The organism is Actinoplanes sp. NPDC048967 (genome assembly GCF_040649415.1).
GTDB lineage: Bacteria > Actinomycetota > Actinomycetes > Mycobacteriales > Micromonosporaceae > Actinoplanes.
In genome coordinates, this window is the sequence record NZ_JBEZFL010000012.1 from 1 (window position 1) to 113,283 (window position 113,283).

The window sequence follows — 113,283 nt, forward strand, 5'->3', positions numbered from 1 at the left end:
GGTTTTTATCATGCCGCCCATCCTCCACCAGGTCTTGGCCGCCATGGGCTTCAGTTTCGGCGTCCCCCGCCCCCCCCCCCCCCCCCCCCCGGGGGGGGGGGGGCCCGGGCCCCCCCCGCCACTCGCGTCATCACCAGGGCACGACGCCGTCGTCGTTGAAGAACGAGCCGGTCGGACCGCCGTCGGGCAGCGTGGCCAGCCGGATCGGGGTCGCCGCGGCCGCACTCACGGGCCGCCCGACGAAGCCGGTGAAGTCGGTGGCGATCAGGCCCGGGCAGACGGCGTTGACGAGGATTCCGGTGCCCTCCAGCTGCCGGGCGTAGTGCACGGTGACGGCGTTGAGATACGACTTGGTCGGCGAGTAGGCGGCCATGACCGGGCCGGCATCGACGGCCGGATCCGCCTGCCAGGTCAGCGATCCGACGCTGCTGGAGATGTTGACGATGCGCGGCGACGGTGCCCGCCGCAGCAGGGGCAGCAAAGCGTTGGTCACCCGGATCACGCCGTACACGTTGGTGTCGACGACCTCGCGGACGACGTCGAGGTCGAGGGTCGTCGGATCCTGCACCCATCCCGGTCCGGTCCCGCCCGAGATGCCGGCGTTGTTGACGAGCACGTCGAGGCGTCCGGCCTCGCGGGCGATCAGCTCCGCGGCCGCGGTGACGCCGCGGTCATCGGTGACGTCCAGAGCCACGGCGAAGGCGTCGACGCCGGCGGCCCGCAACGACTTCACCGCGGCCCGGCCCCGGGCCTGGTCGCGGGCCCCCACCGCCACGCGATAGCCACGTGCGCCCAGGCCCGCCGCGATCTCGAACCCCAGTCCCTTGTTCGCGCCGGTCACCAGCGCGGTCTTCTTGTCGCTCATGAGCCGATGCTGACGCGGCGGCGGGGCCGGTGCTTACACCGTTGCGGTGCGCTGTCATACCGCACGGGTATCACCGCAGTATCGTTGCGCGGTGGACACGCTGGAGACCCGCGAGCTCAGGTACTTCGTCACCGTTGCCGAGGAGCTGCACTTCAGCCGGGCGGCCGAGCGCCTCGGCATCGCCCAGCCGCCCCTGTCCCGGGCCATCCAGCAACTCGAACGCCGCCTCGGGGTCACGTTGCTGGACCGCAACCGCCGGGGCGTCACGCTCACCGGCGCGGGCCAGGTGCTGCTCGACGAGGCCCGCGCCATCCTCGACAGCGCCGAGGCGGCCGCCCGCCGCCCGCCGTACCCGCCGCGCCGCCACCGCCACCAACCGCCTGACGCTGGCGACCAAGGCCGGGGCCAATCATGAGCTGCTGCGCGAGCTGCTGGACGCGTACGCCGCCGAACCGGGTGCGGCCGAGATCGACGTGGTGCTGTGCGGCCTGGGCGACCAGGCGCGGATGTTGCGCGACGGCCGGGCCGACGTGGCGTTCATGCAACGGCCGTTCGACTCCCTGGCCGGCTTCGACACCGAGGACGTGCTGACCGAGCAGCAGATCGCCGTCGTGCCCGCGGCCCATCCGCTCGCGGCGCGGCCGTCGCTGCTCATGGCCGACCTCGATGACGTTCCCGATCTGCCGGTCGCGCGCTGGCCCCGCCAGGACGGCACGTACGAGGACGGCCCGGGCCCCGAGATCCACGACCTGTCGCAGCTGGCCCAGCTGATCGCCCTGGGACACACCATGGCCGTCATCTGCGCCTCCGCCCGGACGTGGCTGTGGGGCGCCCACGCCGCCATCCCGCTGACCGACTCGTCCCCCGTCACCACGGTGCTGGCCTGGCCGGCGCACAGCCGCTCCCGGGCCGTGGCCGGACTCGTCCGCACGGCGACCCGGCTGTGACGGCGGCCGTCACCCGCTGCGGCGCGGATGGGCGGCGAAGAAGTCCCAGATGATGTCCGTCGCCACGATCGGTGCGTCCGGCCGGGCCAGTTGGCCCTGCTTCGCTCCGGGCCAGGAATGTCCCATGTCCGTGACGACGTACACCTCGACGTCGCTGCCGTCGGCGCACCGGGCGCCGGACCGTTGCACGGTCTGCTGGCCGCTCGGCGGCGTCTTGACCGGCTCGCACCGCAGCCGCTCGCGCCACTTCTTCAGCCCGGCCTGGAAGATGTCGTAGTACTGGTCCTGAGCGCCGATGACGGTGACGACCGAGACCGGCTTCGCCGGCGCGTAGGACGCCGCCTCCACCCGGGGACCGCCGAAGCCGCCGCTCACCGCCCCGATCGCGGCGAACACCCCGCTCGCCTCGACCGCGAGCCGGAAGCTCATGTCGGCGCCGTTGGAGATGCCGGTGGCGTACACCCGGCCCGGGTCCACCCGCCAGTCGGTGACCAGCCGCTCGGTCAGCGCCCGCAGGAAGGCCACGTCGTCCTCGGCGCCACAGCAGACCAGCGCGTTGAAGCCGCCGCCGACCCCGTCCGGGTACGCGACCAGGAAACCGTGCTCGTCGGCCTTGGCGTCCATCGCGATCATGTCCCGCAGTGCCGTGCCGGAGCCCGGATAGAAGTGCAGGGCGACGACCAACGGCACCGGCTTGTCGGCCCGGTAACCCGGCGGAGCGTGCAGCAGGTAGGTGCGTTCCCGGCCCCCGACGTCGAGCGTGAGCTTGTGGTCGCCCGCCGCGGGCCGTTGCACCGGCGGCGCCGCCGGCTCCGCGCCACATCCGGCCAGCAGCAGCCCGCACACCACACCGATCAGAAACGTACGCCGCACCGGATGCCCCCGTCCTCGCCGACCGTCACGCCAGCAGGGTCGGTCAGGCGTTCCGGCCGGTCAACGGTTTCGGCCGGTGCCGAAAGGCTGGCAAGCTGTCCGGATGTTGCGCCTGTGGCTGAGGCCCGCGGACCTCACGCGGATCCGGTTCGCCGACCGGCTGCATCCGGCCGGCACCGTGCTGCTGGCCAGTCAGGCCCTGCGGCAGCAGCCCGTGGCCGCCGCCCTGCCGGCACTCGCGCGCCGGGTCGCCACGGCGGCCCCGGTGCTGCGGCCGCTGCATCATCTGCTGCCGTCCCAGGGATTCGTGCCGGATTTCATGACCCCGTGGGAAGGGCTGGGATCCATCGAGGAGGGGCTCGACGCGATCCGCTCGACGCCGGCGAAACGGGTACGGGCCGAGGTGTCGGCGGCGTACGCCGACGTCACGGTCAGCGCCGCCCGCCGCCGGTTCGCCGCCGCCGACCCCCAGGTGCTGGACACGCTGGTCATCGCCATGCGGTCGTACTTCGATCAGGTGCTGGCCCCGGACTGGCCGGCGCTGCAGCGCACCCACCGCCTGTTCGTCGGTGAGGCCGCGAGCCGCTACGCGCTCGCCGGGGCCGACGGCGTCCTCACCGGCCTGCACCGGGCGATCCGGTGGCGGGCGCCGGTGCTGGAGGTCGACACCTGGCAGAACGGTGAGCTGCGGCTCGGCGGGCACGGACTGCTGCTGGTGCCGTCACCGTTCGCCGGCCCGCGCCCGCGGGTGCTGGTCGCGCCGGACCGGCCGGCCCTGATCGTCTATCCCGTCGAGCCGCCGGCCGGGCTGGACAGCCGGCCGAGCAGCTCCGCCGCACTGGCCGGACTGTTCGGCCGGACCCGCAGCGTGGTGCTGATCCACGCCGCCGGGCCCGGCCGGCACACCACGTCGACGATCGCGCGGCAGGCCGGGATCAGCGTGTCGTCGTCCTCGGAGCACCTGTCCGCGTTGCGGGCCGCCGGGCTGATCGCCAGCCGTCGCGAGGGCGGTGCGATCGTGCACCGGGCCACCACCCTGGGCCGCGACCTGGTGAGCCGGCACGACGAATGACGTCAGGGCCGGAGATTCTCCAGGTCCTCCAGCAAGCTCGGGTGCGTCGGCTTCCAGCCCAGCGCCTCCCGGGTGCGGGCACTGGACGAGGGCTGATCGGTGGCGAAGATCGCGCCGAGCGGTCCGTAGGTCTCCGCCGGCACGGCCTGGACCGGCAGGCCCAGCCGCCGGCCGATGACCCCGGCGATGTCCCGCACCGCGTCACCCTCGTCGGCCACGGCGTGCCAGGCGGTCCCGGCCGGCGCCTCCTCCAGGGCCAGGCGGAAGAGCACTGCCGCGTCGAGCGCGTGCACGGCCGGCCAGCGCTGCGTGCCGTCCCCCGGATAGCCGGAAACTCCGGTCTGGCGCGCGATGCCGGTCAGCAGACCGGCGAAACCGCCCGCGCCCTCGTTGTGGACCGTGCGCGGCAGGCGGACCGCCGTGCTGCGGACCCCGCGCGAGGCCAGGTCGAGGACCGCCAGGACACCGCGGCTGCGCCCGCCGACCAGCCCGTCGGTCGAGAGCGGATCGGTCTCGGTGGAGGCCCGGCCCTCGACGTACGGGGTGCCCGAGACGGTGACGAACGGGCGGTCGCTGCCGGCGAGCTCCTCGCCCAGGGCCGTGACGGCGGCGTTCTCCTCGGCAACCGCCCGCGCGACGGCCTCGGCGGTGCTGAAGTCGTGGCTGAACGCCAGGTGGATCACCCCGTCGGCCTGAGCGGCGCCGGCCCGCAGGACGTCGAGGTCGGCGAGCCCGCCCCGGATCGGCTCGGCCCCGGCCGACCCGGCCGCCGCCGCGGACGCCTCCGTTCGGGCGAGCGCCAGCACGGTGTGGCCGTGGGCGAGCAGTTCGGTGACGACGGCCGACCCGATGAGGCCGGTGCCGCCGGTGATGAAGACGCGCATGAAACTCTCCCCGAGTGATGGGACTCTTATCCCATGACCTTACCAGAGTGATGGGACACAAGTCCCATCGCTTATGATGGGTCCATGGCCCGATGGGAACCAGGCGCGCGCGAACGACTCGTCATGGCCGCCGTCGACCTGTTCACCGAGCAGGGCTACGACGCCACGACGGTCGCCCAGATCGCCGAGCGGGCCGGGGTCACCAAGAGCACCTTCTTCCGGCACTTCCCGGACAAGCGCGAGCTGCTGGTGGCCGGCCAGGAAACGCTGAGCCGGCTCCTGGCCGAGGGCATCGCCGAAGCACCGCCCGGCGCGAGCCCGCTGGACGCCATCGCCGCCGGCCTCGAGCGCGCCTCGAGCGCCCTGGGCCCGGCGAACCGCGAGCTCGGACCCCGCCTGAAGGCAGCCGTCGCCGCCAGCACCGAGCTCCAGGAGCGGGACGCCCTCAAGAGCGTCAGCCTGGCGGCCGCCATGACGACGGCCCTCGTCGCCCGCGGAGTTCCCGACCCGACCGCGGCCCTCGCCGGTGAGCTGGGCGTGCTGGCCTTCAAACGGGGATACGCCGAGTGGTCCGAGGGTGACCAGGACGATCTCGCGCCGTACACCTTGGCGGCCCTAAAGGAGCTGCGGGCCGCGAGCGCGGCGCTGAGCTGATGGACTCCGACCGGCTGTCCTCATCCTTCGGCGCGGCGGCCCCCGCGTACGCCGAGCATCGCCCGGACTACGCGCAGGCGGCGGTCCGCTGGGCGCTCGACCTCGCGCCCGGGCGGCGGGTGCTCGACCTCGGGGCCGGGACCGGCAAGCTCACCGGCACGCTGCTCGCGGTCGGCGCCGAGGTCACCGCCGTGGAACCGGACCCGGCCATGCTGGCTGAGTTGCGCCGTGCCCGGCCGCAGGTGCGCGCCCGGCCCGGCAGCGCGGAGCGGATCCCGCTGCCGGACGCGTCCGTCGATGCTGTGCTGGCCGGCAACGCTATGCACTGGTTCGACATGGCTGTCGCGGGACCGGAGATCGCGCGGGTCCTCGCCCCGGGCGGCATCCTCGCCGGGCTGTGGAACGTGCTGGACGACAGTGTCGACTGGGTCGCCGGGCTGGCCCGGGTCAGCGGGAGTGCGGTCATCGGCCCGCGGGACACTCCCGCTGCCTGGCGTGCCGAGACAAGCCGGGCCCACCTGCCGAGGACTGGCGGGGCCGCCGCCCGGTTCGGGTCGCCGGAGCAGGAGGGTTTCCCGCATGCGCAGCGGCGCACCGCCGACTCTCTGGTGGCGACGCTGGCCACCCGGGCCGGTCTGCTCACCATGCCGGAGCGGGAACGGGCGGCGACGCTCGGCCGGATCCGCGCCTTCCTGGCCGGCCGGCCCGAGACGGCGGAGGGCGCGTTCACGCTGCCGATGCTGACCTGCGTGCTGCGCGTCCGCCGACTCTGACCGGCATCCTGCCCGACCGCGACCGAAGGCCCCAGAGGGGCGTCCATGATCTGCGTGCCGCGCGTCCGCCGGCTCTGACCGGCGCTTCCTCGCCGAGCCGGCCGGGGCCACGGCGGGCTGATCGCTGACCTGCGTGCCGCACCGCGGCGGGGCAACACCGGCCTCGACCGGCCCCCATACTGGACCGGTGACCGACATCGTCACCTTCGGTCCGGGAGAGCCACCCCGGCGACCGTCCCGGCGGTTGCTCGTGGCCGGTGCCGTCGCGCTGGCGGCCCTCGCGGCCGGAACCGTAGCGATCGTCCTCGACCACCGTCGCGCACCGGATCCACCCGCGGCCGCGGACCCGGCGCCGCCGACCGCCGGCCCGTCCTGCCCGCCGCCGACCCCTGCCGTGGCCGTAGTCCCGGTCGCGATGATCGTCGGCTGCGCCCGGGGCGGCACGAGCCTGGACCGCCGGGATCCCACAGCGGGCAGAGGACCGTGGACCGTCGTCGTCCGCCGCATCGACGGCTCACTGGGCCGGCACGGCGCCGTGGTCACTTTTCCGGTCGCCGCGCCCCCCGCCGGCGCCGGCCCGGTCAAGGTCGGGGGCAAGGCCGGTAAGGCCGGTCCGGACTCGGTGACCTGGCCGGCCGGCGGTGCCTGGGCCCGCATCCGGGGCGACCTGCCCGAACCCGCCCTGGTCACCATCGCGGCCCGCACGGGCTTCACCGGCGGCCGGCCGGTCATCGAGGAGCCGCCGGCGGGTTACGTGGTGGCCGGCGGTGGGCCGTACCGGCCGCCCGCCATCCATGAGATCCGCTACGGCAGCGCCGCGCTGGGCGAGCAGGCCGCGCTCGGCGGTGGCCTGGCCTACACCGGGGTCGTTCGCGGCGGCGGGTTCGAGGACCAGTTGTACGCGGCCCACGCCACCGCCGCCGGGCCGGTCGGTGACCACCCGGCCGTGGTGTCCCCGGTCTTCGGCGGCAACGGTTCCCTGGCCTGGGAGCCGGCGCCGGGCGTGGTGGCATACGTCGGCTACAGCGGATCGTCATTGACCGACGGTGCCGTTGCCGCGCTTCTGCGGCTGGCCCAGCGGTCCCGGCCGGTGGACGACCGGCAGTGGCGGGCGACGAGTCCGCAAGCGGTGGACCAGAGCAACGAGCCGGGCTGAGGTCAGCGCAGCTTCACCGCCAGGGTGTGCCGTCCGCCCGTACCCGCGGCGACCAGCACTTCGGTGCCGCGGGGGGTGCTGCGCTGCCGGTGTGCGGCCGGCCTGCCGTCCAGCCGTACCCCCGCCACCGACGCTCCGGCCGGCAGCACCGCGCCGACGGTGAGCTTCGCCCGCAGCGCCGCCCGGACCGAGACGGTGAGGGTTCCCGCGCTCCGGGTGGCGGTCACGTCGAGCGAGCCGCGGCCGAGCCGGATGTCGTGCCCGGCGATCCGGTCCTGGCCGGGCGGCAGCGCCGGCACCACCGACAGCCGGCCGCGACCGACGTCCGGGTCGACGCCGAGCTGCTGGTGCACCACCGGCCAGAGCACCCCGTAGGCGCCCCACGCCTGCAGCACGCTGGAGCGGCTCAGGAAGTCGCGCTCGATGTTGGCGACGGAGTCCGGCGACGGCGCCACCTCCGGCATCGCGCCGGGCATCTCCCAGACCGCCGGGTCGAGCTGGATGCGGGCGTTTCCGTCGGTGTAGCGGCGTTGCGGGCCGAGCCGGCCGTAGTTGCCCTCGGCGACGGCCATGACGGCGGTGTTGAGGGAGAACGTGGCCCGTTCGGCGGGCACGCCGGACACCACGCTGTCGCAGGACGGGCCGGTGTTGCCGCCCGTGGCGCCGGTCGGGCCGCTGCCGGTGTGGAACAGGCCGAACTCGCCGGTGTAGCAGTCCCGTTCCCGCTGGGCCAGGGCGGCGTGGGCGTGGCCGATGGCGGCGAGCGGCCCGGCGGGTGACTCGGCCTCCATCGGGGTCAGGCCGGTCCAGTGCCGCTGGAACACCTTGCCGTCACCGGGATCGCTCAGCGAGTCGGCGTACGCGTCGGCGTCCCCGCCGTACCACCAGGCCTGCTCGAAGGCCCGCTCGCGCCGCTGGGCCTGGGTGGCCGCCCAGCTCGCGGTGGCCCGGTCGCCGCGCGCGGTCGCCAGGTCGGCCAGGTCGCGCAGCCCGCGGATGGTGTAGACCGCGACGTCGAGCTTCTCCGGTCCCATGCCGGGCCGCTCCACGTTGCCCGAGCCCTCGGGCCAGCCGTCGGCGTCGGCGTCCAGCGCGGTCACGTGCCGCACGGCGCGGACGGCGAAGTCGTACATCTCGTCGCGGAACGCGTCGTCGCCGGTCCACCGCCAGATCAGCGCCACCGTGCTGGGGAACTTGGCGCTCTCGTCGGTGTTGCCCGGGTCGTCGTTCGCGCCGAAGTACACCTGCCCGTCCGGGGTGACCTCGTGCACCACCTTGCCGGACCGGCCGTTGACGATCTCGCTGATGTCGCGCAACGCCCGCAGGTGCGCCTTGATCGGCTCGAACTGCCCGGCCGCCACCGATGCGAACGCGGTGTACTCGGCGTCGGTCGCGAAGATCCACGGGTAGTCCGGCCAGCCGGCGCCCACCCACCGGGCGACGTCGACCGTGCCGGCCGGCGGCGGGAACTGGGTCCCTTCCCGGCTGGCGAACACCCGCAGGTCGTGCGCCTCCTGCACGGAGTCGGCCAGGTTCTGCTTGGACCACTCCACGCTGCGCTGCAACAGCCGGTCGCCGGGCAGGTCGACCCGGGTACGCGCGGAGATCCGGGCCCGGGCGGCCACCTTGCGGGACAGCGCCTCGGCCGGGGCCCGCAGCGCGCGTTGCGACTCGGCGGTGGCCGCGGCGACACCGTCGTCCGAGCCGGCCACCGTGAACCAGACGGTCCGCCCGGCGCGCGGCACTTCGAGGGTGTAGGTGAGCCGGCCGCCGGTGCCCCGGCCGTACGGGCCGTCGTCGCAGCGTGCCGGGGCCGGATCGGCCTCCGGGCACACCACGGCGGGTTCCTGCGGGCCACGGTGGCCGGGGCCGAGCTCGTGGCTGTCCGGGACGAGGGTGCTGCCGACCACGGCGGCGTAGTCGTGCGGGCGCTCACCCGTGGCCGTCTCCCGGAAGACCAGGTTGCGCCCGTCGAAGCCCCCGGTGTCGCTCAGGTTGACCGCCTGAGCGCCCGGCGTCGTCCAGCCCCACGGGTACGCGGGGAGCAGCTCCGAATGCGCGTCCACCGCCAGCGTGATCCGGCGCGCGGGCCCGCTGAACGTCAATCCGACCAGCGCGGCCCGGCCGCCGTCCGGCAGCACGTCGGTACGCCGGATCCGCGATCCGCCGGGACCGGCCAGCTCCATCCGGACGAAGCCGGTGCCGCTGGTGAACCGGGTCGCGCGCAGCCACTGCCCGTCGACGGCGAACCACAGGCCGTCGAGCAGCTTGATCGGCGGGCTCCAGAAGCCGCCCATCTCGCCGCGGATGTGCCAGCCCGTCGCCGGATAGCTGCCGTCCTCGGCCCCGACCTCGTAGGCCCGGTCCCCGGTCGCCACGTACCGCCGGTCGGCCAGGCGCCGCTGCTCGGAGAGCCCGGCGCGGGACGGCTCGGCGGCCGCCGGCGGCGCGCCGGCGAGCACCATGACGAGCAGGGAGAACACGACGAGGTGGAAGCGGCGCATGGGGGCCTCCCGGCGGATCGACACTGATCGCTGGTCCCACGGTGTCCCCGGGCGCTCAAGAGCGCAAGTCCACGGGTCAGGCGTAGGCGGCCGGGCCGGCCGGTGCCGCGATGGTGTCCAGGCCGGCCAGGATCATGTCGCAGCTGCGCAGCACCACCTCGGCGGCCCGGCGCTGGGCCGGGACGAGGTCGCGGCCGTGCGCCTGCTCCCGCCAGCGGTCGGCGGCGGCGTGCGCCGCGCTCCAGGTGTCCTCGGCCGTCGCCTCCGGGGACATGCCCAGCCGCTCCCCCAGGCTGGTGCCCGAGCCGCCGAGCAGCCGCCGGGCGTCGACCGCGTGTTCCCGGGGCAGGTTGACCCGGCCCGCGCGCAACGCCGCGAGCAGGCGCAACTCGCGGAACTCGTGCGCGTCGGCGAGCAGCAGCTCGAGCTCGGCCAGCAGGTGGACGGCCGGCGGCACCGGCTGGGTGCGCAGCAGGCGGTCCAGGATGGTCAGCGCCGAGCGGGCCCGCAGCGCGACCCGGCGGGCCGTGAAGAGCTCGGCGATCGAGGCCTGCAGCTCCTTGAGGCCGCTGTGCTCCTGCAGCCGCTCGCCGAGCACCGCCGCGTGGTCGCAGCCGGTCCGGACCAGGGTGATCGCCAGCCGGATGCCGCCGAGGCCGAAGCGCTGCAGCAACTGGGCCCGCTGCTGGGCGGCGACCGGCCGCAGGGCGTCGGCCGCGGTGAACCGGTCGGTGGAGAGCAGGTGCGCCTCGGCCGCGGCCCGCGGCAGGGCGGCCATCGTGGCGATCGCCCGGAACTCGTCGTCACGCAGGGTGCGGGCGGCCGCCGCGATCAGCGGCGAGACGGCGAGCACGTCCTGGCACAGCGCGCCGACCCGGGGCTCGCGGCGGCGGCGCCGGGCCGCCTGCTTGGCGGTCAGCAGGGCGTCGGGGCGGCCACCGCCGGTGGCGTCGGCCCGGGACAGCACGATCATGGTGTGCACCGGGAACACCGAGGGGCCGCGGATGCCCAGCGCCGCCTGCAGGGCCTGCAGGTCGGCCTCGCCCAGGTGGGGCGTCACGTAGAGAACCGCGTCGGCGGTCTGCTGGACCTGCGGCAGCGGCAGGTGGGTGTCGATCAGCTCGGTGCGGCGCAGGACCCGGCTCGGCCATTCCACGACGGCACGGCGCGCCCCCTCCGGGCGCCCGGCGTGCCGGCCGTCCGGGACCAGCCGCAGACCGTGGGCGGTGCGGACCGTCGGGATCTCGTACGCCGTCCCGCGCTCGTCCTGCCACCAGGCCCGCGGCTGGGTGCCGTCGCGATAGGTGACACTGGCGAGCGGCTCACCGGGCAGCTCGACCGGCGCCAGCCCCTCCCCGATCAGCGCACTGACCAGAGTGGAGACGCCGGCCCGGGCGGGTCCGGTCACGGCCAGCCGCACCGGGTCGGCCAGCCGGTCGAGGGTGGAGCGCAGCAGCGCGGCGGCCGGTTGATCGCCCCGGTAGACGTGCGCCGCCTCGTTCAGCAGCCGGTAGGTGCGCTGCTCGAACTCCTCCTCGTTGATCATCCGCGGCCGCCCAGTGCTCTGGCCTGGGAATGCAACTGGACGAGCACGGCCAGCTCCTGCTGGAGCCGCCGGGCGTGCTGCTCCCGGGCGGCGACGTCCTGATCGGCCGCGGCCTTGGCGTTGCGCAGCGACTCCATGACGATCTCCTGGAGGTCCTCGGTGACCGCGGTGAAGTGGTCACGCAGGGCGCGCTGAGCCCGGCGTACGGTGTCGCGCGCCTCCTTGTTGAGGCCCACGAAGATGTCGTCGACGTGCCGCTGGACCGCGTTGCGGGCCTCGGTCTGCCGCTTCTTGAGCAGCGACTTGCTCTCGTCGCGGATCGTCTTGCCGCCGAAGAGCGCGCCGCCGCCGATCGAGATCGGGTTGATCAGCGACATCCCGGCCAGACTGGTGGCCAGGCCGAACATGATCACACCGCCGTACGAGCCGCGGAGGCCGATGAACAGCTTCTGGCCGGGGGTGAACCGGGCCACCGGCGGTGCGTCCAGGCCCGGCACCCCGTCGGTCCGCCCCTCGGCCGAGACCAGCGCGGACGGCGGGAGCACCTCACCCGCCTCGGGCGGGAACTGGTCGGCGACCCGGCGGGCCATCCACTCGATCCGCTCGGCCAGCCACGTCATGCTGGTCCCGGTCAGGTCCTCCAGGGACTGCCGCAGCCAGGGCTCGAACTCGTCCCAGGCCTTGGCGGGGTCGGCGGTGGCGAAGAACTCGTCCGACTCGGTCAGCACCGCCCGGGTGCGTTCGCGCAGGTCGTGCTCGATGTCCGACATCAGGTCGCCGACCTCGTCGGAGAGCGCGTTCTGCCAGCGGACAGCACATTTGCGCAGGTCGTCGAGCCGGCGCTGGGTGGTGTGCAAGCGGGCCACCGCGTCCGGCAGGCCCGCGTTCTGCTGGGCCGCCAGCTCGTCGCGCAGCGGACCGGCCAGCTCCTCCAGGGCGATCCGGCCCAGCCGGCTGACCGTGTCGCGGGCCAGCCGGTCGGGCTTGGCCGCCACCATCTGTTGCAGGTGGACGATGAGGTCGGTGAAGCCGGACTCGTTGTTGAGCGCCGCGTCGCCGGCCTGCAACGCGTGCAGCCGCAGGGTGGCCGAGACGGCGGTGGTGGCCGCCGGCACCCCGGCCCGGGCCAGCCGGGTGCGGCTGTCGGCGAGGTTGCGCCGCCAGTCGATCGCGTAGTCGGTCTTGGTGAAGACCACCAGCAGGCCGGGGAAGAACCGGGCCAGGTCCTGCAGCACGGCCAGGTCGGCGTCGGTGAGCTCGCGGCCCGCCTCGCAGGCGTACAGCACCAGGTCGGCGCCGGCGCTGGTGGCCAGGTCACTGGCGGTGCGCACCGCGCGGTCGGCCGAAGCGGGCAGGCCGGGCAGCGGCGGGGTGTCGATCAGCACCAGGCCACCGGCCAGCAGCGAGCGGGGCACCGCGATGTCGGCGTGCACCGGGGTGCCGGCCGGGAACCGGGCCGCCGCCTCGGCGATCGCGCCGTCGAGCGCCTCCAGGCCCAGCGGGACCCGGTCCTGCAGGCCGACCTCGGCCGTCCACTCGGCGCTCGCCGAGCCCCGGCGGATCAGCTGCGCGGCCGGTGACTCGGCGTGCCGGACCACGGCCGGCACGGTGGTGCCGCCCGCGGTGTCGACCGCGCACACCCCGGCGTTGATCAGACCGTTGATAAGCTGGCTCTTGCCCTGGTGGGCGGCCCCGACGACCAGCACCCGCAACTCCGGGCGCAGCAGCTGCGCGCGCCGGCGGGACAGCCACTCGGCGACCTCGGACCGGCCGTGCGTGCCGCACGTACGGATCGTGGAGTCGAGGACGTCGAGCCACCACAGGGCCCCGGCCGCCCGCAGCGGATCCGGTTCGGCCGCACGGGCCGGGACCGGGCTCTGCGGGACGAGGGAGGCCGGACCCGCATAGGCCGTGGGTCCGGCCTCCCATCGCGTCATTCGCTCCCGCCCAATTCGTGTCCGCCCAGTCTCTCGTCGTCGTGTCGCCCGACCCGGACCGGTGCCGCGGGCACTTTAGTGGTGCAGCCCGCCCAGCAGGTCGTGCGACGGCTCGCTGTCCTCGGCCGGGTGGGTCACGCTGTGCAGCACGCCGCTGGTGACATCGTGCGCGGCGCCACCGACGCCGGTCAGGGTGCTGTCGAGGCCCTGCACCGGGTCGTGCGGCAGGACGTGGCCCAGATCCGGCTTGATCAGGGACCCGACCGAAGAGGTTGCCCCGCCGACCCCGGCGACGTCAAGGTCCGGCACGTGATCCAGCGGGATCGACGCGGGCAGGTTGGTGACCGTGCCCAGGCCACCGTCCAGGATGCCGACCGGGCCGGCGTCGACACCGGGGGCCACGTGGTCCACGCCACTGACCACGTTGGTCACGCTGTGCTCGACCGGGGCCACCACAGTGTTGTCCAGGTGCAGGGCCGGGTCGTTGCCCGCGGACAGCCCGCCCACCCCGACCGGCACGGCCGAGGTCACGCCGCCGCCCAGCCCGGTCACGCCGCCGCTCAGCCCGGCCAGGCCGAGCGAGTTGCCGGACAGCACCGAGCCGCCGACCACGTCGTCGCCGGCCACGGTGAGCACCGTGGCGTTCACGCCGGCCAGGGTGTTGGCGACGTTCAGGTCGCCCGCCACCTGACCCGGCATGACGGCCACCTGCGAGGTGATCGCCTGCAGCTGCGACACCGCGCCGGCCACGTCCAGGTTGGCCACCCCGGTGGTGAGGTCGTCGACGCCGGCCAGGCCGTACAGGCCGGTCACCGGGGCCGAGTCGACCACCAGCGGGATGACCTGCTGCACGTCGGCCGCGGTGACGTCGGCCAGGCCGGCCGCGTTCAGCGCGGTCTCCGGGTCGAGCTCGAAGGCCGAACGGGCGGCCGGGTCGTAGATCAGGTTGAGGACGAAATCCTGCAACGTCGGGGACGCTTCCATGAGGCTCCTTCAGAGACCGGTCACTGGCGCCGGGATCCGGCACCGCAGCAAACCGTACGGAGACCGGCCGGCGCGGGCATCGGGGTTGGCGCCCCCCACCGGTCCGGGCCGATCGGTGCTCCCCGGGGGCCGGGCGTTAGGGGGTTAGGGGATTCGGCGGCATGATTTTTTGGGGGACGATCCGCGAGCGGTCTTCTGGTACGAACATGTGGACCTATCCGGCCGAATGACGCCCACCGCGCTGTCACACCCGCAGTAATGGCCGTCGGTGATGGAGGAGTGACGACGTGCCCTACGTCCTGGGGATCGACATCGGCGCCGGCGCCACCAAGGCCGCCGTCTGCCGGCGCACCGACGGCGCCGCCGGAGGCTGGGGTCCCGCGCAGCCGGTGACGCTGGGCCTGCGCTCGCGCACCGTCAGCTCAGGGCTGGTGCTGACCCCGGAGGGCGACGTCGTGCCGGCCGACCACGGCCGGGCGCCGGCCGCGACCTCGGTGGGCGGCTACCTGCACCGGGTCGGCGACAGCCTGCCGATGCTGTTCGGCGACGACTACTTCCCGGCCCACGGCCTGGTCGCCGCGATGGCCCGCTGGGTGGTCGACCGGGTGTGGCAGCAGCTCGACGAGCCGCCCGAGCGGATCGCCCTGGCGTACCCGTCGGTGTGGGGCAACGGCCGGCTGCACCTGGTGCACTCGGCGCTGGGCGAGGCCGACCTGGCCCAGACGGCGCTGGTCACCCGGGCCCGCGCGGTGGTCGAGACGCACCAGGCGGCGGGCCGGGTGCCGGCCGCCGGCGGCATGCTGCTGGTCTACCGGATCGGCGGCTCGACCTGCGAGATCTCGGTCGTCGTGGTGCACGCCCCGGGCCGGCTGGAACTGCTCGGCTGCGCGGAGATGGCCGAGGTCAGCGGCTTCGACCTGCGCGACGCGACGCCGGCCGACGCCCGGGCGGTCATCCAGTCCACCGTGGACCTGGCCGTGCACACCCTGAGCAGCTGCGGGGCCACGCGAGGTGATCTTGCCGCGGTGCTGATCGCCGGAGGCTCCGACGACGTATATCCGCATGTGTCCGATCTGTTGTCCGCGGCCTTCCCGGTACCGGTCCTGCGCGACCCCGATCCGCCGATGACGGTGGCCGCCGGGGCCGCGCTCGCCGTCCGGCCGTTGGTGCGCCGGCCCGGCCCGCCGCCGGGTGCCCCGCGCGCCGCCATCGCCGCCCACCAGCCGGGAGGCCACCAGCCCGGCGGTCAACCGCCGGACGCCCGCCGGCACGGCGGTCCACTACCGGGCGGCCCACTACCGGGCGGCCCACTACCGGGCGGCCCGCTGCTGGACGGCCCACTACCGGGCGGCCCGCTGCTGGACGGTCAGTCGGCGGGCGGGCAGCATGCGGGCTATCAGCTGGACGGTCAGATGCCCGACGCGCACCTCGCGGGTGGTCAGCTGCCGGGCGTGGCCGGATTGCTGGACGCGGCCGGTCAGCCGGTCATGAGCGGCGGCCTGACGTCGTGGCCGGAGATCAGCCGGGACAGCCGGGCCCAGGACCGGCCCTCGCGCCCGCCGGTCGATGTCGCCGCGGTGCGGGCGGGCGAGCGATGAGCACCCCGACGTTGACCGGTTCCGTGGCCGGCTCCCCCGCCGCCGACCTGCTCGCCGAGGTCGCCGCCGACCCGTTCGCGCCGTTGCAGGCCGTGGTCGGCGCGCCGGGCGGCTTCGGCAAGACCGCGCTGCTGCGGGAGCTGGCCGGGGTCTGGCAGCGGGCCGGGGTCACTGTCGTCACCCCGTGGCGGCCCGTCGACGCCGCCGGCGACCAGGTGCTGCTGGCCGACGACGCGCACCGGCTGCCCGCGGCCCGGCTCGACGAGCTGCGGGCGTACGCGGAACGGCCGGAGGCACGCATCGTCGTCGCGTACCGTCCGTGGCCTCGCCCGGCCGGCCTGCCGGCCCTGGTCGATGTGCTGCGCCGGGCGCGGCGCCCGGTGCAGCTGCCGGCGCTGACCGCCGGGGAGATCCACTCGCGGCTGGCCGCCGTCGTCCCGGACCCGTCGCCCGACCTGGTGGCCTTCGTGGCCGAGCGGACCGGTGGGGTGCCGCGCCACGTCGCCCGGGTGGCCGACGCGCTCACCCCGGCCGACGCCGCCGCGCGCCGGGTCCCGGTCGCCGCGCTGAGTGCGTTCGCGGCCGACCTGGACGAGCTCGATCCGGACCTGCGCACCTTGCTGCTGGCCGTGGAAGCCGGCGCCGGGCTCTCCTTCGAGCTGGTCGCGGCGCTGCTCGAGCGGGACGCCGAGACCGTCGCCGGGCTGGTCGACGCGGGCCGGGCCACCGGGTTGCTGGCCGCCGACGGCACGCTGGTGCCGCTGGCCCGGCAGGCGATCGCCGCGCTCGGCCCGATCGGGCACCGGATCGACGTGCGGCAGCGGCTGGCCGGGTTGCAGCTGGAACGCGGCGGGCCGGTCCTGCCGCTGGTCCGGCCCCTGCTGGGCGACGCCGGCGACAGCAAGGGCGCCCTGGTGCCCGGTCCGGCGGGCACCGGGCTCGGCAAGGTCTACGAGGCCGCCGGCGAGGAGGCCCTGGGCGACGACCCCGAGCTGGCCGCCCGTTTGTTCGCCGCCGCGGCCGGCGCGGGCCGCACCACCGCCGCCCGCCGGGCGCTGGCCACGGCGCTGGCCGGCGACCTCGACGAGGCGTCCCGGCTGGCCGATCAGGCGCTGGCCGCGGGCACGCCGGAGCAGCGCGCCGAGGCCGCGTACGTCGCCGCGGCGGTGCTCACCCATCGCGGGCAGACCGCCCAGGCCGCCGCCCTGTACCAGTGGTCGCCGTCCACCGTCACGGCCGGCTTCGGCGCGGTCGCCCTGATCGGTATCGGCCGGCCGGCCGACGCCGAGGCCCTGGACGCGGCGGCCACCGGCGAGCCACCGACCTCGCTCAGCGCGACCGCGGCGCTGATGGCCCGCGGCATGGCCGAATCGGTCCGGGGCACCCCGACCGCGGCGCTGTCCGCGCTGGTGCAGGCGGCCACCATGATCGAGCCGGCCGGGCCGGCCGTGCTGCTGCCGGACAGCCCGGCCGCGCTCGGTGCGACGATCGCCCTGCACAGCGCCGAGCTGGACACCGCCGACGCGCTCCTGGCCCGCGCGGTGCAGGCGGCGACCGGTGGCACCCTGCTGGCCGACCGGCACCGGCTGTTGCAGGCCTGGACGCTGCTGCTGCGCGGCCGGATCGGCGAGGCGCGAGCGACCCTGCTACCCGGGCGGCGGGGACGCGATCGTCTGTTCGCCTCCGCGTTGCAGGTCGGGCTGAGCCGCCGGGCCAGCGACCTGGTCGGGCTGCGCAGTGCCTGGCCGGACGCCTGTCACGCGCTGATCGGCCAGCCGGTCGACCTGTTCACCCTGTTGCCGTTGGGCGAACTCGCGGTGGCCGCGGCCCGGCTCGGTGAGCAGCACCGGGTCGCCGGGCAGCTGGCCGAGGCCGACCTGCTGCTGTCCGCGCTGGGCGATCCACCGCTGTGGAGCGCGCCGCTGCGCTGGAGCCGGTTGCACGCCGCGGTTCTCGTCGAGGACCACGACGCGGCCACCGGGCACGCGCGGGCCCTGGCCGGCGTGCGGGGCTTCAGCCCGTACGCGGAGGCGGTCGCGGCCGCCGCCGCGCAGTGGGTCGACGTCCTGGCTGACACGGCCGACCCGGACGCGGTGGTCGCCGCGGCCCGCGGGCTGGGCGCCCTCGGGCTGGCCGGCGACGGCGCCCGGCTGGTCGGCCAGGCGGCGATCCGCACCGCCGACCGCAAGGCGATGACCCTGCTGCTCGACTGTGCCCGGGCGTTGCAGGAACGGATCGCCGGGCCGCACGAGTCCGCCCCGGCCGCGGGCACCCGCTCGCGGGCCGGCGAGGGCGGCCCGCAACTGCTCAGCGAACGCGAGCGCGAGGTCGCCGCCCTGGTCCTGGAGGGACTGACCTACAAGCAGGTGGCCGAGCGGCTCTACCTCTCGGCCAAGACCGTGGAGCATCACATGGCCCGCATCCGGCAGCGTCTCGGGGTCACCGACCGGCAGGCCCTGCTGACCCGGCTGCGCGCCCTGATCGGTACGGGGGAGCAACGATGAGCACGCGGACAAAGGTGATCACCGGCCTGGCGCTGCTGGTCGCGCTCTGGGCGGCAGCCGCCGTGCCCGCCGTCACCGAGGCGGTGCAGGTGATGTCGGCCCGGCTCACCGCCAACCACCTGAGCCGGCCGCTGGGCACACTGGTGCTCGCCCTGGAGGCGGAACGCCGACTGTCGGCGGGTGAGTCGCCCGCGGGCCCGGAGCTGGCCGCCCAGCGGGCCCGTACCGATCGGAGCCGGCAGGAGCTGCGGACCACCCGGGACAGCTGGATCACGTGGCTGGCCGACACCGACGCCACCCGGCAGACCGATGAGCTGCTGGGACGCACCGAGCGGCTGCCGGCCGTACGGGCCGCGGTGGACGGTGGGCAGGCCGTGCGCGAGCGGGCGGTCGACGCGTACACCGCGCTGATCGACCCGGCCGGTGTACGTACGCCGACGGTCTTCCCCGACCAGCTGGCCGGGTCGTCCGCCGGGTTGTCCGCGCTGAGCCGTTCCCGCGAGCTGCTGGCCGAGGAGGACGCCCACCTGGTCGCGACGGCCGGGCGCCGGGACGGACTCACCGAGGCCGACCGGGTACGGCTGTCCACCCTGTCCGGCGCGCGGCGCAGCCTGTTGGCGGCGGCCGGCAGTGACCTGCCCGCCTCCACGGCGACGCAGTACCAGCAGCTCGCGGCCGACACCCGGCTGGCCGCGGCCGAGAGCCGGCTGCTGGCGGGCACCGGCGGCGGGCCGGACTGGTCCGCGGCGTACAACCAGGTCAACACCGGGCTGTGGGAGCTGCAGGCGAGCGGGACCCGGGCGGCGGCGGACGCGGCCACCGGGCATGCGGTCGTGACCGTGGTGCGGGCGGGAGTGGTCGGCGGGGTCGGGCTGATCGCGGTCATCGCCGTACTCCTGGTGGCGCGCCGGTCGCGCACCCGGTCCACCGCTGCCGGCGGCGAGCGCCGGCCGGGCGCCGACCGGGCGGCCGGGGATCCGTCGTCCCGGCTCGAACCGCTGCTGCGCGACCTCGAACGCCGCAACCAGGGCCTGCTGCACCGGCAGTTGCGGCTGCTCGACACGCTGGCCCGGCGGGAGTCGGACGACGAGACGCTGGGCGAGCTGTTCCGGGCCGACCACCTGGCCAACCGGATCCGCCGCAACCTGGAGAAGTCGATCACCCTGGCCGGCGGCACGCCGGCCCGCCGCTGGCGCAACCCGGTGCCGATCGGCGAGGTGGTGCGCGGTGCCGCGTCCGAGATCAGCGAGTACGGCCGGGTGTCGACCTCCCAGGTCGAGCCGGTCCTGCTGGCCGGGATCGCGGTGACCGACCTGATGCACCTGCTGGCCGAGCTGATCGAGAACGGGACGATGTTCGCGCCGGCCGAGACGCGGGTACGGGTGACCGGCTCGGCCGCCGAGACCGGTTACCGCCTCACGGTGACCGACGTCGGGCCCGGGATGGACGAGGACGACCTGGTCACCGCGGCACAGGTGATGGCCGGGGAGGATCCGCCGGCCGGTGGCACCTGGTGGGGCCTGTACGCGGTGGGCCGGTTCGCCGCCCGCCACGGCATCGCGGTGGAACTGCACAACGGCGCCGACGGTGGCCTGGCCGCCGAGGTGACCGTCCCGCCCGCTCTGGTCAGCCCGGCCCCGGCGGAGCCGGCCACCAGTGACGAACCGACGCTCGACGACCTGGAGCCGGTGATGCAGTCGTGACGATCTCCGACGAGGCGTGGTACGACGAGGACGCCGGCCCGCTGGTCCGCCTGTACGCCCGGGTCGGCGGCCGGTCCGCCGTGCCGCACGATTTCGAACTCAGCACGATGATCCACTGTGCTCCCGGCGTCACCGCCCCGGACGGGCTGTCGGCCGACCAGCAGGCGGCACTGCGGCTGTCCCGGCGGCCGATCGCGCTGCCCGAGATGGCCGTGCACCTGGGCCTGCCGCTCGGGCCGACCCGGCTGCTGCTGGGCGAGCTGCGCGCGGCCGGTCTGATCAGCACCGGCGGGCCGGGCGAGGGCAGGCGTGACTCCTCCCCCGCCGTGCTCCAACGGCTCCTGAGCGGGCTGCGCTCCCTGTGATGATCACGCTCCTGGACACTGTCGGCTTCCGAAGCACCTTCGACGTCCCGGCCCACGGCCGGCTCCCGATCCACGAAGGCCTGAGATGAACGACACCGATTCGCGGCCGCCGCGCTCGCTGGTGGTGGTGCTCCTGGACGGGGTGCTGCGGCTGGTCGCGGCCGTCCACTCCGGCGCGACGCCGACCCCCAAGGTCCGCGAGGCCGGCGGGCGGCGCGGCGTCGGCCGCTACCTGCTGGTGGCGGGGGTGGCGGCCGCGCTGGCCGGCACTGCCCTGCTGGTCGTGATGCTGGTGCGGGCGCCCGACGGCGGCACGCCGCCACCTGACCGCGCGGCCGCCCTGCCGGGTCTGGCGTCCCGGACGGCGCAGCCGAGCGTCGCCGTGACGACGACTCCCGGCGCGCTGGGCACGACCGCGACGCCGAGCAGCGCCCGGAGCGGTTCTGCGACGTCGCCGACCCGGCCGGCGCCGTCGGTGCCGGTGTCGGCCAAGGTGCCGATCACCGAGAACGCTCCGGTCCCGCTGACCGCGTCGTACCGGACGTCGTCGGTCACGGCCGGGCTGCTCGGCTACCGGATGGCGGTCACGGTGGCCAACCCCGGGACGAGCGCGAAGGACGGCTGGACGGTGACGGTGACTCTGCCCCGGTCGACGCTGCGGGTTTCCCGGGTCAGCGGCGCGACCGCGGCGCAGGACGGCTCGGTGTGGACGTTCACGCCGGACGCCACGACCTCCCGGGTGCCGGCGGGCGGCTCGGTCGAGCTGGCCTTCGAGGTGCAGGGCGCGACGCTGATCGACGCGACCCCGCAGGACTGCCGCATCGACGGCAACCGCTGCGGGGACTGAACGCCGGACCTTACGGCTTGCGGCCGACCGCGCCGTACTGGTCGATCTCGGGGGCCTCGGTGTCCGGCCGCCACCGGGTGACCGAGACCAGGCCCGGCTCGACCAGCTCCAGGCCGTCGAAGAGCTGGGCCAGGCGGGCCGGGCTGCGCAGGTGGTACGGCAGCGCGGCGGACTGGTTCCAGAGCCGGGCCGCCTCGACGACCTCGGGGCTGATGTCGGTGCCGTCGTACAGGGCCAGGTAACTGCCCGACGGCACCGCGGCCAACGCCTTGCTGACCATGGCCTGCGCCTCGGTGTCGTCCTCGACGTGGCCGAGCACGCCCATGAACAGGACCGCGACCGGCTGGGAGAAGTCCAGCGTCCTGGCCGACTCGCGCAGCACCAGGTCCATGTCGTGCATGTCGGCGTCGAGATAGCTGGTGACGCCCTCGGGCTTGCTGGTGAGCAGGGCCCGGGCGTGCGCGAGCACCAGCGGATCGTTGTCGACGTAGACGATGCGGCTGTCGGGGGCCACCGACTGGGCGACCTCGTGGGTGTTGTTGGCGGTGGGCAGTCCGGTGCCGATGTCGAGGAACTGGCGCACCCCGGCCTCGCCGGCCAGGTGCCGCACCGCCCGAGCCAGGAACGCGCGGCTGAGGCGGGCGTTCTCGGCGAGCGCGGGCTGGCCGACGAGGATCTGATCGCCGACCGCCCGGTCCACGGCGAAGTTGTCCTTGCCGCCCAGCAGGTAGTTCCAGATCCGGGCGGTCTGGGGCACGGAAGTGTCCAGTACAGGATGCTGTTGCTCGTCGCTCGCCACGTGCCACTCTCCGAATCGGACGGTACAGGTCGCAGGTCCGCGCCAGCCTAGACTGCCGCGTCCACGCTACCGCGCCGCTCCGTTCGCCGGTGTCCCGAACCAGCGGGACGCGGCCCGCTCGAATGTCACCCGGCCGGGGTCACGGTCACCCACCCAGGCGACGGTGCCGTCCGGCCGCACGAGCACGGCACCCAGGCCGAGATCGTTGCGCGCCGGCCCGGCCGCATAGCGCAGCCGGCTCTTCCAGCGACGCGCCGGCTCGGCCAGGGACCGGCCGGGGCTGAAGTCGAGTACGGCGCCGTGTCCGTCGCGCAGCAGGTCGCCGAGGCGAGTGCCGTCCCGGAGCCGGAACTCCGGGGCGTTGCGGCCGACCAGGGGCTGATCGCTGCCGAGGTCGTACCGGATGGCCGAGCCCGACAGCTTGCCGTACACGTAGGTCGTCACGTCCCGGGTGCCGATCAGGTCGCGGATCAGGGCCTGCACCGCCTGGCTGTGCGGGTCCGGCCGCATGGCCGCCGCCTGGGCCCGGGTCCAGTCCAGGGCCGCGGCGCCGATCGGGTGGCGCTCGCTGGTGTAGGTGTCGAGCAGCCCGTCCGGCGCGTGCCCGTGCACGGTCGCGGCGAGCTTCCACCCGAGGTTCAGGGCATCACCGAGGCCCAGGTTGAGGCCCTGCGCACCCAGCGGCGAGTGGATGTGCGCGGCGTCGCCGGCGAGCAGGACCCGTCCCCGGCGGTAGGTCGTCGCCTGCATCGCCCGGTCGGTGAAGGTGGAGGCGAACCGCACGTCGCTCACCGTCACTCCGGTGCCGGAGACCCGGCGCAGCACCGTCTGCAGATGCTCGCGGGTCGGCGGCCGGGAACGATCGAACGCACCGCCGTCGAAATCCAGCACGCCGAGGTGCCCCGGTACGGCCATCCGCAGGTACATGCCGGTCGGCGTGAGGTTGAAGCCGGGGTTCAGCTGGTCCGGGTCGGCCACGGTGGCCAGCATGAGGTAGCCGGTGAACTGCGGCTCGGTGCCGGCGAAGCCGAAGCCCGCGAGGCCGCGTACGGTGCTGCGCCCGCCGTCGCAGCCGACGAGCCAGCGGGCCGCGTACTCGTGGTCGCCGGCTCGGACGAGGACACCGTCCGCGTCCTGGGTGACGGCGGAGACCCCGAGGCCGCGCTTGATCTCCACGCCCAGCTCGGCGGCCCGCTCGGCCAGTACCGTTCCGACCGCTTCCAGGCTCGTCATCACGCCCTGCGTCACCGGGCCGGGCAGCCGGAACGGCAAAGCGCCGGCGTCGACCTTGGCCGGGTCGAGCATCATGCCGGCGAAGTGGCCCACCCCGCGCGGCGGCGGCGGCTCGTCGGCGTCCGGGTCGGCGCCGAGGTCGTCGGTCCCTCCCGACGCGGTCAGCAGCGGTTGCAGCAGCCCGCGACGGTAGAAGGCCTCGACCGACGTGACGGACAAACCCCGCATTCCCAGGGGCATCGCCTTCCACGGCGAGTGGGGCTCCGGGTCACGTTCGAGCACCAGGACCGAGCAGCCCGCGAGGCCCAGCTCGCACGCGAGGAACAGACCGACCGGACCGGCGCCCGCGATCACGACGTCGTGCACGGCGCGCCTCATGCGAACAGCGCCAGGTCGACGGAGTCCGCCAGGGCCCGGTAGCCGGCGTCGTTACCGTGCAGGTGGTCGCCCGCGTCGAACTCGTCCCGGAGCCGGGCCGGATCGCCGGGATCCCGCCAGACGGCGTCGAAGTCCAGCACGGCGTCAAAACCGCCACCGGTACGGATCCAGCCGTTGACCGCCTGCCGCGCACTCTCCCCCGCCGGGGCGAAGACGTCCGAACCCCCGTACGGCGTGAGCGTCGCGCCGTAGATCTTCACGCCGTGGCTGTGCGCCCGGGCGATGAGCTGGTGGTAGCCCGCGATGAGGTCGTCAGCGGTCACCGGCGCCCCGGGGAACATGGCCAGGAACTCGGCCATCGGCCCGTCGTCGCGCGGGGCGAAGGAGATGGCGAGGTCGTTCGAACCCTCGAGCACCACCACGTGGCTGAGACCCGGTGTCGCCAGCACATCCCGGTCGAAGCGGGCCAGGGCCGAGGCGCCGAAGCCGTCGTTGAGCACCCGGTTCCCGCTGATGCCCTGGTTGCAGACGTGGACCGCGGGCCCGTCCCGCCCGGCGAGCCGGCCGGCCAGCAGGTCCGGCCACCGGTGCCCGGTGCCGGGGGTCGACCCGGCGCCGTCGGTGAGGGAGTCGCCGAGGGTGACGACGGCCGTGGCCGGGCCGTCGGGAAGCACCTCGACCGCCGAGACGAAGCCTTGGGCCGGCAGCGGCACGGCGGTGTCGGGCAAGGCGGGCGCGGCCACGGCGTTCCCGGGGATGGACCAGCCGGCGTCCAGGTCCGAGCCGTGACTGGTGCAGGTCTCCACCCGGCCGGGCAGATACAGGCTGATGGACAGCTGGGAGAGAGCCGCCAGGGGCAGGTCCACCGGGTCGCTGAGGATGGGGGCACCCGCCGGGACGTGGGCGGCCGGGCGTCCGGCGAAGGTCAGGTCCCGGTCGGTGCCCGGCTCGATCGCCCCGCCGGGAGCCGCCAGGCCCAGCCGTGCCGCGCCGATGGCCAGCGGGGTGGTTCCGTACTCGTTGGTGAAGCGGACGCGGACCCGGCGACCGCCGCCGCTGAGCCGCACCACCTGGCGCAGAGTGGCGTCGGCGAACGGCTCGAGGGCCGAGACCGACGCGCCGGGCGCCTGGGGCGAGGCGCTCCAGGTCCGGACCCAGCCCTGGTCCGTGGCATTCATCTGGCTCATCCGGTGCCTCCGTCGTTCGTGATGGTGATCCGTCCGGGACCGAGAGTGCGGCCGGGCGCTCACACCGGGCGCACACGGCGCTCACAGGCGCCGATTTGGGGACTTCCGGGGGTCCGCGCGAAGATCAGGTGATGGACGAGGGCGGGGGGCTTCGCGTCGCGCTGCTCGGCGCCTTCCGGCTGTCCCGCGGCGACGCCGTGCTGCCGGTCGCGGGCGCACGGCTGCAAGCTCTGGTGGTGCGGCTGGCGCTGGCCGGCGGGCGAGCGGTCGAACCCGGGGTCCTGGTCGACGCGATCTGGGCCGAGGAGCCGCCGGCCGGTGCCGGGCATGCCCTGCAGACCCTGGTCTCGCGGTTGCGCCGGATCCTCGGCGCGGCCGGTGACCTCGCGCAGGTCGCGGGCGGCTACCGGCTGGCCCTGGACCCGGCCGACGTGGACGCGCTGCGGTTCGAGCAGCTCACCGCGACCGGCCGTGACCGCCTGCGCGCCGGCGACCCGCACGCCGCGGCGGCGGTGCTCGGCGAGGCCGTGGCGCTGTGGGGTGACCGTCCCGGAGCCGAGCCGGGCGCTGTCGCCCCGGTGGCCCCCGCGGCCGCGACCCGCCTGGCTCACATCTCGGTCGAGGCTGTCACCGACCTGGCCGAGGCCGAGCTGATGCTGGGCCGCGCCGACAGGGCCGCCACCCGCCTGACTGCGCTGCTGGCCGAGCAGCCCGTCAACGAGCGGGCGGCCGCGCTGCTCATGGACGCGCTCGCCGCGCAGGGCCGGCCGGGCGACGCTCTCGCGCGGTACGAGCAGACCCGGCAGGCCCTGGCCGACGCGCTGGGCACCGACCCGGGCGCCGCCCTGCACGAACGCCACCTGCGCCTGCTGCGTTCCCCGGCCCCGGCCCTGGACACGGCACGAGCCCGGCCCGGTAACCTGCCCGCGCCGCTGACCAGCTTCATCGGCCGCGACGAGGACCTCGCCCGGATCGGCACGCTGCTCGCCGCCGGGCGGCTGGTCACCGTGCTCGGCCCGGGCGGCGCCGGCAAGACGCGCCTCGCCGTCGAGGCCGCCCGCCGGCACCAGCACGACTACCGCGACGGTGCCTGGCTGATCGACCTCGCCTCGGTCACCGAACCGGCCAAGGTCGGTGCCGCCGTGCTCGCCGGGGCCGGGCTGCGCGGCGGCGCGATGTTCGAGGTCCGGGCCCGGGTCGAGAGCGACGAGCTGGAGGTGCTGGCCGAGCAGCTCGGCGGCCGGGAGAGCCTGCTGCTGGTCGACAACTGCGAGCACCTCATCGACGCCGTCGCGCACCTGGTCGCGGCGCTGCTGGCCCGCTGCGCCGGGCTGCGGGTGCTGGCCACCAGCCGTGCCCCCCTCGCGGTCGACGGCGAGACCCTGGTGCCGCTCGGCCCGCTCGCCCTGCCCGAGGTGGACGACGGCGTCGAGGCGGCGCGGCAGACGGCGGCGGTGCGCCTGTTCACCGAGCGGGCCACGGCCGTACGCCCCGGCTTCGGCGTCGACGACACCACGCGGGCCGAGGTCGTGCAGGTGGTCCGCGGCCTGGACGGCATGCCGCTGGCCCTCGAACTCGCGGCGGCGCGGCTGCGGACGTTGTCGCTGCCCCAGCTGGCCGCCGGACTCACCGACCGCTTCCGGCTGCTGTCCACCGGCAGCCGCGCCGCGCTCCCCCGGCACCGCACGCTACGCGCGGTCATCGCCTGGAGCTGGGAGCTGCTCAGCGAATCCGAACGCACGGTCGCCGAACGCGTCTCGATCCTGCCCGGCGGTGTCACGCCGGCGTCGGCCGCCGCGGTCTGCACGGGCACCGCGGTGCCCGCCGACGAGCTCCCCGAGCTGCTGGCGAGCCTGGTCGACCGGTCACTGCTGCACCTCGCGCCCGAGTCCGGCCGCTACCGCATGCTGGAGACGCTGCGCGAGTACGGCATCGACCGCCTGGCCGCGACGGACGAGCTCGGCACCGCCCGCGACCTGGCCGCCGACCACTTCGCCGCACTGCTGGCCCGGTCCGGCCCCCAGCTGCGCGGACCCGGCCAGGCGGCCGCCCTGCGGCTCATCAGCGCCGAGTACGACAACACCCTGGCCGCCCTGCGCCGGCGCTGCGACACCGGCGACAGCCGCGGCGCGGTGACTGCGGCCCTGCACCTGACCTGGTACTGGCACATGCTGGGCCGGCGTCCCGATGCCGCGTACTGGCTGGGTGAGGCCCTGGCGGTGCCCGGTGGCGTCCCCTCGCCCGACCGCGACTGCGCCCGGGCGATCCAGCTGTTCAACCGGCTCGACACCGGGCCGGGGACGACGGCCGGGGAGACCGCCGCACAGCTGCGGGGGACGGCCGGCCGGCTGCTCGCGTACCCGGAACTGCCCCCACCGGCCGGCGCACTCGCCGCCCTCGCCCTCGCCTTCCTGCGGGAGGAGCAGGCCGCCCTGACGCTGATCGAGCGGATGGCGGCCGGCGCCGACGGGTGGCTGTCCGGACTGGCCCGGATGTTCCGGGCCGAGTTCGCCGAGAACGCGGGCCGGCTCGACGAGGTGCGCACCGACATCACCGCGGCCCTGGCCTGCTTCCGGCAGGCCGGCGACCGCTGGGGCCAGGCGACCGTGCTGCCGATGCGCGCCCAGCTGCGCCAGTACGACGACGACCTCGACGGCGCGCTGGCCGACCTGCGCGAGGCGCGGTCACTGGCCGGCGAGTTCGGCTCGCTCAGCCTGGGCGACGAGGTGTTCCTCGACCTGCGCTGGATCGACCTGCACCTGCGCCGCGGCGACACCGGCCCGGCGCTGGCGACGATCGGCTCGGCCCGGGCGCGGGCCGTCCGCGCGCAGGCACCGGAGCTGCTGTTCCTGGTCGACGCGTGGGAGGCCGGCTTCCGGCTGCGGCTCGGCGATCCGGACCGGGCGCGGGAACTGCTGGACGCCGCCGAAGAGGGTCTGCGCGGCGACTCCCCGTTCCCCGGTGACCACGCGCGCACCATGGTCGGCAATGTGCGCGCCGGGCTGCTGCTGGCGGCCGGTGACCGGGCCGGTGCGCAACGGGCGCTGGCCCAGGCGTACGCGGCCGCGCGGCGAACCGGCGACCTGCCGATCCTGGCCCAGGTGGCACTGCCCACCGCCGCTCTCGCCGAGGCGTACGGGCATCATCACGAGTCGGCTGTCGTGCTCGGCGCTGCTTCCCGGTTGCGCGGCGCGCACGACCGCACCGATCGGCAGGTCCGCGACCTGACCCGCCGGGGCCGGGCCGCGCTGGGCGAGGACGGTTTCGCCGCGGCGTACGGCAAAGGCTGGGAGCTGGACGCGCGGACGGCCGTGACCACCGTCGACCCGGGCCGGATCGGCCGGTGACGGGCCTCAGGCGGACACGGTCCAGTCCGGCGGCTCGGCCGGATGCAGCTCCGGGTCGTCGACCGCGAACGTCCGCACCGGTCCCGGCGGCGTGGTGGGGCCTTCGAAGCGGACGGTGACCCGGCCCAGCCCGCTGCCCCAGACCCAGCCCGGTCCGTGCTCGTCGTGCCGGACGTCCTGCCCGGGCCGCCACTGCGCCGACACGGGCTCGGCGGGCGCGGCCGGCGCCACCTCCTGCGGCGCCGCGACGGCCGCATCGAGGACCGGCGCCGCGGGTGCGGAAGAGCTGAACAGGTCGTCCTGCGCGAAGTCGGTCAGCGTGGTCACCCCGACCCCGAGCAGCCGGATGCCGGCCGCGGTGTCGACGTCGGCCAGCAGCCGCCGGGCCAGCTCGGCGACCAGCCGGGGGTCGTCGGTGGGCTGGTCCCGGGTCAGCGACCGGGTGATCGTGGTGAAGTCGTGGTGGCGGATCTTGACGGTGACGGTCCGCCCGGAGATCCCGCCGGCCCGCAACCGGCCGCCGACCCGGGCGGCGAGCAGGTCCAGTTCCCGGACCAGCCGGGCCCGGTCGGCGACGTCGACGTCGAAGGTCTCCTCGGCGGACACCGACTTCGCCTCCCGCTCGGTCACCACGGTGCGGTCGTCGTCGGCGCGGGCCAGCCGGTACAGCCCGGCGCCGTGGGCCTGGCCGAACCACTCGATCAGGTCGGGCAGGGCCACCGCGGCGAGCTGACCGACCGTGTGGACCCGGGCGCGGCGCAACCGTTCCTGGGTAGTGGGCCCGACGCCCGGCAGCCGCCCGACCGGCAGCGGGTGCAGCACCGCGCGTTCCTGGCCGGCCGCGACGACCAGCAGCCCGTCGGGTTTGCGCAGGTCAGAGCCGATCTTGGCGAGAAGCTTGGAGGAGGCGGCCCCGACCGAGCCGGTGATCCCGCCGGTCGCCTCGGCGACGGCGGCCTTGAGCCGCCGCGCCAGCGCGGTGACCCCGGCGGTGGACAGATCGTGGTCACCGGCGGCCAGATCGACGTACGCCTCGTCGATGGAGACCTGCTCCACCACGGGCGACACGTCGGCCAGCAACGCCATGAAGACCTCGCTGGTCCGCCGGTACGCGCCGAAGCGAGGGGCCAGGAACGCCGTCCCGGGCGGGCACCGCCGCCGGGCCTCCGCGGTGGGCATCGCGGACCGGGCCCCGTACGCGCGGGCCTCGTAGGAGGCGGTCGCGACCACCCCCCGCCCGGCGACACCACCGACGATGACCGGCCGGCCCCGCAGGGACACCTTGTCGCGCTGCTCGACGGCGGCGAACATCGCATCGAGATCCACATGCAGGATGCTCGGCTCACGTCTCACCCTCCCAGTGTCGACCGGTCCGGTGTCACGCGAGGTCCGCGGGCCTGAACTTCCCCTTGGCCAGGTGATCCTCGATCTGCTCGAGGCTGCGCCCGGTCAGCTCGGGCATCTTGCGGTACAGGAAGAGGAACGCGATGACGTTGAACGCCGCGTACATCCAGAAGGTCTGTCCCGTGCCGATGGCCTTCATCGTGCTGAGCAGGGTCAGGGTGATCAGCACGTTGGTGCCCCACAGCGACGCGGACTGGGCCGCGGCCCCCGCCGCCCGGGTGGCCAGCGGATAGATCTCCGATCCGGTCAGCCAGCCCATGAGCTGGATGCCACCGGCGGTGAAGGCCATGAAGGCGATCAGCGTGGCGACGATCCACGGGATCATCGACTTGCCGTCGTTGCCGGAGACGAAGAACCAGCCGAGCACGACCAGCGCGGCCGCGGCGCAGGGCAGGGTCAGCAGGGTCAGCCGCCGCCGGCCGACCCGGTCGATGATGACCAGCCCGACGAGCTGGGCGATCAGGTACGTCAGTCCCAGCGCGACGGAGACCCGCAGCGCCGTGGAGTCGGAGAAGCCGTTGTCGGTGAGGATCGTGGGCGTGTAATAGACGATCATCTCGATGCCGGACAGCTGGGTGAAGATCGCCAGCCCGCAGCCGACCACGAGGGCCGGCCGCACCCACGCCGCCCGGAGCCCGGCCCAGCCGCGGGTGCTGGCCTGCTTCTCGGCCCGTACGTTGGCCTTGATCTCCTCGAACTCTCCGGACAGGTCGCTGTCCGGGTGCCGGACCCGCGCCAGGGCCGCCCGCGCACGGTCGGCGTGGCCTTCCCGGGCGAGCCAGCGCGGGCTCTCCGGCAGCCGCAGCATCAGGGCGAACATGATCGCGGCGGGCACGGCGGCCATCCCGATCGCCACGCGCCAGTCGATGACCCGGGCCGCGCCGACGACGGTGGCGATGACGATGCCGACGCCGATCGCGATCTGGAAGAACAGCACCAGCCGGCCCCGGTACGCGGTCGGCGCGAGCTCGGCCACGTACACCGGGGCGGTCTGCGTGGCGCCGCCGACCGCGAAGCCCAGGACCAGGCGGCTCAGCGACAGGGTGACCGGATCCGGGGAGAGCGAGGCGGCCAGGGACCCGACGACGAAGACGATGCCGATGAGCAGCAGCGTGCCGTGCCGGCCCCGGCGTTCGGCCAGCCGGCTGCAGGTCAACGCCCCGATGACGGCGCCCACCAGGATCGACGCGGCGATCACCTGCTCCCACAGGTGGCCGATGCCGAAGTCCTCGCCGATCTGCAGCAGGGCGCCGGAGATGATGCCGGTGTCGTAGCCGTAGAGCAGGCCGGAGACAGCGGAGACGAGCGCGACCACGACGACCGATCCGGTGAGCCGGTCCTCGCGCCTCGACGGCGACAGCTGCGTCCCCGGCCCGTCCTGATCGGTCTGGCTCATCTCGGCCTCCGTGCGCAGTCACCATTCACCTGTGGGCCCGGCAGTGCCCCGGGACAACCGGAACTAACATCATCGATGCGAGGAGGCCGGGATGCGGGTGCTGATCGTGACGGCCGGTTCGCGCACAGCCGCCCCCTCCCCGGAAGCCGCGCGATCGGTCTTCGCCGCGTTCCTCGATGAGCTGGGCGAGGGCGTCCTGTCCGCCGCGGCGGCCGGCACCGACGTTCTGCTCACAGCTTTCGGACCGGCCCCACTCAGCCGGCTGGTCGCCCAGGGTCTCGACATCCCGAGCGCGGGCGTCCATCTCGCGCCCGGCGTCCCCACCGGGGAGTTCCCGCCACCGGGCTGGACGGTCGCCGGCGAGCTCACGGCCGCCGACAACGTCGCCGCGGGCCGGGAGGTCCTCACCCGGACCGAGGCCCTCTGTGCCGACGTTCTTCGGCGGCTGCGGGCGCGGCTTGGTCTTCCCGCCGCCGAAGGGTCCGCGCCGGGCCCGCCGGATGACTGGCCGATCTTCCACGGCTACAGCCCGGCGGTGGTTTCCCGGCCGGCCGACTGGCCCGCCGCGGTGCAGGTGACCGGATACTGGTGGCCGGCCCGCGTGCCGCAGTGGCAGCCGCCGGACCTGCTGGTCGACTTCCTCGCGGCCGGTCCCCCGCCGGTGTTCGTGGGGTTCGGCAGCATGACGCCGGCTCACGAGCGGCTCCACGACGTCGTCGCGGCCGCCGTCGGACGGGCCGGCGTGCGCGCCGTCGTCCAGTCCGGCTGGGCCGGGCTCGGACCCGCCGGAGACGACATCCTGGTGGTCGACGACCTGCCCCACGACTGGCTGTTCCCCCGTGCGGCGGCCGTGGTCCACCACGCCGGAGCGGGCACCACAGCGGCGGGGCTGCGGGCCGGAGTGCCGGCGGTCCCGGTGCCCGTCCTGGTCGACCAGCCCTTCTGGGCGGACAGGTTGCACCGCCTCGGTGTCGCCTCACGGCCGCTGCCGCCGGCCGAGCTGACCGCCGACACCCTGGCCGACGCGCTGCGGTCCTGTCTGGCCCGCCCGGCCCACCGTGAACGCGCCACCGGGCTCGCCCGCCGGATCCGCGCCGAGGACGGCTCCGCCGCCGTGATCTCGTTCGTCACGCGGCTCGAAGCCCAGCGTGAGTCGCATTCATGACCGATCGTGCGCACCCCCGGCGGGCGTAATCACCGTCGCGGAGGGTAGAAAAGCTGTCATGGACCCGATGCGGCTGTCGTTCGCTCACCGCACCGACTACGCGGCTCTGCGGCAGTACGCCCGTACGGTCCTCGGCCGGTGGCAGACCCCCGAGCTGGTCGACGACACCCTGCTGGTGATCACCGAGCTGGTGGAGAACGTCGTGCAGCACACCGGCGACGGCGGTGAGCTGCTGCTGCACCGGCGGGCCGACGCCGTCCGGATCGAGGTCTCCGACACCAGCTCCGAACTACCCCGCGCCTATGGGCCGGATCCTCGCCGCATCGGCGGTCGGGGGCTGCTGCTGGTCGGCGCGTTGACGCGGGACTGGGGCGCCCGTCCCAGCGGCCACGGCAAGGTCGTCTGGGCCGAGGTGCCGCTGACCGATTAAGACCGGCACCGGTGCCGCAATCCGCTGACGACAGTTCAGGGGCAGCGGCGGACGACGAGCACGGCGATGTCGTCCGTGGGTCGTTCGGTGCCGGTGCTCGCCATGATCGCGTCGCAGACCGCCTCGGCGGCGTCCGGCCGGATCGCGTCGGCCAGCCGCTTGATCCCCACGTCGATGATCTCCCCGCGGTGCTCGACCAGCCCGTCGGTGTAGCTGACCAGGACCGCGCCGGGCGGGAAGTCGATGATCGTGGTGGTGCGGACCCGGGCCGGGCGGCCGATGCCCAACGGCGGGCCGACGGGGATGTACGGCACGCCCGCCGGTTGTCCCGGTACGGCCAGGATCGGTGGCAGGTGCCCGGCCAGCGAGATGTGCACGGCGCTGCGGTCGGGGCTGACCATCGCGTACAGCGCGGTGGTGAGGTTGCCGGTCTCGAAGTGATGAACCTTGCGGTCCAGCAACGTGAGCACCTCGGCCGGATCGTCGGAGATCAGGGCGTACGCGCGCAGCGCGCTGCGGACCCGGCCCATCACGACGGCCGAGGCCAGGCCGTGCCCGGACACGTCCCCGATGACCACGCCGAGCCAGCCGGACGGGAGCGCGAAGACGTCGTACCAGTCCCCGCCGATGCCGAAGTCGTGCCCCGGCACGTAGCGGGCGGCCATGTCCACGCCCGCGGCTCCCGGCAGGAGGGTGGGCAGCAGACTGCGTTGCAGGGCCAGCGCAGCCGCCTGGTCGAGCTTGTTGGACCGGATCTGCCCGGCCCGGCTGGCCCGGTCGGCGACGAGTTGCAGCAGATGCACGTCGTCGGTGGTGAACACCCGCGGGGTGAAGCTGCCGATGTGCACGACGCCGACCACCTCGTCACCGGCGAGGATCGGCACACCCAGCAGCGACCTGAGGCCCTTGTCGAGCAGGATGGGATTCACGACGTCGTCGGGGGTGACGTCGTCGATGGCGACCGGCTGCCGGGTCTGCGCGACCCGGCCGGCGAAACCGCGCCCGATCGCCACCCGGAAACCCTGCTCCACCTCCTCCTCGAGGCCCTTCGCGGCGGTGGCGACGAGCTGACGGGAGTGGACGTCCACCAGCAGGATGACCGCGGTGTCGACGCCGAGCAGATCCCGGACGCGGTCGAGGAGCTCGTCGAGCAGATCGGCGGCGGGCATCCTCGACAGGGCCATGTCGGTGACGGCCTCGAGCCGGCGCAACCGCTCGGTGTCCTTGATGCCCTCGGCACTCACCACACGTGAAGCCTAGAGCCCCGCGACCGGCTCACGTACCAGGCACCCATGGGGTGGACCGTCGGCGCGGCGCGGCGCGGTCGGCGATATCGTTTCGCCGTGGACACGAGCGCAGCGACCCCTGGCATCGACCCGACCAAGGCGCATCCCGCCCGGCGCTACAACTACTGGCTCGGCGGCAAGGACAACTTCGCCGCCGACCGGGCCTCCGGCGACGAGCTCGAACGGCTGTTCCCGAAGGTACGCCTGGGTGCGCTGGCCAACCGGGCGCTGCTGCAGCGGGCCACCCGGTTCCTCGCCGCGGAGGCCGGGATCCGCCAGTTCCTCGACATCGGCACCGGCCTGCCGACAGCGGACAACACCCACCAGGTGGCCCAGCGGCACGCCCCCGACAGCCGGATCGTCTACGTCGACAACGACCCGCTCGTCATGGTGCACGCCCGGGCCCTGCTCGACAGCAGCCCCGAGGGCCGGACCGCCTACATCGAGGCCGACCTCAACGATCCGGACGCGATCCTCGACGACCGGGTGCTGCACGAGACGCTCGACCTGACGCAGCCGGTCGGCCTGATGCTGATCGCCGTCCTGCACTTCATCCACGGCCACGGCGCGGCCCGGCCGATCGTGCGCCGGCTGGTCGACGCGCTGCCGCCGGGCAGCTACCTGGTCGCCACGCACGCCACCTCCGACTTCGGCACCCCCGAGCAGCAGGCCCTCTATCAGCAGCTGGTCGAGCAGGGCAAGTCCGATGTCTGGACCCGCAGCCGGGCGGAGTTCACCGAGCTCTTCGAGGGTCTGGAGCTGGTCGAGCCGGGCGTGGTGCCGGCCAGCGAGTGGCGGCCGGAGCCCGGCGCCGACATCCCCACGACCTCGGACATCAACCTGTGGGCCGCGGTGGGCCGCAAGGGCTGACGGCGCCGCCTCAGGCCTGGCCGCCGGGCGTGACCAGGCCGGTCTCGTAGCCGAAGACCACGGCCTGGACCCGGTCGCGCAGGCCCAGCTTCTGCAGGATGCGGCTCACGTGGGTCTTGGTGGTCTGCTCGGCGATGAACAGCGACGCGGCGATCTCGGCGTTCGACCGGCCCAGCGCGAGCAGGCGCAGGACCTCCCGTTCCCGGTCGGTGAGGCCGTTGAGCGCGGTGGCGCCGGCCGGGCGCCGCGGCCGGGCGGAGACGAAGTTCTCGATGAGCCGGCGGGTGATGCTCGGCGCCAGCAGCGCCTCGCCACCGGCCACCACGCGGACGGCCCGCAGCAGATCCTCGGGCTCGCTGTCCTTGAGCAGGAAGCCGCTCGCACCGGCCTGCAACGCGGCATAGATGTAGTCGTCGAGGTCGAACGTCGTCAGCATCAGCACCCGCGGCGTGTGCCCCTCGGTGCGGTCCGGGCCGAGCAGCTCCCGGGTCGCGGCCAGCCCGTCCAGCACCGGCATCCGCACGTCCATCAGCACGACGTCCGGGCGCAGGCTGCGCGAGCGCTGCACCCCGAGCCGGCCGTTCTCCGCCTCGCCGACGACCGTGATGTCGTCCTGCGCCTCGAGGATCGCGCGGATGCCGACCCGGATCATCGACTGGTCGTCCACGATCAGCGTGCGGATCACTCGCCGCCCCCGATCGGCAGCTTCGCCTCGACCCGGTAGCCGCCCTCGGCGCGCGGGCCGGCGTCCAGGGAACCGCCGACCAGCCGGACCCGCTCGCGCATCCCGGGCAGCCCGTGACTGGCCCGGCCGGGCCCCTCCATGGACTGCGCCGGCTGCGCCGCCGCGTCGTTCACCACGGTGATCACCAGATCAGGACCTTCGACGTCGAGACAGATCGTGGTACGGGCGCCGGGCGCGTGCCGGATGACGTTGCTCAGCGACTCCTGGATGATCCGGTAGGCCGCGAGGGCGACGCTCTCCGGGAGGGCTGCCTCGCGTACCGTCTCCGCCTCGCGCAGCTCGACCGGCACGCCCGCGCGACCGGCCGACTCGATCAGCTCGGGCAGCCGGCCCAGGCCGGGCACCGGCGTCAGCTCGGGGCCGGCGCTCTCGTCGCGCAGCACGGCCAGCAGCTGGCGCATCTCACGCATGGTCGACCGGGCGCCGGCGGCGATCCGGGCGAACTCGGCCTTGCTCTCCGGATCCAGGTCCTTGATCCGGTACGACGCCGAGGTGGCCTGCATGTGGATCACCGACATGCTGTGCGCGACGACGTCGTGCAGCTCGCGGGCGATCCGGGTGCGTTCCTCGGCGACCGCCCGCTGGCTCTGCTCGACCTCGACGTCGTGCCGCGCGTCGGCCAGCTCCCGGCGCACCTCCTGCCAGCCCCGGATCATCAGCACAGCGCCGAGGGCGAGGGTCGACAGGATCGGGTAGAGGATCATCATCGTCAGCCCGTCCGTGAGGGTCCGGCCCCGCGGATCGAGCAGCGCCACCACGGTCAGCAGCAGCACGCTGCCCGACCAGGTCACCAGCGCCGTCGGCCGGCCGGCCCAGGCGGCGACCAGCGCGATGTGCGCGACCAGCGTGAACAGGCCGGTCACGGTGAGCGGCCAGGTCGACCCGGAGTCGGGCGGGATGGCCACCGCGAACACCGCGACCGCCACGAACTGCAGCACGGTCGCCGCCCGGGGCCGCAGCAGGATCAGCACCAGCGCGGCGCTCTGCGCGATGCCCGCCACGAACGCGATCAGCGGGAGCACGTCGAACTGGGTGACCGCCAGCGTCACGTTGAGCGGCAGCAGCGTGAACGCGAGGAAGCCGGCGATCAGCCACGGCAGCAGCCACTTCAGCACCGGGCGATTACGCCGGCCCAGGCCCGCCACGGAATCGGCCGCCGGCCCGGCGACCCTGGCCACGACGGGGCGGACGGCCCCGAACGCGTGCCCGATCGTCGCCACCGCCCGCGGCAGACGCGAGAGCACCGGCCGGCGGCCGGGCCCCGCCGAGCTGTGCTCCTGCTCTGTCTCCGCACGCGCCATCACGCAGCGACACTACCGAGATCGGTCCCGCGCGGCGTCCATCCGCGGAGGTATCCGACCCCCTACCCGGGGGTGACGCACGCCGGTACCGGAGATCGACGCCCACCGCGGTACCCCGCGCTCACGCTTCGGCCCATGGATCTGATGAGTCTGGCCGGCCCGGTGATGACGTCTCCGTTGCTCTACCCGCTGCTCGCGGGCCTGTGCAGCCTGGACGGCGTGGTGCCGATGATCCCCTCCGAGGCTGTCGTGCTGACGTCCGGTGTCTTCGCCCACGCGGGCACGCCGAGCCTGGTGCTGGTCGTGCTGGCCACCGCCGTGGGCGTCTTCCTCGGCGACCACCTCGCGTACGGCCTCAGCCGCAGTGTCCTCGGTCCCCGGTTGATCAACCGCTCCCGGCACGTCAGCCGGGCCGTCGCGGCGGCGGGCCGGCAGCTCGACCGGCGTACCGGCCTGCTGATCGTGATGTCGCGGTTCCTGCCCGGCGGCCGGGTGACGATGAACCTGGCCTGCGGCACGGCCCGGCTGCCGCTGTCCAAGTTCAGCCCCGCCTCGGCGATCGCGGCCCTGGCCTGGGCCGCCTACACGGCGGGGCTGGGCTTCCTGGGCGGCGCGGCGTTCGTCGAGAACCCGCTGCTGGGTCTCGGCGTGGGTCTGGGGCTGTCGTTCGCTCTGGGCGGCCTCATCGAACTGGTCCGCCGCCGGATCAGCCTCCGCAAGCCGCACCCGCGCGACCGCGTCGAGAATCTCCCGGTCCGCGTCGGGTGATCCGCGGCCCACTCGCCGCACACCCGCACTTCGGCGTCGGGCCGGTCCACCTCGACGGTCATCTCGTCGAGGTGGACCACGAGCACCTCGATCATCGATCAGGGATCGAACGGACGGCGCCGGCGACGGCCGTGTGGTCCTTCTTGAGGATCGCCCCGTGATTGCTGGTGACCTTCGCCGCGATCCGGATGTTCACGTTGCGCCGGGTCACGGCGTCCAGGCCGGCGCGGATCCTCTCCTGCTCGTCACCGCGGCTGCCGAAGGACGTCCCCGACGCGACGACGTAACGCACCGGGACGGTGATGCCGTCCAGCACCGGGCCCAGCTCCCGCTCCCGGGACAGCCGGCCGAGCTCGATGTTGCTGTCCGCCTGCTGAGCGGCATTCATCCTCGGGGCCAGACCAGTCGGGCGCAGCAGTGGCAGGAACCAGCTCATCCGCCGGAACAGCCTGCGGATCCGCAGTTCCATGGCCTCGTCGAGCCAGTCGTGCGGGAACGCGCCGTCGACCAGGACCGCGCCCACAGTGCGCTCCGGATTCCGGTGGGCCCAGTGCGCCGCGACGACCGCCCCGTAGGACCAGCCCACCAGCACCGCCCGGTCGACGCCGCGGGCCGCGAGGACCGCATCGACGTCCCGTACGGCCGCCTCGAACGAGTAGTCGGCCGACCGCTTCGACCTGCCGCGGGCCCGCTCGTCGTACGTGATGTGCCGCCGGCCGGTTCCGAGATCCGCGATGACGCGGCGCCAGTATCCCTGGGTGGCGAACTGGCCGTTGAGGTAGACGACGGGGATGCCGGGACCGCCGGTGTCGGTGACAGCCAGGGCCGTGTCCTCGACCGGCACCATGCCGGTCCAGGTGATGTTCTCGCGCATGGTCAGCTCCATCAGAGGCTCCGGGCGGCGATGTCGCCGTGGGCGGTGGTGGCGCGGATGTCGAGCTCCGCGGTGCCGTCGTTCTTGAAGGTGTTGCTGATCCGGCCGTGGCCCGTGCCGGCGTCCAGGACCGCCGAGACCCCGGCAGCGGCAGCGACCGAGATGTCACCCGACTGGGTACGCAGGACGACCGTGCCGCGGACCGCCTCCGCGATCCGGATGTCACCCCGGGTGGTGCTGATCTCCGCCGGGCCGTTGAGCCGGCCGACCTCGACGTCGCCGTCGACCGCGGTCAGGCGGACGCTCCCCGCTTCGTCGATCTTGATCTGGCGGTACGCGCCCTCGACCGTGATGTCACCGAGCCGCCCGACACCCCGCAGCTCGGCGGCGGCCGACTTCGCCTCGATCCGCGAGCCGGCGGGCAGTCGCACGGTGACCTCCACGGAGCCGGTGGAGCCGAGGAGCGGGTTCTTCGGCGCGGCGGCCTGGATCCGCAGGACACCGTCGGAGTAGGAGACGGTGGTCTGTTCCGCGGTCCGCAGGTCACTGCTCTTGGCGGGATCGGCCGGCCGCACCTCGACGACGGTGTCGGCGCGGCCGCCGGCAATGACCTGGATGCGCCCGGCGGGGATGTCGAGGACGGCGGCGATGGGGGCGGGGGTGTCGAAGTTCGGCATCGTGTTCTCCTGCACTCGTTCGTTGTTTCCGATGCAGGAAACGCTACGTTGCCTTTCTGAAGACGGCAACAGTGTTGTTGCACTAGATACGCATCACTGCAGCTCAAGACCGCAAAGTCATTGCAATGGTGTTGCCGCATAATGCAACGAGCGGATGTCCGTCATTGCAATGGACGGGGAGTGAACGCTATGGTGGCGGCGCGGACACAGCCACGGACCGAGGAGATCGCGATGCCGGGAGGCAGGCTCACCCAGCAGGAACGCCAGCAGATCGCGCTGGGCCTGGCCGACAGCCGGCCCTACGCCGAGATCGCCCGGAGCCTCGATCGTCCGACGTCGACGATCACGCGGGAAGTGCTGCGCAACGGTGGCCCCACCGCGTACCGGGCCGACCTGGCCCACCGCGCCACCGAGCGCCGTGCCCACCGGCGCCGCCCCGCCGCCTCCCGGGGGACGCAGCCGGCCCCCCAGGCGAACGGACGCGACGCCGAGGCCGTGGCCGAGTACGAGGAGACGCTGACCACCGTCCTCATGGCCTCGGGGCTGAGCAAGATGTCGGCCCGGGTGCTGACCTGCCTGTTCACCACGGACGCGGGCAGCCTCACCGCGGCCGAGCTGGCCCGGCGCGTCCAGGTGAGCCCGGCTTCCATCTCCAAGGCGATCGCGTTCCTGGAGAGCCAGAGCCTGGTCCGCCGGGAGCGCGACGACCGCCGCCGGGACCGCTACATCGTCGACGACGAGCTCTTCTACCAGGCGACGATCGCCAGCGCCCGGGCCAACGACCAGCTCGTCGAGACCGCGCGCCGGGGCGTCGCCATCCTCGGCCCGCACACCGCCGCCGCCACCCGCCTGGAGAACGTCGCCCGCTTCCTCGACTTCATCAGTGAGAGCATCACCCGGGCCGCCGAGCAGGCCCGCGAGGTCCTGCACACGCCGCCGACCAGTTCGAGCATTGACAGTTAGAGTTCAAACAGTTAGCTTTCTCATCATGGATGCACCGAAGCTCACCACCAGCCTGGAACTGGTCCGCTGGATCGGCTGGGCCCAGCGCAGAGCCGGCGAGGACTGGATCCGGGCCCGCGAGCTCAGCCACGAGCAGGCCTTCGTGCTGGGCTACCTGGTGCGGAATCCCGGGGCCATCCAGCGCGACATCGCTCAGGTGAGCCGCACGACCCCGGCCAGCGTCTCGAGTCTGGTGCAGGGACTCGAGCGCAGCGGCCTCGTGGAGCGGCGCACCGAGCCCGGCAACGAGCGCAGCAAACGGGTCTACGCGACGCCGGCCGGCGCTGAGCTCATCGCCGGCTTCGACACCGCCATGGCCGCCGCCGACGAGACCATCCTCGCCCCGCTGGACGAGGCCGAACGGGCCACCCTGCACGCCCTGCTCACCAAGATCACCGCGGAGCTGCCGCAACCCACCCGGTCGTAACCGTGCACGCGCGGCTCCGGCCGCGCCTTCGAACCACCTCCTCGCCGCGGCGGACGCCGGCGCGTAGCTGAAATCTGCCCTGAGACCGCCGTGCCGGCCTTCGCCGGCGCGTAGCTGAGAGCTGCCCTGAGACCGCCGTGCCGGCCTTCGCCGGCGCGCGCTCGACCCTGCCCGGAGGAGAAATCATGACCACCGACGTCGTCGGCACGAACCGCTGGTACCTGTCGGCCGCACCGATCACCCGCGCCCTGTTGCACCTCTGCGTGCCGATGGCAGCCGCGATGATCGTCGGCGCGATCCACAACCTCGTCAACGCCGGCTTCATCGGCTCGCTGCACGACACCGCGCTGCTGGCCGCGATCACGTTCGGGGCACCGATCCTGGGCCTGGTCATGGCGGTCGGCAACGTCTTCGGTGTCGGCGGCGGCGCACTCGTCTCGCGGCTGCTCGGCGCGGCGGAACGCGACCCCGCGCGGGCCGGCGAGATCAGGCACGTCTCGTCGTTCGCCGTCTGGGGTTCGGTGATCGTCGGGGCCGTACTCGGCGGCACCGGGCTGTTCCTGCTGCGCCCGCTGGTCTCCGTGCTCGGCGCGGACACCACCGCCGTGCCCGCGACCAGGGCGTTCGTCGCCGTCATGCTGGCCTTCGTGCCCGTACTGGCCGCGGCGGTCTGTCTCGAGCAGCTCGTCCGGGCCGAGGGCGCCGCCCGCCAGGTGATGATCGGGTTGATCGCCTCCGCGGTGGCCAACGTCGTCTTCGACGTCCTGTTCATCCTCGTGCTGCACCGGGGTGTCGCCGGTGCCGCGCTGTCGATGGGTCTCGCCAACGTGGGCGTGGTCGCGTACTTCGCCGGCTGGCTGGCCCGGCACAGCGAGCACCTGAGTCTCGCGCCGCGCTGGTTCACCCTGTCCCCCGCCGTGCTCAGGCCCGTCCTCGGCGTGGGGGTCGGCACGCTGCTGCAGTCCGCGTTCCTGATCGTCACCGCGCTGGTGCTCAACAACCTCGCGGCCGCGTACGGCGACGGCCCGCTCGCGGCCATGGGTGTCGCCGTACGCATCGCGCAGGTGCCGGAGTTCCTGGTCATGGGCGTGACGTTCGGCGTCCTGCCGCTGCTCGCCTACTCCTACGGCAAGGGTGACCGGACCCGGCTGCTGGCGGCGCTGCGCGGCTCCGCGTTCGCGGTGGGCGGCATCGCGCTGACCTTCTCGGCGGCGGTGCTCCTCTTCCGCGAGCAGGTGTTCTCCGCGTTCGTGGCCGACCCCACGGTCCTCGCGACCGGCGTCACGATCCTCACCGCACAGCTCGTGGCGATGATCGCGAACGGCTTCACCGGCCTGATCACGTCGCTGTTCCAGGCGACCGGCCGGGCGCTGGCCGCGACCGTGATGTCGGTGACCCAGGGCGTGCTGTTCCTGCCGGTCGTACTGCTGGGCAACCTCTGGTTCGGGCTGGCCGGCATCATCTGGGCGCTGACCGTCACCGAGGTCGTCGTGCTCGCCGCAGGCGGCGTCATGTGGCTCGCGTCCCGCCCCGCGATCGACCGCGGCCTGGCCGAGGCCGGCGCGGAACCGGATCAGCCGGTCAGCACGTCCAGCGCCCGGTCCACGTCGGCCTCGGTGTTGTAGATGTGGAACGCCGCGCGCAGCCGGCCGGCCCGCTGGGCCACGCGGATGCCGGCCGCCGCGAGGGCGGCTCCGGCGTCGCGCGCCTCGAAGCTCACGATGGCGCTGTCCCCGGCCGGCCGGTCCAGCCCGGCGAGGAAGCGGTTGGCCAGCGCCACGTCGTGATCGTGGATCGCCGCGATACCGATCTGCTCCACCACACCGAGGGCCGGCGCGGCCCCGATCCAGCTGAACCACGCCGGTGACACGTCGAAGCGCCGCGCGTCGCCGGCCAGCCGCATCTCCGGGCCGTAGTAGGAGTCGGCCACGTCGGCACCGGCGAACCAGCCCGCGGCGATCGGCCGGACCCGGTCGCGGATCCGCGGACTCAGATAGGCGAAGGCCGCGCCCCGCGGACACATCAGCCACTTGTACGCGCTGACGACCACCACGTCCGCCAGCTCGGCATCGAACGGCAGCCACCCGCACCCCTGGCTGGCGTCGACGACCACCGTGGCCCCCACCTCGCGGGCGGCCGCGACGATCCGCTCGTACGGGGCGACCTCCCCGGTGGCCGACTGGACCAGCGAGAACGCCACCACGTCGCAGCCCGCGGACACCGTCTCGACCAGCCGGTCGGTCGGCACCGTGAGCACCTTCAGCCGGTCGCTGTGCACCAGCCACGGGAACAGGTTCGACGTGAACTCGACCTCCGGCACCACCACCCGCGACCCGTCCGCGACGGCGGTGGCGACCGGGGCGATCAGCTGGGACGCCTGCGCGCCGACCGCCACGTCGGCCTCGGGCACCCCGAGCAGGCGGGCGAAGCGGGCGCGGGCGAGCCCGGTGGCTCCGTCCCATTCGGTGGCGAACGTCGCGCCGGTCCGCCAGTCGCCGAGCGCGGCCTGCAGCGCGTCCCACGCGGGCTGCGGCGGCAGGCCGTAGCCGGCGGTGTTCAACCAGCCGGGCAGTGCACTCCAGAGCTGCTGAGCTTCCCTGATATCCACTCGGCCGAGTGTGTCAGCGCAGCCGCCGGGCCGAAGCAGCCAATCGGAGCGTCGTGGCCCCCGCCCGGATCAGCCCCACTCGCGGCGCACCATGGGCTCGGCCGGTCCCTCGTGCACCGGGTCGGTCTCCTCGGACTCGACCAGGTCCTCCGGGCGGACCCGGTCGGGCAGGTGACCGAACCTGGTCTGCCGCAGGTGGGCCAGCTCCTCCTCCGTACGGGGCTCGGTCTCCTGATCGCCACTCATCGCTGGCCTCCCTGGTCGAGCTCACCGGACGCGGAACCTCCATTGTCCACCCCCGTTTCAAGCCAGGACGAGCTCGAGCAGCTCGGCGAGCTGTGCGCGCTGACGGGGGTCGAGCCGGCCGGTCGCCGGGGCCAGGTCCCGCTGGATCTCGGCCTGCACGCGGCCGGCCAGTTCGAGGCCGGCCGGGGTGATGAACACGTCGACGACCCGCTTGTCGCCGGGATTGCGGCCGCGGGCCAGCAGTCCCCGGCGTTCGGCCCGGTCGACGAGGCCGGACATCGTCGACTTGTCCAGGCCGAGGTACCCGGCCAGCTCGGTCATCCGCAGGCGGCGGTCCCGCAGGATGCCGAGGACCCGCAGCTGGGTCAGGGACAGGTCGTGCGCGGCGCCGGCCCGGGTGAGCACTCCCATGACCCGGAAGGCGCTGCGGACCAGGGCGTCGTCCACGACGGCGTCGGAAGTCATGCGCTCAGACTAGTTGACATGGTTTGTAATACCAATCATCATCAGGGTAGTTGGTAATACAAACCATTGCTCCGGAGGACACCATGCATGCAGCCGTCATCACCGCGTTCGACGCCCCGCCGACCTACCGCGAGCACCCGGAGCCGGTCGCCGGCAACGACCACGAGCTGGTCGTCGAGGTCCTCGCCGCGGGCCTGCACCACCTGGTCCGGGCCAAGGCGAACGGCACGCACTACAGCAGCGCGGCTTCGCTCCCGCTGGTCCCGGGCGTCGACGGGGTCGTGCGGGATCCCGCCGGGCGCCTGCGCTACGCGGTGCTGGACGACACCGCCCTGGGCACGTTCGCCGATCGCACCGTGATCGACGTCCGCCGCAGCGTGCCGCTGCCCGACGACATCGACCCGGTCCGGATCGCCGCGGCGATGAACCCGGCGATGTCCTCCTGGGTGGCGCTGCGGCGGCGCATCTCCTTCGAGGCGGGCCGGCGTGTCCTCGTGCTCGGCGCCACCGGCAACGCCGGGCGGATGGCGGTCCAGATCGCCAAGCAGTTCGGCGCCGCGCAGGTCATCGGCTGCGGCCGCGACACCGCGCGGCTGGCCGGACTGGCCGCCGTCGGCGCGGACGAGACGATCACCTTCGACGAGGTCGATCGCGCGGCGGACGTCGACGTCGTCATCGACTACGTCTGGGGCGAGCCGTCCGCCCGCGCCATGACGGCGCTGCTGACCGCGCGGGCCGACCGGAGTGCCCCGCTGAGCTGGATCCAGATCGGCTCGGTCGCCGGCGGGACGGCCCCGGTGCCGTCCGTGGCCCTGCGCGGAGCGAAGCTGCAGATCGTCGGCAGCGGCATCGGCTCCGTCCCCGCGCGCGACTTCCTCGCGGAACTGCCGGAGCTGGCCGCCGCGGTCACGAACGGCGCGATCGACGTACGGCCGCACACCGTGCCGCTCGCCGAGGTCTCGCAGGCCTGGGCGAGCCGGACCGGCGACCGGATCGTCTTCGTGCCGTGAATCACCTTGCCTAAGGCACTTAGGTAAATGCATAGTGGGCTTAGGAAGAGAGGAGCGGTCGTGTCGCGAGCGGGAGTGACGCCGGAGCGTCTGGTGCGGGCCGGGGCGGATCTGGCCGACGAGGTCGGCTTCGATCAGGTCACCGTGTCCGCGCTGGCCCGGCAGTTCGACGTCAAGGTGCCGAGCCTGTATGCCCACGTCGAGGGCTCGCGCGACCTCAGGACCCGGATCGCTCTCCTGGCCCTCGACGAGCTCGCCGACCTCGGTGCGGCGGCTCTGGCCGGCCGGGCGGGCAAGGCCGCCCTGAGCGCGCTGGGCGACGTCTACCGCGACTACGCCCGCGCCCACCCCGGCCGGTATGCCGCGACCCGCATGCGGCTCGACCCGGCCACCGCGGCGGCCGGCGCCGGGCCGCGGCACGCGGAGCTGCTGCGCGCGATCCTCCGCGGCTATCAGCTGAGCGAGACGGACCAGACCCATGCCGTACGGCTGATCGGCAGCACCTTCCACGGCTACCTCAGCCTGGAGCTGGCCGGCGGTTTCGACCACAGCAGCCCCGACTCGCAGCAGTCCTGGACCCGCATCATGGACGCCCTCGACTCCCTGCTGCGCAACTGGCCCGCGCAATGACCCCTGTCCCGTCGAACCGAGGTGGCGTCATCAACACCTGGATCACCACACCCCTGACCGCCGAGCTCGTCCGCGGTGCCGCCGAGCTGGAGCGCACGGAGCACGGCCTGCGGCCGCACCGGCTGCCGGCCTGGGCCCGGGCGCAGACCCCGGACCCGCAGCTGGCCATGGTCGAGGCGCAGCCCTCAGGCGTACGGATCACCTTCCGCACCCGCGCCACAGCCGTCGAGCTCGACACGCTGGCCACCCGGCGCACCTACGCCGGCCTGCCGCCCCGCCCGCACGGCGTGTACGACCTGCTGGTCGACGGCCGGTTGGCCGGGCAGGGCAGCGTCCCCGGCGGCGCCACCCTGACCATCGACATGGCCACCGGCAGCACCGAGCACCGGCCGGGCGCGGTGGGCACCGTGTCGTTCACCGGCCTGCCGGACACCGACAAGGACGTCGAGATCTGGCTGCCGCACAACGAGGCCACCGAGCTCGTCGCGCTGCGTACCGATGCACCGGTCGCGCCGGCCGCCCGCGGCGACCGGCCGGTGTGGCTGCACCACGGCAGCTCGATCAGCCACGGCTCCGACGCCGCGAGCCCGTCCACCACCTGGCCGGCGCTGGCCGCCGCCAAGGGCGGCGTGGAGCTGATCAACCTGGGTCTCGGCGGCAGCGCCCTGCTCGACCCGTTCACCGCGCGCACCCTGCGGGACACCCCGGCCGACCTGATCAGCGTCAAGATCGGCATCAACCTGGTGAACGCCGACCTGCTGCGGCTGCGCGCGTTCATCCCGGCCGTGCACGGCTTCCTCGACACCATCCGGGAGGGTCATCCCCACACTCCCCTGCTGGTCGCCTCGCCGATCTACTGCCCGATCCACGAGGACACCCCCGGTCCGGGCGCCTTCGACCTCGACGCCCTGCGCGAGGGTCAGGTCAAGTTCGTCGCCACCGGCGATCCGGCCGAGCGCGCCGCGGGCAAGCTGACCCTGCGGGTCATCCGCGACGAGCTGGCCCGCATCGTGACGCAACGCGCCGCCGGCGACCCGCACCTGCACCACCTGAACGGACTCGACCTCTACGGCGAGGCCGACTTCGCCGAGCTGCCGCTGCCGGACCGGCTGCACCCGGACGCGGCCACCCACCGCCTCATGGGCGACCGCTTCGCGAAGCTGGTCTTCGCGGGCGACGGCGCCTTCGCGGCCGACCGCAACGCCTGACGACCGGTCGGTGCGGGTCGTCAGCCGAGCAGGCCGGTCCGCTGGGCCAGCATCGCGGCGCGCACCCGGTTGTCGCAGTCCAGCTTGGCGAACACCCGGTACAGGTGGGTCTTCACCGTGCCCTCGCTGACCCACAGCCGGGCGCCGATCTCCGCGTTGGACAGACCCTGAGCCAGCAGCACCAGCACCTCGCGTTCGCGCTCGCTCAGGGTGGCGACCTTGCGCAGCTCCTCGGCCGCGGCGACGGGCGCGGCCGGCAGCCCGTCGAGCACCTGCCGGGTGACCTTCGGGGACAGGAAGGCGGCCCCGGCCGCGGCGGCCCGGATCGCCTGGGGCAGCTCGTCGACGGCGGACTCCTTGAGCAGGAAGCCGGCCGCGCCCGCGCGCAACGCCTCGGCCACGTACTCGTCCTCGCCGAAGGTGGTCAGCACGACGACGCGCACCCCGGGCGCGACCCGGCGGATCTCCCGCAGCGCGGCCAGCCCGTCGAGCACGGGCATCCGGATGTCGAGCAGCGCGACGTCCGGCCGGTGCCGCACGGTGAGCTCGACCGCCGCGCGGCCGTCGGCGGCCTGGGCGACCAGCTCGACGCCGTCGGTGGTGCGCAGGATGGCGTCGATGGCGGTGCGGATGAGCCGGTCGTCGTCGGCCAGCAGGACGCGGATGAGGTCGGTCACGGCGGCGCTCTCATGGTTGGTCAGGACCGCTGGTCCAGGAATTCCTGCTTGTCGACCAGTGTGCCGTCGCGGAAGCAGAACCGGTAGATCAGGTCCTGCCCGGTCACCACGGCCAGCTGCTCCAGCACGGCAGCGCGATGATCCTCGCAGGTGGCGCCGGGCACCGGCCGGCCGCCCACCGCGCCGGCGATGTCAGCGTCGGGCAGCAGCGCGCGCACCTCGGTGGCGCTCTGTCCGATGTGGACGCTATCGAAGGTGGCACGCGGGACCGTACCCAGGGTTGTGGTGAGCCAGAGCCCGGCGACGCAGATCGCCAGGACGCCGCCGATGGCGAGGGTCGCGGCGGCCAGCACGAACCGCGACCGCCGGCGGTCGCGGTCGACCAGCTCGGCGAAGTCGGCGCGGGCGGCCGGGGGTGGCCCGGGACCTGCCGCGGCTGCGGTCCGAGGAGCCTCCGCCGGGTCCTCCGGGTACGGGAGAGTCGCCGCCAGCCGGAACCCGCCGCCGGCCGTCGTACCGTGGTAGAGCAGGCCGCCCGCCACCCGGACCCGCTCGGTGAGGCCGAGCAGCCCGCGACCGGATGTCGTCCGGGCGACGCTCCGCCCCGCCGTGTTCGTCACACCCGCGATGAGCGCGTCGGACTCGTACCGCAGCGACACCTCGATGTCGCCGCCGTGCGCGTGCCGCAGCGCGTTGGTCACACCTTCCTGGATGACCCGGTAGGCCGCGTGCTCGGTGAGCGCGGCGAGCGGCCGCTCCTCGCCCTGCCGGACGATCGTCACCCGGGAGCCGGCCGCGCGGGCGTTCGCCGCCAGCTCGTCCAGCCCGGTCAGCGAGGGCGCCGGGGACTGGGTGTCGTCCTGGCCGAGGATGCCGAGGATCTGCCGCAGCTCGGTCATGGCCGCGGCGGACGCCTCCCGGAGCAACTGCGAGTTCTCGTCGCGGGCCAGGCCGGCGTACAGCGAGATCAGGGTCAGCTTGTGGCCGAGGGAGTCGTGCAGGTCGCGGGCGATGCGGGTGCGCTCGCGGGCCTGGGCCGCCCGGGCCGCCTCGTCCCGCTCGTCGTGCAGCTGCACGTTGCGGCGGTGCATGGCCGCCAGCAAGGTACGCCGCCGGCGCACCAGCCGGCCGGCCGCCGCCGGGAAGATCGCGAGCAGCACGAACAGGGCGGACATCAGCACGACGGTGGTCCCGTCGAGCGGCTCCTCCCACCACCACACCGCGCCCAGCAGACCTGCCCAGGCCACCCCCAGCCCGGCCACGAGCTGCCGCCGGTCGGCGACGCGGTAGCTGAACGAGGCGCTGAGCACCACCAGCAGCAGGCTGTTCTCCCCGCCGGTGCACAGCCCGATGACGGCCGCCCCCGTGTACGCGGCCAGCGGGTGCACCAGCCGCAGCACCACCAGCAGCGGCGTGCTCACCCCGACGATCCAGGGCACGGCCGGGTACACGGCGGCGACGGCCGGGGGGACAGTCACGCCGGCGGTGACCAGCACCGTCAGCAGGATCTCGTAGGTCAGTCGCCACGAACCCGTCCGGCGCAGCACGGCCAAGGTCATGGCGAGTTCCTACCACTCACCGGCGGTCCCGGGCGATCTGGTCGACGGCCTTGCTCGCCTGGAGCAGCCCGGCGCCGGTGTGCTGCCGGTAGATCCGGACGGCTGTCGCGGGGTCGTCGCGGTCGAGGGCCGTCCCGACGTCCGCCCGCATGGCCTCGACGTCGATCGGGCGACCGGCGGCCAGCGCGCGGGCGCGGCGGGTGAGGTAGGCGGAGACGACCAGCATGAGGAGGCCGACCAGGCCGATGAACAGAGCGATTTTCCACGTCATGCAGAGAAGTCTGCCGATCCGGGCCCGGTACCCGCGTCTGCGGAACGACTGACGCGTACCGGGGCCGGATCAGACTTTCGTTGACTTGACGGGTGCGCTCTGTCCCGGATCAGTGGCCGGTGGCGAGCAGACCGACGGCGACGGTGGCCAGGACGAGCCCGGTGACCTGCTCGATGCGCGCCTTGACCCGCGGTCGGCGCAGCCAGCGGCCGAGCCGGTCCACGGCGGCGACGTAGAGCCCGAACCAGCTCAGGTAGAGCCCCGCGAAGATCGCCGACAGCAGCAGGGCCTCGGCCCGCGGCGAGCCGCCGCCGACGGTGAGGAACTGCGGCAGGAAGGTGACGAAGAACAGCGCCACCTTCGGGTTCAGCGCGTTCGACAGGAAACCTTGCCGCAGGTACGCCGACCGCCGCACCGGCACCACGTCCGGCTGGTCGGTGACCGGCGCGCGCGGTGACCTCGTCGCCGACCACAGCATCTGCGACGCGAGCCACAGCAGGTACACCGCCCCGGCGATCTTCAGCACGGTGAACGCCGTCGCCGAGGCGAGCAGCAACGCCGACAACCCGAGGGCGGCGGCGCCCGCGTGCACGCCCACTCCCAGCACGCCACCGACCAGGGTCAGCACTCCGCCGGCCCGGCCGCCGACCAGCGCGTTGCGGGTCATCAGGGCCTGGTCCGGGCCCGGCAGCATGATCAGCACCAGGGCCGTCATCGCGAACGTCAGCATCGCCGTCTCCTCGTTCCGTCGGATGCGATTGACGATGCCGCCGACCGATCCTTACGTCCAATGCCAGTTTTGGACGCGTCCCATGACTAGAATTTATGAATGGTGACCCTGGTGCAGCTACGCGTGATCGACGCCGTCGCCCGGCTCGGCTCGGTGACCGCGGTCGCCAAGGAGCTGCGCTACACCCAGCCCGCGATCAGCCATCAGCTGTCCCGGCTGGAGGCTCGGCTCGGGGCCGGGCTGGTGCAGCGGGCCGGCCGCGGGATCCGGCTCACCCCGGCCGGCCGCCTGCTCGCGGACCGGGCAGCCGAGATCATCGGCCGGGTCGACGCGGCCACCGCGGAGCTCTCCGCGCTGGTCGGGCTGAGCACGGGACGGGTCCGGCTGGCCGGCTTCGGCTCGGTCATGAGCTCCCTGGTCCCGCAGGCGGCCGGCATCCTGGCCCGGCGCCACCCCGGCCTGGAGGTCGGCCTGACCGACACCCATCCGGAAGAGGCCCTGCATCAGCTGCGCACCGGCCAGGTCGAGGTCGCGGTGATCTTCCGGTACGACGACACCGCCCCGGAGGACGACGGCATCCGGCTGACCCACCTGCTCGACGACCCGCTCTACCTGCTCACCACCGGCGGCGGCACAACCCTCGCCGACCACGCGCGTTCGCCCTGGATCGCCGGCTGCGAACGGTGCCGCAGCCACCTGGTGGAGATGTGCGAAGGCGCCGGTTTCACCCCGCGCCTGGCGTACACCACCGACGACATGGTGGTGATGCAGAGCCTGGTCGCCGCGGGAATGGGCGTCACCACGATCCCCGGACTGGCGCTGCGGGCCCACCGCCACCCGGCGATCACCGCCACCCCGCTGCCCGTACCGCTGCGCCGGATCCACGCCGCCACCTACGGCGAGCCACCGGACCCGCCCGCCACCGCTGCGCTCGTCGCCGCCCTCACCGAGGCCGCCTCGGCCGGATAGCCGGACCAGACCGGCCCACCCTGCCGCTCCGGACAGCCGGACCGGGCTGTCGCGCCGGGCGGGGTGCGGGGTCGACCCGCAGGCTGGACGAGGTCGAGACGGCCCAGGCCACCGCCGCGGCCGAGTCGACGTTCCGCTACGCCCGGACCCTGCTGATCGTCGTGCTCATGGCCGGGATCCGGCCGGCCGTCGCGGCCGGCATGGTCGTGGCGCGCTCGGTCAGCCGGCCGCCGGCCCGGGTGCTGAGCACGCTGCAGCGGGTGCAGCCGGTCGATCTGACCGCGGTGGCCGACATCGACAGCCGCGACTGCCGTCAACTCGTCACACAATCCCACCAATACTGACCAATCATTGAAATTCATATTGCTCGATGTCATACTTGGGAGCGCTCCCATATGGCACCTCACGTCGATGAACGGAGATGATCCATGAGTTCCCCCAAGCTCGGGCAATCCGGTAGGCGATCCTCCCCAGCCGTCCGCCAGCCTCTCCGGGCGCTCGTCCTGCTCCTCGCCATCATGGCCGGCATGCTGCCCTGGGCCGGCGCGGCGCAGGCCCACGGCACCATCGTCGACCCGGCGTCCCGGGCCTATCAGTGCTGGCAGTCCTGGGGCAGCCACCACACCGATCCGGCCATGCAGCAGCAGGATCCCATGTGCTGGCAGGCCTTCCAGGCCAACTCCGACACCATGTGGAACTGGATGAGCGCGCTGCGGGACGGCCTCGGCGGGCAGTACCAGGCCCGTACGCCCGACGGCCAGCTCTGCAGCAACGGGCTCACCAGGAACAACAGCCTGAACACGCCCGGGGCCTGGAAGCAGACCCGGGTCGGCAACAACTTCTCGGTCAAGCTGTACGACCAGGCCAGCCACGGCGCCGACTTCTTCCGCGTCTACGTGAGCAAGAACGGGTTCAACCCGGCCACCCAGAGCCTCGGGTGGGGCAACCTCGACTTCATCACGCAGACCGGACGGTACGCCCCGGCGCAGAACATCACGTTCAACATCTCCACCTCCGGCTACACCGGACACCACGTCCTGTTCGTCATCTGGCAGGCCTCGCACCTCGACCAGGCCTACATGTGGTGCAGTGACGTGAACTTCGGCTGATCAGCAGCACCGCACCACTCCGGCCCGGGACGTCACCGTCCCGGGCCGGGCTTCTTCCCCCCGCGAAGCGCCCCCACGGGATCTCACCGGTGGGCGACAATGTGGACGGAACGCGAGGAGGTGCCGCGATGTCCCGAGTGTTCGAGTCGCCGGACGGTCCGCCCGGCCCGGCGCGCATCATCGATCTGTACTGCGGCTACATGGTCTCCCAGACGCTGTTCGCGGCCGTGGAGACCGGCCTGTTCGCCGCGGCCGGGCCCGAGCCCGCCACCCCGGCCCAGCTGGCCGAACGCTGCGACATCCCGGAACGCAGCGCACGGGCGATGGCCGACCTGCTCGCCGATGCCGGCCTGCTGGAGCGGGCCGGGGCCGCCTTCCGCACCGCGCCGGACGCCGAGGCGTTCCTGACCGGACGCGGCCCGGCCGACCTGCGGCCGATGGCCCGCTACTGGGCGACGGTGAGCTATCCGGCCTGGGGCAACGCGATCGAGGCGTTCCGCACCCGGCGCGGCGTGCGGCCGGTGCTCGACGAGGCCCAGACCGAGGCGTACGAGTCGACGGTCGCACTCGTCACGGCCGAGACCGCGGCCGATCTGGCCCTCGCGTACGACTTCGGCCGGCACCGGCGGTTGCTCGACGTGGGCGGCGGCTACGGCACGTTCGCCAGGCCGATTCTGTCCGCGTACGAGAATCTGAGCGTCACCCTGATCGACCTGCCCGAGGTGGCCGCGGCGGTCGCCGGTCAGGCGGTCCCCCGCCTGACCGCGGTCGGCGCCGACATCTTCGCGTCGCCGTTGCCGGCCGGGCACGACGTCATCCTGGTCGCGAACCTCGTGCATCTGCTGCCCCCGGACCGGATCACCGAGCTGTTCCGGCGCCTGCGCGCGGCCGCCGCCCCCGAGACCACGCTGCTGCTCGTCGACTGGTGGCGCACCGACCGGGCACCGCACCCGTCGGCCCGCTTCGGCGCCGGCGAGTTCCTCGTCATCAGCGGCGGTGACCTCTACCAGGTCGACGAGGTGGCCGGTTGGCTGGCCGGGACCGGCTGGAGATTCACCGGACTCACCGAGCTGCCGCCGCCGTCCGGTGTGCTGGTGGCCGTCCCGGACTGAGCGCGCTGAGGCAGAGGTCCTCGGCCATGGTGCGGCTCGTCTCGAGGAAGCCGAGCCGCGCGTAGCGGGCCCCGGGCACCGGCCGTCCATACCGCGGCTGGTGTACGGCGCCGGGGTGAAAGCCTGCGGCTGGTGGATGTGCCGGGACGCGGCCGCGGGCAACCATGAAGCATGATCGAGGCAGACCAGCTCACCCAGCGACCGGTGCGGCGCGAGCCGCGGGCCAATCCCTTCGAGCGGGGTGCCGAGCTGGGCACCGCGGTGGGTGACCTCACCGCGTTCATGATGACCTACAAGTTCGGCCTCGACGAGGTGCTCACCAAGATCGGCATCCTGCGCGAGGAGTTCACCTTCACGCAGGATTTCAATCCCATCGAGCACGTCAAGTCGCGGCTCAAGTCGCCGGCCAGCATCGCTGAGAAGGCGCTGCGCAAAGGGTACGGCCCGGAGCCCGCGAGCATCCGTGAGCACCTGCTGGACATCGCCGGGGTCAGGATCACCTGCAGTTTCATCTCCGACGTCTACAGCGTCGCGGACATGCTCACCCGGCAGCCCGATGTGAAGGTTCTCCGGACCCGGGACTACATCCGGCAACCGAAGCCGAACGGCTACCAGAGCCTGCACCTGATCCTCGAGATCCCGGTGTTCCTCTCCGACCGGGTGGAGCTGGTCCCGGTCGAGGTGCAGATCCGGACCGCCGCGATGGACTTCTGGGCCGGGCTCGAGCACAAGATCCACTACAAGTACCGCGGCGACATCCCGGCCGGCCTGGTCGAGGAGCTGCAGGAGGCCGCGACGGTGGCCGGCAACCTCGACAAGAAGATGGAACGGCTCCGCGGCGAGCTCGGGCAGCGTTGAGCGAGGGCTACTTCGCGGCCGCGGCGGCGGAGAGCAGGCGTTCGGCCAGCGCGCGGCAGCGTCCCACCAGCTCCGGCGGGTCGAGCACCTCGAAGTCGTGTCCCAGCAGGACCATGTGCATGAGGACGAAGTCCAGGCTCCCGGCCCCGCTGAGCACCTCGCAGCGTTTGCTCCCGCGCGGCCGGACCACGGCCGCCGACGCCGGGATCTGCGTGCGGACGGTGTCGGCGGGCGCGTGCACCAGGAACCGGGCCTGGTGCCGGTAGACCCGGCTCGCCACGCCCTCCTGCACGTGGGTCGCCGCGTCGGGGGCCGGGCGCGGGCGGAAGTGCCAGGTGCGGGCGGCCACCTCGGTCATCCGGTCGGCGCGGAAGCTGCGCCAGTCGTCGCGGTCCAGGTCGTAGGCGAACAGGTACCAGCGGCGGTCGGAGGCGACCAGGCGGTACGGCTCGACGCGTCGCCGGCGTACCTCGTTGCCGGACGGGTAGCCGAAGCCGGCCTCGACCTGGTCGCGGCAGGCCCGGGCCAGGGTCGTGAGGACGTCCGGGTCGACCGGGGTACGGCCACCGCCGAAGGAATCCACCGAGCCGGCGAGCGCGCGGACGTCGGGCCGCAGCCGCAGGGGCAGCACCTGGTCGAGCTTGGTCAGCGCCCGCAGTGCGGCTTCCCCGGCCCCCGCGACCTCGCCGCCCGCACCGGCGAGCAGGGACACGGCGGTGGCGATGGCCTCCTCGTCGTCGAGCAGCAGGGGCGGCAGGTGCTGTCCGGGGCCGAGCTGGTAGCCGCCGCCGACACCCTGGCTGGCGTGTACGGGATAGCCCAGCGTGCGCAGCCGTTCGACGTCGCGGCGCACCGTGCGGGGCGTGACGCCGAGGCGGTCGGCGAGCTCGGGGCCGGTCCAGACCTGGCGCTGTTGCAGCAGGCCGAGCAGGGTGAGCACGCGTTCGGTCGTGCCCCGCTCACCGCCGCCCACCGGATCCATGGCACCACTTTGTCAGAGATAGCGGACCGATCCAGTCCGCCATGGGTGGCAGGGTGGTGGCATCTGTCCGAGGTCGGCCTGCTGCGCGACCTGTATGCACGACAACCACCGAGAACGGAGCTACCCGATGAGCCGCGAGATCCAGGTGACCTTCGACGCGCACGACCCGGCGGCGCTGTCCTCCTTCTGGCGCGACGCGCTCGGCTACGTCCACCCCGGCCCGCCCGGCGTCGAGCTGCCCGACGGCGCCGACCCGCTGGCGGCCTGGGAGGAGTTCCTCGAGCGGGTCGGCGTGCCGAAGGAGGAGCGCAACACGCGGTCGGCCATCGAGGACCCGCAGGGGCGCGGGCCGCGGCTGTTCTTCCAGCAGGTGCCCGAGGACAAGGTCGCCAAGAACCGCGTCCATCTCGACGTCCGGGCCGCCCCGGGGCTGCAGGGCGAGGAGCGGATGGCGGCGCTGGAGGCCGAGTGCGACCGGCTCGTCGCGCTCGGCGCCCAACGGGTGAGCCGCTCCGAGCCCGAGCCCCCGATGAGTTCCGGCTTCATCGTGATGGCCGATCCCGAGGGCAACGAGTTCTGCCTCGACTGAGGACGGTTCAGGGCTGTCTCAGGGTGTTTCCGGATACCGGCCGCTGTCGCCACGCGTCGATGCTGTGGGTTCGTCGAAGGGAAGTGCGATGACCCGCAGTATCACCGTACGAGTCCTGGCCGGCACCGCCGCCGTCACCATGGCCGCCGTGTTCGCGCTCGCTCCCCCGGCCGCGGCCGGGCGACCGGCACCGGCGCTCGCCTGGCAGACCTGCCCGGACGACATCAAGGAGCTGCCGCTCAAGCCGGACGATCCGGTACGGTGCGCGACGCTGCGCCTGCCGGTCGACTGGGCGCAACCCCACGGGGCGACATTCGACCTGTGGGTGGCCCGCCGCCCGGCCCGCGTGGCCGAGCAGCGGGCCGGCACGCTCGTTTTCGGCCCCGGCGGCCCGGGTGACTCCGGGGTGAACCGGATCCGCCAGGGCAACCGGTTCAGCCCGGAGATCCTCGACAAGTTCGACACCGTGAGCTTCGACCCGCGTGGCGTGGCCCGCAGCGGTGCACCGAGCTGCGCTCCCGACCCCACCGTCCCCACGCCGCCGATGCTGCTGACCGGTCAGCGCGACTTCGACGCGTTGACCGCCTACAACCGGGCGCTGTGGGACGCCTGCCGCCCGACCAGCCCGGTGTTCGACCACGCGGACACGCTCAGCACTGTGCGCGACCTGGAGGCGCTGCGCCGTGCGCTGGGCGAGCCGAAGCTGACCTTCCACGGCAGCTCGTACGGCACCCTGCTCGGCACGCAGTACGCCGAGCGGTACCCCGGCCGGGTCCGGGCCGTCGTGCTGGAGAGCGTGTTCGACCACAGCCTCGGCGTACGGGAATTCGTGCGTACCTCCGCGATCGCGGCGCAGGACTCGTTCGACGAGTTCGTCGCGTGGTGTGACGCGAGCACCGCGTGCGTGCTGCACGGCAAGGACGTACGCGGGATCTGGGCCGACGTGCTGGCCCGGGCCGACCGCGGCGAGTACGCGCCGTACACCGGCTTCGACATCGCCGCGATCCCGATCGGCGCGCTGGCCCGGCCGGACTGGCCCGGCTTCGCCGGGGCGGTGCAGTCGCTGTCCGCCGGCACCCCGGTGCCGGCCGCCATCCCGCCGATCAGCACCGCCGTGTTCTGCAACGACTGGCCGATGCCGGTGCGCGACTACGCCGAGTACGCCGATCTGGTCAGGACGGCCGCGGCCGCGGCACCCGACGTGCGCTACGGCGCGGGCCTGCTCGCCGTGGGGACGTGCCTGGGCTGGCCGACGCCGGTCCGCAACCCGATCCACGTGCCGCGGGTCCACACCAGGACCCCGCTGCTGCTGCTCAACGCCCGGCACGATCCGCGCACCGGCTACGAATGGGCCACCCACGTCGCCGCGCAGCTGGGCCGGCACGGCCGGCTGGTCACCTACGAGGGCTGGGGCCACGGTGCGTACCGGACGACGCCGTGCACCGGGGCGGTGGTCGACCGGTATCTGATCGATCTCGTGCTGCCGCCCAGAGGTGCCACCTGCGCCGCACCCCCGCCGGCCCCCGCGGCCTAGCCACGACCGGGTGGTCCCGTCCCGCCGGACAGGACCACCCGGCCGGCCGGTCAGCTCACCGGGACGACGCGGACCTCGGTGCCCGCGCCGGTGCCCTCGATGACGGCGGTGCCGGTCGCGTCCGGGGCCGCGTCGACGCGCACGGTCGGGTCGACTCCCGGCTGGCCCCACGGCGACGCCCAGACCAGCGACACCTGACGGGTCTCCCCCGCGGCCAGCGGGGCGAGCAGGCAGGCCGGGACCTCCGGTCCGGCCAGCACCGACACGCAGTCGGTCCAGGCCTGCGTCTCCTCACTGGGGGTGAAGAAACGCACCACCGGGTACGGCACCGGCTCGGCACTGATGTTGGTCACCGTGACCCCTACGGTGCCGCGCCACACGCCGTCGGCCTCCCGGGCGAGCCGCAGCTCGGTGGCCGTGATGTCGAAGGTGCCGGTGAGCGGCGCGAACGACACCCGCCAGCTGGTCCTGGCCGCGGTACGCGGAACCGGCGCACCACCGGGCTCGCGGGCCACCTCGACCTTGGTCGTGACTGTGGCGCCCGGGCCGCGCTCGCGGGTCAGCCAGCCGATCTCGAAGTCCCGGGTCTCGCCCGGCGCCAGCGGGTCGGCCCAGCAACGGAACGTGTCCCCGGCCAGCTGGGCCCGCGGGCACCCGGTCAGGGCGCCGTGGTCGATGTTCAGCAGACCCGAGTAGGGCAGGGTCAGCAGCGGCGCCGCGATGGTGGCGCCGCTACGGTTGGTGATGCTGACCGTGGTGGTGCCGGTGCGCATGCCGGAGAGATCGGGTTGGCCGTAGACCAGGTCGGTGGCGGTGATGGCCAGCGGCGCGGTGCGGGCGGCCGGTGCGGCCACGGCCGCACTGACGCCGGTCAGCGCGGTGGTCGCGCCGAGGAGAGCCGCCACGAGCGTGCGGCGGATGCTGCGGTTCATCTGAACTTCCTTTCGTCCCCCGTGGGACCGACCGAGTCGGTCCACAAAGGAGGGAGTGTAGGAACGTGCCGCAAGCCCCGTCCTGGTGGTGCGCGGCTCGCCACCGGGCGGGCCGGCGCCGGCGGTCACCGAAGTCGCGATCGGTTGTGGTGAACACCCGGGGGACCTGTGTCAGCGGGACGCCCCAGCCATCAGCTCGAGCGTGTCGATGACGCGGTTGGCGAAACCCCACTCGTTGTCGTACCAGGCCACCACCTTGACGTGCCGGCCGTCCACGCGGGTCAGGGCGGCGTCGAAGACCGCCGAGGCCGGATTGCCGGTGATGTCGCTGGAGACCAGCGGGTCGTCGGTGTACTCCAGGACGCCGTGCAGGGCGCCGCCGGCCGCGGCCCGGTAGGCCGCCAGCACCTCGTTGCGGCTCACCGCCCGCTCGACCGTGGTGTTGAGCTCCACCAGCGAGCCCACCGGCACCGGCACCCGGATCGAGTCACCGGTGAGCTTGCCGTCCAGCCGGGGCAGCACCTTGCCGATCGCCTTCGCCGCACCGGTCGTCGTGGGGGCGATGTTCACCGCCGCCGCCCGGGCCCGGCGCAGATCGCGGTGCGGCCCGTCCTGCAGGTTCTGCTCCTGCGTGTACGCGTGCACGGTCGTCATGAAGCCGTGCTCGATGACGGCCAGGTCGTCCAGCACCGACGCCAGCGGGGCCAGCGCGTTGGTGGTGCAGGACGCGTTGGAGACGATCAGATGACGATCCGGGTCGTACGCACCGGTGTTCACGCCGAAGGCGAGGGTGACGTCGGCCCCGTCGGAGGGCGCGCTCACCAGCACCCGTCGCGCCCCGGCGTCGAGGTGGGCCCGGGCCGCCTTGGCCGCGGTGAAGCGGCCGGTCGACTCCAGCACGATGTCGACGTCGAGGTCGGCCCAGGGCAGGGCGGCCGGCTCGCGTTCGGCGGACAACCGGATGCGGTGGCCGTCGACCGTGAGATCGGTGCCGTCGAGCTCGACCGGGCGGCCGAGACGGCCCAGCGCGCTGTCGTATCGGAGCAGGTGGGCGAGGGTCTCCGGGGCGGCGAGGTCGTTGATCGCCACCACCTCGAGCTTGCTGTCGCGCTGCAGCAGGGCCCGCAGGGTGTTACGTCCGATGCGTCCGAAGCCGTTGACGGCGATGCGAGTCATGGATTCATCGTCGAGGACCCGCCGGGGCGGCGACAGTGGCTGAGGAGCCACCATGCGCAAGGATCCCGCCATCAAGATCAGGACGAGAACGTGTTGCGGTACTCCGTCGGGGAGGTGCCGAGGATGCGCTGGAAGTGCAGGCGCAGGTTGGCGGCCGTGCCGAGACCGACCCGGGCGGCGATCTGCTCCACGCCGAGGCCGGTGACCTCGAGCAGCTCGCGGGCGAGGTCGACGCGGGCCCGCAGCACCCACTGCATCGGCGTGTAGCCGGTGTCCTCCACGAACCGCCGGGAGAAGGTGCGCGCCGACACCCGGGCGTTGCGGGCCAGCGCTTCCAGGGTGAGCGGCTCGTCCAGCCGGGCCAGCGCCCACTCGCGGGTGCCGGCGAAGACGTCGCCGAGCGGTTCGGGGACGCTGCGGGGCACGTACTGGGCCTGGCCGCCGCTGCGGTACGGCGCCGCCACCAGCCGCCGGGCCACGATGTTGGACAGTCCGACGCCGTGGTCGCGGCGTACCAGGTGCAGGCACAGGTCGATGCCGGACGCCGCGCCGGCCGAGGTCAGCACGTCACCCTCGTCCACGAACAGGACGTTCTCGTCGACCCGTACCTGGGGGTGTTTCTCCGCGAGGGCCCGGGTGTAGTGCCAGTGGGTGGTCGCCCGTTTGCCGTCCAGCAGGCCGGTCGCCGCGAGCGCGAACGCGCCCGTGGAGATCGCCGCGAGCCGGGTGCCGCGCCGGTGGGCGGCCTGCAGCGCCGCGACGACCGCTTCCGGCGGTTCGGTGGTGGCGGGCTGCCGGTAACCCGGGATGAAGATCGTGTCCGCGTGCGCGAAGGCCTCGATCCCCTCGGCCACGTGGTACGACAGCCCGTCCCCGCCGGCCACCGGTCCGGGCGCGGCCCCGCACACGAACACCTGGTACGGCATCGTCGGCCGGTTGGCGAACACCTGCGCGGGAATGCCGACGTCGAGCGGCTTGGCGCCCTCCAGCACGAGCACCACGACCCGATGATTCATGGGGCCACCATGACATCGACCGCAAGGATCCGGCCAGTGACCGGCGCGCGGTCAGCCCTCCGGAACGGACACCGTCGAGGCCAGCAGGGCCCGTACGCCGGCCACGTACCCGGCGGTGTCGGTGTCCGCGACCAGGAGGCGTTGCAGCACGAAGCCCTGCACCAGGCTGAGCATGGCCGCGCCGACCTGCTGCGGCACGGCATCGGTGCCGAGCTGTCCCGCCGCCTGCCAGCGGCGGGCGACCTCGGCGAAGTGCCCGCGCAGCCGCCGGTACACCTCGCCGGCGCGGGTGGCGAGCTCCGGGCTGCGCAGCGCCTCCGCCCACACCTGCACGCCGATCCGGGTGAAGTCCACGCCGGTGACCGGGTCGTCGGCTATCCGGCCGTTGACCGCCTCGATGATCGCGGTCAGGACATCGCCGGGCGACGGCGTAGCTCCGTCGGCGAGCAGCTGTGCGAAGACCTCGTCGGCGGCCGACAGCGCCTGCTCGGCCACGGCACCGATGAGCTCTTCCTTGCTCCGGAAGTACCGGTAGACCGCGCCGGCCGACAACCCGGACGCGCCGATGATGTCGGCCATCGACGTGTTGTGGAAGCCGTTGGTGGCGAAGAGCCGGGCCGCCGCGACGAGGATCTCGGCGCGGCGGTTGGTGCGGTACTGCTCGGAGACGCGAGGCATGAACCGACAGTAAAGCGAACGTTCATTCTTGACAAGGAGGCGCGCGGCGCGCACGATAAAAAGCGAACAACCGTTCTCTTAAGGAGTTGACATGGCCCCACAGGCCTTCTCAGCAGCAGACACCTCGACACCGTCACCGTGGGCCCGGGTGGCCGGGGCGGTCGCCCTGCTGACCCTGATCATCAGCGTGCTGCTGACCGCCTTCGCCTGGCCGTCGGTGCGATCCTCGGTGCACGACGTGCCCATCGCCGTCGTCGGGTCCGGCGCCGCCGCCGGTCAGGTCAGCGCCGCCCTCGACCAACGCCTCCCGGACGCCTTCGAGATCACCCGGGTCGACACCACGGCCGCGGCCGATCGGCTCATCCGCGACCGCGAGGTCTACGGCGCCATCGACGTGAGCACCGGCACCCCGCAGGTCATCACCGCTTCCGCCGCCAGCGCCCCGGTCGCCCAGGCCCTGCAGGGCGTCGCCACCGCGCTCGCCCAGGCGCGGGCCCAGGGACAGACCCCCGCGGTGGCCGTCCGCGACATCGTCGCGCTGCCCGCCGACGACCCGCGCGGCGCCGGGCTGACGGCCGGCGCCCTGCCGCTGGTCATCGGCGGGCTGCTCGCCGCGGCGCTGCTCACCACCCTGGTACGGGGCACCGGCCGCCGGGTCATCGGCGCGCTCGCCTTCGCGGTCACCGGCGGCCTCGCCATGGCGGCGATCCTGCAGTTCTGGCTCGGCTCGCTGGACGGCGCCTACCTGGCCAACGCGGGCGCCATCGGCCTGACCGTCGCGGCCACCGCCTTGACCGTCCTCGGGCTGGAGTCGCTGCTCGGCGCGGCCGGACTGGGTCTCGGGGCCGCCACCATGATGCTCGTCGGCAACCCGCTCTCCGGCACCGCGACCGCCCCGGAGATGCTGCCCGGCTGGTCCGGCGCCCTCGGCCAGCTGCTCCCGCCCGGTGCCGGCGGCCAACTGCTGCGCTCGACCGCCTTCTTCGACGGCCACAGCACCACCCGGCCGGTCGTCGTGCTGGCCGCCTGGGTCACCCTCGGCGTCGCGCTGTGCCTGATCAGCGGCCTGCGTGCCCGCCGCACCACCAGCCCGGCGATCGACGACGCAACGGCGCAACCGAAGGTGACCGCGACAGTGTGAGACATCCGGTGAGCCTGCGGGCTCGGGCGTGCGGGGGGGGTCAGTCGCCCTTTCCCGCGGCGCGCTCGATGGCCTCCCGGTGCACGTGCAGCCCGGCGCCGAGCTCGCGGCTCAGCGGGACGTCGACCTGGACGGTGGCGTACACCTCGGGCGACACCGACATGACGAGCGGCCGGGTCGAGCCGACCGAGTGCGGGACGGCAGTCAGGTCAGGCGGGTCGTACATCGGATCCTGCGAGGGATCGACGCCGGGCCGGGACGCTGGGCCGCGACGGGTGCGATGGTCAGGCCACCCTCGTCGTCGTTCTGGGCGAAGAAGCCGGCGGGTTCTGGGCGAAGAAGCCGTCGGGCGCTTTGTCGATGGTGAACTTCCGGGGCTGCGGGCCGCGGTGGTCGACCAGGGCGAGCCGGCCGGGTGAGGCCTCGGCAGCGGCCGGCGCGCGGCACGGCGCCCCGCGCCCGGCACGGCGTCCGACGCGGATCCGGCGCCCGGCCCGGCACGACGCCCGGCCCGGCACGGCGCCCGGCCCGGAGCCGACGTTCACGAAGGTGAAGGCGGCGGCGAGCGCGGCGACCCCCGAGGACTGCTCGGTGCGGCGGTCATGGCCGCACTCGGGCTGACCGTACTGCCGTCCACCGCGGCATCGGCCGGCCGGCCGCTCGGCCGCCGGCACCGATGATCCGGAGGCGCCGGCCGGGTCACGGTCAGCGCTGAGAACCCTGAGCTCAGGCCTCTCGGGCCGGCTCAGCGTCGGCAGCAGTGACGCGGGCGTGGGCGCGGGGCCCGGCGGCGACCGCGGCGTCCCAGCCCGGGGTGATCAGGTCGAAGATCTCGTCGACCGCGGCCGCCGGATCCGCCGCCTCCCGCGCCAGCGGATGCACCCCGAGCACGAAGCGGGCGAACGCCCGGCACAGCGTCGACGGCTCCGGCCGGCCGAGGTCGGCGGCGAGCGCGGTGGCCAGCGCGGCCTCGTGGCGCAACCACATCGTCGTCGCGTACTCCCGCAGGGCGGGTGAGCTGTCGACGAGCTGCCAGAAGGCCATCGAGCCGGGCGTGGCCAGCTCCCGGACGGCCTCGTGCAGGTGCCGGCGCAGCGCGTCGGGGACCGACCGGCCCGGCTCACGGTCGGTCACCGCCCGGATGAGCCGCTGCTCCCGCTGGGGGTCCTCGTCGAAGAGCAGCGCCTCCTTGGACGGGAAGTGCGCGAAGAGCGTCGTGATGGCCACATCGGCCGCCGCCGCGATCTCTCGGATCCCCACCGCGTCGTAGCCGCGCTCCAGGAACATGCGCAGCGCCGTATCGGCGATGGCTTTGCGGGTGGCGGCCTTCTTGCGTTCGCGTCGTCCGGGCTGCTCGGTCACGACCCCAGCCTACCAGCGAAACGCTAACCGTTGCAAAACACTAACGGTTAGCGTTAAGGTTCCGGCATGACGATCACAGCACCCGCACCCCGTTCCCTGCGGGAGGCCCGCGTGGCCCTCGCCGGGCTGTCCGCGGTGTTCCTGTTCGAGATGCTGGACAACTCGATCCTGAACGTCGCGCTGCCCACCATCGGCCGCGAGCTGCACGCCTCGACCGTCGCGCTGCAGTGGGTGACCGGTGCCTACGCGGTGGTGTTCGGCGGGCTGATGCTGCTGTTCGGCGCGACAGCCGACCGGTTCGGCCGCCGGCGGATCATGCTCCTCGGCCTGCTGCTGCTCGGCGCCGCCAGCCTGGCCACCGCGTTCGTCACCACGGCGGAGCAGCTGATCGTCGTGCGAGGGCTGATGGGCGTCGCGGCCGCGATGACGACACCCGGATCCATGGCGCTGGCCTTCCGGCTGTTCGAGCGGGACAGCCTGCGGGTTCGGGCGATGACCCTCATCTCGACCGTGGGGCTGATCGGGCTGGCGATCGGCCCGACGGCCGGCGGCCTGGTGCTGGCGATCGCCCCGTGGCAGGTGCTGCTGCTGGTCAACGTGCCCATCGCCGCACTGGCGGTCGTCGGCGTGCGCACCGGCATCGCCGCCGACGAGCCGTCCGATCTCCGTCGTGACCCGATGGACGTCCTCGGGGCGGTGCTCGGCACCGCGACGATCGTGCTCGCGCTGGTCGCACCGACGCTGTTCGTCGACGAGGGCAGCGGCTCGTGGGCGCCGTGGACGGCCACCGCGGCAGCCGTCGCGGGCGGGACGCTCTTCGTGCTGCGCGAGCGTTCGGCGCGGCATCCGCTGCTCGACCTGCGGCTCGTGGCCCATCCCCTGGTCGCCGGCGGCCTGGCCTACAAAGCGGCGGCCGGGCTGGCGACCGCCGGTCTCGGCTACCTGGTGACGCTGCAGCTGCAGCTCGACCGGGGGTGGTCACCCGCGATGGCCGCCGTCGGGATGCTGCCCCAGGTCGTCGTGCTGGTGGCGGGAGGCGCGTTCGTCGATCCGTTCGTGCGGCGGGTCGGCCTGGAACGGGCCGCGTGGCTCAGCGCCACGGCGGTGGTGGCCGGGCTCGGCGTCTACGGCCTGCTGGGCACCTTCGGGTACGCGTGGATCGCAGTCGCCCTGGTGCTGGTGGCGGCCGGAATGCGCGTGGTCGGCGTGGTCGCCGGCGTCAACGTGCTGCGGGGACTGCCGAAGGACCGGACCACGATCGGCGCGGCCCTGGTCGACACCGCTTCCGAGGTCACCTCCGGGGCCGGCATCGCGATCACCGGCACCATCCTCGCCACGGCGGTCACCGGCACCATCGCCGCCTCGGCCTGGTCCGCCCGGCAGACCGCCCAGTTCGAGCAGGCGGCCACCATCGCCGGCCTCACGCTGACCGCCGTGTCGGCGGCGCTGGTCGGCTGGGCGATCCTGCGCACCCATCGCTACGCGCGTGACGGTGAGCCGGGCGCCAGCCTGATCACCTCGACCTGACCGTCCACCCGGAGCGGACCGGCGGCGTACGGCACCAGCAGCGTGTCCCCCCGCCGCAGCGACAGATCGTCCTTCTCACCGGTCAGCCGGCCCTCGCCGCCCACCACCACCAGCACGCTGAAGCCCTGGTCCAGGCGGTCACCGCCGCGCAAGCGGCGAGCGGAGAAGAACTCGTCCGCGGCCTCGGGCAGCAGCCGCCGCCCGCCCCGCAGCGTGTCGAGGCGTGCCGGCGTCCACGCACCGCGGTCCACGCACTGCAACGCCTGCTCGTAGCCGAGTCCCAGGTGCCCGTCGGACAGGCCGAAGTCCTTGTACTCCAGCAGCACCGAGAAGTCGGTCGGTTCCTGGATCTCGACCAGCAGGATGCCGTCGCCGATCGCGTGCGGCAGACCGGCGGGACACAGCACGGCGTCGCCGGCCGCCACCGGGATCCGGTTGGTGGCCGCCAGCATCGGCCCGGTCCGCTGCGTGGTCACCCAGCCGGCCAGCTCCTCGGCCGCCACGTCGCGGGCGAAGCCGAGATGGACATACGCGCCCGGGCGGGCCGAGACGATCACCCAGGCTTCGGTCTTCCCGTACGGCGAGGCGAGATGCGCGTCCGCGAAACGGCGGTCCGGGTGCACGTGCAACGGCAGCCGCTGTCCCGCGTCCAGCAGCTTCACCAGGATCCCGGGGTCGGCCCGGTCCGGCCCGAGCCAGTGGCGCCGGTCGGCCTCGATCGCCTCGGCGAGCACCCGGCCGTCGGGCAGGCAGGACAGGCCGGACGGGGCCAGCCCGAAGCGCGTGGTCACCGAGGCCACCCAGTCCTCGGGCCGATCCGGCAGCGCGGGCCCGTTGCGGAACTCGGCGATCCGCCCGGCGCCGCGGTAGAACGTCTCGGGTTGGTTGGCCGGCAGGGCCTGGACGGTCATCGGAACTCCCTCCGGGCGACCGCGGCGAGGAAGCCACCGACGAACGTGTCGCCGAGCCCGACGGTGGTGGGGTTCCCGACGTCCAGCGCGAAGCCGGGTACACAGTGGACCACGTCGCCCATCCGCTCGCCCAGCTCGGCGGCGAAGGCCACCGACTCGCGCCGCCGCGGTTGCCGGCGCAGGCGGTCGACGTCCTCGTCGGTGAAGTCGTCGCCGTGGCAGTAGCGGGTGGCGGCCATGAGGGTGCCGGTGTCGAGGGCTTTCGCATAGGCCTCGGCACCGGAACCGAGGACCAGGGCCCAGTACTTGGTGTGCAGCACCAGCGCCGGCACCGGGATGAGCGCGTGCACCGCGGTCAGGGCGTCCGCCACCGACGGCGCCGAGAGCAGGTCGACGGAGTGCCCGAGGTACGCCTGCAGCTCGTCCTCGTTCAGCCCGTACACGTCGATCCGGTCGAGCAACGCGTCGCGGACCCGGCGGCTGAACGCCGGCTCGTGATACGCCGCGTCCTCGAAGTAGGTCACCGCCGCCGGCGGCAGCTGCCGCATGTGCGCGCGCAGTTCGGCGAGCCGCCGATCGAGCTCGGCCGCGGAACGCATGGCGTTGAACCCCGAGATCAGGAACACCTCCGCCTGGCCCAGCCGGTCCCCCAGGTCGCCGGTGAGCAGCATGGCGCCGTTGGCCGGGTCGTTGACGTAGATCAGCCGGTTCGGGAACGGCGCGGTGATGTCCAGATCGCCGGTGCGGATCCGCAGGCCCCGGTCGTACTGGACGATCAGGTGCGGGTAGAAGGTGTCCTCGGTGCCGCTGGAGACGTACTCAGTGTCCGGGGGCAGCAGCCGCCGTACCGTGTCGTTGACGCTGACCAGGTGCAGCGTCGACGGCACGCCCAGCCGGCTCATCAGGATCCCGGCCCGCACCGACGTCCCGCCCAGCGCCGGCCGGTACGGGAACCGGGCGGCGAAGCTCTCGAGCGCCGGGGCGGAGGCGACGTAGTGTTCGCCGCCCCCGCCCCGGGCCACGTAACCGAGGATCGACACCACGAGGTCCCGAACGCTGCTCACCACCGCGGGCGGCGTCAGGTCCCCGGCGGTGATGCCGTGCTCGGCAACGAGCTGTTCCAGGGCATCGGCGGTCAGCTTCAGCTCGTAGTCGACGCAGCCGCCGAGGCCCAGGACCACACAGGAGGCGTCGGCCATCTCAGTAGAGGGAGCCCTTGCCGGCGGCGCCGAACAGCTCGATCTTCTGGGCGGCGACGACCTTCATGGCGTCGATGCACGCGGGCTGGATGGCGTTGGGCTCGCGCACCTTCGGGTCGTTGCCCAGCACCTCGCGCATCTTGTTGTGGTAGGCGACCTTGATGTCGGTGGAGATATTGATCTTGTTGATGCCGGTCCGGGCGGCCTCGGCGATCTCGTCGTCGGGATTGTTGGAGCCGCCGTGCAGCACCAGCGGGATCCCGACCCGGCCCTTGATCTCCTTGAGCAGGTCCAGCTTCAGCTCCGGCTTCAGGTGGGCCGGGAAGAAGCCGTGGTACGTGCCGATGGCGATGGCGAGGCTGTCCACGCCGGTCTGCTCGACGAAGGTGACCGCGTCGTCGGGGTCGGTGTAGATGATGGTGGCGGCGCCCGCCTCGGCGTAGCTGTCGTTCGCGCCGATCGTGCCGAGCTCGCCCTCCACCGACAGGCCCAGGGCGTGGGCCGACTCGGTGACCTTGCGGGTGAGCGCGACGTTCTCGTCGAACGGCAGCAGCGAGCCGTCGATCATCACGGAGGTGAAGCCGTACTGGGCCGCCTGCAGGATCTGCTCGTAGGTGCCGCCGTGGTCCCAGTGGATGGCGATCGGCACGCTCGCGTGGTGCGACCGCTGGATGATGCCGGTGATCATCTCGCGGCCGATGTGCTTCACCTCGTCGGGGTGGATCGCCACGATCAGCGGCGCGTCGGTCTCCTCGCTGATCTCCACGATCCCCTGGAACATCGCCCAGTCGCTGATGTTGAAGGCGGGCACGGCGAAGCTGTGCTCGTTGGCGACGTCCAGGATCGCCTTGCCGGTCGTCAGCATGTCCGGTGTATCTCCTTTGGCATTGCGAGAGGGGGTGTCAGGCTTTTACGGCGCCGGCGGTGAGGCCGCCGATGAAGCGCCGCTGGAAGAGCAGGAAGAGGACCAGCACGGGGACGGACCCGAGGATGCTCATCGCCATCATCTGGTTCCACTCGTACGAGTGCTGGCCCATGAGCAGCTGGATGCCGATGGGCACCGTGCGCATGTCGTCGGTGCGGGTCAGCGTGAGCGCGAACAGATACTCGTTCCACGAGATCATGAACGTGTAGACCCCGACCGCGATGAGACCGGGCACCGAGACCGGCACGAGGATCCGCCACAGTGCGGTCCAGCTCGTGCCGCCGTCGACCTTGACGGACTCGTCCAGCTCCCGCGGCAGCGTGTTCAGGTACGCGGTGATCATGATGATCGCGTACGGCAGGGTGAACACCATGTGGGTGAGGATCAGGCCGGGATAGGTGTTGTAGAGCCCGAGCGCCACGACCAGCCCGAAGTACGGGATGACGAGCGTGATCGGCGGCACCGCCTGGACGCTGACGATCACCGCGTTGATGGTCTTCTGCAGCGGGAACGTGAAGCGGCTGAACGCGTACCCGGCCAGCAGCGCGACCAGCAGGGTCAGGGCGGTCACGGCCAGGGCGACGATGTAGCTGTTGAGGAAGAACCGCAGCTGGGCGCCGTTGCCCAGGATCTCCCGGTAGGCGTCGAACGAGAAGCTGTCGGTGATGAGCTTCGGCGGGTTCTGGAAGACGTCCCCGTTGCTCTTGAACGAGGTGGAGAGCATCCACAGGACCGGCAGGCCGGCGAAGAGCGCGCCGATGACGAGCCCGGTGACGACACCGGCCTTCGCGAGGGTGCGCCGGGTCTTGACGGTGGCCATCAGCCTCACCGCTCCCTTTGCGAGCGTACGTAGAAGAAGGCCAGCACCATCGTGATGAGCAGGACGACCACGGCGGCGGCCGACGCGGTCGCGAACTCGTACTCGCTGAAGGCCTGCTTGTAGGTGTAGGTGCTGAGCATCTCGGTGCTGTTCAGCGGCCCGCCACCGGTCATCATCCAGATCAGCGCGAACTGCTGGGAGGTCCAGATCAGGTCCAGCACGGCCATGCTGATGATCACCGGCCGCAGCTGGGGCAGCGTCACGTGCACGAAGCGCTGGAGCCAGTTGGTGCCGTCCACGGCGGCCGCCTCGTACAGGTCGGCGGAGATACCCTGCAGCCCGGCCAGCAGGCTGATCATGAAGAACGGGTAGCCGGACCAGATGTTGGCGAAGGTCACCGCCCACAGCGCCGTGGTCGGGCTGCCCAGCCAGTCCACGCCCTCGTGCACGAAGCCCAGCGTCTGGAGCACGTAGTTGACCACGCCGGACGGGTCGAGCAGCAGCCGCCAGATGACGGCGATCACCGCGATGGTGAACAGCCAGGGCAGGATGTAGACGATCCGGAAGACCGCCTTGGTGACCCCGCTGAGCAGGTTGGTGTTGAGCATCATCGCGAAGGCCAGACCCAGCACCAGGTGAGCCGCGGTGCTGACCGAGATGAAGATCGCGGTGTTCTTCATCGCGACCAGGAAGTCCGGGTCGGTGAGCACCTTGGTGTAGTTGACCAGCCCGGCGAACACCGAGTTGTCCTGCACGATCACGTTGTCCCGGAACGAGTAGCCGATCACCATGACGATGGGGACCACCATCAGGACCACGATCAGCAGCACCGTGGGGGACAGATAGCCGTACGGGACCAGTCGCCGGGTCAAGGAAGAGCGGGGCCGGCCCGGGGCGGCCGGCTCGGCCGGCGCCGCGGTTTCCGGTGCGGTCAATGTCATGGCTGTCTCCTTGATCGGATGCCGCGCCGGTCCCGGCGCGGCATCCGGGCGAGCTACTCGATCACCGACGACCAGGACTCCTGCGACTTGGCGAGGGCGTCGTCGACACTCGCCTTGCCGGTGAGCACGAGCTGCAACTGCTCGTCGAAGCTGCGCATCAGGTCCTCGGACTTGGGCAGGCCGACGAACTCGTTGGCCGGGTAGCCCTGCTGGTAGATGTCGAAGGCGGTCTTGAACATCGGGTCACTGGTGCCGAAGTCGGGCTTGGCGTTCTTGTTGCCGGGGAAGCCGTTCGCGATGGTGCTCAGCTTCGCGTTGGTCTCCTGGCTCATCAGGTACGAGACCAGCTTGAACGCCTCGGCCTTGTGCTTGGTGGAGTTCGAGATACCGATCCCCCAGGACGCGTACGGGATGCCGCGCTTGCCGGTGTAGCCGTCCTCGGCCGGCAGAGCCGCCACCTCGAACTTGAGGTCCGGCTTGTTCTTCTTGATCAGGTTGATGTGCGCGAGCGAGTCGATCATCATGCCGACCTGGCCGTTGGTGAACTTCTCGACCTTGTCCTGTTCCTTCATGGTGAGCGAGCCGGGGGCGATGACACCGGCGTCGTTCAGGCTCTTGACGTACTCCACCGTGCTCTTGACCTGCGGGCTGGTCAGGGCCGGCTTGCCGTCGGCCAGCATGCTGCCGCCGGAGGCCCAGAGCCAGGACATGACGTCGTTCTGGATGCCGTTGGGGACGGCGGTGTCGAGCGGGAGCGCCCAGCCCTTGACGTTGCCGCCGGTGGCGCTGATCTTCTTGGCCGCGTCCAGGAACTCGGTGCGGGTGGTGGGCACCTTGCTGACGCCGGCCTTGGTGAGCAGGTCCTTGTTGACGAACAGCGGGTAGACGAAGTTGACCACCGGGATCATGTACGTCTTGCCCTTGATCTGCACCTGGCTGGCCAGCTGGGAGGCGTCGTAGCTCGCGTCGGTCATCAGCTCGGACATGTCGGTGATGGCGCCCTGCTTGGCGAAGTCGTTGACCCAGGCGCCGTCCAGGCCGACCACGTCGGGCAGCGTCTTGGACGCCGCGCCGGTGACCAGCTGCTGCTTGGTCGACGCGTACGGCGCGCTGAGCAGCTTGACCTTGATGGTCGGGTTCTGCGCCGTGAAGTCGGAGATGATCTTGTCGAAGTCCCCGGCCGGCAGCTCGGCTCCCCACCACTGGGCGAACTCCAGCGTCACGGTGCCTCCCGAGCCGGCGTCCTCCGAGTCGCCTGAACCGCACGCCGCCATGAAGGCGACCAGCGAGGCGGCGGTGGCCGCCGCTATCACTCGCTTGAGCCGGGTTGCACCGAGAGCCATGGCGAACTCCTTCTATCGAGGTCTTTCTGTTCTCTGCTGTGTTGGCGCCACGTTAGCAGCGTGTTACAGATGAGGACAAGACAAGAACAGCAGAAAACTGCGGACTACGGCATACTGTTGCGTCATGCGGCAGAAGTGCGGGGTTGACGAGACGGCGTTGAGCTGGAGACGGGCAGCAAAGAGCGCCCTTCCGAGAGACAGTGCCCTCCCTTGCGGCTCTTCGCCGCTCTACGCAGCGATGCGCGTGGTGTTCGCACGGTTGTGGCATACTGCCGCACTGATGAAGGGGAAGCAGTGAGCGTCGACAAGGACGAGCGGCAGCGGCATCTGCCCGCCGGACGCAAGGCTCAGCTGGCCGCGTACGTCGCCGACACCGGTCAGGTCACGGTCGGCGAGCTGGCCGAGCGGTTCGGGGTCTCCATCGACACCGTGCGGCGTGACCTCGACCAGCTGAGTGCCGACGGGGTGCTCGTGCGCACGTACGGCGGCGCGGTCAGCCTGTCCACGATCTCGCGGACCGACCGCGCCGTCGATCAGCGGCTCGCCCTGATGGAGCAGGAGAAGGAGAAGATCGCGGCGCTGGCCGCGGCCCTGGTCCAGGACGGCTCGACCATCATGATCAACGGCGGGACGACCACCCTCGCGGTCGCCCGCAACCTGGGCCAGCACCGCGACCTGACGGTGGCGACGAACAATCTGCTGCTGCCCGGCGCGCTGCCACCGACCGCGGTCCGCGACATCTACGTCTTCGGCGGCGCGGTACGCACCCTCACCCTGGCCACCATCGGGCCGGTCAGCTTCCGGGCCAACGGCGGCGCCGAGCTCGACATCAGCTGCGACCTGGCGCTGATCGGCGTCGGCGCGGTCTCCGCCGAGGCCGGCTACACGACCAGCAACCTGGCCGAGGCGGCGATGATGCAGGAGATGATCTCCCGCGCGGCCCGGGTGGCGATCCTGGCCGACTCCTCCAAGTTCAGCCGCCGGCTGTTCGCGCAGGTCTCCGAGCTGGGCGCGGCCGACTACCTGATCACCGACACCGCACCGCCGGCCGACCTGCGGGAGGCCCTGGCCGCGAACGAGGTGGAGCTGATCACTCCGGCGGCCCGGAGCGCCGCCTGAGGCCCGGTTTCAGGCCCAGGGCAGCTGCGACCGCTCGTGCCAGTAGCGGGCGCCGGGCACCGCCAGGCCCTGCCACCTAGCCGGGTCCACAGTGAGCGTCTGCGCGCGGAGGTTCGACGCCAGCTGGTCGCCGGTCACCGCCCCGGACAGCACGACTGTCGCCCACGGCCGCTGCAACGCCGCCGCCAGCGCCACCGCGTCGGCCGGCGCGCCACCGGAGGCGAGATTTCCGGCTCCGGCGAGGCGGCCGTTGGCCAGCGCCTCCTTCACGATCACCAGACATCCCGCGTCGTGCGCCTCGGCGAGCGCCGGGCCGGCGCTGGGCTCCAGCGGATTCCACGTCGCCTGCACGCTGCGGAACAGCGGGCGTCCGCCGACCCGGACGCCGAGCGCGGCGCGGATCGCCTCGGCCTGCGCGGGACCACTGGTCGACAACCCGATCAGCGTGCCCTCGGCGGCGAGATCGGCCAACCGGCGGTGCAGGACCTCATCGTGCAATGCCGGGCTGTCCGGGGTGACCGAGTGGATCTGGTACAGGTCGAGACGGTCGCCCAGCAGTGCCCGGGACTCCCCCAGCTGCCGGTCGAAGGTGGCGACACTGTGGTCCTTGAGCTCGTGCGCGTCGGCGTCGACCCGCCACCCGGCGACGTAGGTGTAACCCCACTTGCTGCCGACCACGACGTCGTCCGCGTCCGGCCGGGCCCGCAGCCACTGGGCCAGGAACTCCTCGGCCCGCCCGTACGAGCGGGCGACGTCGACGTACCGGACGCCGGCCGCGTACGCCTGATCGAGCAGCTCGTGGGCCCGGGCCCGCATCGCCTCGACGGTCCGCCCGGCCGGCAGGTCCGCCTCGCGGCCGAGGTTGATGTAACCCGGGCGGCCGACGGCGGCCAGCCCCAGCCCGATCCGGACGCCCCGGCCAGCCGTTCGACGACCGTCATCGGCTCAGCGCGCCTTCTCGAGGAAACCGCCGACGAACGCGCGGAGACCCTCGGGGTAGGTGTTGCGGGCGGCCAGGCCCGGCCATCGCTCACCGATGGCGGCCAGGTGCGGCAGCCGGGACGCGTCGAACCTGCCGAAATCGATGTCGGTGTACCGGGGCCGGTCGTCGCCGGGGCGGCGGCGATCGGAGTGGCTGCGCACGAGGATCTCGCCGACCGTGTAGTACCAGATGCCACGGAAGAGGTCGACGGCGTGAGCCGGCGTGCACCCGTAGTCGACGGCCCCGGCCACGATGGTCTCGACCAGCTCCAGGGCGGACTCCCCGAGGAGGCCGACGAACCCGTCCGCGGTGAGCACTTCCGCGGCCCACGGCCAGGCCGCGAGGCCGTCGTGCAGCGCTGTCGCGGCGGCGACGATGCGGTCCCCCGGCTCACCGGTCGGCTCCGGCCGCGGGATCTGCTCGGCGTACGCGTTGAGCAGCAGGAGCAGCAGCTCCTCCTTGTCCCGGACGTGGTGGTAGAGCGTGGTGGCGCCGATGCCGAGCTCGGCGGCCAGCCGGCGGATCGTCAGCTTCTCCCAGCCGTCCTGGTCGATGAGCTGCCGGGCCGAGGCCAGGATCTGCGCCCGGGAGGTCACCGGCGGCCGGCCGGTACGGCCCTGCGGTGCGGCGGATGGGGACACCACCTCATCTAACTGCCCCGGGCGCGACACCGCACATCGCCTCCCCGTGGAAGGCGGTCAGCGCCTCGTCGATTGGGTGCGGCTGCGGTCTGCCGGAGGAGTCCATCCGGTTCCACCGCGCGAGGTTGACCGCGACCGTCAGCTGGCGCTTGCCGTCGGCGCTGTGCCGGGACATCGTGCCGGCGCCCCAGACCGTGCCGTCGTGGCCCCACAGTGTGCCGGCACCGGGCTGCGTGAACTTGTGCAGGCCGAGGCCGTACGTGACGGGTTCGCCGGTCTGGCTGATGACCGGCACGGTGCGCTGCATCTCGGCCAGGGAGGACGGCTGGAGCAGCTCGCCGCCGAGCAGCAGGCGGTAGAAGCGGTTGAGGTCGGCCACGGTCGAGGTCAGGCCGGCGCCGGTCGACACCCAGGACATGTCGTAGACGCTGTAGTCGCGGGGCGGGTCGATGAGGCCGAACAGTGCCTCGTACATCCGTGAGTGCGGGCCCTCGATGCGCGTACCGGTGGGGAAATCGGTGTGCCGCAGGCCGGCGCGCTCGATGACGTCCCGGGTGATGTACTCCTCCGCCGGGGTGCCGGTCACCTGCTCCAGCAGCTGGCCGAGCAGCAGGTAGTTGGCGTTCGAGTACGTCCCCGGAGTGCTTCCCGGCTCGCCGGCCGGGGGTGCCGTCACGCCCATCATGATCAGCTCGGTGGGTGCGAACTGCCGGAACTGGTTGTCGTCCAGGCTGTCGCCCGAGGGACCGGACGGCGAGGGCCGCAGGGACGGGAACGCGTACGGCAGGTATTCGGGCAAGCCGCTGGTGTGGTTCAGCAGCATCCGTACGGTGATCCGGCGGCCGCGCTCCCCCGGCACCAGCTCGGGCAGGTATCCACCGATCGGCGCGTCGAGCCCGATCCGGCCCCGCTCGACCAGCCGGAGGACGGCAACGGCGGTGAACGTCTTGGTCAGGCTGCCGACGCGGTGCCGCAGGCCGGGCTCGACGGGGCGGCCGGTGCTGAGGTCGGCGGTCCCCGAGGCGCCGCGCCAGATCGCGCTGCCGTGACGCACTTCGGCGAACACGCCCGGCAGGCCGGCGCGATGCACCCGGTCCAACGCGGACTTCAGGTTCGGGTCAACAGCCGGCACGTCATCCATGGCTGCGGTCTCTTCTCTGCTCGACTTTAGGAACATGTTCCTAAAGTAGCAGCCGATCCGACTGGAGTCGACCATTCGTCAACCTTGGGTTGACGTCACCGAGCGCGTCAACCTATGGTTGACGGCATGACGACTCCCGAACCCGTTACCGCCTCGGTCCGGCTCGACGACCTGATCGAGGCCATCAAGAAGACCCACTCCACCGCCCTGGACCAGCTCTCCGACGCGGTGCTGGCCGCCGATCACCTCGGTGACGTGGCGGACCACCTGATCGGCCACTTCGTCGACCAGGCGCGCCGCTCCGGCGCCTCCTGGACCGAGATCGGCCGCAGCATGGGGGTCAGCAAGCAGGCCGCCCAGAAGCGGTTCGTCCCCAAGGGCGAGGCGCCGGACCTGGACGCCAGCCAGGGATTCAGCCGCTTCACCGACCGCGCCCGGAAGGTCGTCGTGACGGCGCAGGAAGAGGCCCGCTCCAGGAGCAACAGCCAGATCAGCGTGGCTCATCTGGTGCTCGGCCTGGTGGCCGACCCGGCCGCGCTCGGCGCGCGGGCGATCGTCGCGCAGGGCGTGTCGCTGGACAGCGTCCGGCAGACCACCACCGCGACGGTGCCGGCGGCGGCCGATCCCGTGCCCGCACTCATCCCGTTCGACGCCCACGCCAAGAAAGGCCTGGAGCTGACCTTCCGGGAGGCCCTGCGGCTGAACCACAACCACGTGGGCACCGAGCACATCCTGCTCGCGCTGCTGGAGCTCGAGGACGGCACGGGCGTCCTCGCCGGCCTCGGCGTCGACAAGGCCACCGCCGAGGCGTTCATCACCGCCGATCCGGCATAGCGCCGCAGCGCCCCGGCCGTCAGTAACGGAACGTGTTGACCAGCTTGGTGAGCTCGCCGGCGAGTCCGGCCAGGTCGCCGGCTGCCCGCTGGGTGGCCCGGGCGCCGTCGGCGGTGGCCGAGGCGCCCTCGGCCACCCCGGACACGGTCTGAGCCACGTCCCCGCTGCTGGCGGCCGCCTCGGTGACGGTGCGGGTCATCTCGGCGGTCGTGGCGGTCTGCTCCTCCACCGCCGACGCGATGGTGGTGGTGTAGTCCCCGATCCGGGTGATCACCTGGGCGATGTCGCCGATGGTCGTCGCCGCCGAGCCGCTGGAGGTCTGGATCGCGCCGATGCGGGCGGTGATCTGCTCGGTGGCCTTGGCGGTCTGCTGGGCCAGGTCCTTGACCTCTCCGGCGACGACCGCGAAGCCCTTGCCGAGTTCCCCGGCCCGGGCGGCCTCGATGGTGGCGTTGAGCGCCAGGAGGTTGGTCTGCTCGGCGATGCTGGTGATCAGCTTGACCACGTCGCCGATCTCGGCGCTGGCCGTGCCGAGCTCGGCGACCTGCGCGTTGGTGGTGTCCGCGGCGACCATCGCCTGTGCTGCCACCTGGGCCGCCTGGGTGGCGTTGGAGGCGATCTCGGCGATGGAGGCACTCATCTGCTCGGCGCCGGCCGCGATGGACTGCACACCGGCGTTGACCTGCTCGCTGGCGGAGCTCGCCGTGCCGGCTTTGTCGGACACGTCCGCCGCGCTGCTGCGCAGCCGGGTGCTCACGTCGGTCAGCTCCGCCGCGGCGGCCGTGAGGGTGACAGCGGTCCCCGCGATGCCGCGGATGGTGCTGACGACCTTGTCGACGAACCGGTTGAAGGCCTCCGCCAGCTGACCCGCCTCGTCATCGCGGTCGGCCTTGACCCGCTGGGTCAGGTCGCCGTCGCCGTCCGCGATCTCGATCATGCGATCGCGGAGCCGCTCGATCGGGCGCACGATGGTGCGGGCCACCGCGAAAGCGGCCAGCGCGGCCAGCAGGACGGCCGCGACCGCGAGCATGATGCTGACCCGGCGGGTGGCGTAGGCGTCGGCCAGCACGGTGGCGGTCGGCACGGAGACGACCAGTGACCAGGTGTCGCTGCGGCCCAGCCGCACCGGGGCGGCGATCTCCAGCATCTCCTCACCGTCGCCGGAGACCCGTTGCTCGGGGCGGCCCGCTCGGACGGCACCGGTCGCCAGCTCGACGAGGCTCCGGTCCGCGGGCTTGCCGGCGGCCGCCGGGTCCCCGCCGGCGACCACAGCTCCGGCGGTGCTGAGCAGCACGGCCCGGCCGGTGCCGAAGGGCCTGATGCCCGCGACGAGCTCCTGCAGGCTGGTGAGAGCCATGTCGATGCCGGCGACACCCACGACCTTGCCGCTCCGCTCGACCGGCACGGCCACCGACGTCATCAGGATGTCCTGACCACCCACGTTGTAGGCGTAGGGCTCGATGACCTTCTCGGCCCCACTGTTCCTGGCGATCAGGTAGTAGTCACCGGCACCGGGCTTCTCGTAGTCCACCAGCGGGGCCAGGCTGATCTTGCCGTTGTCACGGAACCAGTACGGCACCAGCCGTCCGCTCGCGTCGTGCCCGGCGTCAGCCTTGCGGAAGGCGGCATCCCGGTTGTCGAACGCGTTGGGCTCCCACCCCGTCCACGTACCGAGGTATTCGGGGTGCACGCTGAGAACCGCTTGCAGCTGGGCGTTCACCGTACGTCGATCACCACCGGACGCGGCGGTGGCCTGCAGCACCTGGGCCATGTCGCGCGCGGTTCCCAGTCCGGTCGCGAGCTGCTGCTGCACCTCAGCGGCGTTGCGCCCGGCCACCTCCTCGGCATAGGCGAAGCCCGCCCTCCGGGCGTCGGCGGCGTTACGGCCGGTGATGTACGAGACGACCGCCAGCATGGAGATCACCAGGACCAGCACCATACTGGCGACAACCCGCACTTTGATCGTGAATCGAGGACGGCGCACCGACGCTCCTTCTGGGACCGACTGACCGGATTCGCACTACCCAGGCCAGATCGGCACCGGACGCCGGGAACTGAGCCGGTCCCGGCGGAGGCCGGCGGCCGGAAGGGCACGACCGTGCATGATCCATTGACCTCGGTCACGCCGGGTGACACCGTTGTCATCGAGATATCTCACTCCCTACCGATGGAGCGTCTGGTGCGCAATCCTGTTCGCCGGCGGGTCGCCGTCGCGACCCTCCTGGCTCTGGTGACGGGGGGCGCGGCGCTGACCGCGCCGGCCCCGGCCGGAGCCACCGCCGGAAAGCCGCAAACCGTCGTCTCGGGGAACGCCCGCTTCCAGGTGCTCTCCCCGACCCTGATCAGAACCGAGTACGCCCCCGGCGGCCGGTTCACCGACGGGGACACCTTCAACGTGATCGGCCGCGACGACTTCCGGCCGGTCCGGTTCACCAAGCGGGTCTCGCACGGCTGGCTGACCATCGACACGGGCGCGACCACCCTGCGCTACCGGGTCGGTGCCGGGCCGTTCACCGCCGACAATCTGACCGTACGCCTGAAAGCCGGCCGCCAGACCGTGACCGCCGCACCCTGGGCCGGGCTCGGCGCCCCCGACTGTGCCCCCGGCGTCCTGTGCGAGGCCGAGGCGCTCGCGCTCAACGGCCTGAGCGCGGCCACCGACCACCGCGACTACACCGGCCGGGGATTCGTGGCCGGTTTCGAGGGCACGGGCAACTCGCTCGCCTTCGCCGTCACCCCCGCGGCGGCGGGCACCCAGCAGCTCACCGTCCGCTATGCCAACAGCACCGGCGGGGACGGCCAGAACGTCGCCCGCACTCTGACTGTCACAGTTGACGGTGTCGCGGCCGGGACGTTGAGCCTGCCGCCGACCGCCAACTGGGACACCTGGGCGCTCGCCGCCGTACCGCTGGATCTGCCGGCCGGCCGGCACGAGGTCGGCCTCGTGCGGACGGCGACCGACTCCGGCAATGTCAACATCGACAGCCTGGCCGTGCTCGCGCCGGGTGCGGCGTACCCCGCACCCACGCCGGCCGTCCCGCAGCCCTGCGCGTTCGGCGCGGCGTGCGAGGCCGACCTGGGCGGCCTGACCGGCGGCGCCCGGCTCGCCGACGACCACAACGGCTACTCCGGCCAGGGTTTCGTGGCCGGGCTGGAACGGGCCGGGGCGGGAGTCGCCCTCACCGTGACCGGTGTGCCGGCCGCGGGTGACTACCGGGTGCAGGTGCGCTACGCCAACGGTCAGGCCGGCAACCAGCCTGTCCAGACGCGGACGATGGCGGTGACGGCCGATGACACCGCGCCGGCCACGATGACGCTGCCGCCGACCAGCGGGTGGGACTACTGGCGTACCGCGTCGGTCCTGGTCTCACTGCGGGCCGGCACGAACACGGTGGCGCTCGGCTGCCCCACCGAGCAGAGCTGCAACGTCAACGTGGACACCGTCGCGGTCACCACGAAGGGCGCACCGCTGCTCGCCCCGCACGCGCCGCTCGGCGGTTACCGTCGCGGGCTGGACAACGTCAACGGCGGCGCGCGCACCTACGGCGGGCTGCTCTACCAGGACGGCTGGTCGCTGCTCGACGACTCGGCGTCGGCGCTCCACCGCCCGGCCACCGGCACCGTCACGCAGCGCCGGACCGCCGGGCAGGACGGGTACGTCTTCGCGTACGGCCAGGACTACCGCCGCGGGCTGCGTGAGCTGTCCACGCTGACCGGGCCGACCAAGCTGCTGCCCCGCTGGGCGTACGGCGTCTGGTACTCGGAGTACTACGACCGGACGGCGACCGAGTTCCAGGGGCTGGTGTCGCGGTTCGCCCGTGAGGGTGTGCCGCTGGACGTGCTCGTCGTGGACACCGACTTCAAGGCGCCGGACAAGTGGAACGGCTGGTCGATCGATGCCACCCGGTTCCCCGACTGGAAGGCGTTCGCCGCCGGGCTGCGCTCCCGGGGCGTGCACACCGGACTGAACATCCACCCGAGCATCCTCGGCTCCGACCCGGCGTTCCCGCGGGCGCAGCAGCTGGCCCGGGGCAAACTGCAGAAGGTCGGCTGCAACGGCGGCCCCGACTGCTACGTGTTCGACTTCGGTGACCCCGACCAGCTGAGGGCGTACCTGTGGCTGCACGACCAGATGGGCGCCGCGGGCGTCGACTTCTGGTGGCTGGACTGGTGCTGCGACAGCTCCCGGTCCACCCTGGCCGGCGTCACCCCGGACGCCTGGATCAACCAGCAGTACGCCGACAAGACCGGCTTCGCCTTCTCCCGGGCGTACGGGTCGTTGCAGGCCGGCGGCTACGGCAACCCGGGCCCCGTGCCGACCGGGCCGTGGGCCGACAAGCGGACCACGCTGCACTTCACCGGCGACACCATCTCGAACTGGGAGACCCTGCGGTTCGAGGTCGGCTACACCCCGGGCGAGTCGGCGGCGACCGGGCTGGCCGCGGTCAGCCACGACATCGGCGGGCACACCGGCGGGCTCCAGGAGCCGGGCAGTGAGCCGGGCAGCACCAAACTGCCCGACGACCTGTACGCCCGCTGGGTCCAGCTGGGCACGTTCCAGCCGATCGACCGCCTGCACTCCAACCACAGCGACCGGTTGCCCTGGCAGTACGGCCCGGCCGCGAACGCCTCGGCCAGGAAGTTCCTCAACCTGCGCAAGAAGATCCAGCCCTACACGTACGCGGCGGCGGCTGAGGCCACCCGCACCGGCACCCCCATCGTCCGGCCGATGTACCTGGCCTACCCGGGCGAGCAGGAGGCCTACGCGACGGCCGGCAGCCAGTACCTGTACGGCCCGGACCTGCTGGTCGCCCCGGTGACCACGCCGGGGACGACCGCCGCCACGACGGTGTGGTTCCCGCCCGGCAGCACCTGGACGGACTACTTCACCGGCAAGCGGTACGCGGGCGGCACCACCGCCGCGGTCACCACGACGCTGGACACCATGCCGGTCTTCGTCCGTTCCGGAGCATCCCGGCCGTAACCGAGGCAGAGCAGCAGAGCGGCGGGTGCCGGGCAGCTTCCAGGCCCGGCACCCGCCGCTCGCGTCTACGCGGGTTCGATCCAGAGGTTGCGGTAGCGGACGTTGGCGCCCGGGTCGCCGTGGTCCTGCAGGCGGATGGGCAGCATCTCCGGTCCCTCGGGGGCGCCGTTGCCGGTCGGGCCGTCGACGGCGACGTTGTTGTGCACCGTCGTGCCGTTCCAGACCACGGTGACGCGGGCGTCCTCGGTCTTGGTCGTGCCGCTGTAGCGGGCGGCCCGGAACGTGATGTCGTAGGTCTGCCACGTCTCCGGGGCCGTTCCGGCGTTCGACGACGGCGCTCGTTTCAGGTAGATCGCCGCGCTGTCGTTGTCGGCCGGGGTCGCTTTGCCGTACGAGTCGAGGATCTGGACCTCGTAGCGGTCCTGCAGGTAGATGCCGCTGTTGGCCCGGGCCTGCCCGGTCACGTCGGCCGGCAGGTTCGGCAGCCAGAACTCGGCGTGCAGCTTGAAATCACCGAAGGTCTGCTTGGTGCGCAGGTCGCCGCCGAGCACCTCGGCCGAGCCGCCGGAGACCGGCCAGGTCGGCGCGGAGCCGTCGGAGTTCTGGAACGCGCCCAGGGTGCCCCCGTCGAACAACGTCACCCGGCTGGTGCCGTTGTGCGTCCACTTCTGCTGGGCCACATTGGCCGGCGTCCAGATCTGGAGCTGGGTGCCGTCCGCGCTCGAGCCGCCCGCGGCGTCGAGGACCTTGCCGGACTGCGGGTTGAGCAGCGACCCGTCGGCCTGGGCCTGCCACACCTGCGCGGCGCTGTTGTTGCAGGTGTAGAGCTGCACCTTGGTGCCGTCGGCGGTGCCGCCGTTGTCGATGTCGAGGCACTTGCCCAGCGCCCGCAGGGTGTCACCGTTGCGGGTCCAGCTCTGCGCGGTGGAGTTGTTGCAGGTGTAGAGCTGGACCTTCGCCTTGTCGGCGTTGCTGGCGTTGTCGACGTCGACGCACTTGCCACCGATGCCGGTGAGGGTGCCGGTCCGCGGGGTGGTCGCCGTGCTGCCACCGCCGGCGCCCACGGTCAGGCTGTCCAGGTTGACGTTACCGACGTCGCCCGTGTCCACCTTGTAGGCGACCGTGTTGCCGCCGGCCCGCAGGGTCACGGTGTCGGTCTTCGTCGCCCAGGTGTCCCAGTTGCCGGTGTCGGCCAGGCTGACCTGCCGCACCTTGCTCCCGTTGACGTACAGGCTCACGGTCTTGGCCCCGGCCGACGGGTTCGGCCCGTTGCTGAACCGCAGAGCCACGGGGTACGACCCGGCTGACGGCACGTCGACGCTGAAGGTCGTCGCCGCGCCGACCGAGCCGTACCCGGCGACGAAGCCGGAGCCGGTGTAGCCGTTGTGGTCGGAGGCCACGCCCGCGGTGCCGCTGAGGCCGGCGTTCTCGGCCTCGACCCGGTCGGTGCGCAGCGTCGTGCCGTCGGCGAGGCTGTTGAGCGTGTACCAGGCCTCGGTGCTCCACAGTGAGGTGCCCGAGGTCGAGGTGAAGGGGCGCGGGGAACGGACGCGCACAACCCGGCCCGGCTTGAGCCCGTTGAGCTTGAGTGTCACCTTGAGCCGGTCCGCCGAGAGGGTCGCCGACGCCACCGACAGAGACTCCTCGTCGACCTTGGGACCGCCGTAGGACGGGGTCGGGACGTAGCGCCACTGCTCGGCCCGGTACCGCGCGGCGAGCTGGGCGGCGGTGCTCTCCGACACGGGCTGGGTGTACTCCAGCTCGAAGCCGCCCGCGACCGCCCGCATCGCCTTGATGTCGAAGACGCTGGTGCCGTTGGGCGTCAGCTTCTGCAGCCCGTACGTGAGCTTGCCTTCCTGGCCCCAGTTGCCGCCGGCGCCGAGCCCGCCGTAGTAGAGCGCGCCGTCCGGGCCCTGGCTCAGTCGCAGCACGCCCGACTCCAGTCCCTGGGTCAGGCGGAAGACCGCGCCCTGGTACTGGCCGCCGACCTTCTCCAGGAAGGCGCGCTGGATGCCGCCGTACGTGACGTCGCCGAAGAGCATCTGCCCCGAGTACGGTCCCGAGTTCAGCAGCAGCGGCGTGCTCGGCGAGTTCGCGATCTCGTTCTGCGGCAACCACAGCACCGGCTGGGTGACCGGCTGGTTGTCGAACGGGCCGTCCGGGTTGGTGTAGTGGTTGAAGAAGCGGTTCGCCTTGATCTGCACGAGTTTCGAGGCGGGCAGCCAGCCGCCCTGGTTGTCCAGCACGAAGATGTCGCCCTCGGGTCCCCAGCCGAGACCGTCGGGGGTGCGCAGGCCGCCGGCGACGTACTCCACCGCACCGGTCGAGCGGTTGATCTTCAGGCTGGTGCCGCGGTTCGGTGAGCCCTGCGGCTGGGTGGTGGCCCCGCCGAGGTCGATGGAGACGGACAGGTTCAGGTAGAAGTAGCCGTCCTTGTAGAGCAGGCCGAACGCGAACTCGTGGAAGTTGCCGTCGAACGGCCAGGTGGCGACCCGGCGGTACTGGTCGGTGACGCCGTCGCCGTTGGTGTCGTTGAGCTCGGTGAGCTCGTGTTTCTGGGACACGTAGATCTTGCCGTCGACGATCTTCAGGCCCATCGGCTCGCGCAACCCGGTGGCGACCTTCTTGTACGTGACCTGGCTCGGCGACGTGCTGCCGGTGACGCCGCTGAGGACGTACACCTCACCGGCCACGGTCTCGCTGCCGCCCCAGGTGGCGATGGCCAGGCGCCCGTCGGGGAACCAGTCCATCGCGCTCACCTGCGGCTGGAAGCCGGCCGGGCGCAGGTTGGTCAGCGTGTAGCCGGGGTGCACGGCGTTGAGCGGCAGGCCGTCGCCGGGGCTGTCCCCCGCCGTTTCGCACTCCTTGCGCCCGGGCGCGGTCACCCGGACCACGCCGGCGTCGGTGCTCAGCGCCGAGTTCGGCACGACGGTGAACGCGGTGGCGCCCGGCTGCCGCCATTCCAGGGTGAGCTGCTGGCCGCCGGTGGCCTCGAAGTAGTCGATGTGCAGGGCGTGGTACCCGGTCGTGAGGGTGATGCCACCCTCCATCGAGGTCACGCCGTGCAGCCCGTCGTGGTTGATGACGGTCGTGCCGTCGATCAGCAGCCGCGAGCCGTCGTCGCTGGTGAGCCGGAACGTGTACAGGCCGGCCGTGGGGATGGTGACGTTGCCGATCACCTCGGCCTGGAAGTTGTCCTCGACGCCGAAGTCCGCCGCGGTGCTCCAGTTGACCGTCGGCATGAGCTTGTCGACGTTGGGGGTCTGGCCGGACTTGAGGGTGCAGATCCGGTCGCGCGCGGTCTGCAGGTCGAAGGTGCGCAGCGTGACGCCGGGCTGCTGCGGCGGGACTGCCGCGGCGGCGGGGACCGCTTGCAGCAGGCCGGCCAGCAGAGCGGCGCCGGCCAGCAGAGACATACGGGGACGGGTGAACATCGACATTCTCATAGAGCGCTCTCCCCAGACACCGGGACGGTCGGGATCGAGGGTCGACGACCATCGATGTCTGGGAACGCTAGGCTCCTTCTGCACCAAAGTCCACAACTTTGGTTAACGAGCTATGAACTTTTGCGTTTTCCTTCGAAAGTTACTCGGTGAGGTGGGCCCCGATCTCCGTCTCGCTGACCCGGGTGGGCTCCAGCACCCGGTGCAGGAACTCGCGGGTGCGCCCCTCGCGAGGGCTGCCGAACACGGTGGCGGGCGGCCCTTGCTCGACGATCACCCCGTCGTCCATGAAGACCACGCGTGCGGCGACCTCCCGGGCGAACGCCATCTCGTGGGTGACCACGAGCATCGTCATGCCCTCGGCGGCCAGGCCGCGCATGACCGCGAGCACCTCGCCGACCAGCTCGGGGTCGAGGGCGCTGGTCGGCTCGTCGAAGAGCATCAGCTGCGGGTCCATCGCCAGGGCCCGGGCGATGGCGACCCGCTGCTGCTGGCCGCCGGACAGCTGGGCGGGATACGCATCGGCCTTGTCGGCCAGACCGACCCGGTCCAGGTTCACCGTGGCGATCCGGCCGGCCTCGGCCCGGCTGCGCTTGAGGACCCGGCGCTGGGCGATGGTGACGTTCTCCCGGACGGTCAGGTGCCCGAACAGGTTGAACTGCTGGAAGACCATGCCGATGCCGCGGCGGACGGCGTCGATGTCGCAGTCCGGGTCGGTGACCTCGACGCCGGCCACCCGGATCGTGCCGGCGCTGGGCTCCTCCAGCAGATTCACACAGCGCAGCAACGTGGACTTGCCGGAGCCGGACGGACCGATGACACAGACGACCTCGCCCGGATCGACCGACAGGTCGATGCCGCGCAGCACCTCCAGCCGGCCGAAGGACTTGTGCAGGCCGGCGATCTCGATGGTGGACACCGTGTTCACCTCTCTCTCCGGGCCCGGCGCTCCAGCCCGCGGACCAGCTGGGACAGCGGCAGGGTGATCACGAGATAGAGCAGACCGGCCACCACCAGCGGGGTCGGGTTGACCCGCGTGTTGAGCGCGTCGCCGGCGAACTTGGTCAGCTCGATCGTCGTCGAGGTCACGCCGAGGACGTAGACCAGCGAGGTGTCCTTGGTCAGCAGGATGATCTCGTTGGTCAGCGGCGGGATGACGATGCGGAACGCCTGCGGCAGCACGATGGAGATCATCGCGCGGGTGTGCGACATGCCGAGCGTACGGGCGGCCTCGAGCTGCCCCTTGGGCACCGCCTGGATGCCGGCCCGGATGGTCTCCGCCATGTAGGCGGCGGCCGTCAGGCCGAGACCGACGGTCACCGAGCCGTAGACCCCGCCGGGGATCTCCCGGTCCGGGAAGGCCAGCGGCACGCCGTAGCCGACCATGAACAACACCAGCAGCGCGGGCAGGCCGCGGAACAGCTCGATGTAGGCGGTGGCGAGCCACCGGTACGGCAGGATGGACGACAGCCGCATCAGGGCCAGGACCAGCCCGACCGTGAGACCGAAGACGAACGCCAGCAACGTGTACGCGATGGTGTTGCGCAGCGCGACGGTGATCGCCTGGGGGAACATGCTCCCGGCGACGTCGAGCCGGAAGAACGCCTCGGACAGCCGGCCCCAGTCCGCGGCGCTCACCGCGGCCACGATCACCAGCGCGAAGACGACATAGCCGGCGACGCGGACGATCCGCTGCCGCCGGCGACGGCTCATGACCATGTCGAGGATCAACCGACCGGCTTCTCGCCGATCCAGCTCTTGTAGATCTTGTCGTACGTGCCGTCGGACCGCGCCGCGGTGAGGGCCTCGTTGACGACCGCGAGCAGCGCCGCGTTGCCCTTCTTGACGGCGAAGCCGTACTGCTCGCCGGTGTCGAACCCGGTGGCGACGACGACCTTGCCCGGGTTGGCCTTGATGTACTCGTTCCACACCGGCAGGTCGTTGACGGCCGCGACGATCTGGTTGGTGGCCAGCGCCTGCTGCAGCGCGGCCAGGTCGCGGTAGGACACCACCTCGATGTCCAGCTTCTTCGCCTTGACCTGGGCCTTGATGTATTCCTCGCCGGTGGTCCCGCCCTGCACGCCGAGGCGCTTGCCGACCAGTTCCTCCAGCGTCTTGACCTCCTTGCCGGTGAGCACGGCGAGCGCCTGGGTGGCGTCGAAGTACGGCTCGGAGAAGTCGAGCACGCGCTTGCGCTCGTCGGTGATGGTCATGCCGGCCGCGGCGATGTCGCACTTGCCGGCGTTGAGGTCGGAGCCGGACTTGATGCCCTCGAACGGCGTGTCCACGATCTCCTGGGTCACCTTGAGCCTGGCGGCGACCAGGTCGACGAGCGCGACGTCGAAGCCGACGACCTTGCCGGCCGCGTCCTTGGACTGGAACGGTGCGTACGGAAGGTGGGTGCACGTGGTGAGCACCCCGGACTTCACCAGCGCCACGCCGGTGTCGGTGGTGCCCCCGGTGTCCTCTTTGGCGCAGCCGGCCACGCCGCTGATCGCCAGCACCGCGGCGGCCGCGAGGGCCGCCGCGCGACTCTGTCCCTGCATGTTCATGGTGTCTCCCCGGTCCCGGCCCACGCCCGCGGCGGGCGCTGCCAGGTTAGTCCAGGGCGATCAAGAACATCTATGCCCTACCGGAGGACGAGGTCTTCGACACAACGATCTTCAGGACAGCAGCTCGACGTAGCCATCGGTGCCATGGACGCGGATCCGCTGGCCGTCGCGGATGAGCCGGGTGGCCTGCGGCACGGCGACGACGGCCGGCAGGCCGTACTCCCGGGCGATCACCGCGCCGTGGGTCATCTGGCCCCCCACCTCCGTCACCAGGCCGGCGATGCCGACGAACAGCGGCGACCAGCTCGGGTCCGTGAAGGACGTGACCAGGATGTCGCCCGCCTCCAGGTCGGCCCGCGCCAGGTCGAGGACGACGCGGGCCCGGCCCTCGACCGTCCCGCCGGAGACCGGCAGCCCGGCCAGGGCGTCGGCCGGCAGGTCGGCGCGCCGGTACGAGCCCAGGACCGCCACACCGTCCGAGGTCAGCACCCGCGGCGTGGTGAGCGCCTGGTACGCCCGGAACTCCTCCTTGCGCCGCGCGACGAGCCGGCCGTCCACCCGGTGCGTCCGTACGACGTCGTGGAGCTCCTGGAAGGTGAGGTAGAAGATGTCCTCCTCGCCGGCGAGCACGCCGTCCCGCACGAGGCGCGCGGCCTCGTCCAGCAGAGCTTGCTTGTAGAGGAAGTAGCGGCAGATGATGCCGTACTTGGGATACTCCCGGTAGCCGATGAAGGTGCGGACCCGGTCGATCATCCGCTCGGTCTCGGCGGCCTTCTGCTCGCCGTCCGGCAGCGCGCGCAGGCGTTCGAGCACCTCCTGCGCCTTCTCCTGGGCCTGCTGCCGCCCCTGCTCGAAGCGCCGCCCGGCGGCTCCCGGCCCGAAGTTGCGGACATTGTCGAGGATGACCGGCACGAGCGTGGTCGGTCGCTCCCGCCAGCGCGGCCGGGTGATGTCGATCTCGCCGACGCAGCGCATGCCGTACCGGTCGAGGTAGGTCTCGATGGCCTCGCGCGCCTCGGTCCCGCCCGCGACCTTGGGCAGCTCGTCCAGGAACCCCTCGTCCTCGACGCCACGCAGGAACGCCACCACCTCGGGGTGCGGACGGATCACGTCGGCGACGTCCAGCAGCGCCAGGCCCATCTCCGAAGTGATGTTGCCCGGAGCGGACAGCGTCAGGGTGTCGGCCGCGTTCTTCTCGCCCAGCCACTCCCGCAGCCGGTCGTTGAGCCACCAGGTGGCCTCCATGCCCGCCATGATCGCCTGCATGCTCACCGGATCACTGAGGACCCGCTTGTGCTCCTCGAACGCCTCCAGCAGGAAATCGAACAGCGCCGGCCCCGTCTTCGTACGGATGTCACGCCGCAGGGCGGCGACGGACGCCTCACTGCGGGCGATCAGCTCGGTGACGACGGCCGGGTCGGTCGCGATCGGGGCGGGCCCGGCACCGCCGGCCGGCCGGCCGGGACCCGCGTCCGGGGACAGCGGCACGAAGTCACGGTTGAGGACCGTCTCCAGCGCGTCCCGGGTCAGCGGATCGGACCGGGCCGCCATGTCCAGCAGCCCGGAGCGGCCCGCGGAGGTGGCCAGGGCCCGGGTGACGTCGACGAACAGCCGCCCGCCGGCCTCGTGCATCGGCGCCATGGCCGTCAGCTGCCACATCGACCAGCCCAGCGGCCGCATGGCGTCGGTCATCATCTGCTGGTGGCCGACGGACAGGTACACACGCGCCTGGTCATCGCCGGCGGGGACGGGGAACAGCGTCGTGATCGGGCGGCTCTGCACGATCCGGAAACCGTCCTCGGCCAGGCACCACTCGATGTCCTGCGGGCGGCCGAAGTGGGCCTCGATCCGCCGTCCCAGCCGTACCAGCTCCAGGACCTGCGCGTCCGTCAGCGCGGGCTGCTGCTGCCGGGGTGCATCGATCGCCACCTGCTGCGTACCGCCGCCGGGCCGAGCCTGCACGGCCCGCTCCTTCGCGGCGATCGTCCGGGACACGATCTCGTCCCGGCGCACCTGGTAGACGTCCGGGTTGACCAGGCCGGAGACCAGCGCCTCGCCGAGCCCGAAGCCCGCGTCCACGGTGGCGGCCGTCCGGTCGCCGGTGAGCGGGTCGGCGGTGAACAGGATGCCGGCGGCCTGCGGGAACACCATCCGCTGCACCACCACGGCCATGCCGACCGTACGGTCGTCGATGCCGTTGCGCCGGCGGTAGATCACCGCCCGTTCGGTGAACAGGGAGGCCCAGCACCGGCTGACGTGCTGCAGGATCGCCGCGGGCCCCACCACGTTCAGGTACGTGTCCTGCTGGCCGGCGAAGGACGCTGTGGGCAGGTCCTCCGCCGTCGCGCTGGACCGTACGGCGTAAGCGGCCTGCCCGCCGTGCTCGGCTGTCGCGCGGGTGATGTCGGCCGCGAGATCTCCCGGGATGGTGATCCCTTCGATGCTCCCGCGGATCTCCGCGCTCAGGGTGCGGAGCCCTTCCCGGTCGTCCGGGTCCAGAGCCGACAGCCGAGCGAGCTGATCGTCGATCGTCGGCACTGCCGCCAGGATCCGCCGGAAGGCGTCGGTCGTCACACAGAAGCCGGCCGGCACCCGGACGCCGTCGAGCCGGGACAACGCCCCCAGCTGCGCGCCCTTGCCGCCGGCCACCGTAACCTGCGTCCCGTCGATCCGGTCGAGATCAAGCACGTACCGCCCGGTCACCGCGGTCGCCCATCGGCCGACAACATACGCACGTGGTGTCCCCATTTCCGCAGGTGGTGGTCTCGGCGGACGATTCTGCGCCACCACCGGGGTCTTGCCGCAAGCCCCCCGGTCCGCTATACGTTAGAAGTGGCAGGGAGTGTTCTCCCTGCCTTTCGCTTTCTCCCGCTCATCGGTGTCGGCCGGACAGGGGGAACCATCGGGCGGGTCCAGCGCCCTTACTCCGGTATGGGCTTGCTCCGCGGTGCGGGACCCGCCGGCTACGAGGATTTCGTGGCCGGCCGGTACCGCGAGATCGTTCGCTTCGGCGCGCTGCTGGCCGGGGACAGCCGGCTGGGTGAGGACCTCGCCCAGGAGGGTCTGATCGCGGCGTACCGGTCGTGGTCCCGGCTGGGTGCGCCCGACGGGCGACCGGAGGCGTACGTCCGGCAGGTGATGATCCGGGCCGCGATGCGGGCCCGGCGCCGGCGCTGGCGCGGCGAGGTGCCGACCGAGCAGCTGCCGGACACCTCCCGCCGGGGTTTCGCGGAGCAGGTCGACCTCAGCGTGCAGGTGTTCGCCGGCCTGCGCCGGCTGCCCGCCGACCAGCGGGTGGTGCTCGTGCTGCGGTTCTGGGCCGACGCCTCCGAGGCCGAGGTGGCGCAGACCCTCGGCGTCGCGGTGGGCACGGTCAAGAGCCGCACGTCCCGCGCCCTGGCGGCGTTGCGCGCCAGTGGCCTGTTCATCGAATCCGCCCGGGAGACGCTGTGAACACCAGCCAGGTCACCGAACTCCTCGACCGCGCGGCCACCTCCGTGACCCCGTCCGAGACCGATCCCGCCGCCCGGATGCTCGCCCTCGGGCGACGCAGTGTGCGCCGCCGCCGTGCCTGGAAGGCTGCCGCCTCCGCCGCCGTGGCCGTGCTGACCCTGCCCATCGTTCTCGCTGTCGTGGGCCGGCCCGGCGTCGACGGACAGCCGGGGACCCCGGTGCGCTTCGGCGGCGTGTCTGTCGTCGTACCGGATGGCTGGCGGACGAGCACGGTCCAGAACTTCAACGCGTGCACCGCCGAGCCGCGCACCGTCTACCTCGCCGCCCAGTGGGACTTCATGCCGTCGGATTCTGTCCCTCCCGGGGGTGGTCTCGTCGTCTGCCGGTCGGACGGTGAGCCGTGGATGGCTCTCGTGGAGCGGGGGATCAACCCGTCCCTCGACCCGGAGCAGCTGGTGGTCAGGGACGAGCAACTGCTCCAGGTGGAACAGGCCGGCACCCTCGGGGTCACCTCCACCTGGACGTACCGGCCGTACACGGGCCCGATCGAGGCGACGGCGGCCCTCATCTCGGGTGACGAGAAGCGTCGCGAGCAGTTGCTCGACCGCATCACCTGGCCCGCTCCCCCGGCGGCCCCGGCCTCCGGTGGCCTGACGTTGCCCGCCCGGATCACCAGCGCCACCACCGACGCGCCGCCCGGCAACGGCATGGTGGTCGCCACGGACGCCAGGACCCTGAACCGGATCCGGGCTGCCCTCGCCGAGCTGAGCGACCCGGTGCCGGCCGGCGCGGCGTGCGTGCTGCGCGGGTCCGAGGCGGTCGGCATCAGCATCGGCGAGGTCACCGTGGTGCTGGGCGACGAGAACTGCCCACAGGCGATCTCGACCGGCGGCGGCCGGGTCCGGATCCCGGCCGGCCTCGGCGAGGAACTGCTCGGCCTCATCGTGGCGAGCGACCGCGCCGCGACCGAACGGGCCACCAAGGACTGACCCGGCCTCAGGTCCGGCTGAAGACCCTCAGGTCGGCCCGAGGACCCTCAGGTCCGGATCAAGGCAGGAAGCGCACCTCGGGGAAGGCCCGGCTCGGACCGTCGAGCAGGTGCCCTCGGCGGTGGCGCAGGTGCCGGTCGAAGAAGGCGAGCGGGTACTCCTGCTGGATCCGTACCGCCCGGGCCGGGTCGAGGGTGCCGATCCAGCCGGCGAGCTCCTCGGCACTCATCCCGGTGAGTGTGGCCAGCTGCGGGACCAGCCACTGGTGGTCGCAGTACGCCCCGTGCAACGCGCCGTCCGCCTGCACGTTGAGCCGCCATCCCCGCAGCAGTGACCAGAACTCCTCGACGCTCGGCTCGGCGGCCCGGTTGAACTCGGCGGTCATCAGCATGAACGGCCGGTCGAGCCCGGTGACCGGCGGCTGCGACTGCATCGGGCCGTCGAGGCTGAGCCCGGCCCGCACCCGCCGGTCGGTGTTCATGACCAGGGCGGTGGCCGTCGCCCCCTTCGACCAGCCGAACATGCCGGCCCGGCGCGGATCCAGCGTGGCCCCCAGACCGGCCGGCAACCGGCGGTGCCCGGCGTCGGGATTGCGGCCGGCGACGAGGTCCTCGATCCGGTCGAGCACGAAACGGACGTCGTTCGCGTGGTCCCACGGCGTCACCGACACGTCGTCGGCGGGCACGGTGAGCCGGCCGTCGGGGAACTCGCTGTACGAGTCGTACGGATGGTCCACTGTGACCACCGCGTACCCGTGACTGACCAGTTCCTGCACCACGATGGTGGTTTCCGACCGGTGACCGTTGGCGCCGTGGGAGAACACGATCACGGGCCGCCGGTCCGCTGCCCGCAGCACGGGCGCTCCCTCGCGCCCCGCCGTGCGGGGCCCCGCCGCAACCTCGGGATCGAAGCCGTTGCCGGCCAGCAGAGCCCGCAGCGGCGCGGCGGTCATCCACGGCGCCGCCGGATGACTCCGGGCAGCGGGAGCGGCGGGATACCAGACACTGATCATCAGCTCCCGGTGCCGCCCCCGCCCGGCAACGAGGTCCGGGCGGGACCGGTCGACCAGGTGCAACGGGACGGTGCCGATCCGGTGCGGCCCGGTGGGTGCGGGCAGTGTCAGCCGTACGGGGCCGGGCACGGCCCGGGCTGCTCGGGCGGAACCGGCGCCGAGCGGTACGGCGACGCCGGTCGCGAGCGCGGCGGTGAGCAGGTGCCGGCGGGTCAGGGCGGTGGTCATCAGTCCTCCGGGGTGTCGGTGCTCTCGATCTGGGTGATGAGCAGCTTCAGCCGCTTGATCTCCTCGGCGAGCGCGGTGCTGCCCGCGGCGGTCAGCGTGACCCAGGTGCGGCCGCGCCGGCCCTCGTAGCCCTTCTCCACGTCGATGAGGCTCGCCATCTCCAACACGCTCAAGTGCTTGGAAAGGTTGCCGGCGGTCAGGTCCAGCTGACTGCGCAGGTAGCCGAACTCCACCCGGCGGGCCTCGTGGGCGATGGCGAGGATCCCCAGCCGCACCCGCTGGTGCACGACCTCGTCCAGCCCGGTGACCGGATGCCCGGACGACATCTGCGGCTCCGGCGCCTCGGCGGTCACCGGTGCCGCCGGCTGGCCACCGCGAACCCGGTCGCGCCCAGCAGCAGCACGATGCCGCAGATGACCTGCGGGATCGCGAAGTCGGCCCGGATGCCCCAGGACGTCCCCCATCCCTCGTTGGTGGGCAACGTCAGCGCCACGGCGAGATATCCGAGGGTGAACAGCAGCAACGCGACGTTGCGCTCCACCCGGGCCAGCACCAGCAGCGCGACCCCGATGACCCCCCACGGGGCGATCAGCCGGTCCACCACGAGCACCCAGGACGGGAACCGCACCGGGTGGTCCGGGAAGTACAGGGCGGCCGCCACCCAAGCGGCGGTGAACAGGACGGTCAGGGCGGCACCGGTGATCGCGTACGGCAGCACCCGGGCGCCCAGCCCCCGCGCCCGGGCGGCCCGGATGTAGCTGACGGTGATCCCCGCGTACGCCAGCAGGAGCGCGGGTGGCCAGTAGAAGAGCACGCCGCGCCGGGCGAACTCGCAGCTGCCGTCCGAGGCGCAGTTCACGCGCATGCCGAACCAGTCGAACGGGATCCCGACCAGGGTCACCAGGCCCAGCACCAGCAGGGCCAGCCAGGTGAGGCGCTGGTCCAGGCGTACCCGGTGGGTCAGGCCCCGGACGTCCGACAAGAGCCGGCGGGGATCGCCGCCGGCGGACATCGATTCAGTGGTCATGCCAATAGGTTTCCACAGCAAACCGATTTGCGCTAGCTCTCGATCGCACTGAACGACGGGAGTGCGCCGCCGAGCGCCTGCGGGTCCGCGCCGAGGTCGACGGCGAGGAACGGGTCACCGCGGTGCTCGTGGGGGCGACCCGACCGGGCAGCATCCTGTCCCGGCCGTTCCGCCGGGGGCGCCGGGCGGCCGGGGCCCGGGATGCCGGGTGACCGGGGCGACCGGGGTGCCGGAATGCCGGAATGCCGGGTGACCGGGGTGCCGGGTGACCGGGGTGCCGGGTGACCGGGGTGCCGGGTGACCGGGGTGCCGGGTGACCCGGGTGACCGGGGTGCCGGGTGACCGGGGTGCCGGGTGACCGGGGGCGAGCGGGGCGCCGAGCGACGGGGCGACCAGGAGGCCGGAGTGACCGGGGCGAGCGGGGTGCCGGGTGGCCGGGGCGCCGGGCGACCGGGAGGCCAATGCGACCGCGGCGCCCCGGCAGACCTGCCCAGCAGGGCGACGTTATCCGAAAAGCCGATAACGCATTCCAGGCCGTCAATACTCGATATCCAAGAACCGTTATGCCCTACGCCCCGCGAAAGTCGCAACAGTAGGCGTCACTCCACCCACGGCCCACTGACCAGGAGCAACGAAAGACATCGAAGGATGCCACTTGAATGCACGGAAACAATCTGGCAATCTCTCGAATCAGGCTGTTAACGTTCTCATCTTTTTCGTGGTCGCTGGGGGGACAGCCGTATCCCCGCCATTCGCCGTCCTCGCCGCGCCGGAAAGGCACACCTCCTCATGAAGCTCCGAACCTCCTCAGGAAGACGACGCACACTGCTGCTCTCGGCAGCGACCGCCGGTGTGGTCGTAGCCGCCAGCATCGCCGTCGTGGGCTCCGCCGAGGCCGCCACCACGCTGGGCGCCTCGGCGGCGCAGACCGGCCGTTACTTCGGTGCGGCGATCGCGGCCGGACGGTTGGGCGATAGCACCTACACCCGGATCCTGAACAGCGAGTTCAACTCGGTCACGCCTGAGAACGAGATGAAGTGGGACGCCACCGAACCGTCCCGGGGCAGCTTCAACTACAGCGGCGGTGACCGCATCCTGAACCAGGGCATCTCCATGGGTGCCAAGGTCCGCGGCCACGCCCTGCTCTGGCACCAGCAACAGCCCGGCTGGGCCCAGTCGCTGTCCGGCAGCACCCTGCGCAGCGCCGCGATCAACCACGTCACCCAGGTCGCCACCCACTACAAGGGCAAGATCTACGCCTGGGACGTGGTCAACGAAGCCTTCGCCGACGGCGGCAGCGGCGCCCGCCGCGACTCCAACCTGCAACGCACCGGCAACGACTGGATCGAAGCCGCCTTCCGCGCCGCGCGGGCCGCCGACCCGAACGCCAAGCTCTGCTACAACGACTACAACACCGACGGCATCAACGCCAAGTCGACCGGCATCTACAACATGGTGCGTGACTTCAAGTCCCGGGGCGTGCCGATCGACTGCGTGGGGTTCCAGTCGCATCTGGGCACCACGATCGACTCCACGTACCAGGCGAACCTGCAACGCTTCGCCGACCTCGGCGTGGATGTGCAGATCACCGAGCTGGACGTGCAACAGGGCGGTAACCAGGCCAACATCTACGCCTCCGTCACCCGCGCCTGCCTGGCCGTGTCCCGGTGCACCGGCATCACGGTGTGGGGCATCCGCGACAGCGACTCCTGGCGCGACGACAACCCCCTGCTGTTCGACGGCTCCGGCAACAAGAAGGCCGCCTACACCTCCGTACTCAACGCCCTCAACGCCGGTGGTAACACCAACCCCACCACGCCGCCGGTGACTCCGCCGGTCACCACGTCGCCCCCGCCGCAGACCGGCTCGGGCTGCACCGCCACGGTCTCGCTGAACAGCTGGAACGGCGGCTACGTGGCCACCGTGCGGGTCACGGCCGGCTCGTCGGCGGTCAACGGCTGGACCGTCAATGTGACGCTGCCGTCCGGTGGCGCTGTCACCGGCACCTGGAGCGCGACCAACTCCGGCACCACCGGGGCGGTCAGCTTCCGGAGCGTCGACTACAACCGCCAGCTCACCGCGGGGGGCAGCACCGAGTTCGGGTTCCAGGGCACCGGTACCGGCCCCGGCACCGCGGGCTGCACGGCCGGCTGAGGTCGCGAGCCATCCGCCGGCCCGGGGATTCCCGGGCCGGCGGCGCTTCCCCGTCTCGCCTCAACCGGTCGCGCCCGACGAACAAGCCGGCTCGACCGGGCGGCCCGCGGCGCCGGCCAGGTGCCGCACGACGGCGGCGAGGATGACCCGCTGGCCGGCCGGGGTCGGGTGCACCCCGTCGGCTTCCAGCAACTCTCCCGGCGCGCGGGCCGACACGACGTCGTGCAGGCCGACCGCCCGGGCGTCGATCCGGCGGACCCGGGCCGCGATGTCGGCCACCGCCTCCGCGTCCCAGCTCAACGGCAGGCCCGCGAAGAAGGTCCCGGCGGCCGGACCGTCGACGGCCGGCGGGGTGATCAGAGTGACGCCCGCCCTCAGCTCACCGGCGATGAGGTCGGCCAGCGCCCGCAGGTTGCGTTCGGTCTCCCGGCCGGTGGCCATGGAATATCCCGGCGTCCGGCCGTGCCGCCGGGCGTCGTTGGTGCCCAGCATCAGCAGCACGTGGGTGGGCCGGGCCGCTTCCAGCAGGTCGAAGCGTTCCAGCACATCGGCGGTCGTGTTGCCGCTGAGCCCGAGATTGCGCAGGGTCAAGCCGCCGGGGCCGGCCGCGGCGACGGCCGCGGTGAGCATCTCGAACCAGCCGACCCGGTCCGCGGTGATCGAGTCGCCGACGGCCACGACGCGGTCACCGGCCCGGAAGGGCAGCGCCTCGATCGCCGCCCGCAGCCGGTCGTCGGTGAGCAGGTCGGTCGCGGCCCGGCCGGCCTCGGCCCGCAGGGCCTCGATCCCGGCGGCGACCTCCTCCGGGCGGATGGCCAGCATCCCGGCGAGCAGGTCGTGGTGCACGGTCGCGGCCACCGGGTGGCGGGCCAGCATCGGCCAGTTCTCCGTACGGGTGTAGCGCAGGAACTGCCTGCGGTCGTGGTCGGTGGTCATCCCTTGAGCGAGCCCTGCAACAGAGCGGCGACGAAGCGGCGCTGGAAGATCAGGAAGATGGCCAGGGTCGGCGTCAGGATGAGCAGCGAGCCGGCGCACAGCAGCGGGATGTCCGTGCCCCACTGACCCTGGAACGCGCCGAGCGCACCGGCCATCGTCCGTTTCGCCGGATCATCGACCAGCACGATGGCGAGCAGGAACTGGTTCCAGGTCCACAGGAACAGCAGGATGCCCAGCGACGTCAGGGCCGGCCGGGCCAGCGGCACGTGCACCCGCCAGAACAGCTGCCAGGTGTTCGCCCCGTCGATGCGCGCCGCCTCGGAGAGCTCGTCGGGCATGGTCACGAAGTGCGCGCGCATCCACAGCACCGAGAAGGGCATGAACAGGCCGATCAGCGGCAGGATGATGGCCCATCTGGTGTTCAGGAGGCCCATGTCGCGCACCTGGTAGTACAGCGGGGTGATCAGACCCTCGAAGGGCAGCGTGAGCCCGAGGACGAAGACCAGAAAGCCGAGCCGGTGACCCGGCATCCGCAGATGCCCGAAGGCGAAGCCGGCCATGGTGCCGAACACGATCGAGACCGGTACGACGCCGAGCACGATCAGCGCGCTCGACAGCAGCAGCCGTTCCATGTTGGCGGCCTGGAACGCGTCGACGAAGTTGCCCCATTGCGGGCTGCTGGGCCAGGACAGCCCGTCCGGATAGGTGCCGGAGGGGTGCAGGGCGGTGACGAACAGACTGACGAACGGCAGCACGGTGAGCACCATGAGCAGGACCAGCAGGACCCGCCCGGTCAGGGTCTCGCGACGGGTGACGATCATCGGGTGCCGTCCCTGGTGAGCCGTTGGATCGGGAGGACGCAGAGCAGGACCAGCACGGTCAGGGCGACGGCGAGCGCCGAGGCCATGCCGACCTCCCGCTCAGCGAACGCGAGGTAGTAGATCTCCAGGCCGGGCACCATGGTGGCGTTGCCGGGGCCGCCCTGGGTGGAGACGTAGATGATGTCGAAGCTGGCCAGGGCGGAGATCACCGTGACGGTGACGCACACCCCGATCTCCTGGCGCAGGCCGGGCAGCGTGATCGAGCGGAACTCGCGGAACGGGCCGGCGCCGTCGAGCCGCGCCGCCTCGTACAGGGAATTGTCGATCTTGCTCATGCCGGCCAGCAGCAGCAGGGTGCACAGGCCGATCTGGACCCAGGCGCCGATCACCCCGACCGCGGGCAGCGCGGTGCCGAAGTCACCGAGCCAGGCCCGGGTCAGCGAGCCCAGGCCGATGCCGGAGAGCAGCTGGTTGATCAGGCCGGTGGTGGAGAGCAGCCAGGTCCACATGATGCCGGCGGCCACCAGCGGGATGACCTGGGGCAGGAACAGCACCGTCCGGGCGACCAGAGCCAGCCGGCTCTGAGCGATCTGCCGGATCGTCGCCGCGACCGCCAGTCCCAGCAGCACCGGCACGAAACTGAAGAACAGGATCAGCTCGAAGGCGTGCAGGATGGTGGCGGACAGCTCCGAGTCGGTGAACAGCCGGGCGTAGTTGTCCAGGCCGATCCAGGTAGCCGCGCCGATGCCGTTCCAGTCGTAGAAGGAGTACTGGACGGTGAGCAGCAGCGGGCGGATGACGAAGGTCAGGTAGACCGCGACGGCGGGCAGGGCGAAGAGCCAGCCGAGCCAGGCCGAGCGGGGGCGCCGGCGCCGGCGCCCCCGCTCGGTGGCCGGTTCCGCCGTCACAGCGAGAGGTCCGGCCATCGGTCAGCCCTTGACCTGACTCTCGTAATCCTTCTGCACCGCGGTCAGCAGGCCCTGCGGCGTCTGCTGACCGGCGGCCAGCTTCTGCAGCTGCGGCGTCCAGCTCTTGGCGTAGATGGCGCCGGTGGCGTTGGCGATGAAGTCCATGGCGCCGTTGTCCTTACCGATCGTCGCCCCGGCGGCCAGGGTGCTCGCCGTGACGGTGTCCTGGCCGACCGCGGGCATGTAGGCGTCGGTCGGGCCCATCGGGTGCGAGCCGCCGACCTTCACGCCGATGTCGCGCGCCTTCTGGTCGGTGGCGACCCAGTTCAGGAAGAACGCGGCACAGTCGGCGTTCTTGCTCTTCGCGCTGATGCCGTACGTCAGCGGGGCCGACATCGCGGCCTGCTTGCCGCCCGCCTGCGCCGGTGGCATGAGGAGGAAGCCGGCGTTGCCGGCCATCTGCTTGTCGAGGTTGCCGGATTCCCAGTCGCCGCTGAAGATGAACAGGTTCTTGCCGCCGATGAAGCGGCTCATCATCATCGCGTAGTCCTGCGAGTTGATGTCCGGGGCCAGGTAGCCCGCCTTGATCCACTTTTCCAGATGCTGCGTCGCCTGCAGGTTGCTCGGCGTGTTGATGGTGGCGCCCTGCTTGTTGAAGATCCAGTCGTTGATCGGGGCGGTCTCGCCGTACGCCGCCATCAGGTTCTGCAGCGGGAACGCGAGCCCGCCGGTGGCGCCGCCGTTGAACTGGTTGATCGGGGTGATGCCGGCGTCCTTGGCCTTCTGCAGCACGGCGTCGAAGTCGGCCAGCGTCTGCGGCGGCTGGGTCATCCCGACCTGGGCGGCGAGCTTCTTGTTGTAGAAGATCCCGGTCATGCTGAAGTTGAGGCCCATCGCGTAGAGCGGGCCGGCCCCGCGCTCGCCGTTGCTGCCGAACCGCATCTGTTCGAGCTGCGAGGCCGGCCACTTGTCCCAGCCGTACGCGGAGGCGTAGCTGTCCAGGTTGAGCAGCAGGTTGTCCTTGGCCAGCTCGGAGATCTGCGGCAGGCGCATGAGGTCGGGCGGGTCGTCGGACAGCACCCGCGGGGCGTTCTGGGTGATCACGGCGAACTGGTCCTCGCGGATGTCCCACTTGACGTTCGGGAACTGCGCCGTGAACGCGTCGGCCAAGGTCTTCGGCAGCGGGAAACCGGTCTCGAAGTAGCCCTTGAGGGTCACCGGCTCAGTGCCGCACGTCGTCTTGACGGCGGCCGGGGCGCTCGCGCCGGTGCTGGGGGCATCACCACCGGGCGCGCTGCACGCCGCCGCGGCGAGCGCACCGGACAGGGCGAGGATCGCGAACAGGGGCCGGGTACGACCGGCGGGGTGCCGGCCGGACGGGGAAGGGGTCATGAGCACTCCTCAGTGGACGGGTGAAGCGGTCAGCGGGTCGGGTGCTGCGGGATGGTGTGCAGGCGCCGGAGCGCGGTGACGACGTCCTGCTGCCAGGTGGCGGCCGGAGGCCAGGTGCCGGTCAGCGCGAGCGATCCGTGCACCGCCCCCGGGTAGAGCTGGAACGCCACCGGAACTCCGGCGTCGCGCAGCCGGTGGGCGTACTGCTCGCCCTCGAGCCGCAGCGGGTCGTGCTCGGCGCTCATGATCCGTGCGGGCGGCAGGCCGGTCAGGTCGGTGGCGAACAGGGGTGAGACGACCTCGTCGCGCCGGTCGTGCTCCGGGCCGAGGTAGAGATCGCCGCAGAGCCGCATGTCGTCGACCGTGATGCCGTAGTCGTCGGAGATGCCGGACCGGCGCATGGTGTCCAGGGTCAGGTCCAGCGGCGGCACCTCGAGCAGTTGCAGGGCGAGGCGCGGGCCGCCGCGGGCCCGGGCGAGCAGCGTGACGGCGGCGGCCAGGTTCGCGCCCGCCGAGATGCCGCCGACGGCGACGCGTTCCGGGTCCGCACCGAGCTCCCCGGCGTGTTCAACCGCCCAGCTCAGCCCGGCGTAACAGTCCTCCAGCGGTGCCGGGAACGGGTGTTCGGGCGCCAGCCGGTAGTCGACCGCCACGACGACGCACTCGGCGCGGCGGCTGCGGTCGTGGCACATCGCGTCGTTGACCTTCTCGTCGACGGAGCCCAGCCAGAAGCCGCCGCCGTGCAGGAAGACGTAGAGCGGCAGCGGGCCGGTGGCGGTGGCCGGCCGGTAGACCCGGACCCGGATGGCGCCGACCGGGAAGTCCCGGACGCCGACCGGTACCGCGGGCGCGCCGAACTTGGCGAAGATCTCGTCCGAGCCCCGGTGGATGGCCGCCCGCCGTTGCGTCACGGGCGCGCCGGGGTCGCCGGAGTCCGGCTTCGTCGCCAGGAAGACCTCGACCGCGTCGGCCAGTCCCATCGCCACTCCCTCGGTGCCGGGCGCCGCCGCCCGGCGGGTTCGTCACACGAACGAAACATCAGCCGGGAAGCCATGTCAAGAGTTTTTGTAAAAGCACTTTTATGGCGTCATCGCTGGTCAGGCGTCCCGGCGACGCCTGCGATCAGTTAACAGGCCGAGCCGGGGCGGAACGCGACTTCAGGTGGTGGAGCGTCCGACCAGGTGAACGTCGAGCACGGTGGCCGAACGCAGCGCGGACCCGCCGATGTGCCCGAGCAGCACGCCGAACGCGGTGCTGCCCGACTCCTCGAACGGCTGGCGGATCGTGGTCAGATCGGCCGCGGCGGCGGCCTCCCCGTCGTCGAAGCCCATCACCGCGACGTCCTGCGGCACCCGCAGGCCCCGGTCGCGGGCCGCCAGCAGCACGCCGACCGCGAGCACGTCGTGATGGGCCATGACGGCGGTCGGCCGCTCGGCGGCGTCCAGCAGCCCGGCGGCCGCCCGACGCGCCCCGTCGACCGAGTTGTCACTGGTCGCGACCACCACCTCCGCCCCGGACCGGGCGGCCGTGTCCCGGAAACCGGCCAGCCGCTTGACCGCCTGCGACTCGTAGTCGGAGACCTGCCGTTCCAGCAGGTAACCCAGCCGCCGGTGGCCCCGCTCGAGCAGATGCCGGGCGGCGATCCGGCCGCCGTCGTCGTCGTCGATCACGACCCGGCTGAACAGGTCGCTGTCCGCGTCGACCACGACGGTCGGCAGGCCCCGCTCGCGGAGCCGCCCGGCGATGCCCGGCTCGATCTGCAGACCCATGACGATCAGGCCGTCCAGCCGGCCGTGGATCGGCATGCTGGCCAGGGTGGGCGAAGACGTCAGGGCGGCCGACTCGTGGTCGAAGACCAGCACGTCGGTCTCCAGCTCGGTGGCGGCGGTCAGCACGCCGGAGAGCCGGCGCAGGTAGGAGCTGTAGGAGGTGAACGGGGCCATCACGCCGATCCGGCCGGTGCCCTGCCGGGCGAGGCTGACCGCCTGGACCTTGGGGGTGAAGCCGAGCTCGTCGACGACGGCGAGGACCCGGGCCCGGGTCGCGGCCCGTACCTTGTCCGGCTTGTTGAGCACGTTCGACACCGTCGAGATGCTCACCTGGGCCCGCTCGGCCACCTCGTAGATCGTGACCCGATGTGCTGTCACCGCCGCCTGCTCTCGCACTGCCGAAGCGCTTTGATGAAAGCAGTCTACAGATGCGACTCCGAACCCATTGGAAAAGGCGATGTCCCGCCTATTCCCCTACGGGCGGCACCATTGTGGAATACCCCGTCAATCGTTCTGGCTGCGGCGTTTGCCGGGCGATAATGTTCGTGCCGGCGGGCGGGCTTTGCACGACTGGTTCGGCGGGGCGCCGGGACCGGGCGCACCGGTCAGCTCGCGGGCGGCGCCGGCCACGAGGTCGCGCAGCCACCGGTGCGAGGGATCGTGGGTGTGCGCCGGGTCCCACCACAGAGTCTCCACCACCGGCGGCAGATCGAACGGCACCTCGAGGACCCGCAGCTCCGGCCCGGCGACCCGGGTGGCCAGCCGTTCCTGGATCAGGCAGAGATGGTCGGTGCCCCGGACCAGTTCGGGCAGCAGACGGAACCCGCCGACGGAGAACCGGGCCTGGGGCGACAGCCCGCGGGCCCGCAGATCGGCGAGCACCGGGTGGTGCGCCCGTACGTCCTGGTGCACCACCCAGGGCAGCGCCGCGAGCGTCTCGACGGTCAGCCCGCCCCGGACGGCCGGGTTGTCCGCGGCCGCGAGGCACACCCAGCGGTCGGAGAAGAGGGTCGTCCCGGGCATCCCGGCCGGGGCCAGGCTGCGCGGCAGGACCACCCCGTCGGGTGGGCGCGGGCGGCCCGGCGCGGTTCCGGCCGGGTCGTCGGCAGGCAGTTGATCGAGGCGCAGGCGGGCGACCGGCGACGCCTGGCGGAGGGCGCGCATCAGGGGCGGACCCAGCACCGCGGCCGCGTAGTCGGAGGCCAGCAGGACGAACTCGCGTTCGCAGGACGCCGGATCGAAGCCCTGGGCGGCGGTGAAGGTCTGCTCGACCAGCTGCATCGCCGCGGCCGAGGTCGCGCGCAGGCCCACGCCCAGCGGCGTCAGCTCGTAGTTGTTGCCGACCCGGACGAGAAGCTGGTCGCCGAAGTGCCGGCGCAGCCGGGCCAGCGCCTCGCTCATCGCGGGCTGGCTCAGCCCGAGCCGCCGCCCGGCCCGGGTGACGTTGCGCTCGGCCAGCAGAGCGTCGAGGGCCGCCAGCAGGTTCAGGTCGATGCTCGCGGTTCTCATCCGTCACTCCTGCCGTGGTGTCGGGCGGCCGGGGACCGCGGGTTCAGAGGCCCGGCTCGGCGCGGAACTTCTGCGCCGGCCCGAGGGCCGGTCCGGCCAGACGCACCGACCGGCTGTCGGCGATGAGGTGGCGGTCGGGGAAGTTGCTCGACCGCAGCACGAAGGCCCCGTCGGCGCCGGTCGCCTGCAGGCAGAACGTCGCATCCGCCGCGAACAGCGGCGAGCGCTCCCACGGCTGGAGCACCGCCACGAAGTTGCGGTGGCGCATGAACCGGCCCGGGAAGTTGACCGCCTCCAGTGACACGCACCGCGCGTCGGCCAAGCCCCGGCGCAGGACGAAAGTGGCGTCGGCCCGGGCCAGGGCCGGACTGCGCGGGCCGATCGCGGTGAGCCGCAGCCGGAAGTCCTGGTGCCGCAGCCGCAGGCCGGGAGAACCGACCGCCACCAGGCTGATCCGGCTCCCCGGCTCGGGCAGCAGCCGGGCGGGCGTGCGGCGGGGCGCGGGACGGGACGAGGAGGGCCGGGCCACCGGCAGGGGCTTACCGGTGGCCGCGGCGTTCGGGGCGCCCGACGGGGACGGCGTGGCGGACTGCAACGGGATGAGCGCGGGCGACTCGTCGGCCACCGGCGGAGCGATCCACGCCCCGCTCGCGTCCGGCGCGGTGTCCGCGTGCTCCCGGCGCTCGATGACGATCACCAGCACCATCGCCAGCACCGCGAGCACGGCCCCGCCGACGATGACGGCTGAGCTGCGCGGCTGCGCGGGCGACCGGCCGGCTCGCGATCCGGGACGGCCGCGCGAACGACCGGGCTGCTGATAGGACATGGGGGTGTCTGTCTCCCGGATACCGGCCGTCACCGCGGCGCAGCCAGAATGGCGATGCCCGGCAATATTCAATGATGCGGCTCCGGAAAGCAAGGCCGGTCGATCCGTTGTGAGCGTTATCAGAGGTGTCGATCCGGGACATCGGGAAAACCGATACCCGTGATCCGGGGGCATTCTGACCGTACCGGTAGGATGCGCCGGTCCGGCGTTATTGATAGCGGACCGGCGAATCGGCCAACGGGCAATGCGGATCGTCGGCGGCCCGCCGCGAGGAGGTTCGGACGGGCCCGGCCCGGCCTCCCACGCCGGTTGCCCGACGAGGGCGACGACACCGGCTTCGCGGAGTGGACGCGCCCCCGGACGGCCGAGGGTTTCGCCTGGACGCCGCACGCCGTGCTGCGTTTCTGTCCGCATACGGCGGCGGACCCGGCGGCCGGGACGGTTGGCCTGCCGGTCTTTTCCGCCCTGGCGGCAGCCCGGTCCGTGGATGTGACGGTGGGTCGGTGCGGCGGCCGTCCGACCGCGCGGGGCGTTCGTCACCGCACCGGCTGCGACCGCGGTTCGGCCCGGCTCCGGCGGAGCTGCCCGCGCCGCCCCCATGGCCAGAGCTGGCGCGCGTCATCGCCTGGAACGTCGATGCGGCCGCCGCGAGCGGCACGGGCGGCGACGTCGGCCTACCACGCCGCCGAGCCCGCGATCACCGCCGCGGTGATCTCGAGGCGGCGGTGTGGGACCTTGTCCGGGCGGTGAACAAGCTGCCCGGCGAACGCGAGGATTCCGCAGCGGCGGTGGCCTGGCCGGCCGGTGACCGCGCCGAGGTGGCCCGGGCCCGGCTCGACGCGGAACGCGATTTCTGGATCCCACTCCGATATCAGAAAAGCGTTACGCGGAAGGGCCTGACAAAGTCGCTCGCCAATGGCGAATCAGCGCCTTGATGAGCAGGAAACCTTCTGGCAACATGGGCCTCTCGGGAGCGCTCCCAATCATCGTCACTCCGCGTCCCGGGATCAATGTCGACGTAGTTGTGAACGTTAACAACTGGTCACCCCCTCCCCCACTCCTGAAGGAGAACGACCCATGGAAGTGTCCGCCCGTCCCCGGCGGCCTCGCTGGATCCGTACGGCCCTGGCGTCCCTGGCGCTGGTGGCCACCGCCGGAACCGTCGCGATCACCGCCACCGAGGCCTCAGCCGCGACGATCGATACGAGTGCGTCGTACATTCTGGTGAACCGCACCAGTGGCAAGGCGTTGGACGTGTACAACCTGGCCACCAATGACGGCGCCCGGATCACCCAGTGGACCCGTAACGACGGTGCTCAGCAGCAGTGGCAGTTCGTCGATTCCGGTGGTGGTTTCTACCGGCTCAAGTCCCGGCTGTCGGGCAAGGTCCTCGACGTCTACAACTGGTCGACCGCCGACGGTGGCGCGATCGTGCAATACACCGACAACAACGCCGCGAACCAGCAGTTCAGCATGCAGGACATCGACGGCTACATCCAGCTGATCAACCGCAACAGCGGCAAGGCCCTGGAAGTGCAGGGCGCCTCGACCGCGGACGGCGCGAACATCGTGCAGTACGCCGACTGGAACGGCGCCAACCAGCAGTGGCAGCTCGTCCGCGTCGGTAGCACCACGCCGACCACCCCGACGACACCACCGCCGGGCGGCTCCTGCACCCTGCCGACGTCGTACCGGTGGAGCTCGACCGGTCAGCTGGCCACCCCGAAGGCCGGGTGGGCGTCGCTGAAGGACTTCACCACCGCGCCGTACAACGGCAAGCACCTGGTCTACGCCACCACCCACGGCAACACCTCGACCAGCGGCTGGGGCTCGATGAACTTCAGCCTGGTCAACAATTTCAACGAGTTGGGGTCGGCCAGCCAGAACGGGATGAGCCAGGGCACCGTGGCGCCGTCGCTGTTCTACTTCGCACCGAAGAACATCTGGGTCCTGACCTACCAGTGGGGCGCGACCGCGTTCTCCTACCGCACGTCCAACGACCCGACCAACGCCAACGGCTGGTCCGCGGCGCAGCCCCTGTTCTCCGGCAGCATCACGGGTTCGGGGACCGGGCCGATCGACCAGACGGTCATCGGTGACGGCACGAACATGTACCTGTTCTTCGCCGGCGACAACGGCAAGATCTACCGGGCCAGCATGCCGATCGGGAACTTCCCCGGCAACTTCGGCAGCTCGTACACCACGATCATGAGTGACTCCACGAACAACCTGTTCGAGGCGCCCCAGGTGTACAAGGTGCAGGGCCAGAACCAGTACCTGATGATCGTCGAGGCCATCGGCAGCCAGGGCCGCTACTTCCGGTCCTTCACCGCCAGCAGCCTCAACGGCTCGTGGACGCCGAACGCCGCGAGCGAGAGCAACCCGTTCGCGGGCAAGGCCAACAGCGGCGCGACCTGGACGAACGACATCAGCCACGGCGAGCTGATCCGTACCAGCGCGGACCAGACCATGACCATCGACCCGTGCAACCTGCAACTGCTCTACCAGGGCCGTTCACCGAGCTCCGGCGGCGACTACGGCCTGCTGCCGTACCGCCCGGGCCTGCTCACCCGGCAGCGCTGACGGCATGACGCAATCGGCGGGCCCGGCCAGGTGGCCGGGCCCGCCGATTCATGACTTCACCAGACCCGTACGCGGGAATCGCCCGAGGTCAGCGCGGCGACCGGACCGGCTGCCGCGGTCTCGCCGGGGTTGCGCCGCTGCCCGGTCAGGTCCACGTCGATGACCGCCGGGCTGCCGTCCGGCTCCTCGAACTCCGCGTCGGCGAAGCGGACGCGGGGCAGATCACGGCCGCCGACCGGGCCGACCCGGGCCTGGTCGAACCCGGCCGGGAAGGTCGTCTCCAGGTAGACCGCGTCGCCCTCCTCGACGACCGACACGGCCGCGTCGCCGAGCACGTGCGGATTGGTCTCCGCGGCGAACGGCCGGGCGCCGGCGGCGTAGACGTTGTCGTGGGCGTAGACCGCCTGGAGCACGTCGAGGTAGCGCTGGTGGTCGCCCGGGGGCTGCGCCTCGATGCGGGCGATGTACTCCTCGAAGGACGCCGGGTAGTCGTCGTAGCCCGCGAGGCCGTAACCCGGCTCGCTGCCGCCCTGGCCGCCGTCGCCGTACGCGGTAGCGGTGTCGCCGCCGAGGAAGACGTTGCCGACGTAGCGGTCGTCGCCGCCACGGATGTACGCGTAGCCGGCGACCTGGGTGCTGTGCGGCCGGTGGTACGGCGTGGCCCGGTCCATCACCGCCTCGAGGCGCAGCGTGCCGGCGAACAGGTTGCCGACGAACGCGCCGCCCTGGCTGAACGACTCGAACGACGCGCGCGAGCCGAACAGGTTGTGGTCGACCAGGTAGGGGCCGTGGCTGACCTCGACGAACAGGTCCCGGTTGTTGCGGTAGTAGACGTTGCGGGAGACCCGGGTGCCCTGGGTCTCCCAGTCCAGCCAGGTGCCCATCGAGCAGTCGTGGATGCGGTTGTGCCGGATCACCACGTCGATGGCCGCGTGCAGCTTGATGCCGCCGATCTCGTAACCGTAGAACTCGCGCTTGAGCGCGATGTTGTAGATGTGGTTGTCCTCGATGGTGGAGAACACGCAGCCCAGGTGGCCGACGATGCCGTTCTGCCCGCAGTCGTAGATGGTGTTGCGGCGCACGATGTGCGAGCCGATGTGCTCGCGGTCCCAGCCGATCTGGCGCGCCGCGAACACCGACTCGAGCTGGTACTGGTAGCCGGGCTTGTCGCCGCGCTCGGTGGCGTAGTTGTGCCCGGTGGACGCCTCCTTGCCGAGCGAGATCGCCGAGCACTTGGCGTCGTGGATGACGTTGTCCTCGATGATCCAGCCCTTGGCCCAGTTGGGGCCGATCAGGCCGGGCTGGTCCGCCGTCGGCGGGGTCCACGGCGACGCGGCCTGGGCCAGCTCGAAGCCGCGCACGGTGATGTAGTCGACGTGCGGGACGAGCGGGTGGAACACCGACCGGCGGACGTTGATCTCGACCAGTTCGGTGTTCGGGTCGGCGCCCTGGAAGTTGGCCCAGATCGTGGTCCGCTCGGCACCCACCTCGGCGTACCAGACCAGCCGGGTCTGCTCCGGGTCCCGGACCTGGTCGGCCAGGCCGGTCCAGTGGTCCACCACCTCGGTGCGCAGCGGCGGGTCGTCGAGCTCGGCCCGGCCGCCGGCCTCGTAGAAGCTGCGGCCGTTGAGGTACACGTCGCCGAGGTGCTTGGGCGGCGCACCCTCGGGATAGACGATCCAGTCGCCGGCGACCTCCTCGGCGAACGGGTTGAAGCCGCCGAACAGCGCGTTCGGCACCTCGGCCCGCCACACCTGGCCGCCGTCGGGCACCCAGCCGGTGACCCGCTCCGAGCCCTTGATGACCACGTGCTCGCCGTCGGCCGCGGTGTAGGTGATCCGGCGGGTGTCGCTCAGGCCGCCGCGCGGGGGCGCGACCCACTCCCGGTATTCGCCGGCGTGCACGACAACCGTGTCGCCCGGGCGGGCCGCGGCCGCCGCCCGGTTGATCGTGCGGTACGGCTGTTTCTCCGAGCCGTCGGCATCGTCGGAACCACTGGTCGCCACATGCAGGACGAAGGTCATGTTCGGCAGAGCCCTTCTGGCGTCCGGCCCCCAGGAGCCGTCGGCGGACGAGACCACGCCAACGTAATAGCGTGAAACATTCGGTGTCAACGCCGAAACATTCCGATAGTTTGCTGGTTACTTTCGCGGGTTTACGACGCACCCCGGTCCGGCGGATCGGGGTGCGCGTCGGCGGCCGGAACCTCGTCGTCGTCGCCCTCGGCGGCGAGGTCGGCCGGGCGACCGGCGGTGCTGGTCGCCGTCAGCGCCGCGGCGAACAGCACCAGCTGGTTGACCGCGTTGAGGAAGACCAGCAACCCCACCGACCCGGCGACCAGGTGGTACGTCGGATTGGCCGCGGTGTTCTGCACGTACAGGCGGCCGATGGTCTTGAGCAGTTCCAGCCCGGCCGCCGCCAGCAGGGCCGGCCCGAGCACCCGGCGCACCGGCATCCGTACGCGGGGCAGCCCGGTCAGCATGCCCGCGGCCAGGACCGTGTTCACCGCGAGGCCGACCAGCAGTCCGACCGTGGCCAGCACCCACCGCGACGGGGTGGCCGCGGTGTCCGCCGCGTCGACCGCCCGGTTCGCCAGGGTGGTCGTCACGTACGCCACCGACAGCGACGCGGCCAGCAGCACCCCCAGCCCGACCAGCACGAGCAGGTCGAGGAGCACCCGCACGAGCAACCTGCCGGGGTATTCGGGCATTTCCCAGATCTTGCGGATGGAGGACCGCAGCACGTCGACCCAGAACCAGCCCGTGATCGGCAGGCCGATGAACGCGACGACGCCCGCGGTGTTACGGGCGCTGCGCCACGTCTGCACGTCGACGGTGGGCAGGTTCTCCGCCGCGTAACGCTCCACCGCGCGCAGCACCGCCGGATCGTCCAGGACGAAACCGAAGACGGCGAAGCCGAGCAGGCCCAGCGAGAAGGTGGCGAAGAACGCGTAGTAGGTCACGGCCGCGGCCAGCCGGCCACCGTCGGCCTCGTCGTACCGCAGACCGGCCCGGACGAGGTGATCCAGCCAGCCGACACGGTGACGCAGTCGCCGCCACGCCACCGCGACCAACTGCGGGAAGCGTCGATCCGTCACGCGGCACCGATACCCCGCCGTCCCCGCCGTTACGCCCGGCCGCGGTTAGCGGACCCGCGGCCGGGTAGGCCCTGGGACAGATCTGAAGGGAGTGCGACCATGCCGATCGCGACGATCAACCCGGTCACGGGTGAAGTGCTCAAGACCTTCGACGCGCTCACGGAGGAGCAGATCGATGCCGCCGTCGGCCGGTCGCTGACCGGCTTCCGCGAGCTGCGGACAACCACCTTCGCGCAGCGGGCCGCCTGGATGACCGCGGCCGCCGACCTGCTCGACGCCGACCGCGACGACGTCGCCGCCCTGATGACCCTCGAGATGGGCAAGACCTTCGCGGCGGCCAAGGCCGAGGTGGCCAAGTGCGCCACCGCCTGCCGCTACTACGCCGAGCACGCTGAGCGTTTCCTCGCCGACGAGCCGGCCGAGTCGTCCGAGGTCGGGGCCGTCCGCGCGTACGCCCGGTACCAGCCGCTCGGGCCGGTGCTGGCCGTGATGCCGTGGAACTTCCCGCTGTGGCAGGCGATGCGGTTCGCCGCGCCGGCCCTGATGGCCGGCAACACCGGACTGCTCAAGCACGCCTCGAACGTGCCGCAGACCGCCCTCTACCTGGGCGAACTCTTCACCCGGGCCGGCTTTCCGGCCGGGGCCTTCCAGACCCTGCTGGTCGGCTCCGACGCGGTGGAGCGCATCCTCACCGATCCCCGGGTACGGGCGGCCACGCTGACCGGCAGCGAAGGGGCCGGACGATCGATCGCCGCCATCGCCGGGCGCGAGCTGAAGAAGACCGTGCTGGAGCTGGGCGGCAGTGACCCGTACGTGGTCCTGCCGACCGCCGACCTGGACCGGGCCGCCGAGGTCGCCGCCACCGCCCGCTGCCAGAACAACGGCCAGTCGTGCATCGCCGCGAAACGCTTCATCGTGCACACCGACGTCTACGACCAGTTCGTCGACGCGTTCGTGGCGCACATGTCGGCCCTGACCGTGGGCGATCCGATGGCGGACACCACCGACGTCGGGCCGCTGGCCACCGAGCAGGGCCGCCAGGACGCCGAGGAGCAGGTCGCCGACGCGGTCGGCAAGGGCGCGACGGTACGGTGCGGCGGCCGCGCCCCGGAAGGCGCCGGCTGGTGGTACCCGCCGACCGTGGTCACCGACCTCACCCCGGAGATGCGCATGTACTCCGAGGAGGTGTTCGCGCCGGTGGCCGGGGTGTACCGGGCCGGGTCGCTGGACGAGGCGATCGAACTGGCCAACGCCACGTCGTACGGGCTCGGGGCGAACGCCTGGACCGCCGACCCGGATGAGCAGCGGCGGCTGATCACCGAGCTGGAGGCGGGCGCGGTGTTCATCAACGGGATGGTGACCTCGTACCCGCAGCTGCCGTTCGGCGGGGTCAAGAATTCCGGGTACGGCCGGGAACTGTCGTCGGCCGGCATCCGCGAGTTCTGCAATCTCAAGGCGGTCTGGGTCGGCGAAGGCGACAAGGCCGAGGTGGACGCGGCCACCGAGTGACGGCGGCTTGTTACCGTCGGCACCATGACGGCTGTCACCGCGCGGGACGTTCAGGACATCGCCTCCGGTCACCATCCTGACCCCGCGCGGTCGAGGTCGTTGCGCGCGGCCGCGTACACGGATCCGAAGTGGTTCGACCTGGACCTGCGGGCCGTCCTGGGCCGCACCTGGCAGTGGATCTGCCACGTCGAGAAGCTGCGCGCTCCGGGCAGCTACGTCGCCGCGACGGTGGCGGGCATGCCGATCGCCCTGGTCCGGGACCGGTCGGGGCGGCTGCGGGCCTTCTACAACGTCTGCAAGCACCGGGCCCACGAGCTGCTGTCCGGCTCGGGCACCACCGGGACCATCGTCTGCCCGTACCACGCCTGGGTCTATGACCTCGACGGCACGCTGCGTGGCGCCCGGCGGGCCGATCGCCTGCCGGACTTCGACAGGACCGGGATCGGCCTGGACCAGATCGCCGTGGAGGAGTTCGCCGGCTTCGTCTACGTCAACCTCGACCCGGGCGCCGTACCGCTGGCCGAGCAGGCGCCGGACCTGGCGGCCGAGATCGCGTTCTGGGCTCCCGACGTCGCCGGCCTGACCTTCGCCCGGCGGCTCACCTACGACGTCCGGTCCAACTGGAAGAACGTCATCGACAACTTCCTGGAGTGCTACCACTGCCACATCGCGCACCGCGAGTTCGTCGGGCTGGTCGACATGGACACCTACGAGGTACGCACCCACGGGATCTGGTCGAGCCACTTCGCCGAGGCCGGCAGGCCGGACAACCCCGCGTACGACATCTCCGCCGCGTCCGTCACCCAGCACGCCGTGTGGTGGCTCTGGCCGAACACCTGCCTGCTGCGGTACCCGGGCCGGGGCAACTTCATGGTCTTCCAGGTGGTTCCGGCCGGACCGGACCGGACCCTGGAGACGTGGGACTTCTACTTCGAGACGGACCAGCTCCAGGACGCCGAGGTCGAGGCCGTCCGCTACATCGACGAGGTCCTGCAGCGGCAGGACATCGCGATCGTGGAGAGCGTCCAGCGGGGGATGGCGACACCGGCCTTCGACCAGGGCCGCATCGTGTACGACCCGGAGTCGCCCGGGCTGTCCGAGCACGGCGTCCATCACTTCCACGGCCTGATCCTGCGGGCGTACGAGAATTTCGTGAACGCCTCCCGCTGACTACGCCGGTCGCGCCCGGCCCCCGGCCCGCGGGGCGGTCCAGTGCCGGAGCATGGCGACGATGCGGAACAGGAACACCAGCACCGCCGCACCCGTGGCCACCACGGGAAGGGGCAGGCCGCTGCCGTGCGTCGCGGCGATGACGACCGCGCCGGCCGCTGCCGGAATCGCGTAGAGATCCGTGTCCACCCGGAGCAACGCGGGCGCCTCCCGGGCCGTGATGTCCCGGAGGACCCCGCCACCGACCGCGGTCATGACGCCGAGCAGCACCGCCGGCACCGAGCCGAGACCGGCCGCCAGCGCCTTGAGGGTGCCGGTGACACAGAACAGTCCCAGCCCCGCGGCGTCGAACACCAGCACGGTGAGGCGCAGCCGCCGCACCACCGGATGGACGAAGAACGTCACCACCGCCGCGACCGACGGCACGACGAGATAGAGCGGTTCCGTGAAGGCCGCCGGTGGCGTGTCACCGATGATCAGATCTCGCAGGATCCCGCCGCCGAGCGCGGTGAGCAGCGCGAGGACCAGCATCCCGATGACGTCGAAACCCTTGTGGACAGCCATCAACGCCCCGGACGTGGCAAAGGTGTAGAGGCCGACCAGCTCCAGAATGCGTAAGACCGTACCTGCCGTCATCGCCACAGTGTTTCGCAGTGCGCGGCGCCGCCCGGGGTCAGCGCAGGGTGCGCAGCAGATCGGCGAAGCCGGCCGCGTCACACAGGTGCGGGAACCGCCCGCCCAGCCGCATCTGGGCACCGAGCCGCGGCGGCATCGCGTCCGGTCGCGGCTCGCTGTGCGCGGGCGGGCTGAACCAGGACCGGTAGCCGGCGAGCAGCGCCTCGTCGTGCCGGGCGACGGCGAACTGCCGGTACAGCTCCGGCACGCCGCTCAGGTCGCCCGTGTCCAGCTCCCGCGTGGTCCCGGGCGGCTCGGCCGGCGTCTCCTGGAACGTCAGGACCGCCTGGGTGGCGTACGCGGCGGCGAACGTCTCGGCCAGCCGGGCCGACTCGGCGTGCGCGACGATCACCGGGGCCCGGTGCAGGGCCAGGCCGTTGATCAGCACGGCCAGGTCCTCGGCCAGCTGGGTGACGTCGTAGTCGTCGCGGGCCGCGGAGTCGCCGTGGCCCGGCAGGTCGACGGCGACGGCGGCGCAGCTGTCGCCGAGCTCGGCGGCG

Annotated in this window: 102 protein-coding genes and 2 pseudogenes (1 of these 104 only partly in view); 42 read left to right on the plus strand and 62 right to left on the minus strand. The window is 72.5% G+C overall.

Annotated elements, in window-relative coordinates; translation table 11 throughout:
- Nucleotides 1–130: 130 nt before the first annotated feature.
- A complete protein-coding gene (locus AB0C12_RS38120; protein WP_360555420.1) occupies nt 131–865 on the minus strand; it encodes an SDR family oxidoreductase in 735 nt (244 codons plus the stop codon).
- 91 nt (nt 866–956) lie between these two features.
- On the opposite strand from AB0C12_RS38120, the gene AB0C12_RS38125 reads away from it, so the two are divergent.
- Together AB0C12_RS38125 and AB0C12_RS38130 are read left to right on the plus strand one after the other, a co-directional pair.
- Nucleotides 957–1,280, plus strand: coding sequence for a LysR family transcriptional regulator (locus tag AB0C12_RS38125; RefSeq protein WP_360555421.1), 324 nt, complete (start codon nt 957–959; stop codon nt 1,278–1,280).
- 16 nt (nt 1,281–1,296) lie between these two features.
- On the plus strand, nt 1,297–1,812 hold the full coding sequence (locus AB0C12_RS38130) for a LysR substrate-binding domain-containing protein (RefSeq protein ID WP_360555762.1): 516 nt from the start codon (nt 1,297–1,299) through the stop codon (nt 1,810–1,812).
- 9 nt (nt 1,813–1,821) lie between these two features.
- On the opposite strand, the gene AB0C12_RS38135 is transcribed toward AB0C12_RS38130, so the two are convergent.
- Nucleotides 1,822–2,685, minus strand: a complete 864-nt coding sequence (locus AB0C12_RS38135) for a PHB depolymerase family esterase (RefSeq protein WP_360555422.1) — start codon at nt 2,683–2,685, stop codon at nt 1,822–1,824.
- Between the two features lie 103 nt (nt 2,686–2,788).
- Between AB0C12_RS38135 and AB0C12_RS38140 the strand changes: the two genes are divergently transcribed.
- Nucleotides 2,789–3,757, plus strand: a complete 969-nt coding sequence (locus AB0C12_RS38140) for a helix-turn-helix transcriptional regulator (RefSeq protein WP_360555424.1) — start codon at nt 2,789–2,791, stop codon at nt 3,755–3,757.
- A gap of 2 nt (nt 3,758–3,759) precedes the next feature.
- On the opposite strand, the gene AB0C12_RS38145 is transcribed toward AB0C12_RS38140, so the two are convergent.
- Complete coding sequence (locus AB0C12_RS38145) at nt 3,760–4,641, minus strand: SDR family oxidoreductase (protein WP_360555426.1); 882 nt, start codon at nt 4,639–4,641, stop codon at nt 3,760–3,762.
- Nucleotides 4,642–4,725: 84 nt separating this feature from the next.
- Between AB0C12_RS38145 and AB0C12_RS38150 the strand changes: the two genes are divergently transcribed.
- From AB0C12_RS38150 to AB0C12_RS38160, 3 genes are all read left to right on the plus strand, one after another.
- On the plus strand, nt 4,726–5,295 hold the full coding sequence (locus tag AB0C12_RS38150; RefSeq protein WP_360555428.1) for a helix-turn-helix domain-containing protein: 570 nt from the start codon (nt 4,726–4,728) through the stop codon (nt 5,293–5,295).
- Nucleotides 5,295–6,068: a class I SAM-dependent methyltransferase gene (locus AB0C12_RS38155; RefSeq protein WP_360555430.1), complete on the plus strand. Its 774-nt coding sequence runs from the start codon at nt 5,295–5,297 to the stop codon at nt 6,066–6,068. Before AB0C12_RS38150 ends, AB0C12_RS38155 begins: the two co-directional genes overlap by 1 nt.
- 187 nt (nt 6,069–6,255) lie before the next feature.
- Complete coding sequence (locus AB0C12_RS38160; protein WP_360555431.1) at nt 6,256–7,224, plus strand: hypothetical protein; 969 nt, start codon at nt 6,256–6,258, stop codon at nt 7,222–7,224.
- A 2-nt stretch (nt 7,225–7,226) separates the two neighbouring features.
- Here the strand turns inward: AB0C12_RS38160 and AB0C12_RS38165 are convergent, their stop codons facing one another.
- The 4 genes from AB0C12_RS38165 to AB0C12_RS38180 all read right to left on the minus strand — a co-directional run bounded on the left by AB0C12_RS38165 (nt 7,227) and on the right by AB0C12_RS38180 (nt 14,195).
- Nucleotides 7,227–9,728, minus strand: a complete 2,502-nt coding sequence (locus AB0C12_RS38165) for a hypothetical protein (protein WP_360555433.1) — start codon at nt 9,726–9,728, stop codon at nt 7,227–7,229.
- Nucleotides 9,729–9,804: 76 nt separating this feature from the next.
- A complete protein-coding gene (locus AB0C12_RS38170; RefSeq protein ID WP_360555435.1) occupies nt 9,805–11,274 on the minus strand; it encodes a hypothetical protein in 1,470 nt (489 codons plus the stop codon).
- Entirely contained in the window at nt 11,271–13,211 is a 1,941-nt protein-coding gene (locus tag AB0C12_RS38175) for a dynamin family protein (protein WP_360555437.1), read from the minus strand. The genes AB0C12_RS38170 and AB0C12_RS38175 overlap by 4 nt, the downstream gene beginning before the upstream one ends.
- 75 nt (nt 13,212–13,286) lie before the next feature.
- The gene (locus AB0C12_RS38180; protein ID WP_360555439.1) at nt 13,287–14,195 is read right to left on the minus strand and encodes an IniB N-terminal domain-containing protein; all 909 of its coding nucleotides are present in this window, start codon (nt 14,193–14,195) and stop codon (nt 13,287–13,289) included.
- Between the two features lie 287 nt (nt 14,196–14,482).
- Between AB0C12_RS38180 and AB0C12_RS38185 the strand changes: the two genes are divergently transcribed.
- The 5 genes from AB0C12_RS38185 to AB0C12_RS38205 all read left to right on the plus strand — a co-directional run bounded on the left by AB0C12_RS38185 (nt 14,483) and on the right by AB0C12_RS38205 (nt 21,212).
- Entirely contained in the window at nt 14,483–15,793 is a 1,311-nt protein-coding gene (locus AB0C12_RS38185; protein ID WP_360555441.1) for a hypothetical protein, read from the plus strand.
- A complete protein-coding gene (locus AB0C12_RS38190; protein WP_360555442.1) occupies nt 15,790–18,297 on the plus strand; it encodes a LuxR C-terminal-related transcriptional regulator in 2,508 nt (835 codons plus the stop codon). Before AB0C12_RS38185 ends, AB0C12_RS38190 begins: the two co-directional genes overlap by 4 nt.
- Nucleotides 18,294–20,000 (plus strand): nitrate- and nitrite sensing domain-containing protein, encoded by a 1,707-nt coding sequence (locus AB0C12_RS38195; protein WP_360555443.1) that lies wholly within the window; start codon nt 18,294–18,296, stop codon nt 19,998–20,000. The genes AB0C12_RS38190 and AB0C12_RS38195 overlap by 4 nt, the downstream gene beginning before the upstream one ends.
- The gene (locus tag AB0C12_RS38200; protein WP_360555444.1) at nt 19,997–20,365 is read left to right on the plus strand and encodes a DUF742 domain-containing protein; all 369 of its coding nucleotides are present in this window, start codon (nt 19,997–19,999) and stop codon (nt 20,363–20,365) included. The genes AB0C12_RS38195 and AB0C12_RS38200 overlap by 4 nt, the downstream gene beginning before the upstream one ends.
- An 85-nt stretch (nt 20,366–20,450) precedes the next feature.
- The gene (locus AB0C12_RS38205; RefSeq protein WP_360555445.1) at nt 20,451–21,212 is read left to right on the plus strand and encodes a cellulose binding domain-containing protein; all 762 of its coding nucleotides are present in this window, start codon (nt 20,451–20,453) and stop codon (nt 21,210–21,212) included.
- A gap of 10 nt (nt 21,213–21,222) precedes the next feature.
- Here the strand turns inward: AB0C12_RS38205 and AB0C12_RS38210 are convergent, their stop codons facing one another.
- The 3 genes from AB0C12_RS38210 to AB0C12_RS38220 form a co-directional block, all read right to left on the minus strand.
- Complete coding sequence (locus AB0C12_RS38210; RefSeq protein WP_360555446.1) at nt 21,223–22,011, minus strand: SAM-dependent methyltransferase; 789 nt, start codon at nt 22,009–22,011, stop codon at nt 21,223–21,225.
- 66 nt (nt 22,012–22,077) lie between these two features.
- The gene (locus AB0C12_RS38215; protein WP_360555447.1) at nt 22,078–23,622 is read right to left on the minus strand and encodes an FAD-dependent monooxygenase; all 1,545 of its coding nucleotides are present in this window, start codon (nt 23,620–23,622) and stop codon (nt 22,078–22,080) included.
- Nucleotides 23,619–24,809, minus strand: a complete 1,191-nt coding sequence (locus AB0C12_RS38220; protein WP_360555448.1) for an SGNH/GDSL hydrolase family protein — start codon at nt 24,807–24,809, stop codon at nt 23,619–23,621. The genes AB0C12_RS38215 and AB0C12_RS38220 overlap by 4 nt, the downstream gene beginning before the upstream one ends.
- Nucleotides 24,810–24,940: 131 nt before the next feature.
- On the opposite strand from AB0C12_RS38220, the gene AB0C12_RS38225 reads away from it, so the two are divergent.
- Nucleotides 24,941–28,156 carry a BTAD domain-containing putative transcriptional regulator gene (locus AB0C12_RS38225; RefSeq protein ID WP_360555450.1) on the plus strand — a complete coding sequence of 1,072 codons (3,216 nt, stop codon included), beginning with the start codon at nt 24,941–24,943 and terminating at the stop codon, nt 28,154–28,156.
- 6 nt (nt 28,157–28,162) lie between these two features.
- Here the strand turns inward: AB0C12_RS38225 and AB0C12_RS38230 are convergent, their stop codons facing one another.
- Both AB0C12_RS38230 and AB0C12_RS38235 read right to left on the minus strand, forming a co-directional pair.
- The gene (locus AB0C12_RS38230; RefSeq protein WP_360555451.1) at nt 28,163–29,509 is read right to left on the minus strand and encodes a DNA polymerase IV; all 1,347 of its coding nucleotides are present in this window, start codon (nt 29,507–29,509) and stop codon (nt 28,163–28,165) included.
- 25 nt (nt 29,510–29,534) lie between these two features.
- Nucleotides 29,535–30,956: a sugar porter family MFS transporter gene (locus AB0C12_RS38235; RefSeq protein WP_360555452.1), complete on the minus strand. Its 1,422-nt coding sequence runs from the start codon at nt 30,954–30,956 to the stop codon at nt 29,535–29,537.
- A 91-nt stretch (nt 30,957–31,047) separates the two neighbouring features.
- Here AB0C12_RS38235 and AB0C12_RS38240 point away from each other — a divergent pair, with 91 nt between their 5' ends.
- A complete protein-coding gene (locus tag AB0C12_RS38240; protein WP_360555453.1) occupies nt 31,048–32,121 on the plus strand; it encodes a nucleotide disphospho-sugar-binding domain-containing protein in 1,074 nt (357 codons plus the stop codon).
- 58 nt (nt 32,122–32,179) lie between these two features.
- Nucleotides 32,180–32,551, plus strand: coding sequence for an ATP-binding protein (locus AB0C12_RS38245; protein ID WP_360555454.1), 372 nt, complete (start codon nt 32,180–32,182; stop codon nt 32,549–32,551).
- 35 nt (nt 32,552–32,586) lie between these two features.
- On the opposite strand, the gene AB0C12_RS38250 is transcribed toward AB0C12_RS38245, so the two are convergent.
- On the minus strand, nt 32,587–33,798 hold the full coding sequence (locus AB0C12_RS38250) for a GAF domain-containing SpoIIE family protein phosphatase (protein WP_360555456.1): 1,212 nt from the start codon (nt 33,796–33,798) through the stop codon (nt 32,587–32,589).
- Between the two features lie 96 nt (nt 33,799–33,894).
- On the opposite strand from AB0C12_RS38250, the gene AB0C12_RS38255 reads away from it, so the two are divergent.
- Nucleotides 33,895–34,707, plus strand: coding sequence for an SAM-dependent methyltransferase (locus AB0C12_RS38255; RefSeq protein ID WP_360555458.1), 813 nt, complete (start codon nt 33,895–33,897; stop codon nt 34,705–34,707).
- Between the two features lie 10 nt (nt 34,708–34,717).
- On the opposite strand, the gene AB0C12_RS38260 is transcribed toward AB0C12_RS38255, so the two are convergent.
- Both AB0C12_RS38260 and AB0C12_RS38265 read right to left on the minus strand, forming a co-directional pair.
- On the minus strand, nt 34,718–35,392 hold the full coding sequence (locus AB0C12_RS38260; protein ID WP_360555459.1) for a response regulator transcription factor: 675 nt from the start codon (nt 35,390–35,392) through the stop codon (nt 34,718–34,720).
- Nucleotides 35,389–36,753 carry a histidine kinase gene (locus AB0C12_RS38265; protein WP_360555764.1) on the minus strand — a complete coding sequence of 455 codons (1,365 nt, stop codon included), beginning with the start codon at nt 36,751–36,753 and terminating at the stop codon, nt 35,389–35,391. Before AB0C12_RS38265 ends, AB0C12_RS38260 begins: the two co-directional genes overlap by 4 nt.
- A 135-nt stretch (nt 36,754–36,888) precedes the next feature.
- Between AB0C12_RS38265 and AB0C12_RS38270 the strand changes: the two genes are divergently transcribed.
- Entirely contained in the window at nt 36,889–37,521 is a 633-nt protein-coding gene (locus tag AB0C12_RS38270) for a VTT domain-containing protein (RefSeq protein WP_360555461.1), read from the plus strand.
- Between the two features lie 91 nt (nt 37,522–37,612).
- Here the strand turns inward: AB0C12_RS38270 and AB0C12_RS38275 are convergent, their stop codons facing one another.
- Nucleotides 37,613–38,407 carry an alpha/beta hydrolase gene (locus AB0C12_RS38275; RefSeq protein ID WP_360555462.1) on the minus strand — a complete coding sequence of 265 codons (795 nt, stop codon included), beginning with the start codon at nt 38,405–38,407 and terminating at the stop codon, nt 37,613–37,615.
- Nucleotides 38,407–39,072: a DUF4097 family beta strand repeat-containing protein gene (locus tag AB0C12_RS38280; RefSeq protein WP_360555463.1), complete on the minus strand. Its 666-nt coding sequence runs from the start codon at nt 39,070–39,072 to the stop codon at nt 38,407–38,409. Before AB0C12_RS38280 ends, AB0C12_RS38275 begins: the two co-directional genes overlap by 1 nt.
- 231 nt (nt 39,073–39,303) lie before the next feature.
- Between AB0C12_RS38280 and AB0C12_RS38285 the strand changes: the two are divergent.
- From AB0C12_RS38285 to AB0C12_RS38300, 4 genes and pseudogenes are all read left to right on the plus strand, one after another.
- Nucleotides 39,304–39,510: pseudogene (locus AB0C12_RS38285) on the plus strand (helix-turn-helix domain-containing protein); the annotation flags it as partial.
- A 132-nt stretch (nt 39,511–39,642) separates the two neighbouring features.
- Nucleotides 39,643–40,035: pseudogene (locus tag AB0C12_RS38290) on the plus strand (MarR family transcriptional regulator); the annotation flags it as partial.
- 25 nt (nt 40,036–40,060) lie between these two features.
- The gene (locus tag AB0C12_RS38295; protein ID WP_360555465.1) at nt 40,061–40,501 is read left to right on the plus strand and encodes a MarR family transcriptional regulator; all 441 of its coding nucleotides are present in this window, start codon (nt 40,061–40,063) and stop codon (nt 40,499–40,501) included.
- Between the two features lie 185 nt (nt 40,502–40,686).
- On the plus strand, nt 40,687–42,126 hold the full coding sequence (locus AB0C12_RS38300) for an MATE family efflux transporter (protein ID WP_360555466.1): 1,440 nt from the start codon (nt 40,687–40,689) through the stop codon (nt 42,124–42,126).
- Here the strand turns inward: AB0C12_RS38300 and AB0C12_RS38305 are convergent.
- The 3 genes from AB0C12_RS38305 to AB0C12_RS38315 form a co-directional block, all read right to left on the minus strand.
- Entirely contained in the window at nt 42,075–43,109 is a 1,035-nt protein-coding gene (locus tag AB0C12_RS38305; RefSeq protein WP_360555467.1) for an aminotransferase class V-fold PLP-dependent enzyme, read from the minus strand. The two genes, AB0C12_RS38300 and AB0C12_RS38305, sit on opposite strands and share 52 nt — an antisense overlap.
- Nucleotides 43,110–43,178: 69 nt before the next feature.
- Nucleotides 43,179–43,355, minus strand: a complete 177-nt coding sequence (locus tag AB0C12_RS38310) for a hypothetical protein (protein ID WP_360555469.1) — start codon at nt 43,353–43,355, stop codon at nt 43,179–43,181.
- 57 nt (nt 43,356–43,412) lie between these two features.
- Complete coding sequence (locus tag AB0C12_RS38315; RefSeq protein WP_360555470.1) at nt 43,413–43,820, minus strand: MarR family transcriptional regulator; 408 nt, start codon at nt 43,818–43,820, stop codon at nt 43,413–43,415.
- Between the two features lie 83 nt (nt 43,821–43,903).
- On the opposite strand from AB0C12_RS38315, the gene AB0C12_RS38320 reads away from it, so the two are divergent.
- Genes AB0C12_RS38320 through AB0C12_RS38330 form a run of 3 tightly spaced genes read left to right on the plus strand, consistent with a single transcriptional unit; the run spans nt 43,904 to nt 46,668 of the window.
- Nucleotides 43,904–44,830 (plus strand): zinc-binding alcohol dehydrogenase family protein, encoded by a 927-nt coding sequence (locus AB0C12_RS38320; RefSeq protein WP_360555472.1) that lies wholly within the window; start codon nt 43,904–43,906, stop codon nt 44,828–44,830.
- Nucleotides 44,831–44,890: 60 nt separating this feature from the next.
- Nucleotides 44,891–45,460, plus strand: coding sequence for a TetR-like C-terminal domain-containing protein (locus AB0C12_RS38325; RefSeq protein WP_360555474.1), 570 nt, complete (start codon nt 44,891–44,893; stop codon nt 45,458–45,460).
- Nucleotides 45,457–46,668 (plus strand): GDSL-type esterase/lipase family protein, encoded by a 1,212-nt coding sequence (locus AB0C12_RS38330; RefSeq protein ID WP_360555476.1) that lies wholly within the window; start codon nt 45,457–45,459, stop codon nt 46,666–46,668. Before AB0C12_RS38325 ends, AB0C12_RS38330 begins: the two co-directional genes overlap by 4 nt.
- A 20-nt stretch (nt 46,669–46,688) precedes the next feature.
- Here the strand turns inward: AB0C12_RS38330 and AB0C12_RS38335 are convergent, their stop codons facing one another.
- From AB0C12_RS38335 to AB0C12_RS38350, 4 genes are all read right to left on the minus strand, one after another.
- Nucleotides 46,689–47,345, minus strand: a complete 657-nt coding sequence (locus AB0C12_RS38335) for a response regulator transcription factor (protein WP_360555478.1) — start codon at nt 47,343–47,345, stop codon at nt 46,689–46,691.
- 20 nt (nt 47,346–47,365) lie between these two features.
- Nucleotides 47,366–48,904 carry a histidine kinase gene (locus tag AB0C12_RS38340; protein WP_360555480.1) on the minus strand — a complete coding sequence of 513 codons (1,539 nt, stop codon included), beginning with the start codon at nt 48,902–48,904 and terminating at the stop codon, nt 47,366–47,368.
- Between the two features lie 16 nt (nt 48,905–48,920).
- Nucleotides 48,921–49,175, minus strand: coding sequence for a hypothetical protein (locus AB0C12_RS38345; RefSeq protein ID WP_360555482.1), 255 nt, complete (start codon nt 49,173–49,175; stop codon nt 48,921–48,923).
- Nucleotides 49,176–49,284: 109 nt separating this feature from the next.
- Nucleotides 49,285–49,905: a LysE family translocator gene (locus AB0C12_RS38350; protein WP_360555483.1), complete on the minus strand. Its 621-nt coding sequence runs from the start codon at nt 49,903–49,905 to the stop codon at nt 49,285–49,287.
- A gap of 99 nt (nt 49,906–50,004) precedes the next feature.
- Here AB0C12_RS38350 and AB0C12_RS38355 point away from each other — a divergent pair, with 99 nt between their 5' ends.
- The 5 genes from AB0C12_RS38355 (at nt 50,005) to AB0C12_RS38375 (ending at nt 53,953) form a co-directional block, all read left to right on the plus strand.
- Nucleotides 50,005–50,874, plus strand: coding sequence for a LysR family transcriptional regulator (locus AB0C12_RS38355; RefSeq protein WP_360555485.1), 870 nt, complete (start codon nt 50,005–50,007; stop codon nt 50,872–50,874).
- A 167-nt stretch (nt 50,875–51,041) separates the two neighbouring features.
- Nucleotides 51,042–51,218: a hypothetical protein gene (locus AB0C12_RS38360; RefSeq protein WP_360555486.1), complete on the plus strand. Its 177-nt coding sequence runs from the start codon at nt 51,042–51,044 to the stop codon at nt 51,216–51,218.
- A gap of 183 nt (nt 51,219–51,401) precedes the next feature.
- Nucleotides 51,402–51,983 (plus strand): lytic polysaccharide monooxygenase, encoded by a 582-nt coding sequence (locus AB0C12_RS38365; RefSeq protein ID WP_360555487.1) that lies wholly within the window; start codon nt 51,402–51,404, stop codon nt 51,981–51,983.
- Nucleotides 51,984–52,111: 128 nt separating this feature from the next.
- Complete coding sequence (locus tag AB0C12_RS38370; protein WP_360555488.1) at nt 52,112–53,095, plus strand: methyltransferase; 984 nt, start codon at nt 52,112–52,114, stop codon at nt 53,093–53,095.
- A gap of 171 nt (nt 53,096–53,266) precedes the next feature.
- Entirely contained in the window at nt 53,267–53,953 is a 687-nt protein-coding gene (locus tag AB0C12_RS38375) for a GTP pyrophosphokinase family protein (protein WP_360555489.1), read from the plus strand.
- 7 nt (nt 53,954–53,960) lie between these two features.
- Here AB0C12_RS38375 and AB0C12_RS38380 read toward each other — a convergent pair whose 3' ends face one another.
- Nucleotides 53,961–54,935, minus strand: coding sequence for a YafY family protein (locus AB0C12_RS38380; RefSeq protein WP_360555491.1), 975 nt, complete (start codon nt 54,933–54,935; stop codon nt 53,961–53,963).
- 127 nt (nt 54,936–55,062) lie between these two features.
- Between AB0C12_RS38380 and AB0C12_RS38385 the strand changes: the two genes are divergently transcribed.
- Both AB0C12_RS38385 and AB0C12_RS38390 read left to right on the plus strand, forming a co-directional pair.
- Nucleotides 55,063–55,524, plus strand: a complete 462-nt coding sequence (locus AB0C12_RS38385; RefSeq protein ID WP_360555492.1) for a VOC family protein — start codon at nt 55,063–55,065, stop codon at nt 55,522–55,524.
- 139 nt (nt 55,525–55,663) lie between these two features.
- A complete protein-coding gene (locus AB0C12_RS38390) occupies nt 55,664–57,058 on the plus strand; it encodes an alpha/beta hydrolase (RefSeq protein ID WP_360555766.1) in 1,395 nt (464 codons plus the stop codon).
- A gap of 50 nt (nt 57,059–57,108) precedes the next feature.
- Here AB0C12_RS38390 and AB0C12_RS38395 read toward each other — a convergent pair whose 3' ends face one another.
- From AB0C12_RS38395 to AB0C12_RS38410, 4 genes are all read right to left on the minus strand, one after another.
- Nucleotides 57,109–57,990, minus strand: coding sequence for a hypothetical protein (locus AB0C12_RS38395; RefSeq protein ID WP_360555494.1), 882 nt, complete (start codon nt 57,988–57,990; stop codon nt 57,109–57,111).
- Between the two features lie 171 nt (nt 57,991–58,161).
- Nucleotides 58,162–59,166, minus strand: coding sequence for a type I glyceraldehyde-3-phosphate dehydrogenase (gene gap, locus AB0C12_RS38400; protein WP_360555496.1), 1,005 nt, complete (start codon nt 59,164–59,166; stop codon nt 58,162–58,164).
- Nucleotides 59,167–59,243: 77 nt separating this feature from the next.
- A complete protein-coding gene (locus tag AB0C12_RS38405; RefSeq protein ID WP_360555498.1) occupies nt 59,244–60,182 on the minus strand; it encodes a DJ-1/PfpI family protein in 939 nt (312 codons plus the stop codon).
- Nucleotides 60,183–60,233: 51 nt separating this feature from the next.
- Complete coding sequence (locus AB0C12_RS38410; RefSeq protein WP_360555499.1) at nt 60,234–60,860, minus strand: TetR/AcrR family transcriptional regulator; 627 nt, start codon at nt 60,858–60,860, stop codon at nt 60,234–60,236.
- A gap of 91 nt (nt 60,861–60,951) precedes the next feature.
- On the opposite strand from AB0C12_RS38410, the gene AB0C12_RS38415 reads away from it, so the two are divergent.
- Nucleotides 60,952–62,001, plus strand: a complete 1,050-nt coding sequence (locus AB0C12_RS38415) for a hypothetical protein (protein ID WP_360555501.1) — start codon at nt 60,952–60,954, stop codon at nt 61,999–62,001.
- 40 nt (nt 62,002–62,041) lie between these two features.
- Here the strand turns inward: AB0C12_RS38415 and AB0C12_RS38420 are convergent, their stop codons facing one another.
- The 3 genes from AB0C12_RS38420 to AB0C12_RS38430 are packed head-to-tail and all read right to left on the minus strand — an operon-like array spanning nt 62,042 to nt 63,363.
- Nucleotides 62,042–62,227 (minus strand): hypothetical protein, encoded by a 186-nt coding sequence (locus tag AB0C12_RS38420; RefSeq protein ID WP_360555503.1) that lies wholly within the window; start codon nt 62,225–62,227, stop codon nt 62,042–62,044.
- Nucleotides 62,228–62,285: 58 nt separating this feature from the next.
- Nucleotides 62,286–62,675: a hypothetical protein gene (locus tag AB0C12_RS38425; RefSeq protein ID WP_360555504.1), complete on the minus strand. Its 390-nt coding sequence runs from the start codon at nt 62,673–62,675 to the stop codon at nt 62,286–62,288.
- Between the two features lie 52 nt (nt 62,676–62,727).
- Nucleotides 62,728–63,363 (minus strand): helix-turn-helix domain-containing protein, encoded by a 636-nt coding sequence (locus AB0C12_RS38430; RefSeq protein ID WP_360555506.1) that lies wholly within the window; start codon nt 63,361–63,363, stop codon nt 62,728–62,730.
- A 66-nt stretch (nt 63,364–63,429) separates the two neighbouring features.
- Between AB0C12_RS38430 and AB0C12_RS38435 the strand changes: the two genes are divergently transcribed.
- Nucleotides 63,430–64,890, plus strand: a complete 1,461-nt coding sequence (locus tag AB0C12_RS38435; protein WP_360555508.1) for an MFS transporter — start codon at nt 63,430–63,432, stop codon at nt 64,888–64,890.
- Here the strand turns inward: AB0C12_RS38435 and AB0C12_RS38440 are convergent.
- From AB0C12_RS38440 to AB0C12_RS38465, 6 genes are read right to left on the minus strand one after another with little or no spacing between them, the layout of a single operon-like run.
- Nucleotides 64,842–65,801: a carbohydrate kinase gene (locus AB0C12_RS38440; protein WP_360555509.1), complete on the minus strand. Its 960-nt coding sequence runs from the start codon at nt 65,799–65,801 to the stop codon at nt 64,842–64,844. The two genes, AB0C12_RS38435 and AB0C12_RS38440, sit on opposite strands and share 49 nt — an antisense overlap.
- On the minus strand, nt 65,798–67,000 hold the full coding sequence (locus AB0C12_RS38445) for an ADP-dependent glucokinase/phosphofructokinase (RefSeq protein WP_360555511.1): 1,203 nt from the start codon (nt 66,998–67,000) through the stop codon (nt 65,798–65,800). Before AB0C12_RS38445 ends, AB0C12_RS38440 begins: the two co-directional genes overlap by 4 nt.
- 1 nt (nt 67,001) lies before the next feature.
- A complete protein-coding gene (locus tag AB0C12_RS38450) occupies nt 67,002–67,865 on the minus strand; it encodes a ketose-bisphosphate aldolase (protein ID WP_360555512.1) in 864 nt (287 codons plus the stop codon).
- 37 nt (nt 67,866–67,902) lie between these two features.
- Nucleotides 67,903–68,745 (minus strand): carbohydrate ABC transporter permease, encoded by an 843-nt coding sequence (locus tag AB0C12_RS38455; RefSeq protein ID WP_360555514.1) that lies wholly within the window; start codon nt 68,743–68,745, stop codon nt 67,903–67,905.
- A gap of 5 nt (nt 68,746–68,750) precedes the next feature.
- On the minus strand, nt 68,751–69,686 hold the full coding sequence (locus tag AB0C12_RS38460; RefSeq protein WP_360555515.1) for a sugar ABC transporter permease: 936 nt from the start codon (nt 69,684–69,686) through the stop codon (nt 68,751–68,753).
- A gap of 53 nt (nt 69,687–69,739) precedes the next feature.
- Nucleotides 69,740–71,029, minus strand: a complete 1,290-nt coding sequence (locus tag AB0C12_RS38465) for a sugar ABC transporter substrate-binding protein (RefSeq protein WP_360555516.1) — start codon at nt 71,027–71,029, stop codon at nt 69,740–69,742.
- A 294-nt stretch (nt 71,030–71,323) separates the two neighbouring features.
- Here AB0C12_RS38465 and AB0C12_RS38470 point away from each other — a divergent pair, with 294 nt between their 5' ends.
- On the plus strand, nt 71,324–72,148 hold the full coding sequence (locus AB0C12_RS38470; RefSeq protein ID WP_360555517.1) for a DeoR/GlpR family DNA-binding transcription regulator: 825 nt from the start codon (nt 71,324–71,326) through the stop codon (nt 72,146–72,148).
- Between the two features lie 9 nt (nt 72,149–72,157).
- Here AB0C12_RS38470 and AB0C12_RS38475 read toward each other — a convergent pair whose 3' ends face one another.
- From AB0C12_RS38475 to AB0C12_RS38485, 3 genes are all read right to left on the minus strand, one after another.
- On the minus strand, nt 72,158–72,964 hold the full coding sequence (locus tag AB0C12_RS38475) for an aldo/keto reductase (protein WP_360555519.1): 807 nt from the start codon (nt 72,962–72,964) through the stop codon (nt 72,158–72,160).
- 129 nt (nt 72,965–73,093) lie between these two features.
- The gene (locus AB0C12_RS38480) at nt 73,094–73,771 is read right to left on the minus strand and encodes a helix-turn-helix domain-containing protein (RefSeq protein WP_360555520.1); all 678 of its coding nucleotides are present in this window, start codon (nt 73,769–73,771) and stop codon (nt 73,094–73,096) included.
- A gap of 4 nt (nt 73,772–73,775) precedes the next feature.
- Nucleotides 73,776–74,912, minus strand: a complete 1,137-nt coding sequence (locus AB0C12_RS38485; protein ID WP_360555521.1) for a serine hydrolase domain-containing protein — start codon at nt 74,910–74,912, stop codon at nt 73,776–73,778.
- A gap of 126 nt (nt 74,913–75,038) precedes the next feature.
- On the opposite strand from AB0C12_RS38485, the gene AB0C12_RS38490 reads away from it, so the two are divergent.
- Nucleotides 75,039–75,746: a Clp protease N-terminal domain-containing protein gene (locus AB0C12_RS38490; RefSeq protein WP_360555522.1), complete on the plus strand. Its 708-nt coding sequence runs from the start codon at nt 75,039–75,041 to the stop codon at nt 75,744–75,746.
- A gap of 19 nt (nt 75,747–75,765) precedes the next feature.
- Here AB0C12_RS38490 and AB0C12_RS38495 read toward each other — a convergent pair whose 3' ends face one another.
- On the minus strand, nt 75,766–77,730 hold the full coding sequence (locus AB0C12_RS38495; RefSeq protein ID WP_360555524.1) for a methyl-accepting chemotaxis protein: 1,965 nt from the start codon (nt 77,728–77,730) through the stop codon (nt 75,766–75,768).
- Nucleotides 77,731–77,925: 195 nt separating this feature from the next.
- On the opposite strand from AB0C12_RS38495, the gene AB0C12_RS38500 reads away from it, so the two are divergent.
- Nucleotides 77,926–80,730 (plus strand): TIM-barrel domain-containing protein, encoded by a 2,805-nt coding sequence (locus AB0C12_RS38500; RefSeq protein ID WP_360555525.1) that lies wholly within the window; start codon nt 77,926–77,928, stop codon nt 80,728–80,730.
- Nucleotides 80,731–80,795: 65 nt separating this feature from the next.
- On the opposite strand, the gene AB0C12_RS38505 is transcribed toward AB0C12_RS38500, so the two are convergent.
- From AB0C12_RS38505 to rph, 5 genes are all read right to left on the minus strand, one after another.
- Complete coding sequence (locus tag AB0C12_RS38505; protein ID WP_360555527.1) at nt 80,796–84,176, minus strand: family 16 glycoside hydrolase; 3,381 nt, start codon at nt 84,174–84,176, stop codon at nt 80,796–80,798.
- A 139-nt stretch (nt 84,177–84,315) separates the two neighbouring features.
- Nucleotides 84,316–85,092: an amino acid ABC transporter ATP-binding protein gene (locus tag AB0C12_RS38510; RefSeq protein WP_360555529.1), complete on the minus strand. Its 777-nt coding sequence runs from the start codon at nt 85,090–85,092 to the stop codon at nt 84,316–84,318.
- Nucleotides 85,093–85,097: 5 nt separating this feature from the next.
- Nucleotides 85,098–85,886 (minus strand): amino acid ABC transporter permease, encoded by a 789-nt coding sequence (locus AB0C12_RS38515; RefSeq protein WP_360555530.1) that lies wholly within the window; start codon nt 85,884–85,886, stop codon nt 85,098–85,100.
- Between the two features lie 14 nt (nt 85,887–85,900).
- The gene (locus AB0C12_RS38520; protein WP_360555532.1) at nt 85,901–86,725 is read right to left on the minus strand and encodes an ABC transporter substrate-binding protein; all 825 of its coding nucleotides are present in this window, start codon (nt 86,723–86,725) and stop codon (nt 85,901–85,903) included.
- A gap of 111 nt (nt 86,726–86,836) precedes the next feature.
- Nucleotides 86,837–89,473, minus strand: a complete 2,637-nt coding sequence (gene rph, locus AB0C12_RS38525) for a rifamycin-inactivating phosphotransferase (protein ID WP_360555534.1) — start codon at nt 89,471–89,473, stop codon at nt 86,837–86,839.
- A gap of 189 nt (nt 89,474–89,662) precedes the next feature.
- Between rph and AB0C12_RS38530 the strand changes: the two genes are divergently transcribed.
- Nucleotides 89,663–90,178, plus strand: a complete 516-nt coding sequence (locus AB0C12_RS38530; protein ID WP_360555535.1) for a SigE family RNA polymerase sigma factor — start codon at nt 89,663–89,665, stop codon at nt 90,176–90,178.
- Complete coding sequence (locus tag AB0C12_RS38535) at nt 90,175–91,167, plus strand: hypothetical protein (RefSeq protein ID WP_360555537.1); 993 nt, start codon at nt 90,175–90,177, stop codon at nt 91,165–91,167. Before AB0C12_RS38530 ends, AB0C12_RS38535 begins: the two co-directional genes overlap by 4 nt.
- A gap of 58 nt (nt 91,168–91,225) precedes the next feature.
- On the opposite strand, the gene AB0C12_RS38540 is transcribed toward AB0C12_RS38535, so the two are convergent.
- The 3 genes from AB0C12_RS38540 to AB0C12_RS38550 are packed head-to-tail and all read right to left on the minus strand — an operon-like array spanning nt 91,226 to nt 93,434.
- Nucleotides 91,226–92,407 carry an acetylhydrolase gene (locus AB0C12_RS38540; protein ID WP_360555538.1) on the minus strand — a complete coding sequence of 394 codons (1,182 nt, stop codon included), beginning with the start codon at nt 92,405–92,407 and terminating at the stop codon, nt 91,226–91,228.
- Nucleotides 92,407–92,733 (minus strand): transcriptional regulator, encoded by a 327-nt coding sequence (locus AB0C12_RS38545; protein WP_360555768.1) that lies wholly within the window; start codon nt 92,731–92,733, stop codon nt 92,407–92,409. Before AB0C12_RS38545 ends, AB0C12_RS38540 begins: the two co-directional genes overlap by 1 nt.
- 23 nt (nt 92,734–92,756) lie before the next feature.
- Nucleotides 92,757–93,434: a hypothetical protein gene (locus tag AB0C12_RS38550; protein WP_360555539.1), complete on the minus strand. Its 678-nt coding sequence runs from the start codon at nt 93,432–93,434 to the stop codon at nt 92,757–92,759.
- Between the two features lie 789 nt (nt 93,435–94,223).
- On the opposite strand from AB0C12_RS38550, the gene AB0C12_RS38555 reads away from it, so the two are divergent.
- A complete protein-coding gene (locus AB0C12_RS38555) occupies nt 94,224–95,588 on the plus strand; it encodes an endo-1,4-beta-xylanase (RefSeq protein ID WP_360555540.1) in 1,365 nt (454 codons plus the stop codon).
- 60 nt (nt 95,589–95,648) lie between these two features.
- Here AB0C12_RS38555 and AB0C12_RS38560 read toward each other — a convergent pair whose 3' ends face one another.
- From AB0C12_RS38560 to AB0C12_RS38595, 8 genes are all read right to left on the minus strand, one after another.
- On the minus strand, nt 95,649–96,524 hold the full coding sequence (locus AB0C12_RS38560) for a GDSL-type esterase/lipase family protein (protein ID WP_360555542.1): 876 nt from the start codon (nt 96,522–96,524) through the stop codon (nt 95,649–95,651).
- Nucleotides 96,521–97,345: a carbohydrate ABC transporter permease gene (locus tag AB0C12_RS38565; RefSeq protein WP_360555543.1), complete on the minus strand. Its 825-nt coding sequence runs from the start codon at nt 97,343–97,345 to the stop codon at nt 96,521–96,523. The genes AB0C12_RS38560 and AB0C12_RS38565 overlap by 4 nt, the downstream gene beginning before the upstream one ends.
- Entirely contained in the window at nt 97,342–98,271 is a 930-nt protein-coding gene (locus AB0C12_RS38570) for a sugar ABC transporter permease (protein ID WP_360555545.1), read from the minus strand. The genes AB0C12_RS38565 and AB0C12_RS38570 overlap by 4 nt, the downstream gene beginning before the upstream one ends.
- Nucleotides 98,272–98,274: 3 nt before the next feature.
- Entirely contained in the window at nt 98,275–99,645 is a 1,371-nt protein-coding gene (locus tag AB0C12_RS38575; RefSeq protein WP_360555546.1) for an extracellular solute-binding protein, read from the minus strand.
- 29 nt (nt 99,646–99,674) lie between these two features.
- Nucleotides 99,675–100,625, minus strand: a complete 951-nt coding sequence (locus AB0C12_RS38580; protein WP_360555547.1) for an alpha/beta hydrolase — start codon at nt 100,623–100,625, stop codon at nt 99,675–99,677.
- A gap of 177 nt (nt 100,626–100,802) precedes the next feature.
- Entirely contained in the window at nt 100,803–101,792 is a 990-nt protein-coding gene (locus AB0C12_RS38585) for a LacI family DNA-binding transcriptional regulator (protein WP_360555548.1), read from the minus strand.
- 126 nt (nt 101,793–101,918) lie between these two features.
- Entirely contained in the window at nt 101,919–102,923 is a 1,005-nt protein-coding gene (locus AB0C12_RS38590) for a LysR family transcriptional regulator (RefSeq protein ID WP_360555549.1), read from the minus strand.
- A gap of 43 nt (nt 102,924–102,966) precedes the next feature.
- On the minus strand, nt 102,967–103,749 hold the full coding sequence (locus AB0C12_RS38595) for an AbfB domain-containing protein (protein ID WP_360555550.1): 783 nt from the start codon (nt 103,747–103,749) through the stop codon (nt 102,967–102,969).
- A gap of 503 nt (nt 103,750–104,252) precedes the next feature.
- Here AB0C12_RS38595 and AB0C12_RS38600 point away from each other — a divergent pair.
- Together AB0C12_RS38600 and AB0C12_RS38605 are read left to right on the plus strand one after the other, a co-directional pair.
- Nucleotides 104,253–104,684: a hypothetical protein gene (locus tag AB0C12_RS38600; protein ID WP_360555551.1), complete on the plus strand. Its 432-nt coding sequence runs from the start codon at nt 104,253–104,255 to the stop codon at nt 104,682–104,684.
- Nucleotides 104,685–104,826: 142 nt separating this feature from the next.
- The gene (locus tag AB0C12_RS38605) at nt 104,827–106,332 is read left to right on the plus strand and encodes a non-reducing end alpha-L-arabinofuranosidase family hydrolase (RefSeq protein ID WP_360555553.1); all 1,506 of its coding nucleotides are present in this window, start codon (nt 104,827–104,829) and stop codon (nt 106,330–106,332) included.
- 56 nt (nt 106,333–106,388) lie between these two features.
- Here the strand turns inward: AB0C12_RS38605 and AB0C12_RS38610 are convergent, their stop codons facing one another.
- Both AB0C12_RS38610 and AB0C12_RS38615 read right to left on the minus strand, forming a co-directional pair.
- Nucleotides 106,389–108,413 carry a right-handed parallel beta-helix repeat-containing protein gene (locus tag AB0C12_RS38610; RefSeq protein WP_360555554.1) on the minus strand — a complete coding sequence of 675 codons (2,025 nt, stop codon included), beginning with the start codon at nt 108,411–108,413 and terminating at the stop codon, nt 106,389–106,391.
- A 74-nt stretch (nt 108,414–108,487) separates the two neighbouring features.
- Complete coding sequence (locus AB0C12_RS38615) at nt 108,488–109,429, minus strand: YhjD/YihY/BrkB family envelope integrity protein (RefSeq protein WP_360555556.1); 942 nt, start codon at nt 109,427–109,429, stop codon at nt 108,488–108,490.
- A gap of 99 nt (nt 109,430–109,528) precedes the next feature.
- On the opposite strand from AB0C12_RS38615, the gene AB0C12_RS38620 reads away from it, so the two are divergent.
- Nucleotides 109,529–110,938 carry an NADP-dependent succinic semialdehyde dehydrogenase gene (locus AB0C12_RS38620; protein WP_360555557.1) on the plus strand — a complete coding sequence of 470 codons (1,410 nt, stop codon included), beginning with the start codon at nt 109,529–109,531 and terminating at the stop codon, nt 110,936–110,938.
- Between the two features lie 24 nt (nt 110,939–110,962).
- Nucleotides 110,963–112,108: a ring-hydroxylating oxygenase subunit alpha gene (locus AB0C12_RS38625; RefSeq protein ID WP_360555559.1), complete on the plus strand. Its 1,146-nt coding sequence runs from the start codon at nt 110,963–110,965 to the stop codon at nt 112,106–112,108.
- Here the strand turns inward: AB0C12_RS38625 and AB0C12_RS38630 are convergent, their stop codons facing one another.
- Complete coding sequence (locus AB0C12_RS38630) at nt 112,109–112,744, minus strand: trimeric intracellular cation channel family protein (RefSeq protein WP_360555560.1); 636 nt, start codon at nt 112,742–112,744, stop codon at nt 112,109–112,111.
- A gap of 37 nt (nt 112,745–112,781) precedes the next feature.
- Nucleotides 112,782–113,283, minus strand: partial view of an alpha/beta hydrolase gene (locus AB0C12_RS38635; protein ID WP_360555561.1) — the 3' portion only. Its footprint extends 143 nt past the window's final position; 502 of the gene's 645 nt are visible here — the last part of the coding sequence; its start codon lies off the right edge, out of view; it ends in the stop codon at nt 112,782–112,784.

Coding starts and splice junctions, on each gene's coding strand:
- AB0C12_RS38120 (WP_360555420.1), bottom strand. CDS start 865: ATGAGCGACAAGAAGACCGCGCTGGTGACCGGCGCGAACAAGGGACTG.
- AB0C12_RS38140 (WP_360555424.1), top strand. CDS start 2,789: ATGTTGCGCCTGTGGCTGAGGCCCGCGGACCTCACGCGGATCCGGTTC.
- AB0C12_RS38145 (WP_360555426.1), bottom strand. CDS start 4,641: ATGCGCGTCTTCATCACCGGCGGCACCGGCCTCATCGGGTCGGCCGTC.
- AB0C12_RS38150 (WP_360555428.1), top strand. CDS start 4,726: ATGGCCCGATGGGAACCAGGCGCGCGCGAACGACTCGTCATGGCCGCC.
- AB0C12_RS38155 (WP_360555430.1), top strand. CDS start 5,295: ATGGACTCCGACCGGCTGTCCTCATCCTTCGGCGCGGCGGCCCCCGCG.
- AB0C12_RS38165 (WP_360555433.1), bottom strand. CDS start 9,728: ATGCGCCGCTTCCACCTCGTCGTGTTCTCCCTGCTCGTCATGGTGCTC.
- AB0C12_RS38170 (WP_360555435.1), bottom strand. CDS start 11,274: ATGATCAACGAGGAGGAGTTCGAGCAGCGCACCTACCGGCTGCTGAAC.
- AB0C12_RS38175 (WP_360555437.1), bottom strand. CDS start 13,211: ATGACGCGATGGGAGGCCGGACCCACGGCCTATGCGGGTCCGGCCTCC.
- AB0C12_RS38180 (WP_360555439.1), bottom strand. CDS start 14,195: ATGGAAGCGTCCCCGACGTTGCAGGATTTCGTCCTCAACCTGATCTAC.
- AB0C12_RS38190 (WP_360555442.1), top strand. CDS start 15,790: ATGAGCACCCCGACGTTGACCGGTTCCGTGGCCGGCTCCCCCGCCGCC.
- AB0C12_RS38195 (WP_360555443.1), top strand. CDS start 18,294: ATGAGCACGCGGACAAAGGTGATCACCGGCCTGGCGCTGCTGGTCGCG.
- AB0C12_RS38205 (WP_360555445.1), top strand. CDS start 20,451: ATGAACGACACCGATTCGCGGCCGCCGCGCTCGCTGGTGGTGGTGCTC.
- AB0C12_RS38215 (WP_360555447.1), bottom strand. CDS start 23,622: ATGAGGCGCGCCGTGCACGACGTCGTGATCGCGGGCGCCGGTCCGGTC.
- AB0C12_RS38220 (WP_360555448.1), bottom strand. CDS start 24,809: ATGAGCCAGATGAATGCCACGGACCAGGGCTGGGTCCGGACCTGGAGC.
- AB0C12_RS38225 (WP_360555450.1), top strand. CDS start 24,941: ATGGACGAGGGCGGGGGGCTTCGCGTCGCGCTGCTCGGCGCCTTCCGG.
- AB0C12_RS38235 (WP_360555452.1), bottom strand. CDS start 30,956: ATGAGCCAGACCGATCAGGACGGGCCGGGGACGCAGCTGTCGCCGTCG.
- AB0C12_RS38240 (WP_360555453.1), top strand. CDS start 31,048: ATGCGGGTGCTGATCGTGACGGCCGGTTCGCGCACAGCCGCCCCCTCC.
- AB0C12_RS38245 (WP_360555454.1), top strand. CDS start 32,180: ATGGACCCGATGCGGCTGTCGTTCGCTCACCGCACCGACTACGCGGCT.
- AB0C12_RS38265 (WP_360555764.1), bottom strand. CDS start 36,753: ATGGCGCGTGCGGAGACAGAGCAGGAGCACAGCTCGGCGGGGCCCGGC.
- AB0C12_RS38270 (WP_360555461.1), top strand. CDS start 36,889: ATGGATCTGATGAGTCTGGCCGGCCCGGTGATGACGTCTCCGTTGCTC.
- AB0C12_RS38275 (WP_360555462.1), bottom strand. CDS start 38,407: ATGGAGCTGACCATGCGCGAGAACATCACCTGGACCGGCATGGTGCCG.
- AB0C12_RS38280 (WP_360555463.1), bottom strand. CDS start 39,072: ATGCCGAACTTCGACACCCCCGCCCCCATCGCCGCCGTCCTCGACATC.
- AB0C12_RS38295 (WP_360555465.1), top strand. CDS start 40,061: ATGGATGCACCGAAGCTCACCACCAGCCTGGAACTGGTCCGCTGGATC.
- AB0C12_RS38300 (WP_360555466.1), top strand. CDS start 40,687: ATGACCACCGACGTCGTCGGCACGAACCGCTGGTACCTGTCGGCCGCA.
- AB0C12_RS38310 (WP_360555469.1), bottom strand. CDS start 43,355: ATGAGTGGCGATCAGGAGACCGAGCCCCGTACGGAGGAGGAGCTGGCC.
- AB0C12_RS38315 (WP_360555470.1), bottom strand. CDS start 43,820: ATGACTTCCGACGCCGTCGTGGACGACGCCCTGGTCCGCAGCGCCTTC.
- AB0C12_RS38320 (WP_360555472.1), top strand. CDS start 43,904: ATGCATGCAGCCGTCATCACCGCGTTCGACGCCCCGCCGACCTACCGC.
- AB0C12_RS38330 (WP_360555476.1), top strand. CDS start 45,457: ATGACCCCTGTCCCGTCGAACCGAGGTGGCGTCATCAACACCTGGATC.
- AB0C12_RS38340 (WP_360555480.1), bottom strand. CDS start 48,904: ATGACCTTGGCCGTGCTGCGCCGGACGGGTTCGTGGCGACTGACCTAC.
- AB0C12_RS38345 (WP_360555482.1), bottom strand. CDS start 49,175: ATGACGTGGAAAATCGCTCTGTTCATCGGCCTGGTCGGCCTCCTCATG.
- AB0C12_RS38350 (WP_360555483.1), bottom strand. CDS start 49,905: ATGCTGACGTTCGCGATGACGGCCCTGGTGCTGATCATGCTGCCGGGC.
- AB0C12_RS38355 (WP_360555485.1), top strand. CDS start 50,005: ATGGTGACCCTGGTGCAGCTACGCGTGATCGACGCCGTCGCCCGGCTC.
- AB0C12_RS38360 (WP_360555486.1), top strand. CDS start 51,042: ATGGCCGGGATCCGGCCGGCCGTCGCGGCCGGCATGGTCGTGGCGCGC.
- AB0C12_RS38365 (WP_360555487.1), top strand. CDS start 51,402: ATGCTGCCCTGGGCCGGCGCGGCGCAGGCCCACGGCACCATCGTCGAC.
- AB0C12_RS38370 (WP_360555488.1), top strand. CDS start 52,112: ATGTCCCGAGTGTTCGAGTCGCCGGACGGTCCGCCCGGCCCGGCGCGC.
- AB0C12_RS38375 (WP_360555489.1), top strand. CDS start 53,267: ATGATCGAGGCAGACCAGCTCACCCAGCGACCGGTGCGGCGCGAGCCG.
- AB0C12_RS38380 (WP_360555491.1), bottom strand. CDS start 54,935: ATGGATCCGGTGGGCGGCGGTGAGCGGGGCACGACCGAACGCGTGCTC.
- AB0C12_RS38385 (WP_360555492.1), top strand. CDS start 55,063: ATGAGCCGCGAGATCCAGGTGACCTTCGACGCGCACGACCCGGCGGCG.
- AB0C12_RS38390 (WP_360555766.1), top strand. CDS start 55,664: ATGGCCGCCGTGTTCGCGCTCGCTCCCCCGGCCGCGGCCGGGCGACCG.
- AB0C12_RS38395 (WP_360555494.1), bottom strand. CDS start 57,990: ATGAACCGCAGCATCCGCCGCACGCTCGTGGCGGCTCTCCTCGGCGCG.
- gap (WP_360555496.1), bottom strand. CDS start 59,166: ATGACTCGCATCGCCGTCAACGGCTTCGGACGCATCGGACGTAACACC.
- AB0C12_RS38405 (WP_360555498.1), bottom strand. CDS start 60,182: ATGAATCATCGGGTCGTGGTGCTCGTGCTGGAGGGCGCCAAGCCGCTC.
- AB0C12_RS38410 (WP_360555499.1), bottom strand. CDS start 60,860: ATGCCTCGCGTCTCCGAGCAGTACCGCACCAACCGCCGCGCCGAGATC.
- AB0C12_RS38415 (WP_360555501.1), top strand. CDS start 60,952: ATGGCCCCACAGGCCTTCTCAGCAGCAGACACCTCGACACCGTCACCG.
- AB0C12_RS38420 (WP_360555503.1), bottom strand. CDS start 62,227: ATGTACGACCCGCCTGACCTGACTGCCGTCCCGCACTCGGTCGGCTCG.
- AB0C12_RS38435 (WP_360555508.1), top strand. CDS start 63,430: ATGACGATCACAGCACCCGCACCCCGTTCCCTGCGGGAGGCCCGCGTG.
- AB0C12_RS38440 (WP_360555509.1), bottom strand. CDS start 65,801: ATGACCGTCCAGGCCCTGCCGGCCAACCAACCCGAGACGTTCTACCGC.
- AB0C12_RS38445 (WP_360555511.1), bottom strand. CDS start 67,000: ATGGCCGACGCCTCCTGTGTGGTCCTGGGCCTCGGCGGCTGCGTCGAC.
- AB0C12_RS38450 (WP_360555512.1), bottom strand. CDS start 67,865: ATGCTGACGACCGGCAAGGCGATCCTGGACGTCGCCAACGAGCACAGC.
- AB0C12_RS38455 (WP_360555514.1), bottom strand. CDS start 68,745: ATGGCCACCGTCAAGACCCGGCGCACCCTCGCGAAGGCCGGTGTCGTC.
- AB0C12_RS38460 (WP_360555515.1), bottom strand. CDS start 69,686: ATGACATTGACCGCACCGGAAACCGCGGCGCCGGCCGAGCCGGCCGCC.
- AB0C12_RS38465 (WP_360555516.1), bottom strand. CDS start 71,029: ATGGCTCTCGGTGCAACCCGGCTCAAGCGAGTGATAGCGGCGGCCACC.
- AB0C12_RS38475 (WP_360555519.1), bottom strand. CDS start 72,964: ATGCGGGCCCGGGCCCACGAGCTGCTCGATCAGGCGTACGCGGCCGGC.
- AB0C12_RS38485 (WP_360555521.1), bottom strand. CDS start 74,912: ATGGATGACGTGCCGGCTGTTGACCCGAACCTGAAGTCCGCGTTGGAC.
- AB0C12_RS38490 (WP_360555522.1), top strand. CDS start 75,039: ATGACGACTCCCGAACCCGTTACCGCCTCGGTCCGGCTCGACGACCTG.
- AB0C12_RS38505 (WP_360555527.1), bottom strand. CDS start 84,176: ATGAGAATGTCGATGTTCACCCGTCCCCGTATGTCTCTGCTGGCCGGC.
- AB0C12_RS38515 (WP_360555530.1), bottom strand. CDS start 85,886: ATGAGCCGTCGCCGGCGGCAGCGGATCGTCCGCGTCGCCGGCTATGTC.
- AB0C12_RS38520 (WP_360555532.1), bottom strand. CDS start 86,725: ATGAACATGCAGGGACAGAGTCGCGCGGCGGCCCTCGCGGCCGCCGCG.
- rph (WP_360555534.1), bottom strand. CDS start 89,473: ATGGGGACACCACGTGCGTATGTTGTCGGCCGATGGGCGACCGCGGTG.
- AB0C12_RS38540 (WP_360555538.1), bottom strand. CDS start 92,407: ATGACCACCGCCCTGACCCGCCGGCACCTGCTCACCGCCGCGCTCGCG.
- AB0C12_RS38545 (WP_360555768.1), bottom strand. CDS start 92,733: ATGTCGTCCGGGCATCCGGTCACCGGGCTGGACGAGGTCGTGCACCAG.
- AB0C12_RS38550 (WP_360555539.1), bottom strand. CDS start 93,434: ATGACCACTGAATCGATGTCCGCCGGCGGCGATCCCCGCCGGCTCTTG.
- AB0C12_RS38555 (WP_360555540.1), top strand. CDS start 94,224: ATGAAGCTCCGAACCTCCTCAGGAAGACGACGCACACTGCTGCTCTCG.
- AB0C12_RS38560 (WP_360555542.1), bottom strand. CDS start 96,524: ATGACCACCGACCACGACCGCAGGCAGTTCCTGCGCTACACCCGTACG.
- AB0C12_RS38565 (WP_360555543.1), bottom strand. CDS start 97,345: ATGATCGTCACCCGTCGCGAGACCCTGACCGGGCGGGTCCTGCTGGTC.
- AB0C12_RS38570 (WP_360555545.1), bottom strand. CDS start 98,271: ATGGCCGGACCTCTCGCTGTGACGGCGGAACCGGCCACCGAGCGGGGG.
- AB0C12_RS38575 (WP_360555546.1), bottom strand. CDS start 99,645: ATGACCCCTTCCCCGTCCGGCCGGCACCCCGCCGGTCGTACCCGGCCC.
- AB0C12_RS38580 (WP_360555547.1), bottom strand. CDS start 100,625: ATGGGACTGGCCGACGCGGTCGAGGTCTTCCTGGCGACGAAGCCGGAC.
- AB0C12_RS38590 (WP_360555549.1), bottom strand. CDS start 102,923: ATGAGAACCGCGAGCATCGACCTGAACCTGCTGGCGGCCCTCGACGCT.
- AB0C12_RS38595 (WP_360555550.1), bottom strand. CDS start 103,749: ATGTCCTATCAGCAGCCCGGTCGTTCGCGCGGCCGTCCCGGATCGCGA.
- AB0C12_RS38605 (WP_360555553.1), top strand. CDS start 104,827: ATGGAAGTGTCCGCCCGTCCCCGGCGGCCTCGCTGGATCCGTACGGCC.
- AB0C12_RS38620 (WP_360555557.1), top strand. CDS start 109,529: ATGCCGATCGCGACGATCAACCCGGTCACGGGTGAAGTGCTCAAGACC.
- AB0C12_RS38625 (WP_360555559.1), top strand. CDS start 110,963: ATGACGGCTGTCACCGCGCGGGACGTTCAGGACATCGCCTCCGGTCAC.
- AB0C12_RS38630 (WP_360555560.1), bottom strand. CDS start 112,744: ATGACGGCAGGTACGGTCTTACGCATTCTGGAGCTGGTCGGCCTCTAC.